The organism is Herbaspirillum sp. Her3, assembly GCF_057961275.1.
The window spans coordinates 742445-857787 of sequence record NZ_CM176328.1 but is presented as its reverse complement, the minus strand read 5'-3'; the positions used below and the strand labels follow the sequence as shown (position 1 = coordinate 857787).

The following is a 115343-nucleotide window of genomic DNA, read 5'->3' as shown; positions in this document are numbered from 1 at the left end:
CCCTTCACGCCGGTAGCCTTGACCAGGGTCGGCATCCACAGCGTCAGGCCGTACTGCCCCATCACGAAGGAGAAGTAGATCAGGCACATCAGCCAGACACGCGCATCCTTGATGATGGCGCCGAAGCCGTGCTTGCTTTCCTTGCCCTTGGAGTCGCCGTCGATGTCGGCTTGCAGGCTGGTCTTTTCTTCATCGGAGAGCCACTTGGCGCTCTTGACGTCGTTGTCCAGGTACAGGATCGTGGCCACGCCGATCAGCACGGCCGGGATGGCTTCGATCAGGAACATCCACTGCCAGCCTTCCAGGCCGCCGTTGTGATGGAAGGCATCCATGATCCAGCCCGACAGCGGGTTGCCCAGGATGCCGGCGACCGGGATGCCGGACATGAACACCGCGATCACCTTGGCACGGCGGTGCGAGGGGAACCAGTAGGTCAGGTACAGGATGATGCCGGGATAGAAACCGGCTTCGGCCAGGCCCAGCAGGAAGCGCAGGACGTAGAACTGGGTCGAATTCTGCACGAACATGAAGGCTGCCGACAGAATGCCCCAGGTGATCATGATGCGGGCGATCCAGATGCGCGCGCCGACCTTGTGCATCAGGATGTTGCTGGGCACTTCGAAGAGGAAGTAGCCGATGAAGAACAGGCCCGCGCCCAGACCGAAGACGGTCTCGGAGAAGCCCAGGTCCTGCGACATCTGCAGCTTGGCGAAGCCGACGTTGACGCGATCCAGATACGCGATCACGTAGCACAGCATCAGGAAAGGCATGATGCGCCAGAACACTTTCTTGTACAGCCCGTCCTTGGATTTGTCATTGACGTCGAGGCCGACGCCGGTAGTGCTTGCGGTGGTCATGATGTTACATCTCCCTAAGAGTGTCGCGGCTGTTTGCACGGCCGCTGGTTGCTTGGAGCCCGTGGTCTGACGGGCAATTTATGGATTCAATCGGACCCTCGTCCCGTTTCTGCGCAACGGAACGACAGCCGGCATTGAGTGGCCGGTCTGGTGCCGGCTTGGCTCCCGCTTGCACCCACCACCTTCCGTTGGGCGCAAGCGGGGCATGGCGGGCCGAAACCGGCCGCCATGACGCGTTGTTGCTAAGGGTTGCTAAAGGCTGCCTGGGAACTGCCGTTGCTACTACCAGCGCGCCTTGAAGGTATCGCGCAAGTCCTGCAATGCCGCCTCTTCGAGCGGGGTGGCACGGCCACCGGCCAGGTGCCACAGTCTGGCGGTTTCTTCCAGTTCTTCCAGGGCGAAAGCGGCCTTGGAAACCGAGCTTTCCCACACCACCGGACCCAGCCGCTCCAGCAGCACGCCGCGCACCTTGGTGGCGATCTTGGCCACCTGCTCGGCCACTTCCGGTGCACCCGGACGGGCATAACGGATCAGCGGAATGTGGCCGACCTTCATCACGTAATACGGCGTGATCGGCGGCAGCACGTCCTCTTCGCTGTAGACGCCATTGATGGTCAGCGACACCAGGTGCGTGGAATGCGTATGCACCACGGCGTGCATCTCGGGATTGTTGTCGTAGATGGCGCGATGCAGGACCAGGGTCTTGGAGGGCTTGTCGCCCGAGACCCATTCACCGGCCGCATTGACCTTGGCGATGGCGGCCGGATCGAGGAAACCCAGGCAGGCATCGGTCGGCGTGATCAGCCAGCCGTCATCCAGACGGGCGCTGATGTTGCCGGCCGAACCCACCGTGTAGCCGCGCTGGTAGAGCGAGGCGCCGATACGGCAGATCTCTTCGCGCAGCGCGCTTTCGTTGGTGGTGCGGCTCATGCCATCTTCCCGTCGAGATAGCGCAGGGCCTTCTCGAAGAAATCGACGCTACCGAAATTGCCCGACTTCAGCGCCAGTGCAACCGGTTGCTCGTCCAGCGTGGCGGTGGCCGGCACGCCCGGATCGATCTGCGGACCGATGCGCAGGGCGCGCACCTCCAGTGCCTGCACCACCGCGCCGGAAGTCTCGCCGCCGGCCACCACGAACTGGCGCACGCCGCGCTGCTTCAGGCCAGCGGCAATCGATGCCAGCGCCTGCTCGACCAGATGGCCGGCCTTGGCCACGCCCAGTTCCTTCTGCACGGCCTTGACTTCATCGGGGGTGGCCGTTGCGTAGATCAGCACCGGCTCATTCTTGATGCGTTCATCGGCGAAGGCCAGCGCCTGGGCCACCACGTCTTCGCCACGGGCCAGCGCCAGCGGGTCGATGCGGAAGGCAGGACGCTTGGCTTTCCATTCGGCCACCTGGGCATTGGTCGCCTTGGAGGCGGAACCGGCCAGCACCACCGACAGGCCATCGACCTTGGGCAGTTGCGCGGCTTCGCCGGTCGCGGTGAGCAGGCCGGCACGGCGGAAGTTCTCGGGCAGGCCCAGGGCCACGCCGGAACCACCGGTGACGAGCTTCAGTTCTGCGCAGGCTTCGCCCAGGGTGTACAGATCCTGGTCGGAGACCGCATCGGCAATGGCCATCTTCACGCCTTCGCTACGCAGCGCGGCGAAGCGTTCCTGGGTGGCGCCGGCGCCGCGCGCCACGGTGTCGTAGCGCACCAGGCCGACCTTGGAGTCGGTCTGGCGCTGCAGGACGCGCAACAGGTTGGCGTCGGTCATCGGGGTCAGCGGATGGTTTTCCATGCCCGATTCGTTCAACAGCGCATCGGCCACGAACAGGTAGCCGCGGTAGATGGTGCGGCCGTTTTCGGGGAAGGCCGGGCAGGCGATGGTGAAGTCCACGCCCAGTTCCTTCATCAGCGCATCGGTGACCGGACCGATGTTGCCTTCGTCGGTGGAGTCGAAGGTGGAGCAATACTTGAAGAAGAACTGCGTGCAGCCCTGCTGCTGCAGCCAGCGCAGTGCGGCCAGCGATTGCTCGATGGCGTCAGCGGGCGCGATGGTGCGCGACTTCAGCGCGATCACCAGCGCATCGGCCGCCACGGCCGGCATTTCGCTGGGCACGCCGATGGTCTGCACGGTGCGCATGCCGCCGCGCACCAGCATGTTGGCCAGGTCGGTGGCGCCGGTGAAGTCGTCGGCGATACAGCCCAGCAGGGGACGGGATGTGGACATGGAAACTCCTCGATTCAGATGCAGGGACGACGGCTTACTTGGCCTTGGCCGGCGGCAGGTCGATGCCGGGGAAGATCTTGATGACGGCCGAATCATCCTCGCCGCCATGGCCGGCAGTGGAAGCCATCATGAACATCTGGTGGGCAGCGGCCGACAGCGGCAGCGGGAACTTGCTGCGGCGGGCGGTATCGAGCACCAGGCCCAGGTCCTTGACGAAGATGTCCACGGCCGACAGCGGGGTGTAGTCGCCGTTGAGGATGTGCGGCACGCGGTTTTCGAACATCCACGAATTGCCGGCGCTGTGGGTGATGACTTCGTAGAGCGCATCCGGATTGACGCCTTCGCGCAGGCCCAGGGCCATGGCTTCGGCCGAAGCGGCGATGTGCACACCGGCCAGCAGCTGGTTGATGATCTTGACCTTGGAACCGATGCCGTGGCTGTCGCCCAGGCGGTAGACCTTGCCGGCCATGCCAGCCAGCACGTCTTCGATCTTGGCATAGACCTCGGCGGGGCCGGAGGTCATCATGGTCATCTCGCCGGAAGCGGCGCGGGCGGCGCCACCGGAGACCGGTGCGTCCAGCAGCAGCAGGCCCTTCTCGCCCAGGCGCTTGCCCAGTTCGATGGCGAAGTCCGGGGCCACGGTGGCGCTGGAGATGACGACGCTGCCCGGCTTCATTGCGGACACGGCACCGTTCTCACCGAAGAGCACCATCTCGGTCTGGGCAGCGTTGACCACCAGGGTGATGACCACATCGACCTTGCCGGCCAGCTCGGCCGGGTTGGCGCAGGCCACGCCACCGGCGGCGGCGAACTTGTCCAGCACTTCCTTGCGCACGTCGCAGGCATGCACGTTGAAACCGGCACGCAACAGCGAGCTGGCCACGCCATAACCCATGGCTCCCAAACCGATCACACCTACATTCCTGGACATAATTGCCTCCGCATTGATGGCGCCGCTGCCGCTCGGTATGGGCAGGACATTGCGCCGGGTTGATGATGCAACGCCGGCAGATGCCGGCGTCAGAATTTCAAATCACGTAAAACTTTAAAATCGTTTAAAACTTATAAATCTTTAAAATCTTTTAAATCATTTACTGCCACTCAAGCCGGGGGGCCACCCTTGTCAGGACTGCCCCTGGCTCAGGCGCCGTGCCGCGTTGAACATGTGTGTCTGCGCCGCATTGCGTGCCGCCATTTCATCGCCGGCGCGAATGGCCGCGACGATGGCCTCATGCTCTTCGCGAACCTGGCGCGAAAAATCTTCATAACGTGCTTCATTGCCGCGCGTGACCGCCGTGGCCGCTTCCAGATACTGGGACAGGAATTCCAGCGTCTTGATGAAGTAGGGATTGCGCGTGGCCTGGGCCAGCGCACGATGGAAAGCCACGTCAGCCGCCACCCCATCCCCGCCTGCAGCCACATCGACGCCGATCTGCACCAGTGCCGCCTCGATGGCCTGCAAGTCCTCGGCGCTGCGGCGCTTGGCCGCCTGTGCCGCCACTTCGGCTTCGATGGCGCGGCGCAGCTCGACGATCTGCAAGACCGCATCGGGCGAACTGACCTCGGTGTAATCGATGCGCAGCGGCTTGATGCCGGCCTGCTCGGTCACGAATACTCCGCTGCCCTGGCGCGGCTCGACTACGCCCTCATGCTTCAGGCGCGCAATCGCTTCGCGCACCACCGTACGGCTCACACCGAACTGCTGCGCCAGCACCGCTTCCGTCGGCAGTTTGCTGCCACGGGGGAAAGCACCGGCGCCGATGTTGTCCAGTAATTGCCTGGCCACAGAGTCGCTGAGCGCCTGTGCGGGGATCTTCTGAAACATGGATGTCTCGCGGTCGTTATAGTCAGGTTATCCGGTCATCATACAAATTTATTTTGAACCGGGCAATCCGATTTTTTCTCTTTACGGGGAGTAACACCCTCGTTTGGCGAACATTGCGCGAAGATAAAAGAACTTGTTGTGATATATGCAGCAGTTCGCTCCAGACATCAAGAATACGAATATCTGGGCCTTCGCCGTACCGATCCAGCCGGGTGGCGTCACACGCTCTACAATCAGGGCTTTTCCGTCTTGGATGTTCCGCATGCCCTACGATCTCTCGGACAAGCTCGTCATTGGAATCTCGTCGCGCGCCCTCTTCGACCTCGAAGTGGAAAACGCCATCTACGACCAGCAGGGCGTGGACGCCTATGCGCAATACCAGCGCGATCACGAGAACGATCCGCTGCAGCCCGGCACGGCCTTCCCGCTGGTGAAGGCGCTGCTGCAGCTCAATGAGCTGATCCCGGAGCGGCGCCTGGTGGAAGTGGTGGTCATCTCGCGCAACACGCCTGACACGGGCCTGCGCGCCTTCAATGCCATTGCCGCCCACAAGCTCGACATCAGCCGCGCCGCCTTCACCGGCGGCGGGCCGACGGCGCCCTATCTGCAAGCCTTCAAGATCGACCTCTTCCTCTCACGCGATACCGGCGACGTGCAGGAAGCCATCGATGCCGGCGTGGCCGCCGCCCAGCTCTATGCCGCCCCGCTGGACTACAGCGCACCGGACAAGCAGATCCGCATCGCATTCGACGGCGACGCCGTGCTGTTCTCGGCAGAATCCGAACGTATCTTTGCCGAGAAAGGATTGGAAGCCTTTGCCCGCCATGAGCAGCGGCACCGCAAGAAGGCCATGAAGGAAGGCCCGTTCGCCAAGCTGCTGCTGGCCCTGTCGGCGATCCAGAAGCAGTTCCCGCCCAAGCAATGCCCGGTGCGCATCGCCATCGTCACCGCGCGCAACAGCCCGGCGCACCAGCGCGTGATCCATACGCTGCGGACCTGGAATGTGACGGTGGATGAAGCCTTCTTCCTGGGTGGCCTGAACAAGGCCGAGGTCTTGCAGGCCTTCGGTGCGCATATGTTCTTTGACGACCAGGAAGGACACGTGCAGAAGGCCGCCGTGGTGGTGCCGTCGGGCCGGGTGCCGTACAAGGGCGGCACGCTCGAAGGAACACGCCCGGCGCGGGCCCGGGCGACCAAGGGATGAGCAGGGGCAACGCACGCGTCAGCCACTCTCCCCTCCTTCCTTGAGCTTGCGCAGCGCGCCATGCGCATTGCGCATCAACAGGGCGGGGTATTTTTCCACCAGGACATTGAGGCCGGGCACGAGCCTGTGCAAGGAGGCGGCCATCGCCATCTCCGTGACGTCTTCGCTCCACAAGATTTTCTGCACGAACAGGATAGGGCCGATTTCACCGAGCAGATCGACACACGTCTGGAATTCGAGCGGATCCTCCGCCTGCCGGTAGCATCGCCCGATCAAACGGTGAAGCTCCTGTTCGAAGTCATCCGCAGCAGAGGTGGGCGCGCTGGTCGTGGCGCTCTCGAAGACCGCGCGCAGCCGGTCCAGCTCTTCGGCCAGCTTGAGGGTGCTGCTGACGATCAGGCGCAGCTCTTCTTCCGACATCGGCACCGGCCGTTTTGGCTCGTCCTTGCTCATGCCGCACCCGCTTCCTGCGCAGCGGGCACCGACTGTGGTTCGGCCGGAAGCTGGAACCGTCCCACCAGGGTGGAGAGAACAACGGCCTGATCCTGCAATCCCTGGGAAGCCGCAGCGGCCTCCTCCACCAGTGCCGCATTCTGCTGGGTCACGCCATCCATCTGTCCGATGGCAAAATTGATTTCGCTGATCCCCTTGCTCTGGTCATCGCTGGCGCGGGCAATTTCCGCCACGATGGCGGTCACCTGCTCCACGCTTGCCACGACGCTCTGCATGGTCGTCCCCGCTTGCTGGACGAGCAGGCTACCAACGCCCACCTGTTCCACCGTGTTGTCGATGAGATCCTTGATTTCCCGCGCGGCCGTTGCCGAGCGTTGTGCCAGGCTGCGCACTTCAGCGGCGACCACGGCAAATCCCCGCCCCTCGTCACCGGCCCGGGCCGCCTCCACTGCCGCATTGAGCGCGAGAATATTGGTCTGGAAGGCAATACCGTCGATGACGGCGATGATCTCCACGATGCGCGCCGACGCCTGCTTGATGGCCGACATGGTGGAGACCACGTTCTGGACGACCTCGCCCGCCTGCCCAGCCACTGCCGAAGCGTTCAAGGCCAGCGCATCGGCCTGCTGCGAGTTGGCGCTGGTCTGCAAGATGCTGCCGGTGATCTGCTCCATGGCCGAGGCGGTCTGCTCCAGCGAACTGGCTTGCTCCTCGGTGCGTGCCGACAAATCGATGTTGCCGCTGGCAATCTGCTGCGATGCCGTGGCGACATTGTCCGCACCGCCTTTCACACCCTTGAGGATCCCCCGCAGATTTTCATTCATGTGACGCAGAGCGGCGATGACTTCCCCGGTTTCATCCTTTCCGGCCAGGGCAATGTCCGTGCGCAGGTCGCCTGCGGCCACCGTATTGGCGATCCTGGCTGCCATTCTCAGCGGTGTGGCAATGGCGCGCGCGACGATCACCGCGAGCCCGCCTCCCAGCAAAAGAACAGCGACAAGCGCAGCAACGATCAAGGTTTGCGACTGCCCATAGATCTGGGCCGTCTGCGCAGCAGACTGGTCACCGCCACGGCGATTGACGTCGGCCAGGGTGCCAAAGTCCTTGAGCAGGGAGAAGTAGACCTCCGAAGAGTCGCCCGCAAAGAGGGAAGTCGCCCTGTCGGGACGACCGCCTTCCAGTGCTTGCATCAATTCAGCATGTTGACGCAGCAGCGTGTCGATGCGGCGGCGGGCATCCGGATAGACGGCTTTTTCCTCGGGTTCGGAAATCTGGCCCTGATAGGTTTCAAGGGCTGCCTTGAGATCACTGAGCACATCCTGCGTGCGCCCCCGCAGCGTCTTCGTCAGCGCAGGATCGGCGGCATAGACGATCAGTTGCGCCTCGTTGCTGCGCAGGCGCGCCAACAGCAGCCTGATGTCGCCCAAGGTCTTGATGCTGGGCAGCCAGTTGCTTGCCAGTTCATCGGCCGACGCGTGGACACGATCAAGCTGCCAGAGCGAGAACGCACCGATGCCGGTCGTGAACATCAAGATCAGGCCGAACGAGATGACGAGCTTCTTTGCGATCTTCAGATCACGGAATTTTTTCACACTACCCCCGGGTTATTGTTGGACAAACCGGGGCTGATCCACATGAGAGAGGAGAGCAAGAATGCGCATCAAGACGGCATGTGCGCGCCGCCCAAGGACACCCGCCAGGGAGCTGCAAGAGCTGCGAGAACCGCTTTCCAGCCCATTGCAGGCTGATCGTTGAGACTGGCCCTTTGCCGTGAATAGCCCCCGACGAAGACTACCAGCCAGCGCGGCCATCCTCTTGCCCGAGAGCGCATCCGTATTGCCTCTCAGCGCAGCTGTATCACGGGACGACGATTGACGCGTGATCCGGACACCTCATTTACCGTTCAGACGCCGCGCGAGCAGCCGGCGCAATTCGTTGGGCGTGTGATCGAAGGCTGCCTTGAAGACGCGGGAGAAATGACTCATCGAATTGAAACCCTTGCTGTAGGCGATCTCGGCGATCTGCAGATGATTGAAGGTGGGGTCGCTCAGCATGTCCCTGCAGGCTTCCAGACGCTTTTGCAGAATGAAGCGCGACACCGACATGTCTTCAGGCTGGAACAGCAGATGCAGCTGCCGCAAGGAAATCTGATGCGCTGAGGCGATGGTAGCCGGACTGAGTGCGTCGTCATGCAGATGACCAAGGATATATTCCCGAATCAATTGCCGTTTGATGGAGGAGTTGTCCCGCGCCACCCGGGCATCGTGGTGGAGCGCGGCATTGACCAGTTCCAGCAGAGAGCGGCTGACCGCACCCATGAGATGCTGGTCCAGCAGCAAGAGCTCGCTGGCCATTGCCCGCATGTGGCTGACCAGCAGGTGGCCGATACCGTGACAGCTCTCCAGGCGGCCTCCGGCCGGGGGCTCCTTGTGCCCGGGGAAGCGCTCTCTCAACAGGCGCCATGGCAGCATCAGCGTGACCTTGTGCAAGGTGCGCGTCACCTCGAAGCGCATGGCATTGGCGGTAGTCCATACGATCAGGTCTCCTGCCCCCACCTCCAGGCAGTGCCCGCCCGAATGAAAACGCTCGCTACCACTCTCCGACAGTTGTATGCCGATATGAATATCAGCATCTCTTTTGACCATCTGGTGATCGCGCTGCCCCTCGCAGGGGTCACAGATCGTATTGATGAGCGAAAGATCATCGAATTCGTGCCTGACGAGATGGGCCCGAAAATCCGGCGACACCGCTTGCGTCAGTGTCCACTCCTGATAGGAACGGCATAGCGCAGCCTGCCAGGCTTCGGTTCTTTCCGCAGGAGGAAACTCTTCACTGAGCCAGAACTCGGTCTTCCTTTTGCGATGCATGGCAAGCTCCTTTCATCTTGATGCTTGCATCTGATGCTGACAAAAGGATGACAAACAGATCGTCTGCCCCCTGCTCATGATGTTATAAAAACCATTTTGCTAGTCTGGAACAATCGTTTACAGAAGCCTATGACAGCCTATATATGATCCTATTAACATTAGGAAATCACGCTTTCCCGGCAGGAAAGATTAAACGATAATACAAAAAAATCAATCCAGAACTCGCTTATCCAAGCCTCCCGCATTGAGAATGAAGGCACGCGTGGTCAGATAGAGTACCGCGCCATTCAATACGTGCCAGAACATGTGCGTTCCGATGCTGACGTACTGGCAAGCCACCATATCAAGCGACCGCAATACCAGCGACAGCGTAAATACACCCGTCGCCTGCAGCAGGATCATGGGCCCGGCCTTGCGCGTACGCTGGTGATAGACACCCAGTCCACCAATGAACAGCCACGCAGATCCATACGAGGCCACCGAACCATTGAGCCACTGGTCCGGCAGCATGCCCACACCATAGGTGACGACAAAGAAGAACAAGACCCAGCCCATCGTCACGAGCCAGTTGCACCGCGCCACCCTGCGCACGTAGAAGGCCAGGAACAGCACCTGATAGACCGAAATGGGAATGACGTCGGCAAACAATGCCCAGCGCACCGCAAAGGTGTGGAAAAGAAAACTGCCCACGCCGATCACGGCCACCATCAGCGTCAATATCCGTGACATCACGACGGCGCTGCGGCCCCCCGATACCGGCATGCGCCACAAATAAAACGCTGCCAGCAGGAACGCAAGATTGGACATCGCATTGACGGGCTCAGCCCAGAAGGCGGTACTGAGGCGTTCGCAATACAGGTCTACCGGGGCAAGAAGCGATTCAGTCATGGTGTGCAGTCCCTGCAGGTCGTAGCAGATCGGGAGGAAATCGAAACGAGCGAAAGGCGAATCGCCACGTCGCGTTTCGCTACGCAGCCGCCATCATCCGCGAAGGCGGCCACTTTTTCCAGTCGCGCCTCATGCGCTCTGCGCATCGGCCCCGATCACCCTTCCCGGCCGCCCGGCCAGCCAACCCAGCACACCCATCAATCCCGCCCCGCCCGCGCATAGCGTGAGGACCACGGTCCACCCCCCAATGGCATCATGCAGCCGCCCCATGAGGATAGGCCCGGCTGCGGCCAGCAGGTAGCCCACGCTCTGCGCCATGGCCGACAGCGCCGCCGCCTGCGGCGGCGTCGAGACGCGCGTGCCGACGAAGGCCAGGCCCAGGATCAGCACCGCGCCGGTACCGAATCCGAACAGCGGCACCCAGACGATGGAGGCCTGAGGCCACACGATCAGGCCGGCCAGGCTGAGCACGGTGGCGGCCGACATGCCCACGGCGACCGGCCGATGATCACGCAGGCGCGGGCCCAGCGGCACCAGCAGCAGGCCCGGCAAGGCCGAGGCCAGCTGCATCAGGCCATGCAGGTTGCCGGCCTCCACGGCGCTATGGCCATTGGCCGCGAGGATGGAAGGCAGCCAGGCCGTGACCACGTAATACACCAGCGAATTGGTCCCGAGAAAGAAGGTCACCTGCCAGGCCAGCGGCTGGCGCCATATCGACGCGGCACGCGCAGGTGCGATGGCCGCAGGGGTCGCGCGCCGCAATTGCGGCAGCCAGGCCAGCATCGTCAGCAATGGCAGTGCAATGAAGGAGGCCAGCGCCCAGGCCCAGCCCAGGCCGGCCGCCAGCGGGACGGCACAGGCCGAGCCCAGCGCGGAGGCACCGCCCATGGTGAGGGCATAGATGGCGGTCATGCGCGTGAGGTCATCGGGAAAGTCGCGCTTGAGCAGGCTGGGCAAAAGCACGTTGCCACCGGCAATGCCGCAGCCGATGAGGCTGGTGCCGGCCAGCAAGGCGGCCACCGGGCCGGAGGAGCGCAGCAGGATGCCGCCCGCGATCAACAGCAAGGCCAGCAACAGGGTGCGCTCCAGCCCGAGGCTGCGCGCCATGCGCGCGGCCAGCGGCGACACCAGCGCGAAGCACAGCAGCGGCAAGCTCAGCATCAGGCCGGCTGCCCCGGCCGAGAGCGCGAAGCTCTGCTGCAGCAAGCCCATCACCGGCCCCACGGCGGTGACCGGAGCCCGCAGATTGGCGGCGATCAGGAGAATGCCGACCACCAGCCACAGGCGGCCCTGAACAGGGCGGAGGTCATCGGAGCGGGTTGCGTGCAAGGGCTGGGTCATCGGAGAAGTTTGATCGGGAGCAGTGAGCGCCCAGCTTAGCCAATCGCAGGCTGCACGTATTTGGCTACAATGCCAGCATATTGCTAAAAACGGTCAACCCCTCCATGGCCTCCCTCTATGCCAGCCTGGTCGAACATGATCCGGACCGCCTCGATGCTGCGGTCACGGCCTTGCGTGTCCACACCTGCCAGAACGAACGCGAGACGCCTTTCCACAGCCATCGCAAGGGCCAGCTGGTGGTCGCGCTGCACGGCGCGGTGAGCTGCGAGACGGCACAGGGGATGTGGATCGTGCCGCCGCAATCGGCGGTGTGGGTGCCACCGGGGGTGCCGCACAGCAACCGCGTCACCCTCGATGGGCAGTTGTGTTTTCTCTTCATCGCGCCCCAGGCGGCCAGCATGCCCGACCAGTGCTGCACCCTGGCGCTCTCGCCCCTCCTGGTGCAGATGATCTGCCACCTGGCCGAGCAGCGCCAGGACTATGCGCCGCACGAGCGCACCGCGCGCCTGGCGGCGGTACTGGTGGAGGAACTGGAACACAGCCAGCGCCACGCCCTGCCCTTGCACCTGCCGGTGCCGCAGCATTCACGCCTGCGCGCGATAGCGCGCCACCTGGCCGAGCAGCCGGCCGACCGCAGCACGGTGGCCGAATGGGGACAGCGCCATGCCATGAGCGAGCGCAGCTTTGCCCGCTTCGTGCAGGCCGAGACCGGCATGAGCTTCGGTCGCTGGCGCCGCCAGATCCACCTGATGCTGGCGCTGCAGCGGCTGGCCTCGGGCTGTTCGGTGCAGCGCGTCTCGCAGGACCTGGGCTATGACTCGGTGAGCGCCTTCATCACCATGTTCAAGAAAACCCTGGGCAAGCCGCCCGCGCGCTACATGGCGCAACGCCAGGCGGCACCTTCTTCTTCGCCATTGGCCCGGCCAGCGGCGCCCTACTTCCAACCGACACGGCAAGCCTCATGGAAACCGAACTGAAACTGCTGCTCGCCCCCGAGCACACCAAGGCCTTCATCCGCCATCCGCTGATCAAGCGCCATGCCCTGGCCGCACCGCGCCTCAAGGACCAGACTGGCACCTACTTCGATACCCCCGACCTGCTGCTGCGCCAGAACGAAGCCGGCCTGCGGGTGCGCCGGACCGGGAATGAACATATCCAGACCCTCAAGGCCGGGGGCGGCGTCAGTGGCGGCCTGCACCAGCGCAATGAATGGGAATCCCTGGTGGAAGGTGAACAACCTGACCTTCCGGTGCTGCGCGAACTGGCGGCCTGCGACGAAGCCTGGGCCAGGAAGGTGTTCTCCGACAAGACCGCCGCGCAGTTGACGCCCATCTTCAGCACCCGCATCCAGCGCATGGTGTGGGATCTGGTGCTGGCCGACGGCACCGAGGTCGAATGCGTGCTCGACCAGGGCACGGTCGAGCATGGCGCGCTCAAGGCGGAGGTCTGCGAGATCGAACTGGAACTCAAGCGCGGCGAGGCAAGCGCACTCTTCGATTTCGCCCTGCAATTGCTGCAGGACCTGCCGCTGCGCATCGGCATCCAGAGCAAGGCACAGCGCGGCTATGCGCTGTTCCACCAGGCGCGGCGCGCACGGAGCGGCGCTGCCGCCGTGTCCTCGGCCAGCCGTGCCAGGCCGCTGGAACTGGCGCGCAAGATGCCGGTGGAGCAGGCGTTCCTGGCAGTGGTCAACAATTGCGTGGCACAGATCCAGGCCAATGACATCGCCGACCAGGACAGCGACGACATCGAACGCCTGCACCAGATGCGCGTGGGCCTGCGCCGCCTGCGTTCAGCCTTCACCTTGTTTGAGCCGGTGATCGCGCTGCCCGCGCCGCTGGCGGCCGAATTCGACTGGGCCTCACAAGCCATCGGCAGTGCACGCGACTGGGATGTGCTGGCGACCCAGACCCTGACGGCCCTGCCGCCACAGGCCATCGACGCCATCGATCTGGAACGGGTACGTCACGCTGCGCTGGTGGAGGCGGGCAAGGAGCATGCTATGGCAGTGCAAGCCGTGGCCTCGCCGCGCTACACCGCGCTGGTCCTGCAGTTCAGCCGCTGGCTGCTGCTGGCGGGCTGGCGCGAGGGTCTCGATGCAGCCGGGCAGGAAGCGCTGGCGCAACCGCTGTCACGCTTTGCACAGCAGCGGCTGCGACGGGATGAGAAGCGGCTCAACAAGCGTGGCGAACATCTGGAAGAGAATGATCGCGCCCGCCACCGTGCCCGTATCGCCGCCAAGAAGATGCGCTACGACATCGAGTTCTTCCAGGCCCTGTATGGCGAAAAGAGCAGCCGCCCCTATCTGAAAGCCCTGTCGCGCCTGCAGGACCAGCTCGGCCAGCAGAATGACCTGGTGGTCGCCGATGCCCTGCTGCAGCAACTGCAGCTGAAGCAGGTGCGTATTGCGCCCAGCATCGCCTATGCGCGCGGCTACCTGGCCGGTCAGGTCAGGGATGGCCACGAGCGCACGCGGCGCCTGTGGAAAAAATGGAAGGCGCAGGAACTGCCGCAATGAACGACCAGCCGTTCATTGCAGCATGAAGGTCTCGTATTCCAGCAGTTCCAGCTTGCGCGTGAGCAGCACGAAGCCGGCCAGCACCACCACGAACACCGCCAGCGCAAAACCGAAGCCGTAGAAGGTCGGCCCCAGGTGCAGTGACAGCGCGGTGAAGCCGATGTTGAGCAGCACCAGGCTGCCGCACAGGCCCAGCACGATGGGGCGCTTGTCGAGATAGAAGAAGACGTTGAGGATGCCCAGCAGCACCACCTGCAGGCTGGCGGCGATGACGTCGATGTAGAGCAGCGGCAGGTAGAGCGTGGAGATGCCCAGCCACTTCAGGATGGCTTCCCCCGTCACCATCAGCAGCAAGGTGGTGATGGCCTGGATCTTGATGATTTCCAGCAGGCCCAGGCGCACCGTTTCCACCATGCCGTTGCGATGCTTCTCGATGGTTTCCAGCGAGGCGCCGGTACGCACCGCCTGGTAGAAGGCGTCGTAGTCCTCGACGAAATCGGTCTCCATGCGCAGCAGGAAAATGGCCATGCCGGGGATGATGGAAAGGTAGGCCAGGAACACCGGCAGGTCATAGATCACCGAGGCGCGCAACGGGCCGATGATGGCCTGGCTGGTTTCTGCGGTGTACCAGAACATGGCCTTGTCGATCCAGATCGCGGTGTTGTAGAGCAGGCCGATGGCCATGAGCGAGGGATAGAGTTTCTTGCGCTCGTAGAACTCGAAGGAAATGAACCGATCCGACGGGAAATTGCGCAGGATCAGCGCCATCATCGCCATCAGCAGCACCGCCTGGCCGATCACGAAGCCCCCCATCAGGCCCTCCAGTCCCAGCGGACGCAGCAGCAGCGCGGCCACCACGGTCACGGTGTAGCCCAGGGCATAGATCCAGAAGATGGCCTGGTATTGCTTCATCCCCGACAGGAAGATGGTGGCGATCCAGATGTTGCACATGATGATGAAGGCCGCCAGCAGGAGCAGCCGGTACAGCGCGCTCTGCTGCGGGAACAGGAAGGCCACCGCCAGCAACCCCAGCACGCCGCCGATCACCGTCACCGCCAGCGACACCGCATGGAAATTGGGCAGGATGGCATGGTTGTCCTTCTCGAACAGGCGGTCGGCGGCAAAGCGCGTCAAGGCCAGCTGGAAGATGCCGGTAAAGATCAGCGACAGCGAGATCACGTAGGTGATGCTGACCTGGAACTGCACGATGGCAAGCTTGGGGATGTTGACCGTATAGCTGACCAGGCCGATCACCAGGATGCCGACGATGGACATGATCCACGGCCCCGAACTGATCAGGGCCGCATACGAATAGGCCTGCATCAGCGAGAGCAGGCTGTCGCGCTTCAATATCTTGCGCAGTTCGAAACCGATACCGGCCATGTTCTTCCTCGTCAGTGACGCACCGGGCAGCGCAGCGGCTGGCCGGATGCAGCGTCGGTGTCCTGGCCACTCTGTGCCAGCGAACGCTGGTACAGCTCGCGGTAGGCGCCAAACATCATGTCCTGGGTGTAGTAGCGCTCCACGCGGGCGATGCCTGCGGCCTGGGCGGCGTACCAGCGCGCCGGATCGGTCAGCAGGGCCAGGGCCGCATCGGCCAGCGCCTGTGGCTGGGCGATACCCACCACATCACCCGCAGCACCGAGGGCCTTGTCTTCGTCAGAGAGGCCATAGATCAGCTGGCGGCACGAGCCGACGTCGGTGGCCACACCGGGCACACCGGCGGCAAAGCCTTCCAGCAGCACCAGCGGCAAGGCCTCGCTGATGCTGGAGAGCACCACCAGTCCGATCTTGGGCATGAGTTCATCGATCTTCTGGAAGCCCAGGAACTTGACCTTCTCGGTCAGGCCGAGACCCTCGGCGATGGCGTGGCATTCGCCGGCATAGGCCGGGTCTTCGTCCTCGGGGCCGGCGATCCAGGCTTCGGCCTCCGGATACTGGTTGACCACGGTACGCATGGCGCGAATGAAGGTCTTGATGTCCTTGATCGGCACCACCCGGCCCAGCAGGCAGAGCACCGGCGGGATCTTCTCGCCGCGCAAGGCGCGCAGCTTCGACAGGCGCGGCAGGTCGATGCCGTTGGGGATGTTGCGGGTGCGCTCGGCCGGTGCGCCGTCCAGTACCTGGCGCAGGCGGTTGGTTTCGTAGAGCGCAACGATCTCGTTGGCCGCCTGGTAGCAGAGCCGGCCCAGGGCCTCGAAGAAACGGATCCACATCTCGCGGAAGTAAGGAATCTGCGAGGCATCCTTTTCAAAGACGTTGCGATTGTCGCGGATCCACTCGCTCTGGAACAGGTCGATCTTGCGTTCCTTGGTATAGATGCCGTGCTCGGAGAGGATCAGCGGGCGGCCGGTCTGCATCTTCATCAGCGCCCCGAGGAAGCCCGCATAACCGGTGGAGATGGTGTGGTAGCAGCGCGCCGGGATCAGCTGGCGCGCCACGCGGGCCAGCGTCCATACCGGCTGGTGCATGATGCGCACGGTCCAGAAGTAATCGACGAAGGACGGGTCGGTACAGAAGATGCGGTATTGCGAGGCCAGATAGTCCCAGGAACGCTTGCTGAAGAGGAAGGTATCCTGGTCCATCTTGCCGCCATCCACCATCAGCGGCACCAGCTCGCCCAGCTGGGCCACCAGGGCCTGGGGGGAGGAGGCATCGGTACGGTCGTAGGCACGGAACATGGCATGCAGTTCGTCCACACGCTCGAAGGCCTGGGCATCCCCGCGCGAGCGGACCACTTGCGTGGCCGCGAGGTGTTCGTGGATGAAGTGGGTTTCGAGATGGACCACGTTGTCCGGCAACGCATACTTGGGCGTGCCGTAGTCTTCGGGCCGGCTGCCGATGAAGCACAGGCCGAAACGGATCTCGGGAAAACCCTTGATGATCTGGTTGACCCAGCTGGAGACGCCACCGCTGACATAGGGGAAGGTGCCTTCGAGCAGCAACATGACATCGCAGTCGCTGGCGCGCCGCTGATAGGAGGCATCGCCGGCAACGGGCTTGTGCACAGGGACATTCATCGGCGGCCTCCGGTGGGACGTGGGGTAGCGGCGGGCGTATAGGTATCGGGCCGGTTGGCGATGGTGCGCCGGCCGTGGCGCCAGTAACGGTGCAGTTGCGGCTGCGAGGACACGCTGGGATCGTATTGCATTTCGATGAAGAGCTTGCGCACTTGTTCGTAGTCGCGTTCGAGGAAGCTGAGCTCGGCCAGGTAAGGCAGGAGCCGCACCCGCGAGAAGCCATGGTCATGCGCGCGCTGCAATGCCTGGGCGGCCTCGGCCAGGTTGCCATTGGCCAGCTCCATCCGGCCCAGCATGAACCACAGTCCGGGCTGGGCGGCATCGATCTGCAGCGCCGCCTGGGCATGCTCGCGCATCTGGGTATAGGAGTAGTGCAGCAGGTCGCCCTGCACCAGGTTCTGGTAGATCAGTTCCTGGTACAGCTCGGCCACCTGCTGGTGCAGGATGCTCAGGGTCTCGGCATCGGAGACGCTCTTGAGGTGATTGCGCATGTCGACGATGCGCTGGGTGATCTTCTTTTCCTTGCCGTCCAGGATGCCGTAGGCCAGCAGCCGCACGTCATCGGCCGGATCGCCCAGCAGGCCGCGCAGCGAGGCGCCGCTGGCGCGTGTCGGGGTGCTCTGGATCGCCACCAGGGCGTTCAAGCGCTTGTCCACGGGCGTGGCCACGTTGCCCAGCTGCGCGCGCACGCGGTTGCCGGAAAAGCCGCTGCCCTCGCGCCGCCGCGCGGTGACGAAGGCCGGTGCCTGGCTGGTGTCGAAGTGGTCTTCCGGCTTGTCCTTGGGCCAGAGCACCGCCACCAGCAGCGCCACCACGGCACACAGCACGCCACCGATGGGGATGAAGAAATTGAAGGAGAACAGGTACACCAGCAAGGCCGTGCGCGGACGCCGGTATTGCGGCGGCGCCACCCGGGCGATGGCCAGCGCGAACAGCACCGATGACACCAGGTGCAGCAGCAGGTAGCCGCCCAGTACGGGCAACCCGGTGCCGCCCTCCAGCAGCAGGACCACGGAGACGGTCTCGAAAGTCAGACCGGCAGCGGAGAGTTTAAGCAGCACAGCGTTCCACCAGGTTGATCAAGAGGCGCATCGGCTCATCGCTGCCCAGCGCAGCGGTGTGGGCAGCAGCGAAATTGGCCAGGGACTTGTTGTCGAACTGGGCGTGGGAGGCGGCTTCGATACGCATCAGGTAGCCATCCACCGCCGCCGGTCCGGCCAGCGGCAGCAGCGTCATCAACACGTTGCGTCCGCCCGCCTTGTAGGTCCAGACCACATCGGCGGCGCGCTTCAAGCGGCGGATCTGGTCGTACATGTCGCGCGAGAGTTCGTCATCGCCGAACACCAGCGCCACCAGCGAAGAATCGATGTCGGTGCTGCGCTTGAGGCGATGCAGGCGCACCAGGTCCACCGCCAGCTCCGGCGGGCAGGTCGGCAGCTGCTGCAGGATGGCGCGGGCGCTGTCCCCCATCTCGATGCCATCGGCATAGTAGTCGATGAGCACCGACATCAGTTGCAGCGTGTCTTCGTTCAAGGCCAGGAAAGGCAGCTTCTCCACCACCAGCAGGCCGAACTGGCGGCCCTCGTAGTTGCGCAGCGGCGCGCACACCAGGTAGCGGCTCTGGTTGCGCAGGGTCTGGTTCAGGCTCTCGGTCTGGATATGGCCCAGCTTCTGCTGCTCCAGGCAATAGCGCACCAGCGGATCCTGGGGTTCCAGCGGCGTGACCTTGCCCACGCTGGCAGCCGGCTCCGGCAGTACATGGCCGTGCGCATCGAAGGCGAAGACCGAGGCCGACTCCACCTGGCAGCTCTGCACCAGGATCTGCAGGAAGGCATCCGGCGCCGGCATGCGGGCCGGATCCAGCAGGTATTGCGTGAGTGTGAGCGAACGCATGCGGTCCAGCGATTCGCGCAGCGTCAGCGGTTTGGAGAGGAGGTCCTGCTCCAGCCGCTCATGGGACAGGCGCAACAGGAAGTGATTCTTGGTGAGCATGGTCAGGCGCTCTTCCAGATAGGCATTGACCCCGCGCAGACGGCGGCTGCGCGCATTCCACACCTCGGCGAACTGGCCGCACAGCAGCGTGAGCACCAGGCCGCCCAGAAAATATGCTTGCGGAAACGCCTGCGCCGCCGACACCACGGCTTGCGCCGCATCCTCATGACGGCCATGACTGAGCAGGTACCAGCCGCCCAGCATGGTGGCCACCGCCACCACACCCAGCGTGCTGCCATAGCGCATCGCCAGGATGGCCGGCATCAGCCATAGCCAGGGGAACTGTGCATTCAGGCCGAAGGGATCGTCCGGCGCCAGCCAGCAGGCCAGCGCCAGCGCCGCCGCCACCAGCGCAATGGTCTCGATGATGCGCAGGGCCGCCTTGCGCGGTGAACCGCTGTCGGTATCGAAGCGCGTGAACAGACGCGCCCATAACTTCTGGCGCTTCTGCGCTGCCGTCATGGCCGGACGCGGACTGGCCGCCCAGGGCTGGCGGGGCGGCGGCGCCGAGCTGCGCTGTTGGCGATCGTTCACGTTCTCTCCCATCAGGGGCGCTGCATCTCAGGGGCCGGGCTTGCATTCGCGCTGGCAGCATCAGTCGCCACTGCCGCATTCATCGCGGCCGACGTCCGGGCCAGCGAACGCAGGGGCGAAAGCAGGCTGCGCATCAACTTCTGCGCCACGGCCGACAGGGCTTCGCGGCTCCAGCCGCTCTTGGCACCAGCGGCGGCCCAGACCACCTTGCCACTGGAGACCTCGATCAATTGCAGGGTCATGCCCACGGCGGGCTCGCCATCGATGCCGACCTTGTAGCGCCATTCATCGACCGTGCCGGTCAGGGCATAGCCGATGTTTTCACTGCGTGCCCAGTCGAGGGCGGCGTCGAACTGCTTGCGGTCCATCGGTTCGAACAAGGTTTCATTGTTGAGCGAGGCCGGATAGTGGCGCAGCTCGGTCAGGCCGTTGGCGCGCAGGATGCTTTCCGAGATGGATTCGGCGCGCAGGCCCGCCTGCGGCGTCTCGGTGTGATTGGCAAAGGGCAGCAAGCCCCAGCGTGCATCGGCGGGAATCGCCGGCGCCTGGCCGATGTCGGTGGTGGAGCAGGCGGCCAGGCTCAGGGCCAGGGCGGCGATGCTGCCGAGTTTGAAGAAGATGGAGCGGATCGTGGTTGTCATGGTTGTCACCTGGGAGCAATGTCTGGATTGGAAGAGCCACAGATTAATGTGGCCGATTCATCGGTTTCACGGATCAATCTTTTTTCGTTACGGTTCGGGTGCCGGCTTCATGGAATTCAATAGAACCACTTGTAGAGCACGTTCAGTTCAAACCCGCGCTGCGGGGTGTTGGGGGTGGCGCTGGTGCTCTGCGCATCCACCGACAGCACGTCCTGTCCCACCACGCTGCCGGCAAAGCCGGCGCGCACGTTGCGGCCCCAGCCGATGTCGGAGGTACGGGTCAGGCCGAACTCGGCAAAGGGGCGCCAGGCGCGCGTATAAGTGTTTTCGACCACCGTGCCCGCTCCCAACGCCACGCCCCAGGAGCGCGTATCCAGCGGCATGTAGCGAAAGCCCGCCGGATCGGTGCCGGCCGGGACCAGCCGCGCGATCTGGTCATCGCTGGCGCCACGGTCGCTGTATTTGGCATCGGTGACGAAGCCGCGCAGGGTCAGGTTCGGATATTCCACGCGCAGGTGCGTACCGATCTCGGCGTTGAGCGTGCGGCCATTGCCCAGGGACGTGCCGATCTGGGTCTGGTAGCGCTGCAGGCCGCCGCCCAGGCGCAGGTATTCGGTGCGGCTCAGTTGCAGGTTCAGGCTCAGTTCGCCGCCACTGCGGCGCCCGCCGACACGGATGAGCGCCGAGTCGGTGGCCGCCAGGTTCACGCCGCCATTGCCGGAGAGCGTGATCTTGGGGGTGAACTGCCGTGAGAATTCCAGGCGCAATCCATTGAAGGAAGCCATGGCATCGCGATGCTGCAGGCTGGCGCTGACGAAGCCATCTTCGATGCGCCGCCGCAGCGTGAATTGGAACAGCCGGTCCACTGCGGGCACGTCACCCAGCAAGGTGGTGTCGTCCACGGTCTGGTGCCGTTCGGTGTAGCCGAAGGAGAAGCGCGTACCCGGCGTGACGGGCACTCCCGTGTTGAACGTGAAGAGCTTGGTGGCCAGCGGGAATTCGCGCGTGGCCGTATAGCCGGTCGCCAGACGCGGCGGCTCGTCGGTCACCAGACTGGTGAGGCGGCCGTGCAGTTCTTCGTCGCCCGGCAGATGCTGCAGCTGGTCGAAGGCCAGGGTCTGCGCCAGGCCGACGCGGCCAGCCACCCGCGCCGCTTCGATGCGGTCATACATGGGCAGCCAGTCGGCCACGTTGTCCAGCAGGGCATTCAAGCGCTGGCGGTCGTTGCTGCCCAAGGCCATGGCCAGTTCGCCCCACAGCGGCTTGTCGAGCTGACTGGCAAAGCGCGTGGCCAGCCAGGTGCGGGCCAGGTCGGACTGGTTCTGGTTCATCGCATAGGCCAGCGCCAGTTCGCGCACGCCGGCGGACAAGCGCGCATCGTCCAATGGCCGCTGGCCGCTGTCACCGGTGCGTGCAAACAGTGCCGCCGGCCCCTGCGCCAGGCGCTGCGCGATGGCCTCATCCTGAACGCGCTCGGCGGTGTCGCTGCGGGCCGCTTGCTGCATGTCCCTGAGCAGGGTGGGACCGTCAGCGGGGATGGGCGCGGTGTCCGGCACCGGCAGGCGCGTCACGTCGCTTTGCAGGAGTGCGTGCATGACGCGGGCGCTGTCGTCGGCCCCCATGAAGAGTGGTGCGAGCGCGGCCAGACGGTCGCGCCATTCGTGCAGTTGCCCGGGCGGGACGTTGCGCAGCAATTGCGGATCGCGCAGTTCCAGCCAGGCATGGCGGCGGATGCGCCAGGCCAGGTCAGCCTGGCCGGTGGCCTCCAGGACCTCGGCATAGCTCATCAGCCACAGGTAGTCGTTGTGCGGGAATCCAGATTTGCGGAACCAGTGCAATGCCTGGTTCTGCCGGTTCAGCGACATGTTGGCGGCGGCGTACGGGCCCCACAATTGCGGCGTGGTTTCGGCATCGTGCGCCCACATCGTCAGCGCCCGGTTGAGCAGCGCAGTGTCACGCGTGGCGAGCAACAGCCAGATGGTCTCGGCCCGCACCTCGGGCGAACCCGGTGCCAGCGACAGCGCCAGGCGCATGTCGGCGAGCGCACCGGCGAAGTCGCGCTGCAGTTGCTTGACCGTGGCACGCTCGAGGAGGAAAGGTGTGTTTTTTTCCAGCAGCGCATTGTGCCTGGCGGTGATGCTGGCGAGGAAGGCGCGCGCACCATCCAGATCATTGAGACGAAGCCGATAGGTCAGCGCCTGCACCGCGAAATTGGGCACGCCGGTACGCTGGAAGCCGAACTCGGCCAGCTCGGCGGCGGCACGCGGTTCGTGGTCCTGGATGACCACCATCATGTTGCTCATGTCGCCTTCGTTGGCCTGGTCACTGGCCAGCAAGCGGTCATAGCCGAGGCGGGCCTCCTCGTTCAGGCCGAGGTAGCGCGCCACTTCGGCGTAGGTGCGCCAGAAGTCGGCGTTGCCATCCGGTGCGGCCTTGGCCGCGCCACGCATGACCTCCAGCGCCTCTTGCAGGCGGCCCCGCAGATAGAGCGGATTGGAGGTCATCAGCGCATTGGCGGCCGAGGGACCGAACTCCTCACGCTGGCGCCGCAAGGTGGCCAGGGCATCGTCATCGCGGCCCATGCGCAGGTAGAGCTTGGCCAGTGCTTCCATCTCGGCGTTGCGTTCGGTGGCGGCAGCGGCACTGCGGCCAGGCTGGCTGCGCAGGCGCTCTTCCAGCAAGGTGGCGGCGCGTTCGGGCTGGCCGATGTTTTCGTATTGCGCCACCAGCAGGTTGACCCACTGTGCATTGCCGGGTTCGGCCTGCATCTTGTGCTGCAGGGCTTCGACCAGGATGTCTTGTTCAAAGGTACCGGCAGCAATGCGCAGCACGGTGTCCCAGGCAGCCTCATCTCCGGTCAGGCGCGCATAGGCCAGCCAGTGCGGCGTGGCCTGTTCCGGCACGCCGCTCCACTCGCACACCTCGGCCAGCCGCTTTTGCCAGGCGGCCTCATCGGGCCGCTGGCGCACCGCCGATTGCGCCAGCAGGCGCGCATCGGTCAGGTTGCGATTGGCGAGGAAGACGTTGTAGGCCAGCGTGTAGATCTCATCATCGAAGGGCAGCCGCGCCAGCGCACGGCTGGAGGCCTCATCCGCAGCGGAAGGCTGGGTGGCATCGGCCACCCGCATCAGGCGGCCCTGCTGCATGGCCCGGCGCAATTGCCATTGCAAACGCTGCGGCTGGTGCAGCAGGGATCGCATCTGGCGCAAGGAGTCCCGGAAGTCGCGCATGGACACTGCCACCATGCTGCCCTGCCCGGTGCGTGCGGCGGCCAGGGAAGTCAGTGCGCGCGCCATCGACAACTGCAGCAACTGCTTGACGTAGCGCTCGGCGGCGTCGGGCCGGTTGGCGGCCTGGGCCAGGTGGGTCAGGAACAGCAGCACGGCCTTGTCATTGGCCAGGGAACCGATATTGGCATCGGCGGCCGCCAGCGCCTCCTGGTACAGGCCACCGGCTTGCAGGGTACGCATGGCATCGAGGAAATTCTCGCGGCGCGCATCCAGCGAACCAGCGTGATGCATGGCCAGCAGGTAGAAGGACGCACTGCTGTGGTAATCCCCTACCCCCAGGCTCTGGTGGCCCAGGCGCACGGCTTCGGCATAAGGCATGTCGGCCGGCCCGCCATCGGCCAGCAGGCGCGCGAACGCGGCCCGGGCCGATGCACTGTCGCCCAGCGCCAGCGCATCCTGCGAGAGGATCAGCCATTGCTGCGCCGTGAGCGGATAGGTCATCAGGACCGTGAGCTGCTCATGCAACTGCGCCAGCATCGACGCACGTTCAGGCGAGCCCGGCGGCAGGGCGAAGGCTTCCTGCTGGCGGATGCGGTATTGCAGCCAGGCGGCCGACAGGCGTGCGGAGGCACTGCTGTCCATTTGCAGCAAGGCCAGTTGCTGGCGCGCCTCCTCGAACTGGCCGAGATCGATCATCTGCTTGACCAGCTCGGCACGCAAAGCGGCATTGGCCGGCTGGGCCTTGAGGAAGACCTTGATGTACTCGACCGTCAGCTGGTCCGAACGTCCGCTGGCATTGGCCACTTCCAGCCGCTGCTGCAGCGAGACCTTGGGATAGACCAGGGCGAGCACGGTCCCGACCGCCAGCGCGAAGCCGGCAATCGTCCAGGGCGAGAACAGCCTGGCCCGTTCATAAGGTGCATTGAACGAGTACCAGGTGCCGTGTTGTCGAGAGCGGGGCGGTTGCGGAGCCGATGTCATAGGAATGTACTGCGGATGGAACTGCGGACTTGCTTGCGGCATTGCGGTACCAGGCCTGCCCGGTGATGCTGACCGACTTGCCCTTGGCCAGCGCCACGCCGTCGGCCGTGGCAGTACAGGTGCGCGCACCGGTGACGCTGAAGGTGGAGGCGCCGTTGGCAGTGAGCGAGAAGCGCAGCTCGGCCTTGTTGCCGTTGATGCTGCGCTGGAAGTCGCCGACCTGGCCGCCCGCTTCGAGCAGCATCGGCAGGGCCGGCGTGGCTTCAGCCTGGGTGCTGTCGCTGCGCTGGCGGATGCGCACTTCGCCGGCCGAAGTGATGAGATAACGGCCACTCGGGCCCGGCGCGATGCCGGCAATGCCGGGCATGGACAGATCCACGTCGGGCGCCCCGGCCGGAATGCGCAGCGTGCGCAGATATCCGCCGGTCCGATAGACCAGGGTGCCATCGGCCGTGCGGGCGATGCTGGTGTTTTCGAAATCGAGCACCTTGCGGATGTATTGCGAGACGTACAGGCGCGTGAACGGCTGCGCCTGGGCCCACTGATGGATCTTGTGCAGCGCTGCCACCGAGGCTGGTTTGGTGCCGGCGTAAAAGTGGTAGTAGATGTCCACGGCCTTGAAGCGCACCGGCTCACCAGTCAGTTCATAACTTTCGATGGCGCGCTGGAAGCCGTAGAAGGGACCGGTCCAGTTGCCGGTATAGACGTTCTCGTCCTGGTTGGGCGCGAACACCTGGTACCAGCCCTTCTTGCGGATGCCTTGCGCAGCGATGTCGGTCCAGGTGTTGCGGCTCCTGGTGATCATGGTGTCGCCGCCGTTCATGTTGAGGAAGCCGTCCAGGTAGGTCTGGGCGATGGCCTCCGCGGGCGGCACGCAATCACCGGTCCAGAGGAAGACCTCGGCCTTTTTTCCGGGCGGCAGCAGGGTCTTGTTGATGTAATCCATCGAGCCCTTGATCTCGCGCTGCAGGTTGAACTTGTAGTTGGGAATGTCCAGCGTGTGCGAGGCGTCGCCATCCATCTGGCTGATGTCGGCGGTTCGGGTGTCATGCATCGCATCGGCCCAGCTGAAGGGATGCGAGAAGGAATGGCTGGCCGGCTCGATGTAGGGCAGCGTGTACATCTTGCGCGCCAGCGCCGTGGTCTGCGCGGAGAGTTTGGGATAGACGCCCTGCGGGCTAAGCTCGCCCTCCACCACCGAGACCGTGACCGGGAAGCGATAGCGGTCCCAGATTTCCCGCTGCAGCACTTCGACCGCAAAGGGCGAGCCCGGATATTCGGCCTTGGAGGGGAAGCCATCGCCATCGAGGTGGCTGGTCTGAATGCGGCGGCCACCTTCGGTGGTCACGTCGGGCACCGGGATGTCGGGCAGGCGCAGCGCGCGCTTCAGGAACAGCATGGGCTGCAGCACCCAGCGCGGCGGGTCCATCACCTGCAGCGTGGTGGTGGCAAACGGCGCCAGCGCAAAACCGCCCCAAGGCGTGAGGGCAGCGGCATCGTAGGTATTGTTGCGGCCGTCCTTCATGCGCAGCAGCGACTGGGCGGCAGGATCGGTCAGGCGCACCGATTCGAGCTGGGTACGGTCCACCCGCGGCTTGGTCTCGAAGCCCATCAGCTCGGGATCCGATTGCGTCACTTCCAGCTGTGCCGTTGCCGGCGCCGTAAAGCTGGTGAGCCCCAGCGTCGCGGCGCTCAGGCTGGTCATCTGGAAGCCAAAGGCATTGAAGATGGCTACCGGCACCCCCTCCTTGATGCGCTGGGCGATCCACGGACCCAGGGCCTGGTGGTCGGTGCCGCTGCGGAACCACGTCACCACGCCCGCATAGCGCCCTGCCAGAGGTTCGGCGGGCAAACCCTCGTGGCTGACGTCGCGCAGTTCGTAGCGCAATCCCAGGTGGTTGAGCTGGATGCCCAGGAAACGCTGGGCCTCGCTGGTATGCGGATCGGTCCCCTCCGGCACGTCCAGCAGCACCAGCACGTTGCGCGGCACCAGTTCGACCGTGGACACGCCCATGGACATCAGCGTGCCATCGGCCACCCATGGCAGGAAGCCATCGGCGCTGATCTTCCTGGCGGTCTCACGTGCCAGGGCGCGGGCGCCAGGCTGCGAGGGGTCGACGTAATCGATGGCGATCACCGGCACGCGATAGCGGTCGCGGACGGTGCGCATCTGGCCCGACAGCCAGGCGCGGTCATTGTCGTTGACCGCGCCATAGCTGCGGCGGCCGGCATCATAGCCGCGATAGAGTGATTCGGCAGCCACCGCATAGGTCAGCGGCGCCACCTCGGGGAACAGCTCGAAGCCGCGATTGAGTATCAGCCTGGCCTGCGGATAGCGGCGCTTGAATTCACGCAGCGTGGCGATCATGGCCTGGGTCTGGGCCGCGCGTTCGGCATCGGTCTTGGCGAAGAGCTGATAGGAATCCAGGGTATCGAGGAAGAAACCGCGCCAGCCCTGCGCCCACAGCGGTGCCACGATCTTGTCGAGGAAAAAGTCACGCCAGCCGGGTGCGGTCTGGTCGATCACGCGGCTACCCCAGGCGGCATTGTGGCCCTTGAGCGCACCCGGTGGCAGTTGCTGGTAGTAGGGACGTGACGGTTGCACCTCGCCCAGCGAGACGTAGGCAAACAGCTCGTGCGCGCCATTGGCGGCGCTGCGCGCGCGCGAAGCCGGATCACGCACGAAGGCCGGCTCCACCACTGCCACGTCGAAGGCTTGCAGATCGGCCAGCGGCGGATTGGGTCCGTAATAGAAGGCGATCGAACTGGGCGCCGAGGCCGGCACCGCCGGCGTACCCGCCCCTGGACTCTGCGCCGGCGCGGCGCCGGTCACCAACGCGGCCGCTCCTGCGGCCAAGGTCCGGACCAGCGTGCGCACGATGCGCCAGGTTCGGACCGCTTTCCCCTGATGTGTGTTGCTTGCTGCAGAGCGCGGCACGTGCTCTCCCGGATAATTTATTGTCATTTTGACATTTTAAATAAAGCCACCCTCGCTGCTCCCGAAGAAAAGAAAAGTCCTGTCAAGGACCGGCATCCTTCCCTGATTACGTAAACCGGACCGGTAATGTCTTGCATCTTGTTAGCGAGCTGTATCAGATTTTAACTAGATTCAACTTCAAATTTATTACTCAAAAGGAAATAGATGTCTCAGGGAATGGAAATGTTGCCTGGCAACCGCGTCCCTACGTTACTTAACATCGACAAATTTCTTCATATCGGCCAACGCAGTGCACAAAAGCAGGGCATCGCCTGGCCGCCTGCGACGCACCAAAAGCAGGCGCACCCTGTCCTTGCGCGTGCATATCGGCTCTTTTGCACCGCATCTGCCGCACCGGCGGCGCCGTGACCGTACCGCGACAACCGGCCGCAATCCCTTGCCAGAGCGCGACTGCGGCGCCAATAATCGTCGCGGCCTGTTGTATGCCAATCTTGTATATCAGCGTGGCACACAACTTGCTGATGAGAGGACATGAGCATCGATCCTTCCGTCAAGTCGTCGTCGCAGATTGCGGTCCGCATCACCGAGGCCATCCTCGCCAAGCAACTGGCGCCGGGGACCCGGTTGGGCGAGCAGCAGCTGGCCGACCTGTTCGGCGTCTCGCGGACCCAGGTACGCGAAGCGCTGACGCGGCTCATGGCGCGCGGCATCGTCACCGTCAGTGCGCGGCGCGGCTGGTTCGTCATCGAGCCGACCGCCGAACAGGCGCGCGAAGCCTTCGAGGCGCGCCGCGTGATCGAGCTGGGTCTGTTGCGCCAGGCGCGGGTGCGGCCGATCAGTGCACAGGCCATCGGCCAATTGCGCGACCACATCGCGCGTGAAGAAGCGGCCATTGCAGGGGCTGACGTGGGGGCACGCAGCTATTTGCTGGGCGACTTCCATGTCTGCCTGTGCGAATGCCTGGGCAACTCGCTGCTGTCGGAAACGCTGCGCGACCTGACCGCCCGCACCACCTTGACGGCCATGCTGCACCAGTCGTCGGAGCAGGCAGAGGATTCGTGTTCGGAACATGTATTGATCGTCGAGGCGCTGGAACGCGGCGATCTGGAACAGGCTGAGCAACTGATGCAGGACCACCTGCAACATGTGGAATCGGGGCTCACCCAGATGCGCAGCAGCGATCCGCTGGAACCGCTGCGGCAGGCGCTGGCTTCAGTGTCGCGGCAAGGGGGTGCCGGCGAGGCTGCAGCGCTGCGCCAGGAAAACAAACGGCCCTAGCAAGCGCATCGCACGGGCCGCTCATCAACGTAGTCAACGACGTCAACCAAAGGGAAACTGCTATGAAACTGACCAAACTCCTGCTCGGCCTGATGGCCGGCGCCATGATGTTCTCCGCTTCGGCTGCCCGCGCCGACGCCCTGGACGATATCCAGAAGCACGGCACGCTGCGCGTGGCGGTGCCGGCTGACTTCCCGCCGTTCGGCTCGGTCGACAGCGACCTCAAGCCGCAAGGCCTGGACATCGACGTGGCCACCCTGATCGCCAAGAAGATGGGCGTGAAGGTCGAACTGATCCCGGTCTCCAGCGCCAACCGCATTCCCTACCTGACCACCAAGAAGGTCGATCTGGTCATCTCCAGCATGGGCAAGAACGCCGAGCGTGAAAAAGTGATCGACTTCAGCGCCGCCTATGCGCCCTTCTTCAATGGCGTGTTCGGCCCGGCCGACCTGCCGGTCAAGAGCGCCGCCGATCTGGCCGGCAAGACCATTGCGGTGACCCGTGGCTCGGTGGAAGACCTGGAACTGACCAAGATCGTGCCGGCCTCGGCCACCGTGAAGCGCTACGAAGACAACAACAGCACCATCAGCTCCTTCCTCTCCGGCCAGGTGCAACTGGTGGCCACCGGCAACGTCGTGGCTGCGGCCATCATCGCCAAGAACCCGCCCAAGAAGCCCGAAACCAAGTTCCTGATCAAGGATTCGCCCTGCTTCATCGGCCTGAACAAGGATGAGAAGAAGCTGCAGGACAAGGTTGACGCCATCCTGGCCGAATCCAAGAAGGACGGCAGCCTCAACGCCATCTCGCAAAAGTGGCTGGGCCTGCCTCTGCCGGCTGGCCTGTAATTTGCTGTAGTCCCGAACTGTCGTGCCGGGCTGCCTCAGCGCAGTAGGCCACGGGCAACAGGCACGACAGTGAGCGCACACCTGGGGGGTGTGCAGCAATACAGTCGCGACAGGGCCGCCAATACAGTTGGCAACACAGTCCAATACAGTACCAACACACTTGCAATACGGTTTCACCCAGGCAGCAGGCAGGCGGACAACCCGGCAAACGCAGCATCTTGAAGGCAGGGCAGACACGACATCATGGCTTATCAATTCGATTTTCTTTCCACGCTCGACTACACCGACGTCATCGTCAAGGGTGTGGCGACCACCACCGAGCTCATCGCCATCGGCGGCGTGCTGGGTGTGGCCGTGGGCATCTTCGGTGCCTGGGCGCGCACGCAGGGGCCGGGCTGGCTCAAACCCATCGTCAGCGGCTATGTGGAGATCATCCGCAATACGCCCTTCCTGGTGCAGCTGTTCTTCATCTTCTTCGGCCTGCCTTCGCTGGACATCCACATCAGCGAAATCACTGCGGCCATCCTGGCCATGGTGATCAACCTGGGCGCCTACAGCACCGAGATCATCCGTGCCGGCGTGCAGGCCATTCCGCGCGGGCAGATCGAGGCGGCGCAATCGCTGTCGATGTCGCGCGGCCAGATCTTCCGCCACATCATCCTGCGCCCGGCGCTGCAGAAGATCTGGCCGGCGCTGTCCTCGCAGGTGGTCATCGTCATGCTGGGCTCGGCGGTGTGCTCGCAGATCGCGGTGGAAGAACTGTCCTTCGCGGCCAACTACATCCAGGGCCGCAACTTCCGCGCCTTTGAAGCCTACATCGTCGCCACCGCCATCTATCTGGTGCTGGCCATCCTGCTGCGCCAGCTGCTGCGCCTGATCGGCCACTACTTCATCACCGCCCGGAGGACCGCATGATTTCGTTCACCACCTGGGATATCGTCCGCAACCTGATGCTGGCCTGGCGCTGGACCATCGTCCTGTCGCTGGCCACCTTCCTGCTGGGCGGGGCGCTGGGACTGCTCATCCTCTTCATGCGCACCTCGCGCCAGAACTGGCTGCGCCAGATTGCGCGGCTCTACATCGAACTGTTCCAGGGCACGCCGCTGCTCATGCAGCTGTTCCTGGTCTTCTTCGGCATCGCGCTGTTTGGTATCGAGGTGCCGGCCTGGCTGGCGGCGGGACTGGCGCTGATGTGCTGGAGCGCCTCGTATCTGGCCGAGATCTGGCGCGGCTGCGTGGAAGCCATTCCCAAGGGGCAGTGGGAAGCCTCGTCGGTGCTGGCCATGGGTTACTTCCAGCAGATGCGCTACATCGTGCTGCCGCAGGCTTTCCGTATTGCGATTGCACCGACGGTGGGATTTGGCGTGCAGATCATCAAGTCCACGGCGGTGACCTCCATCATCGGCTTCATCGAATTGTCCAAGGCCGGCACCGTCATCACCAATGCCACCTTCCGCCCCTTCACGGTGTTTGCCATCGTGGGCGCCTTCTACTTCGTGCTTTGCTGGCCGCTGTCCAAGTACAGCCAGTCTCTAGAAAGGAAATACAATGCCGCTCATCGCCATTGATAACGTCAAGAAACGCTTCGGCGACAACGAAGTCCTCAAGGGCATCAGCCTGGACGTCGAACCGGGTGAAGTGATCGCCATCATCGGCAAGAGCGGCTCGGGCAAGTCCACCCTGCTGCGCTGTATCAACGGCCTGGAGAACATCGACGAAGGCAACATCAGCGTGGCCGGCGCCAAGCTGGGTGCGAGTGAACTGGAGTTGCGCAACCTGCGCCTGAAGGTCGGCATGATCTTCCAGCAGTTCAACCTGTTCCCGCACCTCTCGGTGGGCCGCAACGTGATGATTGCGCCGATGATCGTCAAGGGCATCTCTGAAGCCGAGGCCATGGCCACTGCCAAGGCCAACCTGGAAAAGGTCGGCCTGGGTCACAAGTTCGATGCCTATCCGGACCAGCTCTCCGGCGGCCAGCAGCAGCGCGTGGCGATTGCACGCGCGCTGTCGATGAGCCCGCAAGCCCTGCTGTGCGACGAGATCACCTCGGCACTGGACCCGGAACTGGTCAATGAAGTCCTGACCGTGATGCGCGGCCTGGCCAAGGAAGGCATGACCCTGTTGATGGTGACGCACGAGATGCGCTTCGCCCGCGAAGTCTGCAACCGGTTGGTGTTCATGCACCAAGGCAAGGTCCATGAGATCGGCCCGCCGGAAGAATTGTTCGGCAATCCCAAGACGCCTGAACTGCAGCAGTTCATCGGGATGACGCAGGGGGCCTGAGCGGCCCCACGTTGCGATTTTTGTGGTTGGATGACACCCCAGGTCTGGAAGATTTTCCGGGCCTGGGGTTTTTTATTGTGCTGCGCTTACTAGCCCGACCACTTGCTGCTATGTTGCCCACGCCTTGCCTGCCGTCCAGCTTGTCTCTGATTCGCGGCGGCTATACGGGCATCGAGTCAACACTTGAGAGAGTCCCAAATTGGGACTAAAATCGATCACACCGGGATAAGCACAGTCATGCGGATCATTGCTCTTTCCACGCTGCAGACATTCTGGAATCAGCCAGCATATGCCGATGCTAAAGGGGCTGGAAATGCCTGGTGTCACGATACGCTACAGGCACAGTGGACCAAGCCGAGTGACGTGAAAGCCAGCTTCGGCAATGCCAGCATTCTTAAGGACGGCCGAGTTGTATTCAATCTAGGAGGTAACAAATATAGGCTGGTAGTCCGGATTAATTATGACTACCGTACGGTCTATATCCGCTTTATCGGCACGCATGCTCAATACGACCGCATCGATGCACAGACGATTTAAGGAACCAGCCATGGAAATCAAGCCAATCAAGACCGATGCAGATTATCGCGCCACGCTGGCCGAAATTGATGGGCTGATGTCGGCGAAACTCAATACCCCCGAAGGTGACAGGCTGGACGTATTGGTAACACTGGTCGAAGCTTACGAAGCCAAGCACTTCCCCCTCGATCTTCCCGATCCGGTCGAAGCGATCAAGTTCCGGATGGAGCAAGCCGGTCTGACGGCCAAAGATCTTGAACCGTACATCGGGCGATCAAACCGGGTGTACGAAATACTCAATCGCAAACGGCCTCTTACGTTGGGGATGATCTGGCGACTCAACCAAGGTCTTGGCATACCCGCGGAAAGTCTGATCAAGCCGGTCAAGCTTGCAACGGTCTGATGAATCCGTTTTTATGGATGATCTGCAATCAAAAAGCCCCGACTGAAATTGGGGCTTTAAACATGGCTTGATCCCGGCATACGGGCATTACCGATCCACTTCACACACCTTCCGGTCATTCTCATAAAACACCACCGGCCCGGTGGTGAACCGGTCCTTGGGAATGGACACCATCAGATAGTCCTTGACGCGGTACGAGGCACCCGAAGCCGGGGCACGGTAGAGATAGTTCAACCGCAGGGAGCCGTCGCGCAAACGCACCGACAGCGGGGTGAAGACGTGCGGACGCTCGGCGGCATCCGGGGCGGTCATGCTGCGCGCCACCACCAGATATTGCTTGCGCTCAAAATGATCGGCCGAGGGGCCGAAGGGGCGCTTGTCGTTCATCACCGGAGCCGGCTGCATCCAGCGGTCCCATTCGTCACGGCTGCGGATCAGGGCGCAGAAGACCGGCTGGCGCTGTTCGTCCCAATTCTTCAGAAAGCCCTGGTAGGAACCGCTCAGGATGGTCTTGTACGGCACCACCGTCGGATCCTCCGCTTCTGTCCACGGCATCATGGAACAGCCCGCCATGGCCGCCAGCATGGCGCCACCCCACATCCACTGCATGGTTTGCCTGATCGACTTGCGCATTGGTTTCCCCCAAGAAGCTTCGCATTTAAACATGTCTTGCCCGATGTTGGCGAGATTTCATTGCATTTCTGCCAAAGTCCCGCCCCGCAGGACGGAATAGCGCTGCCCCTCAGAACGTCCGGCGCGCCATTGGTTCAGCTGCCTACCCAGCTTTACCTTTGTGGAGCCAGGTACGGGATTTGCGTGATAATGCGGGGTCCGGAAGGCGGCCATGCTGGCGCGATGAGGTGTTGCGCGCCACCTGCCGGGCCCGATCCCGCGCCCGCCTCCCCTGTTTCTGCCATTTTTGAAGGGTCGTTTCCATGAGCTCAGCTGTCATTTCTTCCTCCGCTACCGGCGCCGCGCTGGACGGTTTCATCGCCGGCCTGCCGAAAACCGAACTGCACCTGCACATCGAAGGCACGCTGGAACCCGAGCTGATGTTCGCCCTGGCCCAGCGCAACAACGTCGCCCTGCCCTACGCCTCGGTGGAGGCGCTGCGCGCGGCCTACAACTTCAGCGACCTGCAGTCCTTCCTGGATCTCTACTACGCCGGTGCCAATGTGCTGCGCACCGAGCAGGACTTCTACGACATGACGGCCGCCTACATTGCTCGCGCACAAGCCGACAATGTGCGCCATGCCGAGATCTTCTTCGATCCGCAAACCCACACCGAGCGCGGTATTCCCATTGCCACCGTGTTCGCCGGCATCGCCGGCGCCCTGCGCGATGCGCGCCGCCGTGATGGTTTCGGCAGCGTCATGATCATGTCCTTCCTGCGCCACCTCTCCGAAGAAGACGCCTTCGCCACGCTGGACGCAGCGCTGTCGCTGCGCGAGCAATATGCCGACCTGTGGCTGGGCATCGGCCTGGATTCCTCCGAGCGCGGCAATCCGCCGGAGAAATTCGAACGCGTCTACGCCCGTTGCCGCGAGCTGGGCTTCCGCCTGGTGGCCCACGCCGGCGAGGAGGGGCCGGCCGCCTACGTGACCGGTGCACTCGACGTGCTGCACGTGGAACGTATCGATCACGGCGTGCGCAGCGAGGAAGACCCGGCCCTGATGCAGCGCCTGGCGCAACAGCGCACCCCGCTGACGGTGTGCCCGCTGTCCAACCTCAAGCTGTGCGTGGTCAAGGATATGGCCCAACACAACCTGGCGCGCCTGCTCGAGGCCGGCCTGGCCGTCACCGTCAATTCGGACGATCCGGCCTATTTCGGCGGCTACATGAATGCCAACTATCATGCGGTGGCGCGTTCGCTGAACCTCTCGCGCGATCAGGTGCTGCAACTGGCACGCAATGGCATCGATGCCTGCTTCCTCTCCGAGGAAGACAAGGCCAACCTGCATCAGGAGCTGGAACAGTACGCAGCCAGCCACTGAGCACGCTGCACCGTTGATCCACTGGCGATCCGGTGTTGATCTTCACGCCCGGCCACTGCGCCGGGCGTTTTCATATCCCCGACGGTCAAGCACGCTTCTTGCATAGGCGTTAAAGGGGATTGGCGACGGTCCGGCTGCATATTGCAGCGCCCCACCGACACCATTGACCACCCTGTTTTGCCGCAATTGACTGCATAGATTGACAACAATTTCTGAAATAAAGATTACGCCATGCAGCATGGGCCCCACTATTGGCTACAAGGGAAGACCGAGGTATCTGCGCTGCGCCGCAGCATCGAAAGTCTCGCCCGGCGTGACCCAAAGCGGATCACCCAGCTTTCTTTTTGGTGCAGAATGAGCCCCATTTTGTTGCAAATCCATTTTCAGATTGTTGACGATCCATGCGCCTCGTTGTTGACCGACTAGCCCCTTCAGATAGTCATTCCACCCAGAGCATGAGCATCATGAACAAAGCCAGCAAAACCGCACGTTCCCCCGCTGCCCCGGCCCGCGCCAGTGCGCGCGAGCGCGAAAGCACGGGAGCGGTCGAAGAGAGGATGTACCAGGACATCTACGACGCGATCATGGAGCACCGCCTGCCTCCGCGTACCAAGCTGACCGAGCAGACCCTGTGCCAGATCTACGATACGGCCCGCCACACGGTACGCAAGGTGCTCTCGCGCCTGGCCTCCGAGGGCATGGTGGATCTGGAGGCCAACCGTGGCGCCTTCATCGCCAGCCCTTCGCATGCCGAGGTGCGCGACATGTTCGAGCTGCGCAACATCCTCGAACATGCGGTCCTGGAGAAGGTCGGGCGGGAAGCCGGCACGCGCCAGATCGCCGGCTTGCGGCGCATGGTGGAGGAAGAGCGGGATTGCTATCTCAACGGTGACCGGCCGCGCTGGATCCGGCTTTCCGCCCAGTTCCACCTGGCGCTGGCGGAGCTGACCGGCAATGCGCTGCTGGTGGAGACGCTGCGCAAGCTGGTCTCGCGCACCACGCTGATGATCGCCAAGACGGAGGCGCCGGGCCACAACGCCTGCTCCTTCGACGAACACGAGACCGTGCTGGAAGCGCTGGAAAAAGGCGACGTTGCCGCCGCCCAGTCGCATATGGCACATCACTTGCATTTGTGCGAGGACCGGGTGCGGCCGGATGCGGATGACCAGTTCGATCTGCGTGCCGTGCTCGGCAAGGGACTGTGACCCACGGGCCGGCGCGCACACCCTGACTTTTCCGGGAAGGAAGTGTCAGGAAGATGGAAGAAGAAAGAAAGTAAGTGAGAAACAGACAGGGCCACGTCGCGCGGCTCGATGCAGTTCTGACCGTGTGACCACCACCATGCCATCAAGAGCATGCAGGAAGTCCGTTGAACAGCCCGGCCGTGGCCGGGCGTGATTCGTTTCACCCAACCTTTCTCTTTGATGGAGACCGGCCATGACTACCGACGCTTCCCCCTCACCCTCCGCCACCTACCTCGCCGGCGCCGATGATGCGCGCCTGACCAATGAAGACCTCGCCCCGCTGAAGAAGCAGACCTGGGGTTCCTACAACATCTTTGCCTTCTGGATGTCCGACGTGCACAGCGTGGGCGGCTACGTGTTCGCCGGCAGCCTGTTCGCGCTGGGCCTGACCAGCTGGCAGGTGCTGATCTCGCTGCTGATCGGCATTAGCATCGTCTACCTGCTGTGCAACCTGGTGGCGCGTCCCAGCCAGGCGCACGGCGTGCCCTATCCGGTGATGAGCCGCCTGTCCTTCGGCGTGCTCGGCGCCAACGTGCCGGCCATGATCCGCGGCCTGATCGCGGTGGCCTGGTATGGCATCCAGACCTACCTGGCCTCGGCCGCCTTCGTGGTGGTGGTACTGAAATTCTTCCCTGAGCTCAAGCCCTATGCCGACGTCCATGTCCACTCCTTCGCCGGCCTCTCCACGCTGGGCTGGGGCGGTTTCCTGCTGCTGTGGGTGCTGCAGGCGCTGGTGTTCTGGAACGGCATGGAGACCATCAAGAAATTCATCGACTTTGCCGGTCCGGCGGTCTACGTGGTGATGTTCATCCTGGCCGGATGGATGATCTACAAGGCGGGCTGGCAAAACGTCGGCCTGAACCTGGGCGAGATCAAGTACAGCGGCTGGGCGGCGGTATCGGTGATGATCACGGCCATCTCGCTGGTGGTCTCGTATTTCTCGGGCCCGATGCTCAACTTCGGCGATTTCTCGCGCTACTGCCATACCTTTGCCGACGTGAAGCGCGGCAATTTCTGGGGCCTGCCGGTCAACTTCCTGGCCTTCTCGATCGTCACCGTCGTGACGACTTCAGCCACCATTGCCGTCTTCGGTGAGCTCATCACTGATCCGGTGGAAACGGTCTCCCGCATCGACAGCACCACGGCGGCGGTGATCGGCGCACTGACCTTCCTGACGGCCACCATCGGCATCAACATCGTGGCCAACTTCGTCTCGGCGGCGTTCGACTTTTCCAACCTCTCGCCCAGCCGCATCAGCTGGCGCGCCGGCGGCATGATCGCGGCCACGGCCTCGATCTTCATCACCCCCTGGAACCTGTTCGGCAATCCGGAAGTGATCCATTACACGCTGGACGTGCTGGGCGGCTTCATCGGCCCGCTGTATGGCATCCTGCTGGCCGATTACTACCTGGTCAAACAGCGCCAGGTGAAGGTGGAAGATCTCTACACCCTGCGTCCCGAAGGCCGCTACTGGTACACCAACGGCATCAACCGTGATGCGGTGAAGGCCCTGGTGCTGGCCGCTGCCGTCTGCGTGGCCTGCGTCATGCTGCCGCAGTTGCGTCGTGCTGCCGACTTCTCCTGGTTCATTGGTGCGGCGCTGGGCGCGGTGTTCTACCTGACGTTCACGCGCAAGCGCTGACTACCATTGGGCCGTATCAAGGAACAAGCATGCGTATCAAGCTGATCAATCCCAACACCACCATGAGCATGACCGAGGCCATGACCGCCTGCGCGCGGGCGGTGGCCGCGCCCGGCACCGAGATCACGGGCGTGAGCCCGCAGATGGGACCGGCCTCGATTGAAAGCCACTATGACGAAGCGCTGGCCGTGCCCGGTCTGCTGCAAGAGATCGAGCAGGGTGAGCGCGCGGGCTATGACGCCTACGTGATTGCCTGCTTCGGCGATCCTGGCTTGTCGGCGGCGCGCGAGCTGGCCCGTGGTCCGGTGATCGGGATTGCGGAAGCGGCCATGCACCTGGCCAGCCTGGTCGCCCCGTCCTTCTCGGTGGTGACCACGCTGGCGCGCACCAGTGGCATGGCCTGGCATCTGGCCGAGCGTTACGGCATGCAGCGTTTCTGCCGCAACGTGCGCGCCTGCGAGATTGCGGTGCTGGAGCTGGAGAACCCGGCATCGGACGCACGCGCCCGTATCACGGACGAATGCCGGCGCGCGCTGGCCGAGGATGGCGCCGAGGCGATCGTCTTGGGGTGCGCCGGCATGGCGGACCTGTGCGCGGCGATTGGCCGCGACATTGGTGCGCCGGTGATCGATGGGGTCACTGCGGCCGTGAAGCTGGCCGAATCGCTGGTGGCGCTGGGGCTGGGCACGGCCAAGGGTGGGGAGTGGGCAAGGCCCTTGCCGAAGGCTTATCATGGTTTGCTCAGCGGATTTGCCCGCGTCTGATTTCCAAGGCGGCGCTGTGGTCGGGCGCTGCGATTTTCTTTCTTGACAGCCAAACGAAGAACTTATGTCCCAGCAACAAACTTATCCACGCGACCTGGCCGGCTACGGCCGCAACCCGCCGCACGCGCGCTGGCCTGGCCAGGCGCGGGTGGCTTTGCAATTCGTGCTGAATTATGAAGAAGGCGGCGAGAATTGCGTGCTGCATGGTGATCCTGCTTCCGAGCAGTTCCTGTCGGAGATCGTGGGGGCGGCGGCTTATCCGGCGCGGCACATGTCGATGGAATCGATTTACGAATATGGCTCGCGTGTGGGGGTGTGGCGTATCTTGCGCGAGTTCGAGAAGCGTGGTCTGCCGATGACGATCTTTGGCGTGGCCACGGCCTTGCAGCGTTCGCCGGAGGTGACGCAGGCGTTCCAGGAGCTGGGGCATGAGATTGCTTGCCATGGCTTGAAGTGGATTCATTATCAGAACATGGATATCGAGACCGAGCGTGCGCATATGCGCGAGGCGGTGCAGATCTTCCGGGAGCTGACGGGGAGCGCGCCGCTGGGCTGGTATACGGGGCGGGATTCGCCCAATACGCGGCAGCTGGTGGTGGAACACGGTGGCTTTGCTTATGACTCGGATTATTACGGGGATGATCTGCCGTTCTGGATGGAAGTGGAAACCAGTGACGGGGTGAAGGCGCCGCATCTGGTGGTGCCCTATACCCTGGATTCCAACGACATGCGCTTTGCGACGCCGCAGGGGTTCAATACCAGCGAGCATTTCTATCAGTATCTGAAGGATAGTTTCGACGTGCTCTATGCGGAGGGTGAAGAGGCGCCGAAGATGCTGTCGATCGGGATGCACTGCCGCTTGCTGGGGCGGCCGGGGCGGTTCCGGGCCTTGCAGCGATTCCTTGATTACGTGCAGTCACATGACCAGGTTTGGATTTGCCGGCGGATTGATATTGCTGAGCATTGGAGGAAGACGCATCCGTTTGGTGAGCGTTGATCTATTCTTTTTTGGAATGAATCTGTACCGTCTGGGGTTTTGTCCTTGGGCGGTATTTTTTTCTTTGTTGGTTGTTCGGTTTTGGGTAGTCTGCACGGGCTACTGTGCTGCGCTCTAGCTTAATTCTTAACTTTCTCCGGTCGGGAGAACGCGCCGGGGGCGGCCCGGCAGCCGCTCACTTTTCTTGTCTCGCCAAGAAAAGTAAGCAAAAGAAGGCGACCGCAGCTGCGCCGCCCTCCTTCGGAGGGTCCCCGCTTCAGAACCCAACAAAACGGGAAAAATAGAGTCGCTTCGCTCCGACTATTTTTCTGATCCGTTTTGTTGGGTTCTGAAGCGGCGGCGCAGATGCGGACAGCCTAAAGGCCTCGCCTGCGGCATCGTGAGGTCTCCTGCTCGCCTTCGGCTTTGCGTTGGCGTTCTTTAGCCTTCGATACGTCGCTGCGCGACTACTCAGGTCGAACGGACAGTAAATTATTTATATAAAAATCAAAACCAAGTCGGTGATCGGAGAAAAGGTCGATGCCACAGGCGAGCCCCCGCGAGGCCGAAGGCGAGCCCGTTTGGTCTTTTCCCCATAGAGCCAGCCGCCGCAGCGGAGCGAAAAGTGGATCAGAAGAATAGTGGGAGCGAAGCGACTCTATTCTTCCCACTTTTCGCTTCGCTGCGGCGGGGGACCCTCCGAAGGAGGGCTGGCTCTCTGGGGTCGCCTTCTTTTGCTTACTTTTCTTGGCGAGACAAGAAAAGTGAGCGGCAGCCGGGCCGCTCCCGGCGCGTTCTCCCGACCGGAGAGAGAAAATAATTAAGCTAGAGCGCAAGACAGCAATCCGTGCAGACTACGCCAGACCTAAAACCCAGAAAAGCAGCGCGCCGAGGCAACCAACAATCAAAATATCACTGAACGGGAGCACCGCTTTCAAACCACTTACCGATAAGAGCGCGCTCATCATCGGTGATATGGGTCATATTCCCAAGCGGCATAGCCTTCTGCACGACAGCCTGTTGATAAATCTGCTGAGCATGCTGCGAAATATGCTCCGGAGAATCCAGCAGAATGCCCTTGCCAGGCACTGGCATGAGAGTAGGTTGCGCTGAATGGCACTGAATGCATCGCGCCTGAATCACTCGCTGCACCTGAGCAAACGCCCCACCCGCCTCAGCAACAGGAGCAGGAGCAGCCGCAGAAGAAGCAGGAGCAGGAGCAGAAGCAACAACCGGCTTGGCCTGCATGGCAGGACTCATCCAAACAATCACCGCCAGCAACAAGCCCACAGCAATCCCCGGATACCACCAGTTGTAGACCCCCTTGTGCCGCAACACAAAGAACTGCCGGATCAATGCCCCCGCCGCCATGATGCACAAGAGCACCACCCAGTTATGCGGCGCCGAGTAAGTCATGCTGTAGTGATTGGACAGCATCGCAAACAACACTGGCAAGGTGAAGTAAGTATTGTGCACACTACGCTGCTTGCCCCGCTTCCCATGAATCGGATCCGGCGCCTGCCCCGCCCGCATCGACGCCACCATCTTGCGCTGCCCCGGAATGATCCACACCAGCACGTTCGCGCTCATGATCGTCGCCAGCGACGCCCCGCTGATGAGGAAAGCCGCCCGCCCCGAGAACAGATGGCAAGCCGCCCACACCGACACGATCACCTGCAGCCCCACCAGCAGATTGACCAGCCGGTCCGCCCCCGGCCGATCCCCGATGGTGCTGCAGATCGCGTCGTAGATCAGCCAGTTGAACACCAGGAACGCAATGGCCGTGCCGCCCGCCATCGAGGCCGACATGTCGAACACGTTGCGGTCCACCAAAAACACGTTCGCATTGAACAGATACAACAAGGAGAACAGCGCAAAGCCCGACAGCCAGGTGCTGTAAGACTCCCAATAAAACCAGTGCAGATGCTCCGGCAAGACCTTCGGCGCCAGCAGGTACTTCTGCGGATTGTAGAAACCGCCCCCATGCACCGCCCACAACTCGCCCCCGACCCCCTTCTCCTTCAACTCGGGATCCGTCGGCGCCACCAGACTGTTGTCCAGCCAGACGAAATAAAACGAAGAACCGATCCAGGCAATCGCCGTGATCACGTGCAGCCAGCGCAGCAGCAAGTTCAGCCAGTCAAGTAGGTATGCTTCCATGATGCTCCGCTCTCAAATCCCGATGGATGGGCCAAGGCCGCCACGCGGCCGCCCCGTCCCGTTCAAAACCAGCCATTAAATCTCAACACCGCCGCTGCCATATGTCGCAAATCCAATAGCACACATATGCCAACAACCATATCAAACCAGCCCCTGCCAACTCCCGACAGTGTAGCCATTTCCCATCCCGCCCATGCAGCCTGACCGCTGCCGCGTCGAGCGCGCAATAAAAATGCCGGATCCGAAGACCCGGCATCGCCACAACGCTGCAAGCAGCCGGATCGAACCGACCGATCAGAAGTGGTACTCGGCGCGCACCATCGGGGTCTTGGCCAGCGAACCCGGAACGTTGCTCGGGTTGCCGAACTTGTTGCGCCAGTATTGATATTCCAGACCCACGCGGAAGGTGTTCTTGCCCAGGCCCAGCGGCGTGCCGACGTCATACATGATCTGGCCGTCGAAGTTCAGTTCGGGCGCAGTCGGGCCACCGAACTCGTTCTTGCCCTTCGATGCGATGTAGTTCGTGTAGCCTTCGAAAGCCCAGCCGCTCGAGCCCAGCGGGATACCCCAGGACAAGTTCAGCATCGGGTGGGTGTCATAGGTGTAGCGGCTGGAAACACCGATGGGCTGATTGCTTTCGAACAGCGCCAGCACGCTCACGTTCAGGAAACCAGGCACGTCCATCATCAAGGTCGGACCGACCACCCACATGCGCTTCTTGGAAGCGTAGCTGTTGTCGTTCTTGGTATTCCAGTCAAAGCCCAGGGTCAGGCCAACGCCACGCGCCGGGCCGAAGGACAGGTCCTTGCCGCTGATCTTGCCGATATCCAGGGTGTTGCGGTAGACGATGTAGGCTTCCTGCGCATTGTCATCCTTGCTGTTGGACATCAGCAAGTCCACGTTCAGGAAGTTGGTGCCGTACTTGTAACCGCTGGCATGCGTGAAGTTGATGATGCTCTTGGCGATGTCCTGCGAGTTGTAGGGCTCGGCAAACTTCGTACCGTAACGGTAGCCGATCGAATTGTCCGACCAGTCAGCTGCCTGCGCCGACATGCTGCCTGCGGCCGAAGCGACCACGGCTGCCATCATCCAGTACTTCCCCTTGATACCCTTCTTCATAAGTTTCTCCCTGTGTTGCATGTCTAAAAAATGGCGATTGAATCGGAGCCCGATTCGCATCCTGCGGCGCCTTGCACTCTCCCCGCCACAGCATGAAAATCAGCACCCCTCGTATGCTTGCCCTTGTCAAATAAGGTCTGGCAAATTGCAGACAGCGCTGCCGACACCCGCACCGACGGCAGCGTTTACGCAAAGCCCGTGCCAGCCCCTCGGCCCGACGTTCATCCCTGCCATAAAGCGAGCCGACATCCCCACAATCGACCGCACGCCACGCACGCAGGGGCGCAATCCTAGCCGAGCCGGGGCGGTTTCCCAAGCCCCTGCACCAGGCCCGGCAAGATGATTGCTCGCATTGTTGACAATCCTTTCTGCCATATTCGTTACAACAAAGATCCCCAGAAGGCAGGCTGCACCTGCCTTACAGACCTGTAAGCCAATTTTTTTTAGTGCATTTTTTTCTACTTAGGTGCAGGCAAGCACCAAATTGTCGCAAATGAATTTTTTGATTGTCGACAAAAAATACCACGCCTGTCGATCATCACGAGGACAGCTTGCTGACTGCATTGGCCTGCTGCAACCGCGAGCAGCCGGGGGACACACAGCGCGCGCCGGTGCTGCGGATGCTTGGCACATTAAATGCTATTGAAGCTCCGGGATCTCACATTCAAACGAACAGAGAAGGAAGTCCACCGTGCATTCCAGCAAGTTCTTCAAATTCGGCATCAGCCTTCTGCTCAGCGCCAGCTGCTCGCTCGCCCTGGCGCAGGAAACCAGGATCAAATTTCAGCTGGACTGGCGCTTCGAAGGCCCGGCCGCGCTCTTCCTCGTCGCCAAGTCCAAGGGTTACTTCGCGCAGGAAAAACTGGATGTCACCATCGACGCCGGCAACGGCTCGGGCAACGCCGTCAATCGCGTGGCCTCGGGCACCTATGACATGGGCTTTGCCGACATGGCCGCCCTGATGGAATTCACCGCCAACAATCCCGACGCACCGGGCAAGCCGGTAGCGGTGATGATGGTCTACAACGACACCCCGGCCGCAGTGTTCTCGCTCAAGAAATCCGGTATCAAGAAGCCCGCCGACCTGGCCGGCAAGAAACTGGGTGCACCGGTGTTCGATGCCGGCCGCCGCGCCTATCCGATCTTTGCCAAGGCCAATGGCCTGGACGCCTCCAAGGCACAGTGGACCAGCATGGACCCGCCGCTGCGCGAAACCATGCTGGCGCGCGGCGATGTCGATGCCATCACCGGCTTCTATTTCACTTCGCTGCTGAACCTCAATGCGCGCGGCATCAAGGATGAAGACATCAACGTAATGATGTACCCGGACTATGGTGTGCGCCTCTACGGCAATACCATCATCGCCTCCGAAACCATGGTCAAGAACAAGCCGGAAGCCATCAAGGGCTTCCTGCGCGCCTTCGCCAAGGCCAGCCGCGACGTGATGGCCAATCCGGAAGCGGCCATCAAGGTCCTGAAGGAACGCGATGGCTTGATCGACGAGAAGCTGGAACTGCGCCGCCTGAAGCTGGCCATCGCCAGCGCCATCGCCACACCCCACGCCAAGGCGGAAGGCTATGGCCAGGTCTACGGCCCGCGTCTGACCCTGATGGCCTCCCAGGTCTCGGACGCCTATGGCACCAAGACCCGCGTCAATGCCGACAAGATCTGGAATGGCAGCTTCCTGCCGAGCAAGGCCGAGCTGGACGTGTTCCCCAAGTAAATCATTTATATCGTTTTTGCAAACCATCCCCGACCGGCCGGATCAAGCCCTGCCAGCCGGGGCCGGACGCCCCAACCTGACTGCATTCATGAGCGAACCTTTCGTCGATTTCCGCCACGTCTACCTGGCCTATGATGGCGCCACCGAATTTGCGGTGGAAGACATCGACCTGCAGACCCGCGCAGGCGAATTCATTGCCATCGTCGGGCCGTCCGGCTGCGGCAAATCCACCTTCATGAAGCTGGCCACGGGATTGAAGCAACCCAATCGCGGCAGTGTCGTCATCCATGGCCAGACAGTCACCGGCCCGCTCAAGTTCGTGGGCATGGCGTTCCAGGCGCCGACGCTGTTGCCCTGGCGCACGACGCTGGAGAACGTGCTGCTGCCGCTGGAAATCGTCGAACCCTACCGGCGCGACTTCAAGCAGAAGAAGGCCGAATACACCGAGCGTGCGCTAAAACTCTTGAAGACCGTGGGCCTGGACGGCTATGCCGACAAGTTTCCGTGGCAACTCTCGGGCGGCATGCAGCAGCGCGCCTCGATCTGCCGCGCGCTGATCCACGAACCCAAGATGCTGCTGCTGGACGAACCCTTCGGCGCGCTCGATGCCTTTACCCGCGAAGAACTATGGTGCGTGCTGCGCGACCTGTGGGCCGAACGCCGCTTCAACGTCATCCTGGTCACGCACGACCTGCGCGAGGCCGCCTTCCTGGCCGACACCATCTACGTGATGAGCAAGCGGCCCGGCCGCATCGTGGTCCGGCGCGACAATCCGCTGCCGCGCCCCTGCCCGCTGGAAACGACTTATACCGACGGCTTCAACGCGCTGGTGCATGAACTGCGCGAGCACATCGGCCACGTGCGCAATACCTGACGAGCCCATCGCCCCGGCCAAGGAAACCCATGAAAACTCCCTTCAACGGCAAACTCAACCGCGCTGCCACCACGCTGGCACCCTGGTTCCTGCTGCTCGCCATCCTGGGCGTGTGGCAATTCATCTGCAGCGTGTGGCAGGTCTCGGACTTCATCTTCCCCAGCCCCGCATCGATCCTGCAGGCCATGGTGGATTACGCCGGTCCGATCACAGAGCATGCGCTGTCGACCTTTTGGGTCACCATGGTAGGCTTTGCCATTGCCGTGGTGGTCGGCGTGACGCTGGGCTTCGTGATCGGTTCTTCACCCATGCTGTATGCCGCCGCCTATCCGCTCATGACGGCTTTCAATGCCTTGCCCAAGGCGGCTTTCGTGCCGGTGCTGGTGGTCTGGTTCGGTATCGGTGCGGGGCCGGCGATCCTGACGGCCTTCCTGATTTCTTTCTTCCCCATCATGGTCAACATCGCCACCGGCCTGGCCACGCTGGAGCCGGAGCTGGAAGACGTGCTGCGCGTGCTGGGCGCGCGCCGCATGGATATCCTGCTCAAGGTTGGCCTGCCGCGCTCCATGCCCTATTTCTTTGCCTCGCTGAAGGTGGCCATCACGCTGGCCTTCGTGGGGTCGACCGTCTCCGAGATGAACGCCTCCAATCAAGGCATCGGTTACCTGCTGGTGTCGGCCGGATCTTCGATGAAGATGCCGCTGGCCTTTGCCGGGCTGGTGGTGATCGGCGCCATGGCCATGGCGATGTACGAGTTGTTTGCCATCATCGAGAAGCGCACCACCGGTTGGGCGCATCGCGGAAAATGAGATGAATCGGGCCTTTGCGCCGCAGTAGCGGCGGAAATCCCGGCAAAAGCGGTAGGCGGCGCGGCGCAATTTGTCTATGATGTCGCGCGTGCGAGCCGCAGGGGGCGCTCGCGGCGGCCGCAGGCACGCAGGCCGCGTTGCATTACGACATGACGACAACCATCACCACAGGGAAATCACGTGAGCGCAGTTCCACTCCGTCTTGAAATCAGCCATGTGCGCAAGGCCTATCCGGGCGTGCTGGCCAATGACGACGTAAGCCTGGCGGTGGCGCCCGGCGAGATCCACGCCGTGCTCGGGGAGAACGGCGCGGGCAAGTCCACCCTGATGAAAATCATCTTCGGTGCGGTCAAGCCCGATGCCGGCGAACTCCGCTGGAACGGTGCGGCGGTGCAGATCGCCAATCCGCAGGTGGCGCGCAAGCTGGGCATTGCCATGGTGTTCCAGCACTTCTCGCTGTTCGACACGCTGACCGTGACCGAGAACATCGCCCTGGGCCTGGATGCCAGGACCGACCTCAAGGAACTGGCCGAGCGTATCACCCGCACCGGCGAGAAATACGGACTGGAGCTGGAACCGCAGCGCCACGTACATACCTTGTCGGTGGGCGAGCGCCAGCGCGTGGAAATCGTGCGGGCGCTGCTGACCGAACCGCAATTGCTGATCCTGGACGAGCCGACCTCGGTGCTCACGCCCCAGGCGGTGGAAAAACTCTTCGTGACCCTGCGCCGCCTGGCCGACGAGGGTTGCAGCATTCTCTACATCAGCCACAAGCTCGACGAAATCCGCGCGCTGTGCCACAGCGCCACCGTCATGCGCGGTGGCCGCGTGACCGGTAACTGCGATCCGCGCAACGAAAGCAGTGCCAGCCTCTCGCGCATGATGATCGGTGACGAACTGGTGCGCCTGCAGCGCGAGCGCAATCCCGATTCGCTACGCAACGAGCGCAAGCTGCACGTGAACCGTCTCTCGCTGCCCAAGGCGCATCTGTTTGCCACCGAGCTCAAGGACATCGAATGCGAAGTGCGGGCTGGCGAAATCGTCGGCATCGCCGGGGTCTCGGGCAATGGCCAGCAGGAGCTGCTGGCGGCGCTGTCCGGTGAAGACCAGCGCGCTGCGCCCAACATGATCATGCTGGCTGGCAAGGCGGTGGGCGATCTCTCGCCCAATCCGCGCCGCGCAGCGGGTCTGGGCCTGGTGCCGGAAGAACGCCTGGGGCGCGGTGCCGTGCCTACGCTTTCGCTCACGGCCAACATGCTGCTGTCGCATCAGAAAGCGCCCTACGTGAAGCGCGGCATGATTGATTTCGGTTTTACGCGGCGTGCGGCGGCGTCCATCATCGAACGCTTCAAGGTCAAGGCGGCCGGACCGGATGCGCCGGCCAAGAGCCTCTCGGGCGGCAATCTGCAGAAATTCATCGTCGGCCGCGAAATGGAACGCAAGCCCGCCGTCTTCGTGGTGGCCCAGCCGACCTGGGGCGTGGACGTGGGCGCGGCCGCCCAGATCCATGGCGAAATCTTGAAACTGAAACAGGAAGGTTGTGCCGTGCTGGTGATCTCGGAAGAACTTGACGAATTATTCGCATTATGTGATCGCCTGCACGTCATCGCCAAGGGCCGCCTGTCGCCCTCCATTCCGATTGAGCAGGCCACGCGCGAGCAGGTCGGCGTGTGGATGAGCGGCTTGTGGGATGAGCCCAAGGCGGCCGGTGCGGAGGTGCAGCATGGCTGAACGCATGAGCTTCCCGCTGCGCCTGGAACTGCGCGGTGCGCCGTCCAGGACGATGACCTATCTCTCGCCGGTGATCGCCATCGTCGCCACCCTGTTCCTGGGGGCGCTGCTGTTCCTGGCGCTGGGCAAGGATCCGCTGACCGGGCTGAAAGTGTTCCTGGTCGATCCTTTCAATGGCAAGCGCGCCATCAGTGAGCTGCTGTTGAAATCGGTGCCGCTGATCCTCTGCGCGCTGGGGCTGGCGGTGTGCTTCCGCGCCAGCATCTGGAACATCGGCGCCGAGGGGCAGTTCACCATCGGTGCGCTGTGCTCGGGCGCCATGCTGGTGTGGCTGGATGTGCCCGGCCATGCCATCTCCGGCGGCATGGGCCTGATGCTGATGATCTTGGCCGGGGTGATCGGCGGCGCGCTGTGGGCGGCCATCACGGCGTTCCTGCGCGACCAGTTCAATGCCAATGAAATCCTGGTCTCGCTGATGCTGACCTATGTGGCGCAACTGCTGCTGATGTGGGCGGTGAACGGTCCGCTGAAGGATCCCAATGGCATGAACTTCCCGCAGTCCAAGGTGTTCTCCGACGAATTCATGCTGCCCATGTTGCTGTCGGGTACGCGCCTGCACATCGGCTTTGCGGTGGCCATCGTCGCGGCCGTGCTGATGGCCATCTTCATGATGCGCAGCCTGCGCGGCTTCTCGCTCATGGTCGGTGGCGTGGCCCCGCATGCGGCGCGCTACGCGGGCTTTTCGGCGCGCTCGGCCTTGTGGGTGTCGCTGCTGATCTCGGGCGCGTTTGCCGGGCTGGCCGGCGCTTTCGAAATTGCCGGACCGATCGGCCAGCTGTTGCCATCGGTGTCGCCGGGTTATGGTTTTGCGGCCATCATCGTGGCTTTCATTGGCCGCCTGCATCCGCTGGGTGCGATCCTGGGCGGGCTGATCATGTCGCTGCTGTATCTGGGCGGTGAGCTGGCGCAGTCGCGCCTGGGGCTGCCTTCGGCGATCACGGGGGTATTCCAGGGCATGCTGCTGTTCCTGCTGCTGGCCTGCGATACCTTGATCGATTACCGTCTGGCGTGGAAAAAGAAAGTCTAAGGAATCAGGACAGGACATGGAACAACTCGCTCCTCTCATCGCCGCCTCCATCAATGCCGGCACGCCTCTGCTGCTGGCCGCCATCGGGCTGCTGATCAATGAACGCTCGGGCGTGCTCAACCTGGGTGCCGAAGGCATGATGCTGGTGGCGGCCATCGCCGGCTTTGCGGTCGGCTATGCCACCAAGAGCCCGCTCCTGGGCTTCGCTGCCGGCGCCGTGTGCGGCATGCTGATGGCTACGCTGTTTGCCTGGCTGGCGCTGCGCCTGGCTACCAACCAGGTCGCCACGGGCCTGGCGCTCTCCATCTTCGGTGCGGGCCTGTCGGCCTTCGTGGGCCAGCGCTTCGTCGGCCTGGCACTGCCGGCGCAACCGAATTCGGTTCCGCTGCTGGGCGATATCCCCTTCCTGGGCAAGGCACTGTTCCATGAGCACTGGATGAGCTATGTGGCCTTTGCGCTGTGCCTGGCCAGCATCTGGTTCCTGTATCGCACGCGCGCCGGACTGGTCTTGCGCGCGGTGGGCGAATCACCGGAATCAGCCCATGCGCTGGGGTATTCGGTGCGCGGCATCCGCTACCTGGCATTGCTGTTCGGCGGCGCCTGCTGCGGCCTTGCGGGCGCCTACATGTCGCTGGTCTATACCCCGATGTGGGTCGAGGGCCTGGTGGCCGGACGCGGCTGGATCGCGCTGGCATTGACGGCCTTTGCCACCTGGCGTCCGGCACGGGTCTTGCTCGGGTCGCTGCTGTTTGGCGGCGTCACCATTGCGCAGTTTTACCTGCAGGGCATGGGCGTGACCATTCCTTCGCAGATCCTGTCGATGGCGCCCTACCTGGCCACCATCGTGGTGCTGGCGCTGATCTCGCGCAATCCCGACTGGATCCGCCTGAACATGCCGGCCTCGCTGGGCAAGCCGTTCCGTCCGGGCGCCTCCTGAGTTTCGTCCTATCGTTTTCGTAGCAGCAGCTGCATTTATCCACTGACCTTGAGGGAGAACACAATGAAGATTTCGCGCAGGGCATCCTTGACGATGCTCGCCACCCTGGCGGCAGCAACCCTGATCGGTTGCGGCAAGAAGGAAGAACCCGCCGCCGCCGCGCCTGCTGCTGCGCCGGCTGCTGCGGCCCCGGCTGCCGATCCGCTGAAGGTCGCCTTCGTCTACATCGGCCCGGTGGGCGACGCCGGCTGGACGTTCGCGCATGACAAGGGCCGCAAGGCGGTCGAAGAGAAATTCGGCGACAAGGTGAAAACCACCTTCGTCGAAAACATTCCCGAGTCCGCAGCGGACGCCGAGCGCGTCTTCCGCCAGTTGGCTACCGATGGCAACAAGCTGATCTTCGGCACCTCCTTCGGCTACATGGAAGCCATGCTGAAGGTCGCCAAGGAATTCCCGGATGTGAAATTCGAACACGCCACCGGTTTCAAGACCGCCGACAACCTGGCGCAATACGACGTGCGTACCTATGAAGGCGCGTACCTGGCCGGCGTGGTCGCAGGCAAGATGAGCAAGTCCGGCAAGCTGGGCGTGGTGGCCTCGGTGCCGATTCCGGAAGTGATCCGCAACATCGACTCCTTCACCCTGGGCGCGCGTTCGGTCAACCCCAAGGCCACCACGGCCGTGGTGTGGGTCAACAAGTGGTTCGATCCGGGCAAGGAACGTGAAGCCGCCACCACCCTGATCGGCCAGGGCGTGGACGTGCTGATGCAGAACACCGACTCTGCCGCCGTGGTGCAGACCGCGCAGGAAAAGGGTGTCTACGCCTTCGGCTGGGACAGCGACATGACCAGCTTCGGCCCCAAGGCCCACCTGGCCGCTTCCATGATCAACTGGGGCGTGTACTACACCGCACGCGTGCAGGCCGTGCTGGATGGCTCCTGGAAGAGCAGCACCAGCTGGATCGGCCTGAAGGAAAACGGTATCGACCTGGGCGCCTTCAATCCTGAACTGCCGGCCGACGTGAAGACGCTGCTGGACGAGCGCAAGAAGGGCATCGTCGACGGCTCGGCCCCGATCTGGAAGGGTCCGATCAAGGACAACACCGGCAAGGAAGTGCTGGGCAAGGATGCCGTGGCCGATGACGGCTTCCTGCATGGCATCAAGTTCTACGTTGAAGGCGTGGACGGCAAGGTACCGGGCTGATCCCAGGTCCTGGCACAGGCGCTGCCGTCAGGCGCCTGGATCGCGTTTGTTGAAGACCGCTGGCACCGTGAGGTGTCGGCGGTTTTTTTTGGCAAATCGTGGTCTCGCCGCGGCACTTTTCCATCAAGAATCTTCACGGCCGCAACTTTTGCCGGATCACCGAACAGTCTTGCGCGATCCACTGCCGAATAGCTGAAAACCCCCGCTCCACCGCTATCGCAGCCGCATCCAGCCTGTATAATGCACAGCCAAACCGGGCGGGAAGTCTGCATTTTCCTTCACTTTCCGCCGCATCGAACTACAGGATTTATGCAAAAAGCGCGCAAACCGATCGAAATCAAGATTTCCACTGTAGTTGCCATTTCGGCAATCCTGCATGAAACCGATCCGACTTCGCTGGAACAAGCCCTGAAGGAAATGACCGGCGGCGTGGCCGATTTCTTCGAAGACGAATTCGCGGTGCTCGACATCGGCACCCTGGACGCTGCTGCTGCGGCGGCCATCGACTGGACCGCCGTGGTGGCGCTGTTCAAGCGCTTCCGCCTCAATACCGTGGCCGTGCGCAATGCGCCGGAAGAATTGCACGGAGGCATCGTCGCCCATGGCCTGGCCATCGATACCTCATCGGCTGCCGGTGCAGGCGCCGCCAATGCCCGGGCGCAAGAAGCGGCAGCCCAGGAGAACAAGCCGGAACCGCAACCGGCGGCCGCCCCCGCAGCACCTGCTACCGCCCAGCCGGCCCCGGCTGCACCGGTGGCCAACACCGTGGTCATCGACACCCCGGTGCGCGCCGGCCAGCGCATCTATGCGCGCGGGGCCGACCTGGTGGTGCTGGCCGTGGTCAACAACGGTGCCGAGCTGATCGCCGATGGCTGCATCCACGTCTACGCGCCGCTGCGTGGCCGTGCGCTGGCCGGGGCGTCGGGCAATACGGCGGCGCGCATCTTCGCCGCTTCGCTGGAAGCGGAACTGGTTTCCATTGCGGGGGTCTATCGGACCTTCGAGAACGGTCATGCTCCGGAGCTCGTCGGCAAGCAGGTGCAGGTGCGCCTGCAAGGCGAACGCATCGACGTGCTGCCCATGTCGGCGTCGTAAGGCACCGGCGTAAATCATATAAACGAATCCAGCCGGAACTGCCGGCGTACTGTTCTTCTTAAGGAGTTTTTCGTGGCAAAAATCATCGTTGTGACTTCGGGTAAGGGCGGCGTCGGCAAAACGACGTCCAGCGCCAGTTTCGCATCGGGCCTGGCCATGCGCGGCCACAAGACGGCCGTGATCGACTTCGACGTCGGTCTGCGCAACCTGGACCTGATCATGGGCTGCGAACGCCGCGTGGTCTACGACCTGATCAACGTGATCAACAAGGAAGCCACGCTGAACCAGGCCCTGATCAAGGACAAGCACTGCGACAACCTGTTCATCCTGCCGGCCTCGCAGACCCGCGACAAGGACGCCCTGACCGAAGAAGGCGTGGAGCGGGTCTTGAACGACCTCTCCAAGATGGACTTCGAATACATCATCTGCGACTCCCCCGCCGGCATCGAACACGGTGCGGTGATGGCGCTGACCTTCGCCGACGAAGCCATCGTGGTCTCCAACCCCGAAGTGTCGTCGGTGCGCGATTCGGACCGCATCCTCGGCATCATCCAGGCCAAGTCGCGCCGTGCCTCCTCGGGCGGCGAGCCGGTCAAGGAACACCTGCTCATCACCCGCTATTCGCCCAAGCGCGTGGAAGACGGCGAGATGCTGTCCTATACCGACGTGCAGGAAATCCTGCGCATTCCCCTGATCGGCATCATCCCCGAATCGGAAACCGTGCTGCAGGCTTCCAACCAGGGCTCCCCGGCGATCCACATGAAGGATACTGACGTGGCGCAGGCCTACCAGGACGTGGTGTCGCGCTTCCTCGGCGAGACCGTCGAACTGCGTTTCACCACCTATGAAAAGCCGGGCCTCCTGCAGCGCATCTTCGGAGGTAAGTGACATGTCCCTGCTTTCTTTCCTGTTCCCCAGCAAGCCCAAAAGTGCGGTGGCGGCGAAGGAGCGGCTGCAGATCATCATCGCGCGCGAGCGTTCCAACGGCCGCCAGGGTCCGGACTTCCTGCCGGCCCTGCACAAGGAACTCATCGAGGTGATCTCCAAGTACACCAAGGTCAATGCCGACGACATCAAGATCTCGCTGGACCGCCAGGGCAACCTGGAAGTGCTGGACGTGAACGTGGTGCTGCCCGACAGCGACGTGCCGGCAGCCTGAGCACGGCCACCCGCCACAGACGAAGAAAGGGCAGCTGCGGCTGCCCTTTTTGCCAATACGGTGCACCATCGGAGGACACTGCGCGTTGATCTCCCTTTACATCTCTCCTGAACTGATGCGATGAAAATCGGGATCATTTCCAAAGACGCCGATACCGTGACCCTGGTCACGCAACTGGCCGACCGCCATGACTGCCAGGTCTACAGCGGCGTCGAAGGCTTTGCCGCCGCCTGCGCCGATCGCGCCAACCTGGTCGTGCTGGACCTGGACGAGCTGCAGCGCCATCAGCATGCGGTCACCATGCTGGTCCAGCAGCACCGTCCGCCAGCAGCAGCCAAGGCCCGGCCGGTGGTGTTGCTGCTCTGCACTCCGGCCCATCAGCACTGGCTGCGCAACCTGCGCATGGCGGGGGCGGACGATTTCCTGGTCAAGCCGGTCGAGCGCCAGGAACTGGCCCTGCGCCTGGACCTGCTGTTGCTGGCGGCGCAACCCTATGAAGCACCGCCCAGCGTGGTCGAAGCAGGTGGCTTCATGGTCGACCTGGCGCGCCTGCGCATCACCCATCCCGAGCGCCCCGGCATGGATGCCACCCTGACCCGCAAGGAAGTCGAACTGGCCCTGCTGTTCATGCAGCACCTGGGGCGTCCGCTGTCGCGCGCCTTCCTGCAGGAGCGCATCTGGGGCGCCGAGCCGGAAACCCCGACCCGCACCATCGATACCCACGTCTCGCGCATCCGGACCAAGCTGGGCCTGCACCCCGGCAATGGCTACCAGCTGGCCACCGTCTATGGCTATGGCTACCAGCTGGAGCGGCTGGAAGGGGTGGAAGGACTGGCAGCCCTGAAAAGGGCGGCCCGAAAAGACGAGCGGCCAGAAGACGGTGTTGCCTGAACGCACCGGCCATCTGCGCCAAGCATGATCCATATCAGGGACATCGACCGATTATCAGGACGCGCCCCGACCCCGGATTGGGCAAAGAGTATAATTATTCCCATAACCGGGGCCGAATCTGTCTGATTTTGTTCGAATCGCACTGCAACGTTCAATTTCCACTCAGTTTCGCTGCCATAGAAGTGAATTTCCAGCTCATCGGCACTGCTGCCTTATAGTCGATTCCTCCATGCATTTGCTCGCCGTCGGACTCAACCACACTACCGCGCCTGTCTCGCTGCGTGAGAAAGTGGCTTTCCCTGCTGACCAGATCGGTCAGGCAGTGGCGTCCGCGCGCGCATGGTTCGGCGGGCATGACAAAGTGGTGACCTCGGGCGAGGCCGCCATCCTCTCCACCTGCAACCGCACCGAGCTGTATGCCGCTGCCGCAGCGGGCCCGGATGGCGTGGAATTCGCCATCGACCGCACCGCGCAATTCCTGGCCGAGTATCACCAGATTCCCTACGCCGACCTGCGTCCCTACCTTTATTCGCTACCGCAGGACAATGCCGTGCGCCACGCCTTCCGGGTCGCCTCCGGGCTGGACTCGATGGTGCTGGGCGAGCCGCAGATCCTGGGCCAGATGAAGGATGCGGTACGCCAGGCCGATGCCGCCGGCGGCTTGGGCACCTACCTGCACCAGCTGTTCCAGCGCACCTTCGCGGTGGCCAAGGAAGTGCGCAGCACCACCGAGATCGGCGCCCACAGTGTCTCCATGGCGGCAGCGGCCGTGCGGCTGTCGCAGCGCATCTTCGATTCGATCTCCGGCCAGAACGTGCTCTTCATCGGCGCGGGCGAGATGATCGAGCTGTGCGCCACGCACTTTGCCGCCCAGAATCCCAAGACCCTGACGGTAGCCAACCGCACCATGGAGCGCGGCGAAACCCTGGCCCATCGCTTCAGCGGCCGCGCCATCCGGCTGGCCGACCTGCCGGCGCAACTGGCCAGCTTCGACATCGTGGTCTCCTGTACCGCCTCGCAACTGCCCATCATCGGCCTGGGCCTGGTGGAACGCGCGGTCAAGGCGCGCCGCCACAAACCCATCTTCATGGTCGACCTGGCCGTGCCGCGCGATATCGAGGCCGAGGTCGGGCGCCTGGATGACGTCTTCCTCTACACCGTGGACGATCTGGCCTCGGTGGTCCAGAGCGGCGTGGAAAACCGCCAGGCTGCGGTGGCCCAGGCCGAAGCCATCATCGAAACCCGGGTGCAATCCTTCATGCACTGGATCGACAGCCGCGCCATGGTGCCGCTGATCCAGGACCTGCAGGAAACCGGCGAGGCCCTGCGCCTGGCCGAACTGGAGCGCGCGCGCCGCATGCTGGCCAAGGGCGAGGATGTGGAAGCGGTGCTCGATGCCCTCTCCAAAGGCTTGACCGCCAAGTTCCTGCACGGCCCGCAACAGGCCCTGCATCACGCCCAGGGCGAACAGCGCAGCCAGTTGGCCTCGCTGCTGCCGCAACTGTTCCGCGCCAAGCGTTAGCGTTTTCCTCTCCTGCCGGCCTGCCCTGGCCGGCCCTGCGCGCCGCTCCCCGCGAGCTGCCGACGTCTCTCTTTTTTACCGGATTCGACCACCCATGAAACCCTCGATGCTCGCCAAACTGGACCAGCTCGCCGAACGGCTGGAAGAGCTCAACAGCCTGCTGGCCCAGGAAGATGCCACCGCCAGCATGGACAATTTCCGCAAGATGACCCGCGAACATGCCGAACTGGGCCCGCTGGTGGCGCTGTACCACGACTATGTGCAGGCAAGTGAAGATATCCGCACCGCCGGCGAGCTGCTGTCCGACCCGGATATGAAGGCTTTCGCGCAGGAAGAAATCAATGCCGCCAAGGCGCGCATGGAGGCGCTGGAGCTGGATCTGCAGAAGATGCTGCTGCCCAAGGATCCCAATGATGAACGAAACATCTTCCTGGAAATCCGTGCCGGAACGGGAGGTGACGAATCTGCCCTGTTTGCCGGCGACCTGCTGCGCATGTACACCCGCTATGCCGAACGCCAGCGCTGGCAGGTGGAAATCGTCTCGGCCTCCGAATCCGAGCTGGGCGGTTACAAGGAAGTGATTGCCCGCATCGCCGGCTTCGGGGCCTATTCGCGCCTGAAGTTCGAATCCGGCGGCCACCGCGTGCAGCGCGTGCCGGCCACCGAGACCCAGGGCCGCATCCACACCTCCGCCTGCACGGTGGCGGTGATGCCCGAGGCCGATGAAGTCGAGGACGTGGACATCAACCCGGCCGACCTGCGCATCGATACCTACCGTGCCTCCGGCGCCGGCGGGCAGCACATCAACAAGACCGATTCGGCGGTGCGCATCACCCACCTGCCCACCGGCATCGTGGTCGAATGCCAGGACGACCGCAGCCAGCACAAGAACAAGGCGCAGGCCATGAAAGTGCTGGCAGCCCGGATCAAAGACGTGCAATTGCGCGAGCAGCAATCCAAAGAGGCCGCCACCCGCAAGTCGCTGATCGGTTCGGGCGACCGCAGCGAGCGCATCCGCACCTACAACTTCCCGCAGGGGCGCATGACCGACCACCGCATCAACCTGACGCTCTACAAGCTGGATTTCATCATGGATGGCGACCTGGACGAACTGACCAATGCCCTCATCACCGAGCACCAGGCCGAGCTGCTGGCGCAACTAGGGGACGATTGAGCCTCGGGGAACCACGCCATGGCGGCGGGTTCAGAGACGCTTTACGGTAATTTGCCTGTGCGGCCAGCATGCACACAGGCAAGGACTTCTCTACAATCGCGGGATGGTGGAAAATCCGCATGTCCATTCGTGTCGGCCTGCTCCGAGCCCCTCCGCCCCCCCATTAATGAATCACTGAATCCTCAACCATGAAATCATCCAAAGCGGTTTTCCTGCTGGTGGCGCTGGTCTGCGCTGCCCTGCTGGGCGTTGCCATGTACCTGCAGATCGTCGAAGAAATGCAGCCCTGCCCGCTGTGCATCATCCAGCGCTACATGTTCATGCTGGTCGGCGTCTTCGCCCTGATCGGCGCGGTGATGCCCGAAGCGGCCCGCCGCGGCAGCGCGGGCCTGGGCCTGCTGGCCGCGCTGGGCGGCGCCGGCACGGCGATCTGGCACTTGTACGTGAAGGCGCATCCGGGCGTGTCCTGCACCACCGATCCGCTGGAAACGGCACTGAACCAGCTGCCCACGGTCAAGCTGTGGCCGCAGATGTTCACGGCCGATGGTTTCTGCTCGGCCCCCTGGCCGCCAGTGTTCGGCCTGCAGATTCCCACCTGGTCGCTGATCTGGTTTGGCGTGCTGGCCCTGGTGCTGGCCGTGCAACTGTTCAAGCGCGCCCCGCGCACCACCATCTGGAAGTGATGGAGCCGCTCTCCAGCTATGCCGGCTGCACGCTGGCCACCGTGCAGAAGACGGCGCCGCTGGACCCGCTGGAGAACCGCATCCTGCTCTGCCACGCGCTGCGCATCACGCGCGTGCAGCTGATCACCCAATCCGAACGCCGTCTCAGCGCCGAGGAATCGGCGCTGCTCACCGGCCTCTACGCCCGCCGCCTGCGCGGCGAACCGATTGCCTACATCATCGGCCAGCGTGAATTCTATGGACTGGACTTGCGCGTCACGCCGGACGTGCTGATCCCCCGCCCCGATACCGAGCTGCTGGTGGAACTGGCGATGGAAAGATTGCCGCAGGGTGGCGCGCTGCTGGACATGGGCACCGGTTCCGGCGCCATTGCCATCGCCATCGCCCATACCCGCCCCGATGCGCAGGTGACGGCGTTGGACGCCAGTGCTGCCGCCCTGGCCATCGCACGCGAAAATGCGGTGACCAATCAGGTGCGCGTGAGATTTCTGGAAAGCGACTGGTACGGCGCCCTGCTCCAGGATCAGCGCTTTGCCGTGATCGCGTCCAACCCGCCCTACATCGTCGCGGGTGACGTCCACCTGTCCCAGGGCGACCTGCGCTTCGAACCGGTCGATGCCCTGACCGATCACGCCGATGGCTTGACTGACCTGCGCAGCATCATCGATGGCGCACCCGCTCACCTGATGCCGGGCGGCTGGCTGCTGATGGAACATGGCTACGACCAGGCCGCCGCCGTGCGGGCGCTGCTGGCCGGCACCGGTTTCAAGGATATCCGTAGCTGGCGCGATCTGGCGGGCATCGAGCGGGTCAGCGGCGGCCACCTGGCCTGAACCGCTGACCGTCACTGCGCCTTTCGGCATAGCTTCAGGCCGCCTGCTTGCCGCCTCCTTGCGGTGATTGCGGCCGGCCTGTCACCTCCCCTTGTTCGAGTTGCGCCAGCAAGGCTGCCTGCTTCTGCATGGCTGCCTTCAGATGGCGTTCCTTGACGTGGCCATAGCCGCGAATCTCTTCGGGGATGCGGGCCAGGGCGACCACCTGCTCCAGGTTCTCCGGCGTGAGCCGCTCCAGCAGGCGCGAAATCATCTCGCGGTACTCAGTAATGAGCGCACGCTCCTGCTTGCGCTCTTCGGTGTAGCCAAAGGGATCGAAGGCCGTGCCGCGCAGGAAGCGCAATCTGGCCAATACCCCGAAGGCCGGCATCATCCAGCTGCCAAAGGCCTGCTTGCGCAGATGGCCCTTGTCATCGCGCCTGGCCAGGAGCGGGGGAGCCAGGTGGAAGCGCAGCTTGTAATCCCCTTCGAACATGCCGGCGATCTTGGCGCGGAAGGCTGGTTCGGTATAGAGACGCGCGACTTCGTACTCATCCTTGTAGGCCATCAGCTTGAACAGCGAGCTCGCCACGGCGCGGCTCAGTTTCAGGCCGCGTCCGGCCTCGCCCAGCGCACTCTCGCGCTCGCGCACCTGCTCCACGGCATCGCGATAGCGGCGTGCATAGGCGGCGTTCTGGTAGGCCGTCAGGAAGGTCTCGCGCCGTTGCACCAGTTCTTCCAGGGTCGGCGTGCGCTTGAACTCGATCACTTGTGCCGTCATGCCATTGCGGCCGGCTGCCGCCAGCACGAAATCGATGTCGTGCGCCGCCACCCGGCCCCAGGCGAAGGCCTGCTTGTTGAAGTCCACCTGCAAGGCATTGAGCTCGATGGCGCGCAGCAGTGCCGCTTCCGACAGCGGCACCCAGCCCTGTTGCCAGGCATAGCCCAGCATGAACATGTTGGTCGCTATCGCATCGCCCATCAATGCCGTGGCGATGCGGCCGGCATCGACCAGCGCCAGGTTGTCGCGGCCGCAGGCCCTGGCGATCTCGCCTTCGCTGGAAGCCGTCGGGAACTGCCAGTCCGGATTGCGCACGAAGGCGGCCGTCGGCAGCTGGGTCGAATTGACGGCCGCATGCGTGCGTCCCTCGCCCATGCGGGAGAGCGCATCGCGCCCGGCGGTGACGATGACGTCACAGCCGATCACCAGGTCCGCCATGCCAGTGCCCACGCGGGTGGAGTGGATGTGCTCCGCCTCTTCGGCCACGCGCACGTGCGACATCACCGGACCGCCCTTTTGCGCCAGGCCGCTCATGTCCAGCACCGAGCAGGCGCGGCCTTCGACGTGTGCGGCCATGGCGATGATCTGGCCGATGGTGATGACGCCCGTGCCGCCCACGCCAGTGACCAGGATGCCGTAAGGCTGTACCAGTCCGGGCAGCACCGGTTCCGGCAGCGTCGGCATGGCGGGACCGGATTGCGTCTTGGCCCGCGCGGGCTTCTTCAGCTGGCCGCCCTCCACCGTCACGAAGCTGGGGCAGAAGCCGTTCACGCAGGAGTAATCCTTGTTACAGGAGGATTGATTGATCTGGCGCTTGCGGCCGAACTCGGTTTCCAGCGGCTCCACCGAGAGGCAATTGGACTGCACGCTGCAATCGCCGCAGCCCTCACACACCGCCTCGTTGATGACGGCGCGCTTGGCCGGATCGGGATAGGCATTGCGTTTGCGGCGGCGGCGCTTTTCGGAAGCGCAGGTCTGGTCATAGATCATGGCCGACACGCCCGGCTGTTCACGCAGTTCGCGCTGGACGGCATCGAGTTCGCTGCGATGACGGATGGTCACGCCCTCGGCCCACTGGGTGCCTGCAGGATATTTGTCGGGCTCGTCGGTGACCACGATGATGGGCCGTACGTTTTCCGCTGCGAGCTGGCGCGAGATCATGGCCGGATCGAGCGGGCCATCGAACTCCTGCCCGCCGGTCATCGCAACGGCATCGTTATAGAGGATCTTGTAGGTGATGTTGACCTTGGCGGCCACCGAAGCGCGCACCGCCAGCAGGCCGGAATGGAAGTAGGTGCCATCGCCCAGGTTGGCGAAGACATGCTTTTCACTCGTGAACGGCGCCTGCCCGACCCAGGTCACGCCCTCGCCGCCCATGTGGGTGAAGAGCTGGGTCTCGCGGTCCATCCAGGTGACCATGTAGTGGCAACCGATACCGGCCAGGCCACGGCTGCCCTCGGGCAGTTTGGTGGAGGTATTGTGCGGGCAGCCGGAACAGAAATGCGGCACGCGGTCCTTGTCGGGATCGGGCTTGCTGCTGATGTTGAGGGCGGCTTCCTTGGCTTCGAGATAGGCCACGCGGGTACGTACGCGCTGCTCCACCAGATGGCCGGCGAAGTAGCGCGAGATGCGCGTGGCAATCGCGCGTGCGATCTGCGCCGGATTGAGTTCATAAGTGGCCGGCAGCAACCAGTTGCCATGGCCTTCGCGCTGCGAACCGCTCCATTCGCCGGTGTCATCGAATTTGCCGACCACACGGGGACGAACATCGTCGCGCCAGTTGTAGAGTTCTTCCTTTAACTGGTATTCAAGAATCTGGCGCTTCTCTTCGACCACCAGAATCTCATCGAGACCCTGCGCGAATTCACGCACGCCCTCGGCTTCCAGCGGCCAGGTCATGCCGACCTTGTAGAGGCGGATACCAATGTCGGCCGCGACCTGTTCATCGATGCCCAGGTCTTCCAGCGCCTGGCGCGTATCGAGATAGGATTTGCCGGCGGTGATGATGCCGATGCGCGCACGCGGGCTGTCCCAGATGATGCGGTTCAACTTGTTCACGCGTGCATAGGCCAGCGCGGCATACCACTTGTAGTTGATCATCCGCGCTTCCTGGCCCAGCACGGTGTCGGGCACGCGGATGTTGAGGCCATCGGGCGGCAGGGCGAAATCTTCGGGTAGCTGGATCTTCACGCGCTCCGGATCGATCATCACCGACATGCCCGATTCCACCAGGTCGGTCACGCATTTCATCGCCACCCACAAGCCGGTGTAACGACTCATGGCCCAGCCATGCAAGCCGTAGTCGAGATACTCCTGCACCGAAGACGGATAGAGCACCGGAATGCCGCAGGCCTTGAGGATGTGTTCGCTCTGATGGGCGGCGGTGGAAGACTTGGCGGCGTGGTCATCGCCGGCAATCACCAACACGCCACCGTGCTTTGAAGTCCCCGCCATGTTGGCATGCTTGAAGACATCGCCGCAGCGATCCACACCCGGCCCCTTGCCATACCACAGCGAGAACACGCCATCGTATTGCGCGCCGTTGAAGAGATTGACCTGCTGCGTGCCCCACACGCTGGTGGCGGCCAGGTCTTCGTTCATGCCGGGATGGAACCTGATCTGTTTCGCTTCCAGATATTTGCGGGCCTTCTCGGCGGTCTGGTCGACCGAACCCAAAGGAGAACCGCGATAGCCGCTGATGAAGCCGGCGGTATTGAGTCCGGCACGTTCATCGTATTGCCGCTGCAGCATCGGCAGGCGGATCAGCGCCTGGATGCCGGTCATGAAGACGCGGCCGCGCTCTAGTGCAAACTTGTCGTCCAGGGAAACATCGTCCAGCAGCAGGCGCTGCCCGGCGGGTAGGGGTGCGTTCATGTGGTCTCCGTGCCAAAAATCTTGTTTTTGCCTTGCACATGGTCCCGGCAGTCACGCTCGACACAGTGTCGCTGCATCGCTACGCCGATCTGTCGGGAATCGGGAACACCTCGGTCTTGTGAACCGGGTGTCTTCAAGTTGTGGTCTCAAGTTAGCACAAGGGTGACCGGCCTGCTACGCGCGCCGCAGCAGGGTTTCCGGGCTTTTTTGACATAGGAGAAACAGTTTCCGCAAGTCCTGCGGCATTCACGCCTGTGCGAAGAAGAAAATGCCGGAAAGAGAAAAAGAACAACATTTCCGGCTGAAAAAAAAGGTCGCAGAAACGTTCATCTGTTACAAGCAAGACGTGAATGTAACAGCCCGTAAAAGACATTGGAGGAGCCCGGCGGCTGGCGTTTAATAGACCTCACTTGAACAGCGATTGATTGGTATCCGTTACTGTGCAAGGTTCCTCCCCTCTAGTGTTGAAAGCACCACTAGCTCGCGGATCCGGCCTCCCCCTGCCGGATCCGTTTTTTTTTGCCGCTTTCCCTGATGCGATCTGGCCGAAAAAAAACCGGACCTGAGTCCGGTTTTCACAAAGGCCTGCGCATAGCGGTCTTCAGCGATTGGGCGGCAGATTGGTTTCCCCTGCCAGCAGCGTATTGGCCGGCAAGGCATCCTGCTGCTTGAGAGTTTCATAGAGTGGCGTGAAATCCGGCGCGGTATCGTTGAAGAGCTGCTCGAAGTCGCGGATCACGAAGTAGGTTTCCTGATAGGTGTCGATCTTGTAGAGCGTGCGCATGATGCGTTCCACCTGGAAGGGTACGCGGCGCGGCTGGGCGCTGGAGAGGCAATACTCGACCTCGCCGCCCGAGGACAGGATGCCGGCGCCATAGATGCGCAGACCCTGGTCACTCTGGATCAGGCCGAACTCGATGGTGTACCAGTACAAGCGCGCCAGGTAGGCCAGGCCATCGAGCTTGAGCGCCTTCAGGCCGCCCTTGCCGTATTCCTGCAGGTGATTGGCGAAGACCGGATTGAACAGCAGCGGCACGTGGCCGAAGAAATCATGGAACAGGTCGGGCTCGACGATGTAATCGAACTCATGCTCTTCACGCAGCCACACCGTGACCGGGAAGCGGCGGTTGGCCAGGTGCTCGAAGAAGGTCTGGTCCGGCACCAGGCCCGGCACTGCCACCAGCTGCCAGCCGGTGGCCTTGTAGAGCGCCTCGGTGGTGCGGTCGAAGCGCGGGATGCCTTGCGAGACGTCGAGCGCCTTGAGGCTGTCGATAAAGACGTCACAGGCGCGGCCCGGGATCAGGCGGGCCTGGCGCTCGTAGAGGCGACGCCACAGCGCATGCTGGGCCGGCGTGTAGCCATCCCAGTTCTGGGCCACGACATAGTGGGCGTCGGCCTGGCTGTAGTCGCCGCGCAAGGCTCCGCTATCGGACTTGGTGGCGACGGTGGCGAAGAAATCATCGGTGTTGGGATTGGTGCTCATGGCATACCCGTTATCAAAGTGAGGCGCATATTATGCGCCCCGCAGCCGGGATGGTCATGTGCGCTTGCGCAAGAAGCGCATCAGGCCGCCGGTGGTGGCGGGCCGTCGCCCTTCTTTTTGGCACCGATGCCGGTCACGCGTGCACCCCATTTCAGCAGGGCCCTGAAGTTGGCCTTGACGATGTAGTCCAGCATGGCGACCTGCTCTTCCAGTGCTTCCTGAAACACGGTGGCCGAATTGGCCGGCTTGATCTTGAGATAGGCATCGGCCTCGCCATAGTCGCGGTGGATTTCCATGCCGGCCTTCTTGGCGATGTGCATCATCACCTTGTTCGACGAGAGGCAGTGCATGTACAGCGTATCGACGTCGGCATTGCGACAGTGCACCGCAGCCCGCATGAACAGGCGCGTTCCCACGCCCAGCCCGCGCGCGGCCGCCGTCACCGACACACCGAACTCGGCCACCACCGGCTTGATGGTGGCGCCGCTGATGCGCGTGCTTTCCTTGGGCGCAAACGCCAGGTGACCCACGCCCAAGAGGCGCAGGCGACGGTCATAGACGCCGAAGACGGTATCGCGTTCGAAGTTGATGCCTTCCACGTAGCGCGTGACCATCTCATCGGAGAGCTTGGAGCCAAAGCGCAGCAGCCGGTCCTTCTCTTCCAGCGCGAGGAAGTGGCGCAGCAGATGGCGGCGCGCGCGCGGCGAGAGTTCCTTGACGAAGACGTGCGGCTTCTCCTGTTTGCCCTCCTGCGCTGGCTGCGGCGCGGGCTGCTGGCCGCGCAGGCGCTGCAACAGTCGTGACAGAGGATGGCTCATCAGGCGGTCTCCCTCATGGCTGCTGCGGCGGACGATGCTGCTCGACATAGGCGGCCACCTGCGCGGTGCGCGCCGCCAGGATGGCCTCGGGAATGCGTTGCGGCTGTGTCTGCTGCTGCGCGATGGCGCCGGCATCGATGGCTTGCGCGGCCTGCAGCGCGCCTTCGAGATAGGCCGCCTGCGGGAAGGGCTGTTGCTCCAGTCCGGTACGGCCGCGGTGATCGCATTCCGAGGCGCGCAGCATGTCGATGAAGCGCTGCGGCTTGCGGAAGGCATCGCAGCGCGCGAAAAACTTGACCAGGGTATCGGGACGCATCTCGAAGACGCGCCCCACGTTGCCATGTTCGCGTGCCGTCATCAGGGCCAGGTCACGGCATTCGCCGGGCACTTTCAGGCGCGCACAGACCTGCTCGGCCAGACGCTCGCTGCGCGCTTCATGGCCATGATGGCGCGGCCACATCTCGGGCGGCGTGCTACCCTTGCCGAGGTCGTGCAAGAGCGCGGCAAAACGGATAGGCAGGGCAAAGCCCTGCGCCGCTGCCCAATCCACCACCAGCATCACGTGCACGCCGGTATCGATCTCGGGATGCCATTTCTCCGGCTGCGGCACGCCCCACAGCGCATCAAGCTCGGGCAGGATACGCTGCAAGGCGCCACAGGCGCGCAAGACCTCGAACATGCGCGAAGGCTTGTGCTCCATCAGTCCGCGCGCCAGTTCCTGCCAGACGCGTTCGGGTACCAGGGCATCGACCTCGCCCTCTTCCACCATGCGCTGCATGAGCGCATTGGTCTCAGGCGCCACCGTGAAATCGGCGAAGCGCGCAGCAAAGCGCGCCACGCGCAGGATGCGTACCGGGTCCTCGACAAAGGCCTGCGACACATGGCGGAACACGCGCGCCTCAAGATCGGCACGACCGTGATAGGGATCGGCCAGCGTGCCATCTTCATCCTGGGCGATCGCATTGATGGTCAGGTCGCGGCGTGCGAGATCCTCTTCCAGCGTCACATCGGGTGCGGCGTGGAAGGCGAAGCCCTTGTAGCCGGGCGCGGTCTTGCGCTCGGTGCGGGCCAGGGCATATTCCTCGTGGGTCTCGGGATGGAGGAACACTGGAAAATCCTTGCCCACCGGGCGGAAACCCAGTGCCAGCAACTGCTCCGGCGTAGCACCGACGACCACGTGGTCGCGGTCCTTCACCGGCAGGCCCAGCAAGCCGTCGCGCACTGCGCCGCCGACGGTGTAGGTCTTCATCGGCCTGGCCTCACTTGTGGTCCGGCAGGATTTCCTTCTCGGCCAGCGCCTCGGCGATCCAGCGTGCCACCGCCGGATGCTCGCGCACGCGGTCGGCATAGGCTTGCAGGGCTGGCGCCAGTGGCACCTGGTAGCTGATGAAGCGCATCACCACCGGGGCATAGAAGGCATCGGCAATGGAGAAGTCGCCGAAGAGGAAATCATGATGACCGAATTGCGACAGGCATTCTTCCCAGATCTCGCACACGCGCGCGATGTCGGCCTGCGCTTCGGGCGTGCGGCCCTTGCCCGGATAGCGGCCGCGGATGTCCATGCTCATGGCGCTGCGCAGGCCGGTGAAACCGGAATGCATCTCGGCACAAATGCTGCGGGCGATGGCGCGCGCATCGGTGCGTGCCGGCCACAGGTGGCGGTCGGGGAATTGCTCGGCCAGGTATTCGCAGATGGACAGCGAATCCCAGATCGCGATGTCGCCATCGAGCAGCACCGGCACGCGGCCCGAACCGGTGTAGCGGGCAATCTCGTTGGCGGTTTCGGGCTGGTCCAGCAGCACGCGCACTTCCTTGAAAGGAATGTCGAAGGCCACGGCGGTGACCCACGGGCGCATCGACCAGGACGAATAATTCTTGTTGGCGATCACCAGGGTGGGCATGTGGCGTCCGGCTTTTTGCAGCGTTTCGGACAAGACTGGATCCAGTTCTGTATCTTGCATGGGAGCTCGTTTCTCGAAGATCAAGGACGCAGCGGCTGAACCATTCAGCGCCGCGCGGTGCTGCGGAAAAAGTCAAATTGCTGTTGCGGACTGCGCGGCCGCAGATACCCCGGAACCACGTCTTCCAGGGCACGCGGCGTGAGGTGCAACTCCGGTGCGATGGGGCCGAGCAGCACGTTGTCCACCTGCATGGACGCCACGTTGTCGCGACTCATCAGCTTGCCCGGCAGGTGTTCCAGCACGAAGGCCTGCAGCCAACCCAGCGCATCGGGCAAACCGATGACGGGACGCGGATGGCCGCTGTACCAGCCCGACAGGCGCACCAGCTCGCGCAGCGTGTACTGCCGGGGGCCGCCCAGCTCGAACACCTTGCCGCCCAGGTGCGGCAACGCCAGCGCGTTGACGAAGGCCTGTGCCACGTCGCCTACATACACCGGCTGGAAGCGCGCATCGGGACTGCCCAGCGGAATGACCGGGAACATCCGGTTCAGGCCCGCGAACATGTTGATGAAATTGTCGCCCTCGCCAAACACCACCGAAGGACGGAAGATCGCCACGTCCAGCGCTGGCGCAGCCAGGGCTTCCTTCTCGCCGGCCGCCTTGGAGCGCAGGTACATCGACGGTGCCTCTGCATCGGCGCACAGCGCACTCATGTGCAGGTAGCGCGGTACGCCCTGCTGCACGCAGGCCGCCACGATGCGGCGCGGCAACAGCACGTGCTGGCGTTCGAAATCCGGACCATAGGGCGCCCCGCCGCGCGCCGGGCGCGATTGCAGGATGCCGACCAGGTTGATGACCACATCGGCCTCGGCCACCAGGCGCGCCAGCACGGCATCGTCATGGATATCGGCCTGGACCACGCTGACCACGGGCGAGACCAGCAGGTGCTTGGCACGTTCATAGCGGCGCGTGGGCACCATGATGCGATAGCCGGTGGTACTGCCCAGCAGTTCGATGAGGCGCGTGCCGATGAAGCCGGAACCGCCGATGACGAGGATCTTCTTGACTGTCATTTGTCTCTCTCCGATTTCCAGGGACGCCTGGCCGCCGCGTGGGCTGGCGGCCAGGGCGATGGCATCAGGGCAGGTCGGTGGCGACGTTGGCGTTGGGTGCCACCGTGCCCATGCGTTGCTTCAGGGATTGCGGGCGGTTCTCGAACATGGCCGCATAGTAAGTCGCATTGGACATCACGTTCTTGACATAGCCCCGGGTTTCATTGAAAGGAATGATCTCGGCGAAGATGGCCCCTTCCACCGGACGCGGCAAGCTCGCGCGCCAGGTGCGCGGGCGGCCGGGGCCGGCGTTGTAGCCGGCGGTGGCCAGGGTCTCCGAGCCGTCCAGGTTGTTCAACACCATGTCGAGGTAGCTGGTGCCCAGCAGCAGGTTGGTGTTGATGTCGTTGACCTGATCGGCGGTGAATTCGGTCATGCCGATCTTCCTGGCGACGAACTTGGCGGTGGCCGGCATGAGCTGCATCAGGCCGGAAGCACCCACGTGCGAGCGCGCCGACTTGATGAAGCGCGACTCTTGGCGGATCAGGCCATAGACCCAGGCGTTCTCCATGCCCAGCGGACGCGTGGCTGCATTCATCTCGGGCAGGTGCGGCGCCGGGAAGCGCTGGGTGAAATCGAACTCGCTCCTGGTGCGGTCGGAGGTGTTGACCATGCGGTCCAGCACGTCGTTCTGGCGCGCGTATTCGGCGGCGGCCAGCAGCTGGCGGTCGGTCATGTTGCGCAGTTCCCAGTTCCATTCGCGAATGGCTTCGAAGCGCAGGTTCAGCTGGTAGAACTTGAGCGAGCGCTTGAATCCGGCGTTCTGGGAATACAGCGCCACTTCACCGGCACCAGGCGGCGTGGGGCCGGGCGGGATGGTGATCTGCTGGCCCAGTTCTTCCAGCGCCAGCTGGCCGTAGAAGCTGAAATTGGGTGCGATGGATTCGAACAGGCGGCGGGCAGCCTCGGTCTGCCCCTCGGCCTTCAAGGCGCGGCCGAGCCAGTAGACCCAGGTGATGTCGCTGCGCAGCGGTGCTGGCATGGCTTCGATGGTCTTGCGTACGGTCTTCCAGTCACCGTCGCGCAGGGCCATGCGCACCTTCCACTGCATCGCATCCTGGGTCAGCGGCGCATCCTTGGCCTTGCGCCAGTAATCGGAGGCTTCGGGAGCCAGCTTGTAGGAGGCGGCCAGGGCGATCTGCGCCCAGCCCAGCGCGACTTCCTGAGATGTCAGGTTGCGCCCGGCGTCGTTCAGATAGGTGGCGGCCTGGGCCGGATTGTTCCTGGCGATGCGGCCCAGTGCGATGATGTAGAGCTGGTGGTTGGCAGCGCCCCGGCCCGGCCCCTTGGCCAGCATCAGCGCCGGACGGTCCATCACCTGGGTGACGCTGACGTCGCCGCTGTCGACCAGCACGGCCGCGCGGCGCGCCACGGTGGCATTGCCGTTCTCGGCGGCCTGGCGGATCTGGAACCAGACGTCGGCGTCGGTAAACTGGCCATTCTGCGCCAGGGTGGCGATCAGGTCGCTGCAACCCTGGCCGTAGTCCTTGGGATTGCTCAGCAAGGTGCGCGCCTCGTCGGCCACGTTGGCGCCCTTGAGCGCGCGCGAGTTCAGGGCGAAGCACTTGACCTGGGTATCGTCATTGAGCACGAACTTGGGATACTGCTCATCGAAAACGGTCCAGTTGCCGGTCTTGCCCAGCGCCAGCAGCCAGTCGTTGCGCAGGCGGTCGACGATGGCCTGGCCATCCCAGCGCGCCAGGAAATCACGGATCTCCTGCTCGCTGGCGCTGTAATCGCGCACGCGCGGCTTCAAGCGGTAGTAATCGACGTAGGATGCCAGCTCGTAGCCCGACAGGCGCGAGGCCAGGTCTTGCGCCAGGGCGGCATTGTCGCTGGCGGCGGCCTGGCGCAGGGCCAGGAAGATGTCGTCAGGGCTGGCGTCCGGCGCCAGGCGCTTCTGGGCGTGGGCGGCGGGCGCAGCGGTGAGCATGACGCCGCTCGCCAGGGCCAGGGGGAGCGCCAGCGAGGCGGCCAGCGCGCGCAGGCGCTGGTTGAACGGATGATTCTTCGGACGCATACTCATGCAAGCTTTTTCATGCAGATTGTTGGAACAAATAATGAACCCAAGCATAGCACGCGACACGCCCCCTCCACCGACGCAAGAGGAGGCGGCCGCCCTTCACAAACAACGGCTGCGCGCCGAACTGCTGGCGCGCCGCAAGGCACTGACCGAGGAGGACAAGGCCGCCGCCGATGCGCGCATCGGGCAGCGCGTGCTGCACTGGTGCGCCGCACAGGCGATCCACAGCCTGGCGGTCTATCAGCCGATCCGGCGTGAACCGGATCTGTCTGCGGCCTATAACGCACTGGCCGCGCGCGGCGTGCACCTGTGCCTGCCGGTGGTGGTGGACAAGCAGGCGGCGCTGGAATTTCGCGCCTGGCAGCCTGGCGATGCGCTGGAAAAAGACGCACTGGGCACCCTGGTGCCGCCGGCCGGCACGGCCGTGGTGCGGCCACAGGCTCTGCTGATCCCCTGCCTGGGCGCGAATGCCGCAGGCTTCCGGCTGGGCTATGGGGGCGGGTTCTATGACCGCACGCTGGCGGCCACCCCGCGACCGCTGGCCGTGGGGGTCTGCCATGGATTCGGACGGGTCGAGTTCGAGGCGCAACCCCACGACATCGCGCTGGATAGCGTCATTTTCGACGATATATGAAGAAAAAAGCCGGACCACAGTCCGGCTTGGCGGGGCAGGCGCAGCCTACTTCACCAGTTGCTGCCAGATGGCCTCGGTCGGGCCCGCCTGGTTCAGTGAATAAAAATGCAAACCTGGGGCACCGCCTGCCAGCAAGCGCTGGCACAGCTGGATGACCACTTCCTGGCCGAAGGCGCGGATCGATTCAGTGTCGTCGCCATAGCTGGCCAGCTTCAGGCGAATCCAGCGCGGGATCTCGGTGCCGCACATGTCCGAGAAGCGCATCAGCTGCGTGTAGTTGGTGATGGGCATGATGCCGGCGATGACCGGCACGCTCGCGCCCAGTTTGGCGGCCTCGTCGACGAAGCGGAAATAGGCGTCGGCGTTGTAGAAATACTGGGTGATGGCCGAATTGGCACCGGCCTTGACCTTGCGCGCGAAGTTCTGCACGTCGTCCTGGGGCGAACGGGCTTGCGGGTGCATCTCAGGATAAGCGGCCACTTCGATATGGAACCAGTCGCCAGTCTCGGCGCGGACGAACTCGACCAGTTCGTTGGCATGGCGGAATTCGCTGGACGCCTGGTCCATGGCGCCATAGCCGCTGGGCAGGTCGCCGCGCAGGGCGACCAGGCGCTTGATGCCATTGGCGCGATAGTCTTCCAGGATGGCCCGCAGGCTGGCGCGCGAGCTGCCGATGCAGGACAGGTGCGGCGCGGCTTCATGGCCTTCGCCGATGATTTCCAGCACGGTGTCGCGCGTGCCTTGTTGCGTGGAACCGCCCGCACCGAAGGTCACCGAGAAATACTTCGGTGCCAGCGCGGCCAGCCGGGCGCGGGTGGCGCGCAGCTTTTGCGTGCCTTCGGCGGTCTTGGGCGGGAAAAATTCGATACTGAAATTATGTGTACTCATTGATTCGAACCCGATTTCAGCAACAGTGTCGACAATGCCCAGGACACGATGCTGTACAGCAGTGCGCCACCGACCGCAGCCCAGAAGCCGGCCACGTGGAAGCCGCCGACCAGTTGTGCCACGACCCAGAACATCAAGCCATTGATGACCAGGATGAACAGGCCCAGGGTGAGCATGGTCACCGGCAGGGTCAGCACGACCAGCACCGGACGCACGATGGTATTGACGAACCCCAGGATCAGCGCGGCCAGCAGGGCCGAGCCGAAGCTGTCGACCTGCACCGAGTGCATCAGGTAGGGAACGGCCAGCAAGGCCAGTGCATTGATGAGCCAGGTCAGCAGCAGGCGCACGGAAAATCCTTTCAACCCCGTCGGGGAATGATGATGTCACCCGTGAAGCTTGCATCACCAGCGAGGGCGATGCAAGGTCCGCGGGCGGGAGACGATGCTGACGCTGCCGGGCCGGCCCGCGAGGGGCCAGCCCAGGCAGGGATCAGTAGCGGTAGTGCTCGGGCTTGTAAGGGCCTTCGATCTTCACGCCGATGTAGGCGGCCTGTTCCGGCGTCAGTTCGCTCAGCTGGGCGTTGAGCTTCTTCAACTGCAGGCGGGCGACCTTTTCATCCAGGTGCTTGGGCAACGTGTAGACGCCGACCGGGTAGTCCTTGGTGTTGACGAACAGTTCGATCTGCGCAATGGTCTGGTTGGCGAAGGACGAGCTCATCACGTAGGACGGGTGGCCGGTGGCGCAGCCCAGGTTCACCAGGCGGCCTTCGGCCAGCAGGATGATGCGCTTGCCGTCGGGGAAGATCACGTGGTCGACCTGCGGCTTGATGTTTTCCCAGGTGTACTGCTTCAGGGCGGCGACTTCGATTTCATTGTCGAAGTGGCCGATGTTGCAGACGATGGCCTGGTCCTTCATCTTCTTCATGTGCTCGTGGGTGATCACATGGTAGTTGCCGGTGCAGGTGACGAAGATGTCGCCGTGTTCGGCGGCATAGTCCATGGTCACCACGCGATAGCCTTCCATGGCGGCCTGCAGGGCACAGATCGGGTCGATCTCGGTGACCCACACTTGCGCCGACAGCGCGCGCAGGGCCTGGGCCGAGCCCTTGCCGACGTCACCGTAGCCGGCCACGATGGCGACCTTGCCGGCGATCATCACGTCGGTAGCGCGCTTGATGCCGTCCACCAGCGATTCGCGGCAGCCGTACAGGTTGTCGAACTTGGACTTGGTGACCGAGTCATTGACGTTGATGGCCGGGAAGGCCAGCTTGCCTTCCTTGTGCATCTGGTACAGGCGGTGCACGCCGGTGGTGGTCTCTTCGGTCACGCCCTTGATCTCCTTCAGACGCTTGGAGTACCAGTTGGCATCCTTGGCCAGGTAGCGCTTGATGGCGTTGAAGAGGCAGACCGCTTCTTCCGAGTCAGGCTTGGCCAGCACCGAGATGTCGGTTTCGGCGCGGGCGCCCAGGTGCAGCAGCAGGGTGGCGTCGCCGCCGTCGTCCAGGATCATGTTGGAATAGCCACCGTCGGTCCATTCGAAGATGCGGTGGGTGTATTCCCAGTATTCATCCAGGGTTTCGCCCTTGATGGCGAAGACCGGGGTGCCGTTGGCGGCGATGGCGGCAGCAGCGTGGTCCTGGGTCGAGTAGATGTTGCAGGAGGCCCAGCGCACTTGCGCGCCCAGTGCTTCCAGGGTCTGGATCAGCACGGCGGTCTGGATGGTCATGTGCAGCGAACCGGTGATGCGGGCGCCCTTGAGGGGCTGGGATGCGGCGAATTCGTCGCGGATCGCCATCAGGCCCGGCATTTCGGTTTCGGCGATCTTGATTTCCTTGTGGCCCCAGTCGGCCAGCTTGATGTCGGCGACGATGTAGTCTTGCTGATTGGTTTGAGTAGTCATGGCAATGGCGCTGTTCACGCCCTCCTTTCATGAAAAAGCCAGAAAAAAAGTAACGTGAGCGCGGTTGCCAGGCGACTTGCGCCTGTTCACCGCGTCAAGCCTGGCAGGGGATGTCCCTGTCGCAACGCTCCTTGCAGCGGTGAGGCATTGTGAGATTTGACTTTCCAGACGCAATGCCGACATCGGAAAAATGGCGCGAATCTTCATCCGCGGGGAACAGCATTGTAGCGCGGGGCCGCCGTTAGTCAATCCTTGGAACAGGCGGGTGAATTAATCTTCACCCGCCCGTTTTCCGGCTTCATTCGCGCTTCACCCGGCCCGCGCCGGGTGGGCTTGCTTACAGACCAGCCGAAGCGCGCAGGGCAGCCACCTTGTCGGTGCGCTCCCAGGTGAATTCCGGCTCTTCGCGGCCGAAGTGGCCGTAGGCGGCAGTCTTGGCGTAGATCGGACGCAGCAGGTCCAGCATCTGGACGATGCCCTTGGGGCGCAGGTCGAAGTGTTCCTGCACCAGTTGCGCCAGCTTTTCATCGCTGATCTTGCCGGTGCCAAAGGTGGTCACCATCACCGAGGTCGGCTTGGCGATACCGATGGCGTAGGACACCTGGATCTGGCAGCGCTCGGCCAGGCCGGCGGCGACGATGTTCTTGGCCACGTAGCGGCCGGCGTAGGCAGCCGAACGGTCGACCTTGGACGGATCCTTGCCGGAGAAGGCGCCACCACCATGGGGCGCAGCACCGCCGTAGGTATCGACGATGATCTTGCGGCCGGTCAGGCCGCAGTCGCCTTGCGGGCCGCCAATGACGAAGCGGCCGGTCGGGTTGATCAGGTAGCGGGTGTTCTTGAGCCATTCAGCCGGCAGCACCGGCTTGATGATTTCCTCGATGGCGGCTTCGTGGATGTCCTTCTGCTCGATGTCGGGCGAATGCTGGGTCGACAGCACCACGGTATCGATGGCGACCGGCTTGCCATCCACGTACTTCAGCGTGACCTGGGACTTGGCATCCGGACGCAGCCAGGGCAGGCGGCCATCCTTGCGCAGTTGCGACTGGCGCTCGACGATGCGGTGCGCGTAGTAGATCGCGGCCGGCATCAGTTCCGGGGTTTCGTTGCAGGCGTAGCCGAACATCAGGCCCTGGTCGCCGGCACCTTGCTCCAGGTCAACGCCACGGCCTTCATCCACGCCCTGGGCGATGTCGGGGGATTGCTTGTCGTAGGCCACCAGCACGGCGCAGCTCTTGTGGTCGATGCCGAAGTCGGCATTGTCGTAGCCGATGCGCTTGAGGGTTTCGCGGGCCACTTCGATGTAGTCGATGTTGGCGCGGGTGGTAATTTCACCGGCCAGCACCACCAGACCGGTGTTGCACAGGGTTTCGGCGGCGACACGGGAGTAGGGGTCCTGGGTGAAGATGGCGTCCAGGATGGCATCCGATATCTGGTCGGCAACCTTGTCGGGATGGCCTTCGGAGACGGATTCGGACGTAAAGAGATATTCGTTGGACATGCAAGCCTCGAACTGAAAACGATTTAGCAAATGTCGCGGCCCATCGTTAGTCGTGCCTGCGACGCTTTAGCGATATTTGTACCCCGTCTCGCAAGTTGTCATTAACTCGACGGCTTGTGCTATTTTACGCCTCTTGCATTTTTCTGCAATTTGACGGCGGATAGAGTCCGCTTTTTTGTTATCGGCAAGTATGCTCGTTTCTTTATTCCGCCTGCTCTCCTTCCTGCCGTTGCCGGCCTTGCATGCCATCGGGGTGGGCGTCGGCTGGCTGGTGTTCCTGCTGTCGCCCTCCTATCGCCGCCGCCTGGCCGGCAACATCACGCTGGCCGGCCATCGCGGCAGCCTGCTGAAGGCCGTGGGCGAAGCCGGCAAGGGCATGTTCGAGCTGCCCTTCATCTGGTGCGCGAGCCCGCAGCGGGTCTTGCGCACGGCCCGCATCGTCAACTGGGAGCTGGTCCAGCAGGCACTGGATGCCAAGGCCGGCATCGTCTTCCTGACCCCGCACCTGGGCTGTTTCGAGATCTCGGCGCAGTCGGTGGCGCGCACCCACAGCCTGAGCGTGCTGTACCGTCCGCCCCGCAAGGCCGCACTCAAACCCCTGATCGAAGGCGCCCGTGCCCGCGCCAACCTGCACCTGGCCCCGGCCAACCTGGCAGGGGTGCGCATCCTGCTCAAGGCGCTCAAGAATGGCCAGGCCATTGGCCTGTTGCCCGACCAGGTGCCGCAGAACGGCGAAGGCGTGTGGGCCGACTTCTTCGGCAAGCCAGCCTATACCATGACCCTGCCGGCCAAGCTGCACCAGATGAGCCGTGCGCCCATCATCCTGGCCTATGCCGAGCGTCTCTCCTGGGGGCGGGGTTATGCGATCCATTTCGTGCCCTTCGAGGGTGAGCTGGGCGACACGCCCGAGCAGCAGGCCCGCGCCATCAATGCCGCGATGGAAAAACTGATCGCCCGCTGCCCCTCGCAATATATCTGGAGCTACAACCGCTACAAGACGCCGCCCGGCGTGACCCCGCCGGGAGCAGCGCAATGAGGGCTCTGATCGGGCTGATGTGGCTGCTGCACTGGCTGCCGCTGCCCATCCTGGGGCGGCTGGGCGAAGCGCTGGGCTGGCTGCTCTATATTTATATGCGGCCGCGCCGCCGCATCACGCTGATCAACCTGCGACTGTGCTTTCCCGAGAAGACGGAACAGGAACGCCGCCTGATCGCCCGCCGCCACTTCCAGGCCTATGCCCGCAGCGCCCTGGAACGCGGCATCCTGTGGTGGGCGCCGGAGTCGCGCCTGAAGCGCCTGATCCAGGTCGAGCCCGGCATTCCCTTCGAGACGCTCGACAAGGGCCCGACCATCCTGCTGTGCCCGCATTTCGTCTGCCTGGAAATCCCCGGCATCGCACTGGTGCTCAATTCGGACTATTCGGTCTGCACCATCTATTCCCGCCAGCAGAATGAAGTGGTGGACCAGGCCCTGCTCAAGGGCCGCTCGCGCTTCCGTCCCGTGACGCTGCTGGCGCGCGAGAAGGGCGTCAAGCCCATCATCCGCGCCATGCGCGAAGGCCTGCCCTTCATCATGCTGCCCGACATGGATTTCGGCACCCGCGATGCCGAGTTCGTGCCCTTCTTCGGCGTGCCCGCCGCCACGCTCACGGCGACCGCCCGCATTGCGGCGGCCACCGGGGCCTCGGTGGTGCCGGTGATCACCACCTTCCTGCCCGGCTATCGCGGCTGGAAGACTACCTTCTATCCGGCCTGGGAGGATTACCCTGGCGACGACATCGTGGCCGCCACCCGCCGCATGAATGCCTTCATCGAAGACCGCGTGCTGGAAGCCCCGGCCGAATATTTCTGGGCGCACAAGCGTTTCAAGAACCGCCCGCCGGGTGAACCGGACCTCTACCGCAAGGGCCAGGACTGAGGCCCACACCCCTGCTGCCCTTTGAAAAGGGCAGCGCGTACTTATAATGATGTGATGAAAATCAAATTTACCAAGATGCATGGCGCCGGCAACGATTTCGTCGTGCTCGACGCCGTGAACCAGGCCATTTCCCTCACGCCCGCCCAATGGCAGTTCATTGCTGATCGCCGCTTCGGCATCGGGGCCGACCAGATGCTGGTGGTGGAGAAGGCGCAAGGCGCCGGTGTGGATTTCCGTTATCGCATCTACAACGCTGATGGCGGGGAGGTCGAGCAATGCGGCAATGGTGCGCGGGCCTTCGTACGCTTCGTCACCGAAAAGGGCCTCACCGACAAGCGCGCCATCCGCGTGGAAACCATGTCCGGCGTGATCGAACCGCGCCTGGAAGAGGATGGCCAGATCACCGTGGACATGGGCGCACCCATCCTGACGCCGGCCGACGTCCCCTTCGACAGCCGCAACCTGCAGCACCGCACTGAAGCTGAAGACACGCTCTGGCCGCTGGACGTGGCTGGCAAGACCACCTGGATCTCGGTGGTGTCGATGGGCAACCCGCATGCGGTACAGGTGGTGGAAGACAGCGAAGCCGCCCCGGTGCTGGTGGATGGCCCGCTGATCGAGCATCATGGACGCTTCCCCAAGCGCGTCAATGCCGGCTTCATGCAGGTGGTGGACCGCCACCACATCAATCTGCGCGTCTATGAGCGTGGCGCAGGCGAAACCCTGGCCTGCGGCACCGGTGCCTGTGCGGCGGTGGTGGCAGGCATCCGCCGTGGCCTGCTGGATTCGCCGGTGGCGGTCCAGACCCATGGCGGCGTGCTCAACATCGCCTGGGCCGGGCCGGGTGAACCGGTGATGATGACCGGACCGGCGGTCACCGTATTTGAAGGCGAAATCGAATTGCCTGATTCGCTCTGATCGCAACGGACACGTAAACAAAACAAAAAGCGGCTTGCCGGGTCACCGGCAAGCCGCTTTTTCATGGGTAACCGCCCGGCAAGGCTCCGGCTCAGGCAGCCAGGTCCTGCGCTTCGGCCTGCTCCTCTTCCTGCGACTGCGGCAAGACCGTCTTTAGGCGATACAAGCGCTGCCGGTAGTTGCCTTCCGGCCCGCTGGGGCCGCAATCCATATCCTCGAAGAGCCGCCCGATGCGGTTGAGCGCGCCGCGCTGCTCGCCGGTTTCCACCATGATCAGCCGCCGCTTGCTGCGGGCGTACTGGCTGCGAATGTCCACCACCAGGCAATGCCCGCAATCGGCCTGCTTCAGATCGATCAGCAGCGCTTCGGGCCGTGTGAGGCCAAACAGCATGGCCAGCTCGATGCGGGCGGCCAGGAAGGGATGGGCATTGACCTGCTCGCGGCTCATCTGGGCGCGCGCCTGCAAGGCCCACCCGGCGGCCTGGGGACGGTCGGCCACCTTGTCCAGCAAGGCCTGCGCCTGGGCCGCGCCCTGGGTCGCAGCCTTTTGCAGCCAGTACAGGGCACGGACATCGTTGGCGGCATCATCGCGCCGGTTGCGCCAGGCGCCAACGCCGCATTCCAGCTGGGCTTCCACGTGGCCCATTTCGGCAGCGCGCTCCAGATAATGCTGCACGTCGGCAAGGTTACGCTGTGAAAACTCCGGCTTCAGATAGATGCGCGAAAGCACGTACCAGGCCGCCGCCATGCCCTGCTCCCCGGCCAGGGTCAGCCAGCGGATGGCCTTCTTGTAATTGGCCGAGCCCTGCCCGGCGAAACGCCGCTCCCCGGATTCGTCGACCCGTCCATACAGCAGGCCCAGCGCCAGCTGCGCATCGCGGTCGCAGGCCAGGGCCGCCAGTTCCAGCAATTGCTGGGCCTGCAGGAGATCGGGGCGCTTGTCGGCCAGATGCACCTGGGCCAGGCGGCACAGCAACTGGATGTTCTGCGCCCCCAACGCAGAGGCCAGGGCTTCGGAGGGCGCATTGAGCTGCGCCACCAGTTGCTCATGCTGGCGCAGCATGGCATCGGCCAGGGGCTGGGCGCGCTGGCGGAAAGTGGCCAGGTCGGACTGCTGCCAGGCACTGTCGGCCAGCGCATGCTGGGCCTGCTCGATGCCGGCATCGGCGGCCTTTTGCGTCCACTGCTGCAATTGCTCGGGCGGAACCACCGGCGCTGCCGCCACCGGCGGTGCGTCGGCGGTCTCGGACGGTCCGGCTACCGGCGCCAGCATGCGCTCGCCCTGGCGCGCCAGCAGCCATTGCGCATCCGGATCGCCCTCGCGCGCCACTGCCTCCAGCGCACGCAGGGCGCGGCTCTTCTGCTCGGCACTGGCCGCCGCCACGCCGGCCGGATGCTCCAGCACCAGGCGTGCCAGCGTGAGACCGGCGCGCGTGATGCCGTCTTCGAAGGCGCGCTCATACCACTGCGCAGCTTCATGCGGCTGGGCCAGCGGTGTGACCACCTCATAGGGAATATGCTGGGCAATGAGCATCCAGGCATCGGCCAGTCCCTGGCGCGCCGCCCGCTCCAGCCAGTGGAACGCGGTGCCCGGACTTTGCGGCAAACCATTGCCGCCGAACAGGTAACGCTTGCCCAAGCTCAGTTGTGCCTGCGCCTGTCCGGCACGTGCTGCCCGGATGATTGCTAGATCCTCGCGATTGGCCATCCAGCCTCCACATCAGGTCAGAAAGCCAAAATTATGCCCCACAATCGACATTTTTTTAAAAATCCCTCGAAAACTATCGAAATGCATCGTTTTAACAACAATCGTATTGACGAGACGAGGCGGATCAAGTTTCGGTCTGGCATGCCGTTAATGAGTGACAGGCTGCAAGCCAAAATTTGTCTGTCAGGCATTGACGGGCAGGAAAGCGTTTGAAAAAAACAACACTCCCCCAGCGGATTGACGCTTTCAACCAAAATTCCGCCCTCCACGTGACCAATCTGCGGCCACGCCAAATGAGAACCCTTAATGTCTCACCATCCGACCAGAAGTACGGATCCTCAAGACTATTTTTATAGAAGGATGTCAAATGAAAAAATCTCTGCTGGCACTGGCCGTCCTCGGCGCGTTCGCAGGTGCTGCTCAAGCACAAAGCTCCGTTACTATCTACGGTATCGTTGATACCGGTCTGGTTTACACCAGCAAGGCAGTGAACACCTCCACTCTGGGCACCGGCAGCAAGTTCGGTGTGAACTCCGGCGTGATCCAAGGTTCGCGCATCGGCTTCAAGGGCGTGGAAGATCTGGGCGGCGGCCTGTCGGCTGTGTTCCAACTGGAAACCGGCTTCAACAACGACAACGGCGCTCTGAACGGCCAAGATGGTACTAGCGGTACCACCAACCTGTTCCGCCGCAAGTCGGTGGTCGGTCTGTCGGGTGGCTTCGGTAACGTGCTGGTCGGCCGTCAAACCGACTTCGCTGACACCATCTCCGCTTACACCTCCGTGAACGACTTCGGTGGCGTGACCGGCGCTGTCGGCCACAACCTGAACCGCCTGGAAGGTACCCGTACCAACAACTCGGTCAGCTACACCACCAACAACCTGGGTGGCTTCACCGGCAACCTGATCTACGGCTTCGGCGAAACCGCTGGCAAGACCTCCGCTGGCCAATCCTTCGGTCTGGGCGGCAAGTACGACAACGGTCCTCTGGGTCTGGGTATCAACTACTACCAGTCCAAGCAAGGCTCCTCTCCTTCGGACACCAGCCTGCTGTCGACCGCTTCGGCTGCCCAAGCTGGCAACAGCGCCTATAAGGGTCTGAACCTGGTGGCTTCGTACCAGTTCGGTCCGGCCCGCGTGTACGGTAACTACTCGCGCGTCAAGCAAGACCTGAACACCACTACGCCGACCGCCGTTAATGCCAAGACTCTGTCTGCTGCCAACAAGGCCGACATCTATGAAATCGGTACCGCTTACTCCCTGAGCCCGTCCCTGAAGCTGCTGGGCGCAGTGACCCACACCCGTGCTGACTTCAACTCGTCCACCAAGGGCAAGCTGACCCAAATCAGCCTGGGTACCGACTACTGGCTGTCCAAGCGTACCGACCTGTACGCATTCGTGGCTAACATCCGCGCAACCGACATGACCAACCCCGGCGTGTTCGGCGATGCAACCGGTACCGCTGCTACCTCGAGCGTTGCAGCTATCGGCAACGGCACCGACAGCCAAACCGCTGTTGCAGTTGGTATCCGTCACAAGTTCTAATTCCAGGACCTGAAACCGGCATGAACTTGCCGGTCTCAACCTGAGTTGAACCTGAGTCGTACCGAAAGAGGCCTGCGTGAGCAATCATGCAGGCCTCTTTCTTTTGCACATGCGCCTGCCATCCTTGCGCCAAGCCGACCGGACGGCGCCGATGATTGTCAGTGTGTCCGATAGCGAGGATAATCTCGCGATACTTCCGGTACGCCCATTTCCGCGGCAGCCGGCACTCCAACACAGACCCCGCGACGATGACCACCGAACTGGATTCCAGCCTGATTGCCGACTACCTGCTCGACCACCCTCATTTCTTCGAGGAGCATGCCGAACTGCTTTCGACGGTCAAGCTGACCAGCCCAATCATGGGCCGCGCCGTATCGCTGCAGGAACGCCAGATGGAAATCCTGCGCGAAAAGATCCGTGTACAGGAACTGCGCATGGCCGACCTGATGCGCATCGCCCAGGAAAACGACGAGATCACCAGCAAGTTCCAGGCATGGAGCCGCGCCCTGCTGTTGACGCGCGATGCCGCTGACCTGCCGCGCGTACTGGTATCGCAGCTGCAGGAGATCTTCCACGTGCCGCAAGTGACGGTACGCCTGTGGAACCTGGGTGCCGACCATGCTGACAGCTGGGCCACGCAAGAAGTCTCGGACGACGCCCGCCTCTTCGCCAACGGCCTGTCGGCGCCCTTCTGCGGTCCCAACAAGGATTTCGAAGCGGCCACCTGGCTGGACGATGCCGCTTCCGTGAAGTCGGTGGCCATGCTGCCGCTGCGCGTGGGCGCAGCTCCCGAAGCCTTCGGCCTGCTGGTCCTGGGTTCGCCTGATCCGAACCGCTTCAGCGCCGACATGGGTACCGATTTCCTGACCCGCATCGGCGAAACCGGCAGCGCCGCCCTGGCCTGCCTGCTGCGCTGAGCGGCACGGCAGCAGCAGCTGAGGAGTCACGCATGAATGACGCGGCTGCCCCGGCTTCTTCCCTGATCGCCCAGTATCTTTCCTTCCTGCGCAGCCAGCGCAAGCTGTCGCCGCATACGCTCTCAGGCTATGCGCGCGACCTGCAAGAGCTGCGCGCCCTGCTGGCAGCGCCCGGCGCATCGCCAGAGACCAGCGAACCCGTGCTGCAGCGCGTGACCCAGGTGCAGATCCGCAAATGTGCTGCCCGCCTGCATGCGCGCGGGCTCAATGCCCGCTCCATCTCGCGCAAGCTGTCCGCCTGGCGCGGCCTGTTCGCCTGGCTGGCGCTGGAGCAGGCGATGCCGGCCAACCCGGTCGATGGCATCAAGCCGCCCAAGAAGAGCAAACCCCTGCCCAAGGCCTTGCCGGCCGATGATGCCATCCGTCTGGTGTCGCAAGCCGATCCGGCGCGCGATCCGGCATCCACCCTGGCGGCCTGCAACCGGGCCATGTTCGAGTTGCTGTATTCCAGTGGATTGCGGGTCTCCGAGCTGGTGGGTATCGATGTGGCCGATGTGCGCGAGGGCAGTTATGAATCGGCCGGCTGGATCGACCTGGCCGAGGCCGAGGTCACCGTGACCGGCAAAGGCGGCAAGAAGCGCAAGGTCCCCGTTGGCAAGGCGGCCCTGCAGGCCATCAACGATTGGCTGCCCTTGCGCGCCAGCTTGGTCAAGGCCGATGGCGGTACGGATGGGCATGCGCTGTTTCTCAATGAACGTGGGGCACGCATGTCGCCCAGGGTCACCCAGTTGCGCCTGAACGCCCACGGCAAGGGCGTGGGCATGCCGGCCGACGTGCATCCGCACATGCTGCGCCACTCCTTTGCCTCGCACGTGCTGCAAAGCTCGGGGGACCTGCGTGCGGTGCAGGAAATGCTGGGCCACGCCTCCATCAGCGCCACCCAGGTCTATACCGCGCTGGACTTCCAGCGTCTGGCCCAGGTCTATGACCAGGCCCATCCGCGCGCCCGCAAGGACAGCGGCAAATAGCATCGGCAGCGCCATGCGCGAGCGCCGGGCTGGCATCGGCTAAAATGGAGGCTTGCGCACGCCCCGTGTGATCGTTTTCTCTTGCCAGCCTGGCTGGCCCAACCCAAATCGCCCATGCCGACCATGAAAGCCAAAGCCGCCGAACCCTCCCCCGCCAGCACTGCCGCGCAAGCCGCGTCAGTGGCCGCGCTGGCCGAGGCGCAACTGCGCGAGGCCGGCGTGCGCGTGACGCAAGCCCGCGTCAACGTCCTGGGCGCGCTGCTGGAAACCCGCAGTGCCGCCTCCCATCAGGATATCCAGGACCGCTTCGCCGACATGGACCGGGTGACCCTCTACCGTGCCCTGGATTGCCTCACCGAGGCCGGCCTGGCGCACAAGATCTCCAGCGACGACCGCATCTTCCGCTACAGCGCCGGTACCGATCAAGCCGAGCATGGCCTGCACGATCATTCCCAAGGCAAGCAGCATCAGCATGGCCACTTCAAGTGCACCCGCTGCCATCGCGTGTTCTGCCTGGATGCCAGCGATGGCACCGATTTCCTGGCCACCGTGCTGCCCGAGGCCGACCGCCACCGTTCCACCGCCGCGCAACTGCAGTCGGCGCTGCGCAAGACCCTGGGCAAGGGTTTCCAGAGTCACGAAGTGGAACTGACCATCAAGGGCTGGTGCGCTGATTGCGCTGACTGAATTTTGACAACACCCTTCACGTCAGCGCGCAGCCCCCAGCGCCGCAAGCCGTCGCGGCAACTGCCGCACTGAACGAACCTTCACATCGACAAAACCCGGCAAGCGGCTCAGCACGCGTTGCCCGCCGATATGCCCGAGCAGTGCCTGGCTGCCGCGCAGGTACTGGGTCACCCAGGCCGTGCGCACACCGAGCTCGCGGGCGCTCTTCAGGTTATCCACCGTATCTTCCACCAGGATGCAGCGATGCGGCGCCACCTTGTGCCGCGCCAGCAGCTTGCGCAGCATGATGCGCGAGGGCTTGGGACGCAGTTGGCGATGCACGTGCATGGATTCGATGGAGATGTGATGCGAGAAATGCCGGTGCAGCCCAAGGTGCCGCACCAGCTCGCGCGAATAACGGCGCGGGGCATTGGTCAGCAGGATCTTCTGCCCCGGCAGCTGCGAGAGCCAGCGCCCGATGCCGCGCTCGGCACGTACCATGCCGGGCAGGTCATCGAAGAGATGCGCCTCATGCAGGAATTCATCCACCGCCAGGCCGTGATGGCGCACCAGGCCCAGCAGGGTCGCGCCGTAGAGCTTCCAGTAATGCCGCCGCAGGTCATTGACCGCCGCCTCGTCGCTGGGCTGGCCATCGTTGTCCAGCACGCGCTTGATGATGCGGTTCATGTTGGTATTGATGGCGGGGAAGATCGCGTGCGAGGCGTTGTGCAGGGTATTGTCGAGATCGAACAGCCAGAGCGGTGTAGTATTGGACGCCATAAAAAAGACCGGCGCGCCGCCAGGACCGGGGCGCACCTTCAGCAAGGAAAGAAAGGCCAGCAGTGACCCGATTGATGCAACGCTTGATTATAGTGAGTTTGACCTGGCTGTCCTGCCTGAACTTGCTGGCCCCGGCCCGCGCTGCCACCACCGAACAGTCGCCCTCTTCCGCGCCACCGCGCGGCGCGCTCTACCAGGTCTCCGATGGCCGCCACACGCTGCTGCTGTTTGGCACCATCCACGTCGGCGCGCCCGATTTCTATCCGCTGGAACCGAAGCTGCAACAGGCGTTGGCCACCACCCCCGTGCTGGCGCTGGAACTGGACCCGCAGAACGCCGCCGCCATGCAAAGCGCCGTGCAACGCTACGCGGTCTATCCTCCCGGGCAACACCTGATGGAGCAGCTTGACCCGGCGCTGCGCCAGCGCACCGAGGCGACGCTGCAGCGTTTCGGCCTGCCTGCCGAGAACGTGCAGCAGATGCGCCCATGGATGCTGGCCATGGCCCTGACCGTGCAGGAATATGTACGCCATGGCTATCGCACCGACCTGGCCGTGGATAACCACCTGGCCGAGACCGTGCGTGCCCACGGCGGCAAAATTGTCGAACTGGAAAGTGCCGAGCGCCAGATGAGCCTGTTCAGCCAGTTGACCCCGGCGCAGCAGGGGCAATTCCTGACCGACACCCTGCAGGAGCTGGACGATGCCGACCTTACCCGCAAGCTGGACCGCCTGGTCGACGCCTGGCGCCGCGCCGACAGCGCCGGCTTTGCTGCCGCCTTGCAGGAAATGCAGCAGGACGACAGCTTCACCAGCCGCTTTGCGGTGGACACGCTGCTGCGCAAACGCAATCCGGGCCTGGCCGCAGGCATCGCCGAACTGCTCAGTGAGCAGGACCACGCGGTTGCGGCCATCGGCATCCTGCATCTGGCCGGCCCCGACAGCGTGCCGGTCTTGCTGGGCAAGAAGGGATTGCAGGTCAGGCAACTCTATTGAAAACGCTGTGGATAAATAAAAAGGGATGAGCGCAAACTCATCCCTTTTTTGCCGTCCCAGCCCTGCAGTTCGATCAGTGCGAACGGATCATGGTCCCGAAGGCCTGTTCGGTCAGCACTTCCAGCAGCAGCGAGTGTTCGATGCGGCCATCGATGATGTGCACCGTGTTCACGCCCGACTTGGCCGCGTCCAGCGCCGAGGAAATCTTGGGCAGCATGCCGCCGGAGATGGTACCGTCGGCGAACATTTCGTCGATCTCGCGCGCCGACAGGTCGGTCAGCAGGTTGCCGGCCTTGTCTTGCACGCCAGCGATGTTGGTCATCATGATCAGCTTTTCGGCATGCAGGATCTCGGCGATCTTGCCGGCCACGACGTCGGCATTGATGTTGTAGGCCTGGCCATCGTCGCCGAAACCGATGGGCGAGATGATGGGGATGAAGGCATCATCCTGCAGCGCCTTGACCACCGCCGGGTTGATCGCCTCGATCTCGCCCACGTAGCCGATGTCCAGGAAGGCGCCGGGATGTTCCTTGTCAGGCATCTGCATCTTGCGCGCGCGGATCAGGCCGCCATCCTTGCCGGTCAGGCCCACCGCCTGGCCGCCGTAGTGATTGATCAGCATCACGATGTCCTGCTGCACTTCACCGCCCAGCACCCATTCCACCACTTCCATGGTTTCTTCATCGGTAATGCGCATGCCCTGAACGAAGGTACCCTGCTTGCCGATCTTCTTGAGCGCCGCATCGATCTGCGGGCCGCCGCCGTGGACCACCACCGGATTCATGCCGACCAGCTTCAACAGGATCACGTCGCGGGCAAAGCCGTGCTTCAGGCTTTCTTCGGTCATCGCGTTGCCGCCGTACTTGACCACGATGGTCTTGCCGTGGAATTTACGGATGTACGGCAGCGCCTCGGCCAGGATTTCGGCTTTGATCTGGGGGGCTACGTGGGTCAGGTCGGTGGTCATGGCAATGTCCTGTCGATGCGATGAGGAAAAAGTGATGGGGTGATGCATTAGGGACGCGATTTTACATGGAAAGCCGCCCGGCTTCGCACTGCAACATGCGGCGTGTCCGATCCAGACAACGCCGCCGCGCTCAGGCGCTGCAGGCACGGATTTCCTGATCCGGGAAGGCGCTCTTGATGTTCTCCAGGGCGGTGCGGGCATCCGGGCTCAGGTCGCGCAGCTGGAAGACCTGCTTGCCGGCCCCCGAGCGGCGGGCAATGATGCGGGCGCTACGCACGCCGCGCGAGATCAGTTGGCCCACATAAGCCTTGGCCGCGTCCTCGGTGCGGAAGATGCCCAGCGAGACGCCATAACGCAGCGCCGGATTGGGGAAACTGTCGGGAATCACGTAGAAATCGCCAATACCCAGCCGGCGCAGCTCGGCCACGCGGCGGTCCGCCCCCTCGCGGCCCCCCTCGGGCGGGATGTAGACCATGTGGCTGGTGACGTCCTGGGTCAACTTCTGAACCACCTTGTCACCCAGCTTGAGGGTAGCCAGCTGGTCCGAGAAGCGGCGCGCATCGGCCACGGTGAAGTTGCCCACTTCGGTACAGGACGGCGTGACGGCGGCTACCTGCGTGGTCGCAGCAGCAGCGGCAGCCGCGGTGGCCGGGGCTGCCGCCTGGGAGCCCGTGGCAGCAGGCGTGGCCGCATTGCCTGCATTGCCCGCATCGGCGCTGGCGGCCTGGGCCGTGGCCGGCTGCGCCCGCAATTGCGAGGCCAGCTTTTCGCTATCGGCCGGCAGCAGGCTCAGCAATTCCGGCCGCAATTGCTCGGCCAGGCGCTGGGGTTCACGGCGTTCGGTGGCATTGGCACCGAAATAGCCGCGCGAGAGTCCGAACAGGACCACGTTACCCACCAGCAATAGCCAAAAAAGCAGTTTCAGCTTCATCCGCGCCCAGTCTTCCTTGCCGTATTTGATTTGCCCGCCTGCATGGACCGGCGTTCAGCGTCCATGGTTCATGGCCGTATAGAGGCCAATGAGCACCAGATTATCCACCTTTTCCAGCGCTGTATCGCCCAGTGCCAGATAAGGTGCCAGCAGCACGCCGGCACCGCCGGCCAGCAGGCAGCGCAGCGTAGCGCCGGGATGCAGGCGGCGCCGTTCGGCCAGGGCATGCTCGATGGCCCCGACCTGGGCCGCGATGCAACCGGCGACGATGGCCTCGACCGTATTGTCGGCAAACAGGCGTTCCGGGGGTGCCGCGCCATCGATGCGGGGCAGCTGGGCGGTATTCAAGGCCAGCGACGTAGCCATGGTGCCGAAGCCCGGCAGGATCATGCCACCCTCGAAAACACCGTCGGCACTGACCAGATCGATGGTGGTGGCCGTGCCGCAGGTCGCCACCAGCAGCTCCTGTCCCGGAAACAGCGCGTGTGCCCCGATGGCCGCCGCGAAGCGGTCGCAGCCCAGCTGGCCGGGATGGCGATAGCCATTGCGCAGGCCGGCGCGCTCAGGTGTGGAGGCAAACCATTCGATCACCGCACGCGGCCCGAACACCGCGTGCAGGATGGCCTGCAGGCTCTCGCGCAGGGCCGCTCCGGCGACGTTGGACACACAGACCTGCAAGTCCGCCGCAGGTGCCAGCTGGCCGGCCAGCGCCGCCCAGTCCTGCGCCAGTGCCTGCACGTCGGCGCGTTCGACCGCCCCTTGCTGCAGCCACCGCACGGGCGGCGCGGCTGCCTGACCGGGCGCAGCCACGAGCGCCCACTTGATGCGGGTATTGCCGGCGTCGATCAACAGCATCATGCGTCTTGCAGGCGCAGCGAGACATCCCCGGCCAGGATCTCGATCTGTCCGGCCTCGGTATCCATGAGGAAGCGGCCCATCATGTCCACCCCGACGGCCGTGCCTTCCTGCAGCACGCGGCCGTTGTCGACGATCTTGACGGCCTGCCCGGCATAGGCGTGGAAGGCTTCCCAGCGCTTGACGAAGGCCCCGAAGCCGCGCGCTTCGAATTCCTCCAGCACGCCCGCCAACGCACTGGCAATGATGGCCAGCACGGTCTCGCGCGGTACCTTCTGCAGTTCGGGAGCGGCACCGATGGCGCGCTGGAGTTCATCTTCCAGGCCCGCCGGTGCGGCCAGATTCAGGCCAATCCCGATCACGGCCCAGGTAGCCTCGCCATGCCCGCCATCAGCGGCGGTCTCGATGAGGATGCCCGCCAGCTTGGCGCCATCGCGCAAGACGTCATTGGGCCACTTCAGCTGCGGCTGGATGCCGAAGACTTCCAGCGCCTCGGCCAGCGCGACGCCGACGGCCAGCGGCAAGCCCAGCAGCGCATGGGTGGGCCGCTGCAGGCGCCAGGCCAGCGAAAAGGTCAGCGAATCTTCGGGGGCGGCGTGCCAGGGACGGCCGGCGCGGCCGCGGCCGGCGGTCTGGCGGTCGGCCACCAGCAGCAGCGGGCGCTCCAGGGTGGACAGGCGCTGCATCAGGTCGACATTGGTGGAGCCGGTCTGGGCCACTGCTTCGACATCGATGCGTTGCTGGCCCTGGCTGTCGGAACCGGCCAGGAGCATGCCGATGCGCTCCGGGCGCACCAGCGGTGCCGGCTCAGGCCCGGCGGAGATGGGGAAAGTCAGTCTCATGCTGCGCATTGTAACGGCAGACAGCGCCTGCGCGGGCTGCAGCCAAAGGTAAAGGCGGCTGATGGCCGGCGCCATCCGGCCCGAAATCGGTTAACCTCTGGCCCATGCCTGCCCCGTCCGACTCCCGCTCCGAGCCTCCTGCCGCCCCGGCCAGTGCGCCGCTGGCGTCCTCGTTTGCGCGCGTGAGCCTGCTGGTCTATACGCTGCTGATCGTCTATGCCAGCTGGTATCCCTTCTCCGGCTGGCGCGACATGGGCATCAGACCCTTCGATTACCTGGGCGCGCGGCTGCCTTACTACTGGACGGTGTTCGACGTCTGGACCAACGTGGCCGGCTATGTCCCGCTGGGCCTGCTGCTGGTGCTGGCCCTGCATCCGCATCTGCGCCCCTGGTGGGCCGTGTGGCCGGCCACGCTGGCCGGGGTGCTGCTGTCGGCCTGCATGGAAGCGGTCCAGACCTACCTGCCCACGCGCGTGCCCTCCAACCTGGACCTGCTGACCAATTCCCTGGGCGTATTGCTGGGTGCCTTGCTGGGCGCGGCCTGCAGCCGCACCTTCCTGCACGAGAGCCGCTTTTTGCTGCTGCGCCGGCGCTGGTTCTCCAGCGAGGCCAGCCGCGGGCTGGTCGTGTCCGGGATGTGGCCGCTGGCGCTGATCTATCCGCAGAACCACCTGTTTGGCCTGGGCCATCTGGTACCGCCATTGTCGGCCTTCTTCTCGGATCTCCTCGATACGCCCATCGATCTGGCCACTACCTGGCTCAACAGTGCGCAGCCGAGCGCCGAGCAATATTGGCTGGCCGACGTCATCGTCACCGCCTGCGGGCTGACCGGAGCGGCCCTGCTGACGCTGCTGCTGTTGCGCCGCCAGGCACCCCGGCGGCGCCTGCTGGCGCTCTATCTGCTGGCCTGCATCGCCACCAAGTCGCTGGCCTGCGCGCTCTTCTTCGCGCCGCAGAACGCCTTCGTGTGGATTTCGCCCAGCGCCGTAGGCGGCATCATGCTGGGCACGATGATGATTGCGGGACTGGCCTGGGCGCCGCCCACGGCGCAGCGGCGGGTGGCGGCGCTGGCGCTGATCGTGAGCCTGGTGGTGACCAATGCGGTGCCGGCCAATCCCTATTACCTCTCCACGCTGGAAACCTGGGTGCAAGGCAAATTCCTCAACTTCGACGGCGCCGCGCAGTTCCTGTCGGTGCTGTGGCCCTTCCTGGCGCTCTGGTTCCTGTTCCATCCGGTGCACCGCAGGCAAAGCTGACCGGGGTGTATCATTGACGTTTCGCCGGCCCGCGCCGGCATCATCGCCACTCTCCACAGGCCATTCCATGAGCGATCAAGATAAGCCCTTCTACGAACATCACGTCTTCTTCTGCCTGAACCAGCGCCAGCCGGGCGAGCGTACCTGCTGTGCCGACAAGGGCGCGCAGGCCGCCCAGGAACATGCCAAGAAACGCATCAAGCAACTGGGCCTGTCCGCCCCCGGCAAGGTGCGCATCAACAAGGCCGGCTGCCTGGAGCGCTGCGAAGAAGGACCGGTGGTGGTGATCTATCCCCAAGGTACCTGGTACACCTACGTCGACAAGGAAGACATCGACGAGATCATCGACAGCCACATCGTCGGCGGCAAGGTGGTGGATCGCCTGAAAATCTGACGATATGAACGTCTGATCACCCTGCGGCCCTGAAGGCCGCATGCAGCAAGCTTCCCCTCATTCGTTTCCCGGCAAGCCATGAACGTACACACCCAAAACTTCCAAATCGCCGGCGCCGTCGGCCAGCTCGAGTGCGCGCTGGACCTGCCCGATCCGGAGCTCTTCGCCGCCCCGGTCGGGCTGGCGCTGGTGGCGCATCCGCATCCGCTGTATGGCGGCACGATGGACAACAAGGTCGCGCAAACCCTGGCCCGCACCTTTCTGGCGCTGGGCTACGTGGCGGTGCGCATGAATTTCCGTGGCGTGGGCAAGTCCGAAGGCGTGCATGACCACGGCGCCGGCGAGACCGACGACATGGCGCTCCTGCTGCAGCACATGCGTACGCAGTATCCCGACCTGCCGCTGGCATTGGGCGGCTTCTCCTTCGGTACCTTCGTGCAGGCGCAATTGCAGCAGCGCCTGCTGCAGCAGGATCCCGCCTCGGCCGCCGAGCGCCTGGTGCTGGTGGGTACTGCCGCCGGCAAGTGGCCCATGCCGCTGGCGCCGGCCAATACCATCCTGATCCACGGCGAGCAGGACGACACCATTCCCCTGTCGGCCGTGCTCGACTGGGCGCGCCCGCAGGAGCTGCCGGTGGTGGTGATTCCGGGCTCGGATCACTTTTTTCACCGCAAGCTGCAACATATCAAAAATGTCGTGGTCGAAAGCTGGCATCGCCGCCCGGCGCAGCTTCAGGCCTGAACGTTTCCAGCCAGTCCGACGTCCATCCCGAAGCCATGACGGCGCTGTGCGAGGCAAGCAGAGGGCGCCGTGCCGGTATCGTGAGGGGATTTTCGGGGATGAAGATTCATTCAATTGGGAACGATACCGCATGAAGTCTTATAATTCAGTGCGACCAGCTCAATCGGTGCCCCGTGCGCCTTTGCGAGCTGTTCTCGCCGATTGAACCAGACTGATCCGCCCTGCCTCACCCTCTTTTCAAACCAACAGCTACGATGTTCCCCCGTGCTGGCAATTTTTCTTAGGCACCGATGAAAAAGCTTCTCGCGGCATTCGCCGCAACCGTCCTATCTCTTTCCGCCCTGACCGCTTCCGCCCAAACCCTGCCGCCGCCGACCGTGGCGGCCAAGAGCTGGCTGCTGCTGGATGCCTCGGCCAACCAGGTGATCGCCTCCAGCGAGCCCGACATGCGGGTGGAACCGGCTTCGCTGACCAAGCTGATGACCGCCTACCTGGCCTTCGCCGCCCTGCGCGACAAGCGCCTGAGCCTGGAACAGGAAGTGAACGTTTCCGTCAACGCCTGGAAGGTCGATCCGAGCAGCTCGAAGATGTTCATCGAGCCCAACAAGCCGGTTTCCATCGACAACCTGCTCTATGGGCTGATTTCGGTATCGGGCAATGATGCGGCGGTGGCCGTGGCCGAAGCGGTCTCCGGTACCGAAGACGCCTTCGTGCAGCTGATGAATCGTGAAGCGCAGCGCCAGGGCCTGGTCAATACCCACTTCAGCAACCCGCACGGCCTGCCCAGCCCGGACACCTATACCACTGCGCGCGACCTGTCGATCCTGTGCCGCAACCTGATCAACGACTTCCCCGAGTATTACAAGCGCTATTACTCGGTCAAGAAGTTCACCTACAACAACATCACCCAGCCCAACCGCAACCGCCTGCTGTGGCTGGACCCGACGGTGGACGGCATGAAGACCGGCCACACCTCCAGCGCCGGCTATTCGCTGATCACCTCGGCGCACCGTCCGGTGCCCAATGGCGAGCGCCGCCTGATCTCGGTGGTGATCGGTACCGTCTCCGACCAGGTGCGTACGCAGGAAAGCCAGAAGCTGCTGAACTGGGGCTTCCAGAACTTCGATGCCGTCAAGCTCTATGCCAAGGGCCAGGCCGTGGATACGCCGGACGTGTGGAAGGGTTCGCAGGGCAAGATCAAGGTCGGTTTCAAGAATGACGTCTACATCACCATTCCCAAGGGAACGGCTGACAAGGTGAAGACCAAGCTGGAACGCAACGATCCGCTGATCGCCCCGATCTCGGAAAATGCCAAGGTCGGCACCCTCAAGGTCACCATCGACGACAAGACTGTGGCTGAACTGCCGGTCGTGGCACTGGAATCGGTGGGCCCGGCTGGCTTCCTTGGCCGTGCCTGGGATTCGCTGCGCTTGATGTTCAAGTAAGCGCCAGGCGGCTGTAGCTGACTCCAGCAAAACGCCATCGGGAAACCGATGGCGTTTTTTTATGCCCTTGCGCGACATTTCCCCGCGCAAAAAAACGCCACCGGCTCAGCGGTGGCGTTTCAAGCTGCTTGATTCCGGGCTGGCCTGGCTCAGGCAGCAACCGCTTCCTTGGCCACCGCTGGCGCCACGTCATCGGCCGACGAGCGGATCAGGTGATCGAAAGCCGACAGGGCCGCCGTAGCTCCCGCGCCCACGGCGATGACGATCTGCTTGTACGGCACGGTGGTCACGTCGCCCGCTGCGAAGACACCCGGAATCGAGGTCTGGCCCTTGGCATCGATCTCGATCTCGCCATGCTTGGACAAGGCCAAAGTCCCCTTGAGCCATTCGGTGTTGGGCACCAGGCCGATCTGGACGAACACGCCTTCCAGCGCCACGTGCTTGATCTCGCCGGTATCGCGCTCCTTGTAGCTGATGCCGTTGACGCGCTGGCCGTCGCCGGTGATCTCGGTGGTCTGCGCCGAGGTCACGATGGTGACGTTGGGCAAGCTCTTCAACTTGCGCACCAGCACCGCATCGGCCTTCAGTTCAGCCGCGAACTCGATCAGGGTCACATGGGCGACGATGCCGGCCAGGTCGATGGCCGCTTCCACGCCCGAGTTGCCGCCGCCGATGACCGACACGCGCTTGCCCTTGAACAGCGGACCGTCGCAGTGCGGGCAGTAGGCCACGCCCTTGTTCTTGTATTCCTGCTCGCCCGGCACGTTGACATTGCGCCAGCGGGCACCGGTGGACAGGATCACGGTCTTGCCCTTCAACACGCCGCCATTGGCCAGCTTCACTTCGATCAGCTTGTCGCCCGGCACCAGCGCTTCGGCGCGCTGCACGTTCATGATGTCGACGTCATAGGCCTTCACGTGCTGTTCCAGCGCGGTGGCGAATTGCGGACCTTCGGTTTCCTGCACCGAGATGAAGTTCTCGATGGCCAGGGTATCGAGCACCTGGCCGCCGAAACGCTCGGCCACCACACCCGTACGGATACCCTTGCGCGCTGCATAGATGGCAGCAGCCGCACCGGCAGGGCCGCCGCCGACGATGAGCACATCGTACGGCTCCTTGGCGCTCAATTCTTCACCCTTGCGGGCGGCTGCGCCCGTATCGAGCTTGGCGAGGATCTCTTCCACGCCGGTACGGCCCTGGCCGAAGACTTCACCGTTCATATAGACGGTAGGCACGGCCATGATCTGGCGTTGCTCGACTTCACCCTGGAACAGCGCGCCGTCGATGGTCACCGACTGGATGCGCGGGTTGATGATGGACATCACGTTCAGGGCCTGCACGACTTCCGGGCAGTTCTGGCAGGTCAGCGAGACATAGGTCTCGAAACGGTAATCGCCGTCCAGGTTCTTGATCTGTTCGATCACCTTGTCGTCGAGCTTGACCGGGTGGCCGCCCACTTGCAGCAGGGCCAGCACCAGGGAGGTAAATTCGTGGCCCATCGGGATCGCGGCGAATTCGACGCTGATATGGGTCCCGGGGCGGTTCAGTTTGAAGGACGGGGTACGCGCGTCCTTGCTGGTGCCGCGATGTTCGACCAGGCTGATGCGGTCGGACAGCAGCACGATGTCTTGCAGGAGTTCCTGCATCTCACGGGATTTGGCGCCATCATCGAGCGACGCGACGATCTCGATCGGGTGGCTGACCTTTTCCAGATAGGCCTTCAATTGGGTCTTGAGATTGGCATCAAGCATGATGATTACTTCCTCGTTGAGAGATTCAAGGTCGCCCTGACCACGGCCTCGCCCTTGTGGGGGTCAGCCGCTTGCCCGGGGGGAGAGCCGGTCAGGACGGGTACTGCAGGGGGAATTGCTTCAGAGCATTTAATCGCCGAGTGGACTAATTAGATCTTGCCGACCAGGTCCAGCGAAGGCTTCAGGGTAGCGGCGCCTTCTTCCCACTTGGCGGGGCAGACTTCACCCGGGTGCGAAGCGACGTACTGGGCAGCCTTGACCTTGCGCAGCAGTTCCGAAGCGTCACGGCCGATGCCGTTGTCATGCACTTCCATGACCTTGATTTCGCCTTCCGGATTGATCACGAAGGTACCGCGCAGTGCCAGGCCTTCTTCTTCGATCAGCACTTCGAAGTTGCGTGCCAGGGTGGCAGTCGGGTCGCCAACCAGCGGGTATTGCACCTTCTTGATGGCTTCCGAAGTGTCGTGCCATGCCTTGTGGGCGAAGTGGGTGTCGGTGGACACGCCGTAGATTTCAACGCCCAGCTTCTTGAATTCAGCGTAGTTGTCGGCCAGATCTTCCAGCTCGGTCGGGCACACGAAGGTGAAGTCGGCCGGGTAGAACACGAACACGGACCACTTGCCCTTCAGGGTGGCTTCGGTGATGTCGACGAACTTGCCATCGTGGTAAGCGGTTGCCTTGAACGGCTTGATAGTGGTGTTGATCAGGGACATGTCGATTTCCTTTAAAAGGGGGTTGAGTGAAGCGATGGGTTGAATAGTAGAACGCCAAACAAAATAGATCAATTTTATTTAATCAATAGTTTTGATTGGATTTAACTATCACACATGAAGATCAGGCTATCGGCGGTGCCGGCGACCACAGCAACGGCGCGGTCACCCAAAGTACATGGCACCGGCTGGTGCAGATGCAAGCACGGCACTGGCCAATCTCCCGTCGTGATCGCTTAAGATGGGGCACTTCCGGCAGCGGGTGCTACCGGAAGTGGGAGCAATGTTACTGCAAGCACGCCGTTCTTGTGCAGGCGCACAAGCCGACCAATCCTGATCCTGATGAACCGATGAGCGAGCAACGTCCCCAGCCTGGCCAGCGCGCCGATTTCTTGCACTTCCATGCCATCCCGACGCGCTGGATGGACAACGATGTCTATGGCCATGTCAACAATGTGGTCTATTACAGCTGGTTCGATACCGCCGTGAACCACTACCTGGTACAGCAGGGCGTGCTGGATATCGAACGCGGGGAAGTGATCGGCCTGGTCATCGAAACGCAGTGCAATTATTTTGCCTCGGTGGCCTTCCCCGACCTGATCGAGGTAGGTGTACGCGTGGCACACCTGGGGCGCAGCAGCGTGCGTTATGAACTGGGGATCTTCAAGGCGGGCGAAGAGACCACGGCAGCGCGTGGCCACTTCGTGCACGTCTACGTCGACCGGCAGACGCGCCGGCCGGTGGCGTTGCCCGTGAGCCTGCAGCAGGCACTGGCAGCGCTGATGCGCAAGGATTGATACCGGGCACGGATGTGCCCGGCCAGACAGACGACGGACTTACTCTTCGAGCGGCGACCTGCCTGTTTCGCGGGCAGCCAACAGGGCCAGGCCGGTCAGGCTCAGCGCGCCGATCAGGTACAGCGAGATGGCAAGTGTGCTCTGATACGAGCGGAACAGGCTGGCAATGATCAGCGGCGCAAACCCGCCGCCGACGATGCCGGCCAGGGTATAGGCCAGCGAGGAACCGGCATAGCGCACCCGGGTCGGAAACTGCTCGGTCACGAAGGCCGCTTGCGGACCATACATGATGGCGTGGATCACCAGCCCGCCCACCACCGCCGCCACGATCAATGCCGGCTGCGTGCTGTCGAGCAGCACGAAGAAGACAAAGGCCCAGCCCATGGCCAGCAGCACACCCAGACCGTACACCGGACGCCGGCCGATCCGGTCCGACAGCGCCCCGAAGAACGGTACGCTCAGGGCATTGCAGGCCGTGCCGATCATGATGGCCGTCAGCGCCAGCGGACGCGGCAGGTTCAGCACCGTGGTCACGTAGGTCAGCGTGAACACCACCACCAGCGCATACAGCACGTCGGAGCCGATACGCACGCCACCGGCGATGAGCAGGCGTTTCCAGTAATTGCGGAAGACGTCGGAGATGGGTGTCTCAGCCTTGCGATGCTGCGATTCCAGTTCCTTGAAATGCGGGGTTTCATCCACGCCCACCCGGATCCAGCAGCCAAACCCCACCAGCAGGATGCTCGCCAGGAACGGGATTCTCCATCCCCAGTCCAGGAACTGTTCGGGCGAGGCCAGATAGGTAATCAAGGCAATGAACCCGGTCGCCAAGAGCGTTCCGAACGAGGGGCCGACCTGGGTCCACGACGCATTGCGGCCGCGCTTGTCCTGCGCCCCGTGCTCCACCGATATCAGCACGGCACCGGCCCACTCGCCCCCCAATGCCACGCCCTGCACGAAGCGCAAGGCCACCAGCAGGATGGGACTGGCGATACCGATGGAGGCATAGGTCGGCAGCAACCCCATGAGCCCGGTGGTCAGCCCCATCAGCAAGAGCGTCACCATCAGCACGAAGCGGCGTCCCAGCTTGTCGCCGAGATGGCCGAAGATCACGCCGCCGATCGGACGCGAGACATAGCCCACCGCATACGTAGAAAACGCCAGGATGGTGCCGGAGAGCGGGTCGAAGGACGGGAAGAACAGCTTGTTGAAAATCAATGCCGCCATCGTGTTGTAGACCGTGAAGTCATACCACTCCAGCGTGGTGCCGACCATGCTGGCAGCGGAAAGACGCTTGTTGCTGGCACTGGCGGGCGCCAACGGTGTATCGAGGGGCATCGCGGAATGGGCCATGAGTGTTTCCCTTTTTGGCAGAGGTGTTGGGGTCGGGGCGAGGATGCGCAGTTAGCTCAGGGGGAGGCAGGCAAGTCTTGTTCCAGCAATTGCCAGCAGAAGTTCAGCAAGGCTATCTCGGAAGGGGCGGTCTCCAGCGCTTGTGCGGCCTGGTTGGCCGCCGCCAGCGCGGCTTCCTGGGTGGAAGCGTCGATCAGATAGAGCGCATCGAGCAGGCGGCCCTGTGTGCTTTCCATGGGCAAGGGGCCGGATAACTCGGCGTCAGGCGTGAGCAGGCGGCCGCCCACCACGCCCGGCATCTCCAGCAGGGTGCGCCCGAGACCCGCAATGGCCGCCTCCAGCTGCTCCGCCGTGCGCATCCCCAGGCGCAGCACGGCCAGCCATGCGCCTCGTCCGGCGCCGGTTTCGTCGCTGATGGTGCAGACACGCCGCATCGGATTGCGCATGCGCTGCAGATTGGTCACCGACCAGGGAGTCTGATGGCGGAAGGCCTGGAAGTACTCGGGGGTACGGAAGGCATCCAGGCCGCGCGTGCGATACAGGCCCAGGTAGCGGCGCGGGCCCTGGACGCAGCGATAGCGCACGCCCGACACGAAACCCGGAAGCGCCACGCGCTCCTGCACGTGTTCGCGGTCGTACCATTGGTTGAAATCCGCTTCGTGCTCGGGATCGACGTCGGTCCAGACGAAGAGGATGGCGGGAAGGTTCTTGCTGAGATCAGTTGACATGGGATCCATGGGAAAGGGGTAAAACGTTTCCCAAGGATAGGAGTCGGGCCCGGTGCCGACAAACGGATAATTCTTATCGCCACCGATAAGTTTTTCCTTAAGCCCTGCGGCCCCAGGTTCAGTCGTCCTGGCTGCCGCCCACGAAGCCGTAAGGCGATACCAGGCCGACCGTGAAGCGCGCCGACTCTTCGCAGGCCAGGCCCGCCACCATCTGGATGGCATCGGTGGTGGCATCGCTGCGATAGCTCAGCACCAGCCGCTGCGGCATCATGGGACGGGCGCATTCGATGATGGACAGGGTACCGTTGTCGATTTCTTCCCGTACCGGCGCCAGCGGCAGCACGGCCACACCGAAGCCAGCGCGCACCAGGCGTACGATCGCCGAAATCGAACTGACGCAATGAATGCGCGGCGTGTTGACGCTCTCCTCATCCAGCAACTTGCGCAAGGACACATACGGCTGTGAGCCCTTGTTCATCGTCACGATGGGATGCTGCGCCAGTTCGGCCACGCCCAGGCTGCCTTGCTGCGCCGCCCAGTCGATGCTGCGTCCGACCCAGCCCATGGCGATGCTGCCCCCGGCGATGTTGCGCACGCCGTCATCGAGCAACGGATCACTCTGCAAGGCGATATCCAGCTCGCCATTGCGCATCTGCGCATGCAGGCGCTGGGTCGACTCTGAACTGAGCTGCACCGCGATCGCCGGGTACTGCTCCTGCACCCGCTGGAGGAAATCGGTCAGCCAGGTGAAGACCACCGTTTCGATGACACCGATGCGTACCACGCCGGCAATGTTGTAGTTGGCATGGCTGGCCGCCATCATCTCGCGGTTCAGTTCCAGCATCCGCTCGGCATAGGCCAGCATGCGGCGTCCCGAAAAGGTCAGGCGGATTTCCCGTGGATCGCGCTCGAACAGGCGTGTGTTCCAGTCTTCTTCCAGCGAGGCAATGCGGTTGGATACCGCAGCCTGGGTGATGTTGAGGCGCTCGGCAGCGGTACGGAAGCTGCTCAGTCTGGCAGCCCAGACGAAGGTTTCCAGGAAACGGATGTTCATGGCGGCAGGAAGAAGTAAAGACGCGTGGCGGGACCGGGAGGCGCGGGGAGAAAATTGTAACAAGCCTGCCTGGCCATGAGTGAATATCAATACCGCGCACGAAAAAAGAAACGCCCACCGCATCACTGCGGCGGGCGCTTCCTGTCTTCTCCGTGCTGGTCAGATTAAGCTGCCAGCTTCTTCTCCAGCTTGTCCTTCACACCTTGCAGTTCGGCCGGCAGCTTGTGCTTGAGCTTGTCGAACAGTTCGGCATGCAGCTCCAGTTCCTTGAGCCAGGCGGCCTTGTCGATGGAGGTGATGGTGGTGAACTGCTCGGCGCTGAAGTCCAGGCCTTCCCATTGCAGATCCTCAAAGCGCGGGGTGATGCCGAACAGGTGCTCGACACCGCCGGTCTTGACGCCTTGCGGGTCTTCGATGCGGTCCAGCATCCACTTCAGCACGCGCATGTTGTCGCCGAAGCCCGGCCAGACGAACTTGCCGTCGGCATCGGTGCGGAACCAGTTGACGCAATAGATCTTGGGCAGTTCGGCCGGCGAGGCGGCGATCTTCTTGCCGATGTCCAGCCAGTGCTGGAAGTATTCGCTCATGTTGTAGCCGGCAAAGGGCAGCATGGCGAACGGATCACGGCGCACCACGCCCTGCTGGCCGACGGCTGCAGCGGTGGTTTCCGAACCCATGGTCGCCGCCATGTAGACACCCTCGACCCAGTTGCGGGCTTCGGTCACCAGCGGCACGGTGGTGGAACGACGGCCGCCGAAGATGAAGGCCGAGATCGGCACGCCGGCCGGATCGTCCCAGGCCGGATCGATCACCGGATTCTGGGTCGCGGCCACGGTGAAGCGGGCGTTCGGGTGCGCAGCCTTGCGGCCGGTTTCCTTGCCGATTTCCGGGGTCCAGTCCTTGCCCTGCCAGTCGATCAGGTGCGCCGGGGCTTCCTTGGTCATGCCTTCCCACCAGACGTCGCCATCATCGGTCAGCGCCACGTTGGTGAAGATGGTGTTGGCCGAGACCGAGGCCATGCAGTTGTAGTTGCTCTTTTCGTTGGTGCCGGGGGCCACGCCGAAATAGCCGGCTTCCGGGTTGATGGCGTACAGTCGGCCATCGGTGCCCGGCTTGATCCAGGCAATGTCGTCACCGATGGTCGTGACCTTCCAGCCGCCGAAGGCCTTGGGCGGGATCAGCATGGCGAAGTTGGTCTTGCCGCAGGCCGAGGGGAAGGCCGCTGCCACGTAGTGCTTCTTGCCTTCGGGCGACTCCACGCCCAGGATCAGCATGTGCTCGGCCAGCCAGCCCTGGGCGCGGCCCATGGTGGAGGCGATGCGCAGGGCGAAGCACTTCTTGCCCAGCAGCGCATTGCCGCCGTAGCCCGAACCGTAGGACCAGATCTCGCGGGTTTCCGGATAGTGGACGATGTACTTGGTGGCGTTGCACGGCCAAGCCACGTCCTTCTGGCCAGCCGCCAGCGGTGCGCCCACCGAATGCACGCAGGGCACGAACTCGCCATCGGCGCCCAGCACGTCATACACCGCCTTGCCCATGCGGGTCATGATGCGCATGTTCACCGCCACATAGGGCGAATCCGACAGTTCCACGCCGATGTGGGCGATGGGCGAACCCAGCGGACCCATCGAGAACGGCACCACGTACAGGGTGCGGCCGGCCATGCAGCCGTCGAAGAGACCATTCAAGGTCTGGCGCATCTCGGCCGGATCGGTCCAGTTGTTGGTCGGGCCGGCGTCTTCCTTGTTCTGCGAGCAGATGAAGGTGCGGTCTTCCACGCGGGCCACGTCGGACGGGTCGGAGCAGGCCAGATAGCTGTTCGGACGCTTTTCCTGGTTCAGCTTCTTCATGGTGCCGGCGGCGACCATCTCGGCGCACAGGCGGTCGTATTCTTCCTGCGAACCATCGCACCAGTAAATGCGAGCCGGCTTGGTCAGCGCGGCGATTTCGGCGACCCAGTTGATCAGTTTCTGGTGTTTGACGTAGGCGGGCGCATTGACTGCGGGAATGCCTGCCATGAGGGGTTGGTTCATATGCTACCTCCAATGCCACAAGTTGATGAATTCGGTTGGCACGGCAGGATCGTCGTTGCAAGGGTCCGGCGGAGTCCACACGCCAGCTGCAGTACGGCGGTCTTGTCGATGGCGGCCGTCTGCAAGAGCCTGGCCACCTGGCCCGCCTCCTGGCTGGCGGCGGGTTTTGCTCACTCTTCGACAGTCGAGAGTGCAGGAAAGTGGCAAGGATTGTAACCCGATAAAATGGAATTTACGCAAATTTGTAGCGAAAAATACCCGACTTATGTAGTAGGTAATTACAAATCAAAAAAAATCTGTTTTTTCATTACTGGGACGCATAACACCGATTTCGAGAAAAACCGCATCAACACTGGATTTGCGCGGGATACAGCCAAATCAACCATTCATGACGTGAATATCTCAAAGCTGAAAAACGGGAATTGATTCGTTTCAACGCTTTTTGCAACGCGCTGCCGGCGTCTGACTGACAGCACTTGTCAGTCAGGGCGGCAAGACTACATGACCGATCCGCCTACAGATGCGAGTCATGCAACATGGAAATGGCCGGCGCACCGGATCCGGACAATCCCTTTATGATGTCGCCCAGCGTCCATGCATCAGGCCGCCTCCCCTACCTGCCAGGAGACCTCCATGAAAATCGCCATCCTCGACGACTACCAGGATGCCGTGCGCCATCTCGATTGCTTCCGCCTGCTCGACGGCCACGACGTCAAGGTATTCACCAACACCGTGCGCGGCACCGGCCAGCTGGCTGCGCGCCTGGCGCCGTTTGACGCCGTGGTGCTGATCCGCGAACGCACCGCGCTCACCAAACCCCTGCTGGAAAAACTGCCGCTGCTCAAACTGATCTCCCAGACCGGCAAGGTCAGCGGCCACGTGGACGTGACGGCCGCCACCGAGCGCGGCATCGCCATCGTCGAAGGCGTGGGCGATCCGACTGCGCCGGCCGAACTGACCTGGGCCCTCATCATGGCCGCCATGCGCCGCGTGCCGCAATACTGCACCGCCCTGCGCGCGGGCGCCTGGCAGCAGGTCTCGCCCACGCCGCATCTCAACCAGATCGGCACCGCCCTGAAGGGCCGCACTCTGGGCATCTGGGGCTACGGCAAGATCGGCAAGCTGGTGGCCGGCTATGGCCGCGCCTTCGGCATGCAGGTGCTGGTGTGGGGACGCGAGGCCAGCCGCGAACAAGCCATCAAGGATGGCCTGCAGGCCGCCGCCAGCGAGGAAGATTTCTTCGCCCAGGCCGACGTGCTGAGCCTGCACCTGCGCCTCAATGACGCCACCCGCGGCATCGTCAAGGCCGGCGACCTGGCGCGCATGAAGCCCACCGCCTGCTTCGTCAACACCAGCCGCGCCGAACTGGTCGAGGCCGATGCGCTGGAAGCGGCGCTGGTCGCCGGCCGTCCCGGACTGGCCGCGCTCGACGTCTACGAGCGCGAGCCGCTGCCGGTGGATTCGCCCCTGCTGAAGATGGACAACGTGGTGGCGGCCCCGCACCTCGGCTATGTGGAAAAAGATGGATATGAACTTTACTTCCGCGCAGCCTTCCAGAACATCGTCGATTACGCCGCCGGCTCGCCCAAGAACGTGCTCAATCCTGAGGCTCTGGGGTGATGCGGTGAATGGTTCTGACCGGTGGATCGTAGGACAGCTGCGGCATCGGGCCGGCGCGCTTCCACAGGTGGCGCCAGCCCGGCGGCCAGGGTAGCGGCGGACCGGCGTAGTCGGGCACGTTGCGCCGGATCGGCATCACCGGCAGGTGTTGCGGCATGGCGCCGCTGCCATGATGGTGCCAGCCCAGGCTGAAGGCGTAATCCGGCAGCAGCGTGGCGCACACCAGTTCGAACCAGTTGGCGTGCTCCTCGTCCTGCCCCAGGGCCTGCGCCAGTCCCTGCGGATCGAACTGCGCCAGCAGGCGTGCCAGCTCCTCGGGCGAAGACGACGGGCCATCACCCCAGCCCATCACCGGATTGAAGTTGTACTCCGCGCCCGACCCATACCAGCCCTCGCGCCAGGGCCGTTCGATCCAGTTGCGCGGACCGCTGAAGAGATGCCAGCGCCAGTGCAGCCCGGACGGCTTGGGCCAGCTATACAGGTACAGCCGCTGATAACCGGCGCGGTGCAGCTCGCGCACCATGGCCATGAGCCGCGCATGCGGCATGCGGTCCGGCGGTGCACGGCGAAACAGGATCGGCGTGCCATCGGCATGCTGTACTTCATCCGAGGACAGGTTCAGGTCCAGCGTGCGCACCTCGCTGCCGAAGCGCGCAGAAATCCAGCCCGTCATCAGGTTGACGAGCACGATCACGCCATAGCCGCGATGGCGGTGGAAGATGACGGTGCCGGGTGCCAGAGGTTTCATATGCGATCCATTATAAATGTCCTTGGGAAATCGCTCCGGAACGGGCCGCCACAGCGCGTAAATGAAGCTTCCTGCGTGTAAGATAGCGCCTGCCAAAGGCCCTCCCCCGCAACTACCCGGCGGGGGGCGGCCGCTGGACACCCGGCCTGCGGGACCGTATCTTGCTTATCCCGCGACATGAACATTTTGACCAGTTGGAAGATAGGAAACCCATGAGCCTGCGCATCATCGCCACCGGCGGCACCTTCGACAAGCACTATGACGAAATCGCGGGCCAGCTTGGCTTTGCCGAGAGCCACTTGCCGGACGTCATCGCCCGCGCCCGCATCACCGCCGAAGTGTCCCTGGAAACCCTGCGCCTGCTCGACTCCCTGGAGATGCAGGACGCTGACCGCCAGCGCGTGCTGCAAGCCTGCCAGGCCTCGACGCAGCAGGCCATCGTCATCATCCACGGTACCGACACCATGCAGCAGACCGCCCAGGTGCTGGGCCCGGCGCTGACCGACAAGACCGTGGTGCTGACCGGCGCCATGATTCCCTACGAGATCGCCAATTCCGATGCCTTCTTCAACTTCGGCTTTGCCTGCGGCGTGGCCCAGGTCTTGCCGCCGGGCGTGTATGTGGCGATGAACGGCCGCATCTTCGCCTGGAACAAGGTCGCCAAGAACCGCAGCGCCGGCGTGTTCGAGCCGATCTGACGGCCTCGACCGGCAGGCGGTCAATGCGGCGCCTGCCGCTGCGCCCAGGTGCGGCAGAACGACAGCAGTGCCGCCAGGCTGGGCGAAGGCGCCCGGTGGCGGCTGACCACCATGTAGAAATGCCGGCGCAAGGTCGGCAGGGGCGTCTCCAGTTCCCGCAGCTTGCCTGATTCGATCAGGTCTTCCACCACCGACCGCGACAGGCAACTGATGCCCAGCCCCTCGGCCGTGGCGCGCTTGATGGCTTCCGAATTGCCGAACTCGAAGGACGACGGCAGGTAATGCAGGTAGGGAATCAACGCATGCTCGACCGCCTCGCGCGTACCGGAACCGGCTTCGCGCAGCAGCCAGTCGGCCTCGCGCAGCATCTTCAAGGTGATCTTGCGGCGCGCGCGGACGATGGGGTGTCTGGGCGCGGCCACCACGATCAGTTCATCGGTCATCCACGGCTCCACGTGCACGTCATCGGCATGGCAGGGGCCTTCAATGAGTCCCGCATCCACTTCGAAATTGACCACCGCATCCACGATATCGGCCGTATTGGCCACCAGCGCCCGCACCCGCGCACCGGCATGGCCGCGCCGATAGGCGGCGATCATGGCCGGCAGCAGGTAGCTGCCGATGGTGGTGGAGGCGCCCAGGTGCAAGTCGCTGCCGGCGGCCGGATCGCTGAACTGGCGCTCGATGGTCTGCGCCGCATCCAGCATGTGGCGCGCCTGCGGCAGCAGCTGGCGGCCGCTGTCGTTCAGGACCAGCCGCTTGCCCACACGATCAAACAATTGCACGCCCAGGAGGCTTTCCAGTTCGTTCAAGGCGGCGCTGGCCGCTGACTGCGACAGCGCCACCAGGCCGGCCGCCGCCGTGGTCGAACCGGACTGGGCCACCGCCAGAAAAATCTGCAATTGCCGCAGCGTGATCCTCATCGATCCTCCTTTATGCATTTCCGACATAGGGGTGCGCAGAAAACGCCACCCCACATTAACCAATAAAGCAGGTAGATATTAGCAAAATAACGCGTTTTTCTTTTATAGGCGCAGCGCGTACAGTGCACTCCATCGACCGCCACATCCTTCCCGGAGAGCCCCATGCGTACCGCCATCCAGACCTCCCCCCTGCCCCCGGCCGCCGCCGGACTGGCGCTTTCGGGCGCCGTCGCCTGGGCGGCCATGAGCCTGGGCAACATCGGCTGGCTGCAAAACCACGGGTTCTCGGCGCTGACGGTGGCCATCGTGCTGGGCATCCTGATCGGCAACACGGTCTACCCGCGCCTGGCCACGCATTGCGGGGAAGGCGTGCGCTTTTCCAAGCAGACGCTGCTGCGTGCGGGCATCATCCTCTACGGCTTTCGCCTGACTTTCCAGGATATCGCGCACGTGGGTGTGGCCGGCGTGGTGATCGATGCAGCCATGCTGCTGTCCACTTTCGGGCTGGCCTGGCTGGTCGGCACCAAGCTCTTGAAGCTGGATCGCGACGCCGCGCTCTTGATCGGCGCCGGCAGTTCCATCTGTGGTGCCGCTGCCGTGATGGCCACCGAGCCGGTACTGCGCGCACGCAGCGAGCAGGTCACCGTGGCAGTCTCGACCGTGGTCATCTTCGGCTCGCTGGCGATCTTCCTGTATCCGCTGCTCTACACCTTGCAGGCCGAACCGATGTGGGGCATGCGCCTGCCGGACTTCGGCGTCTACATCGGCTCCACCGTCCATGAAGTGGCGCAGGTGCTGGCCGCTGCGCGCTCCATCGACCAGCACACGGCCGACGTGGCGGTCATCACCAAGATGGTCCGCGTGATGATGCTGGCCCCCTTCCTGCTGATGCTGTCGATGAAGGTGGCACCGTCCGTCACCGGTCACCAGCATCAGCACCGCAAGCTGTCCATTCCCTGGTTCGCCTTTGCCTTCATCGGCGTGGTGGTGTTCAACTCCTTCTTCCCGCTGCCGGCCCACGTCAACCAGTTGGTGCTGCAGGCCGATACGCTGATGCTGGCCATGGCCATGGCAGCACTGGGCTTGTCCACCCACCTCTCGGCGCTGCGCAGCGCCGGCATGAAGCCGATGATCCTGGGTGCAGTCTTGTTCGCCTGGCTGGTCATCGGTGGGGCGCTGGTCAATGGCGCACTAGGACGCTTGCTGGCCTGAGCCTGACCCGGCTTCATCATGAAAAAAAACGCGATCCGCAAGGACCGCGCTTTTTTTTTTGTGCATCAGGAAATCTGATTCAACGGCAGACCGGTTTCAGTTTCTTCAATGCAGCTCTCCGCGCTGGGTCAGCTCGCGGATGATGCGCACCGTATCGATATCGGCTTCCTGGTAGGCCGAGCGGCGGAAGTTGTCATAGAAGGCTTCTTCGCCGGTGACATCCTCGGGCTTGCCGTCGTCGTATTCAAAACGCACGAACAGGACATCGGCCTGCGGTTCCTCGATGGTCATGCTCATGCGCGAGGCCGGGATATCTCCCTGCGAGGGCACTTCGTAGAGCACCTGGATCTGCGGCAGGTAGATTACCTTGTCGATGATGACCAGTTCGCCATAGCGCAGTTCGCGGCGCACGCTGTCCAGGCTTTTTTCGGACAGACGGCAATCGTCCAGGTGCGGCATGAACAGGCGCGGCGACTCGGCGCGCAGGACCAGGCCGCGCCAGAGCTGCTCGCGGGTCAGGGAGTCGATCAGCGGATTGGCCGGATCGTTGATCTGGATGAGATGGTTGAATTTCATGGTTGCTCTCGTGATGTTGTTGCCACCGGCAATGCGGGCATTGTCCCACAGGCGCAGCCAGCCGGCGCGGGCGGGCTGCTACAATGGCGCCTCGTTTCTTCTCCTGCCCACGCCGATCGCCTCCGTATGTCCGCACCCTCCTTCGGCCTGAACAAGCCGCAAAGCGAAGCCGTCCACTACATGGCCGGGCCCTGCCTGGTGCTGGCCGGGGCCGGTTCGGGCAAGACCCGCGTGATCACGCAGAAGATCGCCCACCTGATCGAGAACTGCGGCTACGAATCGCGCAACATCGCCGCGCTGACCTTCACCAACAAGGCCGCGCTGGAAATGCAGGAGCGCATCGCCAAGCTGCTCAAGGACCCCAAGCAGGCCAAGCACCTCACGGTGTCGACCTTCCATTCGCTGGGCGTGAAGATCCTGCGGCAGGAATCCCAGCATCTGGGGCTGAAGGATCGCTTTTCAATCATGGACAGCGACGATTGTTTTTCCCTTGTGCAAGAACTGGCGGTGACCACCGACAAGGCCATCATCCGCGGCATCCAGAATGCCATCTCGCTGTGGAAGAACGGCCTGGTCGATCCCGACCTGGCCGAGAAGAACGCCCGCACCGAAGACGAAGCCCAGGCCGCGCGCATCTATCGCAGCTATGTAGCTACGCTCAAGGCTTACCAGGCAGTCGATTTCGATGACCTGATCCGCCTGCCGGTGGAACTGTTCCGCAGCAACGAGGAAGTGCGCGACCGCTGGCAGCGCAAGCTGCGCTACCTGCTCATCGACGAATACCAGGACACCAACACCTGCCAGTACGAACTGGTCAAGCTGCTGGTGACCGGCATCGGCAAGAAGCCCATGTTCACCGCCGTGGGCGACGACGACCAGGCCATCTATGCCTGGCGCGGCGCGACCATCGAGAACCTGAAACTGTTGGGCGTGGATTTCCCCAACCTGCACCTGATCAAGCTGGAACAGAACTATCGCTCCAGCACGCGCATCCTGCAGGCGGCCAACGCGGTGATCTCCAACAATCCCAAGCTGTTCGACAAGACCCTGTGGTCCGAACACGGGCTGGGGGACCCGATCACCGTCATGGCCATGGATGACGAAGAAGCCGAAGCCGACCAGATCGCCATCACGCTCTCGGCGCACCGCTTCGAGCGGCGTGCCAAGTTTGCCGATTACGCGATTCTCTATCGCGGCAACCACCAGGCGCGCATCCTGGAAAAATCCTTGCGGCGCGAACGCATTCCCTACGTGATGTCGGGCGGTCAGAGCTACTTCGATCGCGCCGAGATCAAGGACATCATTGCCTACCTGCGCCTGATCGCCAACCAGGATGATGATCCGGCCTTCATCCGCGCCGTCACCACGCCGCGCCGTGGCGTCGGCCAGGCCACGCTGGAAGTGCTGGGTACGCTGGCCGGGCAGTGGCAGTGTTCGCTCTTCGAAGCGGTCTACAAGGGCGGCCTGGAAGACAAGCTGACCGACCGCCAGTTGCTGCCGCTGCGCAAGTTCTGCGACTTCATCAATGCGCTGGAGTCGCGCGCCACCCGACCCGGTCCATCCGGTAGCGGTGAAGAGGCCGGCAAGGTGCTGGACGACATGATGGAAGCGATCAATTACGAGTTCTACCTCTACGACAGCTTCGAGGAACGCGCCGCGCAGGCGCGCTGGCAGAACGTGGTGGACTTCATCAACTGGTTGAAGGAACGCGCCTGCGGCGGCCGCGATGGTGAAGGCGAGGAAAAGAACCTGCTCGAGATCACCCAGATGGTGGCGCTCATGAGCATGCTCGAAGGGCGCGACGAAGAGCAGGATGCGGTGCGCATGTCCACACTGCATGCGTCCAAGGGGCTGGAGTTTCCGCACGTGTTTCTGGTCGGGGTGGAAGAAGGCATCCTGCCGCACAAGGGTGATCCGGATACGCCGCCCGAAGAAGCCGCTGCGCGCGTGGAAGAAGAACGCCGCCTGATGTATGTCGGCATCACCCGTGCACAACGTTCACTGCACCTGTCCTGGTGCAAGCGCCGCAAGCGCGCCAAGGAAGTGATCGAATGCCAGATCTCGCGCTTCGTCAAGGAGATGCGCCTGGATGAAGGCGAGGCGGTGCCGCAGGAAAGCGAGAAGATCACGCCGCAGGCGCGGCTGGCCAATTTGAAGGCGCTGTTGCAGAAGCCCAGGAATACGCCTGAACAGGGCTAGTCCCGCGTGCTGTTCTGCGTCTCAGGCCATGAATCTCGCTGAGGTCGCCAGCCTTGTCCGCGTAAATAATTCACGCGAAAAATAGAAATCCTTCCATTGAGAAAGCGCCTTGCGCATCGGAGACTTACGCCTTCGTCGCCCTGGACCGCTGCTGTGTTGATGCGTCCACGGGCATGGTCCGCATCCGGGACTTTCCGCAGGCAAGCACAACGCGCAGGCAATTCAGAAAAAATGCCGCGATTTCGTCCAGTTTGTTCACTGCCGTGTTCGGGATTGCACAATCTCTCAGTGGAAACCGCACGGCATGGCTCCCCCCTTGCAGAATGCTTCATCCCGCTCCCCAGCGCCCATGGGACAGCATCTCCGGCTGCTCAAGCTCGATTCCCCCCTCGGAAAAGACATCTTCCTGCCGCAACGGCTGGTGGCCAGCGAACGCCTTGACCACGGCTATGAAGTCAGCATCGATGTGCTGGCCATGCAGACCGGTATTGCGCTGGAGTCCTTGATTGCACAGCCTGTCACCCTGTGGATCAGGCAGCAAGCCCGAGACTACCTGCCCCTGCATGGCTACGTGCATACCGCAAAGCGCCTGGGCAGTGATGGCGAGATCGACTTCTGCCAGCTTGCGTTTTCTCCCTGGCTGCATTTCCTGCGCTTTCGCAAGGATGCGCGCATCAGCGAACCCGACGAAGACGGTGATGGAACAGTACCCCATCGTTCGGGAATTGCGCCTAAAGAACATCCTGGCATCAAGTCGTTACTTCGGGTTTCAGTTGGCCATGAGCCGGCTTATAAAGATTCAGACGTCGCCAGAGAATTCACCCTGCGCTCCATCGTTCAAATCGCCCAGGCAGTCAAAGGATCATCTCTGGACTATGAATGAAAAAGTCATGAGAAATAAACATCTTGGTTCTACTGGCGTGTTGCTCGCATTGATCCTTTTTACATTTTTTGCATGTCAACCTGGAACTCCAAAGCTCACTACGAAAGAAACTCAGAAGATGAATGCCATTACCGAAAAAATGACTCCGAGATGTTTTGGACGCTATCTGATCGACTTGCCAGAAAGCTTCGTTCTCAACACCGAGGGTGGTCAAGAAATCGACGGCGTCACCATTGATATCAAAGTGCAGTCAGAAGCAGAGTTCCAGCAAGCGCTCGACGCAAGAAAAAGAGTGCTCGAGTCGGAAACCCTTCTCATCGAACCAAAGACTGCAACGCTGAAGGAAATAGTTCCCCTACCCAATCGACGTGGTGTCATTTTTAATCGCGCTGAAAGCGAGTTCAATAATGTCTTCCGTATCCTCGAACTCATGGATTGGCGCGACGGCTATCAGATCAAGATGAAAATTGAAGCGAGAGATAGGCGTTACTCGAAAGAAAAATATCCTGAAGGAACGTTATTGAACACCACCCCCGAAAAGATGGCCGCCCTGCTCAACGTCTACCACCGCGCCCGCCCCCGCGGCAGCGAAATCCCCACAGGCCAGGGCACCTGCATTCTCAATGGCTTTGTCGCGGGCCCCGCCTCAAGCGCCGAAAGCATCCGCTTCTTCTACCATCTGAACGACGTCGACGATGTCTATTTCACGCTGGCGACCTTATCCGGCCCCCGGGACAACGATACGCTGCTGGACCGGATGAAATTTCTAGCGCCCATCTGGAAGACGGGCGAGGGACGCCTCATCAGGAGCGGCAGAATCCACCACGAGCTCCCCGGACAAGAGGTGCTTTACATGACCCCGGATGAACATACCAAGATTCCTGCACTCGAATTCCGCTACGAAGATACGCGCCGGGGAGATGGCGTCACCAATCCGTCGATCGACGTAGAAATGAATGTAGGCAAACGCAAACCCGAACCTGCCCCCGAGGACCCCGACGAGCGTGCCTACCCACCGCCCATCCTCACCCCCAGCCTGAGCGAAGCCGAAGCCATCCACCTGTGGGACAAGGTGATCCCGACGCTACGCACACGCCCGGGCGCATTCTGATCCGTCCATTCTCTTCCTTCAAGAAAGCCCTTGATGCCGCTGCCCATCATCCGTCTCGGCGACGCCACCTCACATGGTGGCAAGGTAATCTCCGCCTCTCCCACCCACACCCTCCACGGCATCGGCATCGCCCGTGTCGGTGACCTGGTGAGTTGCCCGCAAAAAGGGCATGGCACCAATCCGATCATCGAAGGCGCGCCAACCTGGCTGATCGGCGGACGCATGGTGGCCTTGCAAGGACATCGATCGGCCTGCGGCTGTACCCTCATTTCCAGCCTGGCCACGGCCTCTTATGGCTGACTGACCGTGCCGGCTCATGTTCAGGGCCGGCAGAATTTCCTCCAGCCCGTGCCGAAAATTGCAGGGAGGCCACGTTATGGCCTCGTTGTGGTCTATTTCCTTGTCCATTTTGACGCGTAACCACCCTCCCTCCATCCCGGGCGGTTTACAATGCCGCCTGCAAAAAAATCCCCGAGTTCCACCCAAGCAACACCGCCCGCCGTGCCATCCGCGCAGTCTGCCTCTGTTGCCCTCAACCATTCCAGACAAGGAAATCAAGCAATGATCAAGATGTTCTCCCACCACGCCCGTACGCTGGCGCTGACCGCTGGCTTCGTCGGCATGCTGGGCCTGGCCGCCTGCGGCAAGCAGGACGACAAGACCGCTGCAGCACCGCAAGCCGCTGCCGCCCGCGTCTACGTGGTCGGCGTGGAATCGGCCTACGCCCCCTTCTCCTCGGAAAACGAACAGAAGGAAGTGGTCGGCTTCGACATCGACATCATGAAGGCCCTGGCCAAGAAGATCGGCATCGAGGTCAAGTTCGTGCCCACGCCCTTCGAAGGTTTCTTCAATTTCCTCGCGCAAGGTGACCGCGACCTGCTGATCTCGGCCATCACCATCACCGACGAGCGCAAGAAGACCGTGGCCTTCTCCGAGCCCTACTTCGTGGCCACCCAGACCATCGCCCTGCCCGCCGCCGATACCAAGGTCAGCAAGATGACTGACCTCAAGCCCCTGACCGTGGGCACCCAGAGCGCTACTTCCGGCGACGAACTGGTGCAGCAGGTGCTGGGCAAGAACAGCGCCAGGATCAAGCGCTTCGACTCCACCCCGCTGGCCCTGAAAGAACTGGAAAGCGGTGGCGTCGACGCGGTCGTGGCCGATGAACCGGTGGTCAAGAACTACATCGCCAACAACCCCAACAGCAAGCTGCGTACCGTCACCGATCCGGATTTCCCCAAGGAAGACTACGGCATCGCCGTGCGCAAGGATGATCCGGAACTGCTGGCCAAGATCAACAAGGGCCTGGCCGAGATGAAGGCCGATGGCAGCTTCGCGGCCATCAGCGCCCAATACTTCGGCAAGTAATCCGGCAGCTCGCGCATCGCTCATCTGATCCTCCAGAGGATTGGATGAGTGCATGACTGCATGATTGCCTGACCTGGCAGCAAGACGGTGGTCCGATGCCACCGTCCCGTTTTGTCTCCCCCTCTTCAATCACCAATCGAGTCCGACATGGATTTCCGCTGGAGCATCATCCAAGGCTACGCGCCGCTGTTCGCCAAGGGCGTTCTCATGACCTTGCAGGTGTCGCTGATCAGTATCCTGATCGGCACCGTGATCGGCTTGCTGGTGGGCATGCTGCGCCTGGCCGACGTGCCGCACGGTGGCTGGAAATGGCCGCTCAAGGTCTTGCGCTGGCTGGCCGGCTTCTACGTGGCCTTCTTCCGGGGCACGCCGCTGTTCGTGCAGATCATGCTGATCCACTTCGCGGTGATGCCGCTGCTGGTGCAGCAGGAACATGGTTTGCTCATCACCGGCGAACTGGCGCGCACCATCAAGCAGGACTACGGCGCCTTCCTCTCCGGTACCGTCGCGTTGTCGCTCAATGCGGGGGCCTACATCTCCGAGATCTTCCGCGCCGGCATCCAGTCCATCGAACGCGGGCAGTCCTATGCCGCCGCCAGCCTGGGCATGAACTACGGCCTGACGATGCGCTACGTGGTACTGCCGCAGGCGTTTCGCCGCATGCTGCCACCGCTGGGCAACGAGGCCATCACGCTGTTGAAGGATTCCTCTCTGGTCTCGGCCATCGGCCTGGCCGAACTGGCCTATGCGGCACGCACCGTGGCCGGTACCTATGCGCGCTACTGGGAACCGTACATCACCATTTCCATCCTGTATTTCTCCATGACCATCTGCCTGGCGCTGGTGGTGGCACGCCTGGAAAGCAGGTACAGCGCGCCGCATCGCCGCTGAGTGCACGGATGGCGTGCGCTGGTGGCGGGCGAGCGGTATCATGCCGCGCATGACATCGATGCATACTCTCCCCCAACTCGCGCCTGGCCTCCGCCGCGTGGCCGTGATCGGCGCCGGTCCGGCCGGCCTGATGGCGGCCGAAGTCCTGGCCGCACAAGGCGCCGCCGTGGACGTCTACGACGCCATGCCCTCGGCCGGCCGCAAGTTCCTGCTGGCCGGACGCGGCGGCATGAACATCACGCACTCCGAACCGCAACCCGACTTCCTGCCGCGCTACGGCAACCGTCGCGAACAGGTCGCGCCCTTCGTGCGCCGCTTCGATGCCGACCAGTTGCGCGACTGGATACACGGACTGGGCATCGAGACCTTCGTCGGCAGCTCCGGCCGGGTCTTCCCGCGCGAGATGAAGGCCGCACCGCTGCTGCGCGCCTGGCTGCATCGCTTGCGTGAAGCCGGCGTGCACTTCCACATGCGCCATCGCTGGCTGGGCTGGCAGGACGACGGCGCGCTGCGTTTCGCCCATCCCGACGGCGCAAGCGAAGTCCGCGCCGATGCCGTGGTGCTGGCCCTGGGCGGGGCCAGCTGGCCGCGCCTGGGCTCGGACGGCAGCTGGGTTCCGCTGCTGCAGGCCCGCCAGGTCGAGGTGGCGCCGCTGCAGCCGGCCAACTGCGGTTTCGAACTGGACTGGAGCGAACATTTCCGCAGCCGCTTCGCCGGCGAGCCGGTCAAGCCGGTCGTGGCCAGTACGGCGCTGCCCAGTGGCGGCGTGCAGAATCGCCGGGGCGAATTCATCATCACTGCCGAAGGCATTGAGGGCAGCCTGGTCTATGCCATGTCCTCGGCGCTGCGCGACACCATCGCCAGCGAAGGTACGGCCCGCCTGTACCTGGACCTGCTGCCGGACTGGCCGCTGGAAAAGGTGGAAGCCGAACTGGCCCACCCGCGCGGTGCGCGTTCGCTCTCCAGCCATCTGCAAAGCCGCCTGCATCTCAAGGGCGTCAAGGCCGGACTGTTGCGCGAACTGCTCAGCAAGGAGGACGTCGCCGACATGGGCAAGCTGGCCCGCGCCATCAAGGCCTTGCCGCTGACGCTGCTGCGCACGCGGCCCATCGCCGAAGCCATCAGCAGCGCCGGTGGCGTGAGCTTCGAGGCGCTCGATGATGCGCTGATGCTGCGCGCCCTGCCCGGGGTCTTCTGCGCCGGCGAGATGCTGGACTGGGAAGCCCCCACCGGCGGCTACCTGCTCACCGCCTGCTTTGCCACCGGCCGCGCCGCCGCCGCTGGCGTGCTGCACTGGCTCATCAGCGACGACCGCGCCGCTGGCCTGTGCACCTCATCCAAGGAAGAACACAAGTGACCCAAGACGACCGCCTCATCGATCTGGAAATGAAGATCGCCCATCAGGAACACCTGCTGGACGAACTGAACCAGACCGTCTATCGCCAGGAAAAGAAGATCGAGGAACTGGACATGCTGCTGCACGCCCTGGCCAAGCGCTTCAAGGAATTGTCCGACACCAGCCAGGACCGCGCGGCCGCCAACGAAAAGCCGCCGCACTACTGAGCGCAGCGCCCGCCTCTTTTTTCTGTCTCGCGCAAGACCATGGCTAATGACCGCCGCATCGCCCACCTCGACATGGATGCTTTCTATGCCTCGGTGGAATTGCTGCGCTATCCCGAACTGCGCGGCCAGGCCGTGGTGATCGGCGGCGGCTCGGCCACGCGCCCGGTGGAGCTGCCCGATGGCACGCGCCAGTATTTCCGCATGCGCGACTATGCCGGACGCGGCGTGGTCACCACCTCCACCTACGAGGCCCGCGCCCTTGGGGTGTTCTCGGCCATGGGCATCATGAAGGCCGCGCAGCTAGCGCCGGAGGCGATCCTGCTGCCGACCGACTTCGAGGCCTATCGCAGATACTCGCGCCTGTTCAAGGAAGCGGTGCGCAACATCGCGCCCTTGATCGAGGATCGCGGTATCGATGAAATCTATATCGATCTCTCGGCCTGGCCCGATACCGCGCATGAGGTCGCGCGGCAGATCAAGGACGCCGTGCACGCGGCCACCGCACTGACCTGCTCCATTGGCGTGGCACCCAACAAGATGCTGGCCAAGATCTCTTCCGAACTGGACAAGCCCAACGGCCTGACCATTCTCACGCCCGAGGATATCGAGCGCCGCATCTGGCCGCTGCCCGCGCGCAAGATCAACGGCATCGGCCCCAAGGCGGCCGAGAAGCTGGGGGCGCTCGGCATCGAGACCGTGGCCGACCTGGCGCGCGCCTCACCCGATTTGCTGCGCGCGCATTTCGGCCGCAGCTATTCAGAATGGCTGGGGCGCGTAGCCAAAGGCATTGATGACCGGCCAGTGCAAACCTATTCGGAACCCAAGTCGATCAGCCGCGAAACCACCTTCGAACGCGACCTGCATGCGCGCACCGACCGC

At 63.3% G+C, this 115343-nt stretch carries 102 protein-coding genes and 1 riboswitch (2 of these 103 running past the window's edge); of the genes, 56 read left to right on the top strand and 46 right to left on the bottom strand.

Annotation, left to right across the window (positions count from 1 at the left end; genetic code table 11):
- The 5 genes from ACVC5H_RS03920 to ACVC5H_RS03900 all read right to left on the bottom strand — a co-directional run.
- Positions 1-857, bottom strand: the 5' portion of a protein-coding gene (locus ACVC5H_RS03920) for an MFS transporter (protein ID WP_489621103.1). The gene continues 457 nt to the left of window position 1, outside the view; 857 of the gene's 1314 nt are visible here — the first part of the coding sequence; the start codon lies at positions 855-857; its stop codon lies beyond the left edge, outside the window.
- A gap of 282 nt (positions 858-1139) precedes the next feature.
- Entirely contained in the window at positions 1140-1787 is a 648-nt protein-coding gene (otnC, locus tag ACVC5H_RS03915; protein WP_489621102.1) for a 3-oxo-tetronate 4-phosphate decarboxylase, read from the bottom strand.
- The gene (otnK, locus tag ACVC5H_RS03910) at positions 1784-3070 is read right to left on the bottom strand and encodes a 3-oxo-tetronate kinase (RefSeq protein ID WP_489621101.1); all 1287 of its coding nucleotides are present in this window, start codon (positions 3068-3070) and stop codon (positions 1784-1786) included. Before otnK ends, otnC begins: the two co-directional genes overlap by 4 nt.
- A gap of 34 nt (positions 3071-3104) precedes the next feature.
- Complete coding sequence (gene ltnD / locus ACVC5H_RS03905; RefSeq protein ID WP_489621100.1) at positions 3105-4001, bottom strand: L-threonate dehydrogenase; 897 nt, start codon at positions 3999-4001, stop codon at positions 3105-3107.
- Positions 4002-4193: 192 nt separating this feature from the next.
- Entirely contained in the window at positions 4194-4895 is a 702-nt protein-coding gene (locus ACVC5H_RS03900; protein ID WP_489621099.1) for a FadR/GntR family transcriptional regulator, read from the bottom strand.
- A 262-nt stretch (positions 4896-5157) separates the two neighbouring features.
- Here ACVC5H_RS03900 and ACVC5H_RS03895 point away from each other — a divergent pair, with 262 nt between their 5' ends.
- The gene (locus tag ACVC5H_RS03895; RefSeq protein ID WP_489621098.1) at positions 5158-6099 is read left to right on the top strand and encodes a 5'-nucleotidase; all 942 of its coding nucleotides are present in this window, start codon (positions 5158-5160) and stop codon (positions 6097-6099) included.
- Positions 6100-6117: 18 nt separating this feature from the next.
- On the opposite strand, the gene ACVC5H_RS03890 is transcribed toward ACVC5H_RS03895, so the two are convergent.
- From ACVC5H_RS03890 to ACVC5H_RS03870, 5 genes are all read right to left on the bottom strand, one after another.
- The gene (locus ACVC5H_RS03890; protein ID WP_489621097.1) at positions 6118-6552 is read right to left on the bottom strand and encodes a hypothetical protein; all 435 of its coding nucleotides are present in this window, start codon (positions 6550-6552) and stop codon (positions 6118-6120) included.
- Positions 6549-8144: a methyl-accepting chemotaxis protein gene (locus tag ACVC5H_RS03885; protein WP_489621096.1), complete on the bottom strand. Its 1596-nt coding sequence runs from the start codon at positions 8142-8144 to the stop codon at positions 6549-6551. Before ACVC5H_RS03885 ends, ACVC5H_RS03890 begins: the two co-directional genes overlap by 4 nt.
- Positions 8145-8444: 300 nt before the next feature.
- On the bottom strand, positions 8445-9419 hold the full coding sequence (locus tag ACVC5H_RS03880; protein WP_489621095.1) for a helix-turn-helix domain-containing protein: 975 nt from the start codon (positions 9417-9419) through the stop codon (positions 8445-8447).
- A gap of 210 nt (positions 9420-9629) precedes the next feature.
- Positions 9630-10307 carry a ceramidase domain-containing protein gene (locus tag ACVC5H_RS03875; protein WP_489621094.1) on the bottom strand — a complete coding sequence of 226 codons (678 nt, stop codon included), beginning with the start codon at positions 10305-10307 and terminating at the stop codon, positions 9630-9632.
- 129 nt (positions 10308-10436) lie between these two features.
- Positions 10437-11648: an MFS transporter gene (locus ACVC5H_RS03870; protein WP_489621093.1), complete on the bottom strand. Its 1212-nt coding sequence runs from the start codon at positions 11646-11648 to the stop codon at positions 10437-10439.
- A 104-nt stretch (positions 11649-11752) separates the two neighbouring features.
- Between ACVC5H_RS03870 and ACVC5H_RS03865 the strand changes: the two genes are divergently transcribed.
- Together ACVC5H_RS03865 and ACVC5H_RS03860 are read left to right on the top strand one after the other, a co-directional pair.
- Positions 11753-12625: an AraC family transcriptional regulator gene (locus ACVC5H_RS03865; RefSeq protein ID WP_489621092.1), complete on the top strand. Its 873-nt coding sequence runs from the start codon at positions 11753-11755 to the stop codon at positions 12623-12625.
- On the top strand, positions 12610-14166 hold the full coding sequence (locus ACVC5H_RS03860; RefSeq protein ID WP_489621091.1) for a CYTH and CHAD domain-containing protein: 1557 nt from the start codon (positions 12610-12612) through the stop codon (positions 14164-14166). The genes ACVC5H_RS03865 and ACVC5H_RS03860 overlap by 16 nt, the downstream gene beginning before the upstream one ends.
- A gap of 12 nt (positions 14167-14178) precedes the next feature.
- On the opposite strand, the gene pelG is transcribed toward ACVC5H_RS03860, so the two are convergent.
- The 7 genes from pelG to ACVC5H_RS03825 all read right to left on the bottom strand — a co-directional run bounded on the left by pelG (position 14179) and on the right by ACVC5H_RS03825 (position 27442).
- The gene (gene pelG / locus ACVC5H_RS03855) at positions 14179-15549 is read right to left on the bottom strand and encodes an exopolysaccharide Pel transporter PelG (RefSeq protein WP_489621090.1); all 1371 of its coding nucleotides are present in this window, start codon (positions 15547-15549) and stop codon (positions 14179-14181) included.
- 11 nt (positions 15550-15560) lie between these two features.
- Positions 15561-17186, bottom strand: a complete 1626-nt coding sequence (gene pelF, locus ACVC5H_RS03850) for a GT4 family glycosyltransferase PelF (RefSeq protein WP_489621089.1) — start codon at positions 17184-17186, stop codon at positions 15561-15563.
- Positions 17183-18247, bottom strand: coding sequence for a tetratricopeptide repeat protein (locus ACVC5H_RS03845; RefSeq protein ID WP_489621088.1), 1065 nt, complete (start codon positions 18245-18247; stop codon positions 17183-17185). Before ACVC5H_RS03845 ends, pelF begins: the two co-directional genes overlap by 4 nt.
- The gene (locus tag ACVC5H_RS03840; RefSeq protein WP_489621087.1) at positions 18237-19712 is read right to left on the bottom strand and encodes a PelD GGDEF domain-containing protein; all 1476 of its coding nucleotides are present in this window, start codon (positions 19710-19712) and stop codon (positions 18237-18239) included. Before ACVC5H_RS03840 ends, ACVC5H_RS03845 begins: the two co-directional genes overlap by 11 nt.
- A gap of 11 nt (positions 19713-19723) precedes the next feature.
- Complete coding sequence (locus ACVC5H_RS03835) at positions 19724-20362, bottom strand: penicillin-binding protein activator LpoB (protein ID WP_489621086.1); 639 nt, start codon at positions 20360-20362, stop codon at positions 19724-19726.
- A gap of 107 nt (positions 20363-20469) precedes the next feature.
- Positions 20470-24564: a tetratricopeptide repeat protein gene (locus ACVC5H_RS03830; protein WP_489621085.1), complete on the bottom strand. Its 4095-nt coding sequence runs from the start codon at positions 24562-24564 to the stop codon at positions 20470-20472.
- Positions 24494-27442 (bottom strand): bifunctional glycoside hydrolase/polysaccharide deacetylase family protein, encoded by a 2949-nt coding sequence (locus ACVC5H_RS03825; protein WP_489621084.1) that lies wholly within the window; start codon positions 27440-27442, stop codon positions 24494-24496. The genes ACVC5H_RS03830 and ACVC5H_RS03825 overlap by 71 nt, the downstream gene beginning before the upstream one ends.
- Before the next feature lie 591 nt (positions 27443-28033).
- On the opposite strand from ACVC5H_RS03825, the gene ACVC5H_RS03820 reads away from it, so the two are divergent.
- From ACVC5H_RS03820 to ACVC5H_RS03790, 7 genes are all read left to right on the top strand, one after another.
- Positions 28034-28780 (top strand): GntR family transcriptional regulator, encoded by a 747-nt coding sequence (locus ACVC5H_RS03820; RefSeq protein WP_489621083.1) that lies wholly within the window; start codon positions 28034-28036, stop codon positions 28778-28780.
- Positions 28781-28842: 62 nt separating this feature from the next.
- Positions 28843-29625, top strand: coding sequence for a transporter substrate-binding domain-containing protein (locus ACVC5H_RS03815; RefSeq protein ID WP_489621082.1), 783 nt, complete (start codon positions 28843-28845; stop codon positions 29623-29625).
- Between the two features lie 243 nt (positions 29626-29868).
- A complete protein-coding gene (locus tag ACVC5H_RS03810; RefSeq protein ID WP_489621081.1) occupies positions 29869-30540 on the top strand; it encodes an amino acid ABC transporter permease in 672 nt (223 codons plus the stop codon).
- Entirely contained in the window at positions 30537-31193 is a 657-nt protein-coding gene (locus tag ACVC5H_RS03805; RefSeq protein WP_489621080.1) for an amino acid ABC transporter permease, read from the top strand. Before ACVC5H_RS03810 ends, ACVC5H_RS03805 begins: the two co-directional genes overlap by 4 nt.
- Positions 31174-31908 carry an amino acid ABC transporter ATP-binding protein gene (locus tag ACVC5H_RS03800; RefSeq protein ID WP_489621079.1) on the top strand — a complete coding sequence of 245 codons (735 nt, stop codon included), beginning with the start codon at positions 31174-31176 and terminating at the stop codon, positions 31906-31908. The genes ACVC5H_RS03805 and ACVC5H_RS03800 overlap by 20 nt, the downstream gene beginning before the upstream one ends.
- A 237-nt stretch (positions 31909-32145) precedes the next feature.
- Positions 32146-32445, top strand: a complete 300-nt coding sequence (locus ACVC5H_RS03795; RefSeq protein ID WP_489621078.1) for a type II toxin-antitoxin system HigB family toxin — start codon at positions 32146-32148, stop codon at positions 32443-32445.
- Positions 32446-32455: 10 nt separating this feature from the next.
- Positions 32456-32827, top strand: coding sequence for a helix-turn-helix domain-containing protein (locus tag ACVC5H_RS03790; RefSeq protein WP_489621077.1), 372 nt, complete (start codon positions 32456-32458; stop codon positions 32825-32827).
- Positions 32828-32914: 87 nt separating this feature from the next.
- Here ACVC5H_RS03790 and ACVC5H_RS03785 read toward each other — a convergent pair whose 3' ends face one another.
- The gene (locus ACVC5H_RS03785) at positions 32915-33460 is read right to left on the bottom strand and encodes a hypothetical protein (RefSeq protein WP_489621076.1); all 546 of its coding nucleotides are present in this window, start codon (positions 33458-33460) and stop codon (positions 32915-32917) included.
- Positions 33461-33762: 302 nt separating this feature from the next.
- Between ACVC5H_RS03785 and ACVC5H_RS03780 the strand changes: the two genes are divergently transcribed.
- The 5 genes from ACVC5H_RS03780 to puuE all read left to right on the top strand — a co-directional run bounded on the left by ACVC5H_RS03780 (position 33763) and on the right by puuE (position 39468).
- Positions 33763-34821 carry an adenosine deaminase gene (locus ACVC5H_RS03780; RefSeq protein WP_489621075.1) on the top strand — a complete coding sequence of 353 codons (1059 nt, stop codon included), beginning with the start codon at positions 33763-33765 and terminating at the stop codon, positions 34819-34821.
- Positions 34822-35285: 464 nt separating this feature from the next.
- Positions 35286-36026, top strand: a complete 741-nt coding sequence (locus ACVC5H_RS03775) for a GntR family transcriptional regulator (RefSeq protein ID WP_008332749.1) — start codon at positions 35286-35288, stop codon at positions 36024-36026.
- A gap of 232 nt (positions 36027-36258) precedes the next feature.
- Positions 36259-37707, top strand: a complete 1449-nt coding sequence (locus tag ACVC5H_RS03770; RefSeq protein WP_489621074.1) for an NCS1 family nucleobase:cation symporter-1 — start codon at positions 36259-36261, stop codon at positions 37705-37707.
- A 29-nt stretch (positions 37708-37736) separates the two neighbouring features.
- Complete coding sequence (locus ACVC5H_RS03765; RefSeq protein WP_489621073.1) at positions 37737-38471, top strand: aspartate/glutamate racemase family protein; 735 nt, start codon at positions 37737-37739, stop codon at positions 38469-38471.
- Between the two features lie 64 nt (positions 38472-38535).
- Positions 38536-39468, top strand: a complete 933-nt coding sequence (gene puuE / locus ACVC5H_RS03760; RefSeq protein ID WP_489621072.1) for an allantoinase PuuE — start codon at positions 38536-38538, stop codon at positions 39466-39468.
- Positions 39469-40359: 891 nt separating this feature from the next.
- Here the strand turns inward: puuE and ACVC5H_RS03755 are convergent.
- Both ACVC5H_RS03755 and ACVC5H_RS03750 read right to left on the bottom strand, forming a co-directional pair.
- Entirely contained in the window at positions 40360-41607 is a 1248-nt protein-coding gene (locus tag ACVC5H_RS03755) for a urate hydroxylase PuuD (RefSeq protein WP_489621071.1), read from the bottom strand.
- A gap of 294 nt (positions 41608-41901) precedes the next feature.
- Entirely contained in the window at positions 41902-42726 is an 825-nt protein-coding gene (locus tag ACVC5H_RS03750) for an outer envelope protein (protein ID WP_489621070.1), read from the bottom strand.
- A 691-nt stretch (positions 42727-43417) separates the two neighbouring features.
- Between ACVC5H_RS03750 and ACVC5H_RS03745 the strand changes: the two genes are divergently transcribed.
- The 15 genes from ACVC5H_RS03745 (at position 43418) to prmC (ending at position 58447) form a co-directional block, all read left to right on the top strand.
- Positions 43418-44449 (top strand): ABC transporter substrate-binding protein, encoded by a 1032-nt coding sequence (locus ACVC5H_RS03745; RefSeq protein WP_489621069.1) that lies wholly within the window; start codon positions 43418-43420, stop codon positions 44447-44449.
- An 88-nt stretch (positions 44450-44537) separates the two neighbouring features.
- Positions 44538-45323 (top strand): ABC transporter ATP-binding protein, encoded by a 786-nt coding sequence (locus tag ACVC5H_RS03740; RefSeq protein WP_489621068.1) that lies wholly within the window; start codon positions 44538-44540, stop codon positions 45321-45323.
- A gap of 29 nt (positions 45324-45352) precedes the next feature.
- The gene (locus tag ACVC5H_RS03735; RefSeq protein ID WP_088755051.1) at positions 45353-46132 is read left to right on the top strand and encodes an ABC transporter permease; all 780 of its coding nucleotides are present in this window, start codon (positions 45353-45355) and stop codon (positions 46130-46132) included.
- Between the two features lie 180 nt (positions 46133-46312).
- Positions 46313-47863, top strand: a complete 1551-nt coding sequence (locus tag ACVC5H_RS03730) for an ABC transporter ATP-binding protein (protein WP_489621067.1) — start codon at positions 46313-46315, stop codon at positions 47861-47863.
- Positions 47856-48950: an ABC transporter permease gene (locus ACVC5H_RS03725; protein WP_489621066.1), complete on the top strand. Its 1095-nt coding sequence runs from the start codon at positions 47856-47858 to the stop codon at positions 48948-48950. Before ACVC5H_RS03730 ends, ACVC5H_RS03725 begins: the two co-directional genes overlap by 8 nt.
- 16 nt (positions 48951-48966) lie before the next feature.
- Positions 48967-49887: an ABC transporter permease gene (locus ACVC5H_RS03720; protein ID WP_489621065.1), complete on the top strand. Its 921-nt coding sequence runs from the start codon at positions 48967-48969 to the stop codon at positions 49885-49887.
- Between the two features lie 63 nt (positions 49888-49950).
- Entirely contained in the window at positions 49951-51090 is a 1140-nt protein-coding gene (locus ACVC5H_RS03715) for a BMP family ABC transporter substrate-binding protein (protein WP_489621064.1), read from the top strand.
- Positions 51091-51399: 309 nt separating this feature from the next.
- Positions 51400-52185, top strand: a complete 786-nt coding sequence (gene minC / locus ACVC5H_RS03710) for a septum site-determining protein MinC (protein ID WP_489621063.1) — start codon at positions 51400-51402, stop codon at positions 52183-52185.
- A gap of 72 nt (positions 52186-52257) precedes the next feature.
- The gene (minD, locus tag ACVC5H_RS03705) at positions 52258-53073 is read left to right on the top strand and encodes a septum site-determining protein MinD (protein ID WP_489621062.1); all 816 of its coding nucleotides are present in this window, start codon (positions 52258-52260) and stop codon (positions 53071-53073) included.
- 1 nt (position 53074) lies between these two features.
- Positions 53075-53344: a cell division topological specificity factor MinE gene (gene minE, locus ACVC5H_RS03700; RefSeq protein WP_006465131.1), complete on the top strand. Its 270-nt coding sequence runs from the start codon at positions 53075-53077 to the stop codon at positions 53342-53344.
- A 120-nt stretch (positions 53345-53464) separates the two neighbouring features.
- Entirely contained in the window at positions 53465-54235 is a 771-nt protein-coding gene (locus ACVC5H_RS03695) for a winged helix-turn-helix domain-containing protein (protein ID WP_489621061.1), read from the top strand.
- Positions 54236-54464: 229 nt separating this feature from the next.
- Complete coding sequence (hemA, locus tag ACVC5H_RS03690) at positions 54465-55757, top strand: glutamyl-tRNA reductase (RefSeq protein ID WP_489621060.1); 1293 nt, start codon at positions 54465-54467, stop codon at positions 55755-55757.
- A 94-nt stretch (positions 55758-55851) separates the two neighbouring features.
- Positions 55852-56931, top strand: coding sequence for a peptide chain release factor 1 (prfA, locus tag ACVC5H_RS03685; RefSeq protein WP_489621059.1), 1080 nt, complete (start codon positions 55852-55854; stop codon positions 56929-56931).
- Between the two features lie 188 nt (positions 56932-57119).
- The gene (locus tag ACVC5H_RS03680) at positions 57120-57614 is read left to right on the top strand and encodes a disulfide bond formation protein B (protein WP_489621058.1); all 495 of its coding nucleotides are present in this window, start codon (positions 57120-57122) and stop codon (positions 57612-57614) included.
- Positions 57614-58447, top strand: a complete 834-nt coding sequence (gene prmC / locus ACVC5H_RS03675; RefSeq protein WP_489621057.1) for a peptide chain release factor N(5)-glutamine methyltransferase — start codon at positions 57614-57616, stop codon at positions 58445-58447. Before ACVC5H_RS03680 ends, prmC begins: the two co-directional genes overlap by 1 nt.
- 34 nt (positions 58448-58481) lie before the next feature.
- Here the strand turns inward: prmC and ACVC5H_RS03670 are convergent, their stop codons facing one another.
- The 7 genes from ACVC5H_RS03670 to ACVC5H_RS03640 all read right to left on the bottom strand — a co-directional run bounded on the left by ACVC5H_RS03670 (position 58482) and on the right by ACVC5H_RS03640 (position 69421).
- Positions 58482-62081, bottom strand: a complete 3600-nt coding sequence (locus tag ACVC5H_RS03670) for an indolepyruvate ferredoxin oxidoreductase family protein (protein WP_489621056.1) — start codon at positions 62079-62081, stop codon at positions 58482-58484.
- Between the two features lie 601 nt (positions 62082-62682).
- On the bottom strand, positions 62683-63564 hold the full coding sequence (gene phhA / locus ACVC5H_RS03665; RefSeq protein ID WP_489621055.1) for a phenylalanine 4-monooxygenase: 882 nt from the start codon (positions 63562-63564) through the stop codon (positions 62683-62685).
- A gap of 80 nt (positions 63565-63644) precedes the next feature.
- Complete coding sequence (locus ACVC5H_RS03660) at positions 63645-64382, bottom strand: GNAT family N-acetyltransferase (protein ID WP_489621054.1); 738 nt, start codon at positions 64380-64382, stop codon at positions 63645-63647.
- A 13-nt stretch (positions 64383-64395) separates the two neighbouring features.
- Positions 64396-65631, bottom strand: coding sequence for a multifunctional CCA addition/repair protein (locus ACVC5H_RS03655; RefSeq protein ID WP_489621053.1), 1236 nt, complete (start codon positions 65629-65631; stop codon positions 64396-64398).
- Positions 65632-65641: 10 nt separating this feature from the next.
- Positions 65642-66343 (bottom strand): glutathione S-transferase family protein, encoded by a 702-nt coding sequence (locus ACVC5H_RS03650; protein ID WP_489621052.1) that lies wholly within the window; start codon positions 66341-66343, stop codon positions 65642-65644.
- Between the two features lie 44 nt (positions 66344-66387).
- Complete coding sequence (locus tag ACVC5H_RS03645) at positions 66388-67356, bottom strand: complex I NDUFA9 subunit family protein (RefSeq protein WP_489621051.1); 969 nt, start codon at positions 67354-67356, stop codon at positions 66388-66390.
- A gap of 64 nt (positions 67357-67420) precedes the next feature.
- On the bottom strand, positions 67421-69421 hold the full coding sequence (locus tag ACVC5H_RS03640) for a lytic transglycosylase domain-containing protein (RefSeq protein WP_489621050.1): 2001 nt from the start codon (positions 69419-69421) through the stop codon (positions 67421-67423).
- A gap of 34 nt (positions 69422-69455) precedes the next feature.
- Here ACVC5H_RS03640 and ACVC5H_RS03635 point away from each other — a divergent pair, with 34 nt between their 5' ends.
- Positions 69456-70052, top strand: a complete 597-nt coding sequence (locus ACVC5H_RS03635; RefSeq protein WP_489621049.1) for a 5-formyltetrahydrofolate cyclo-ligase — start codon at positions 69456-69458, stop codon at positions 70050-70052.
- A 45-nt stretch (positions 70053-70097) separates the two neighbouring features.
- Here the strand turns inward: ACVC5H_RS03635 and metF are convergent, their stop codons facing one another.
- The 4 genes from metF to metK form a co-directional block, all read right to left on the bottom strand.
- Positions 70098-70940, bottom strand: coding sequence for a methylenetetrahydrofolate reductase [NAD(P)H] (gene metF, locus ACVC5H_RS03630; protein ID WP_489621048.1), 843 nt, complete (start codon positions 70938-70940; stop codon positions 70098-70100).
- Positions 70937-71290: a phage holin family protein gene (locus ACVC5H_RS03625; protein ID WP_489621047.1), complete on the bottom strand. Its 354-nt coding sequence runs from the start codon at positions 71288-71290 to the stop codon at positions 70937-70939. Before ACVC5H_RS03625 ends, metF begins: the two co-directional genes overlap by 4 nt.
- A gap of 142 nt (positions 71291-71432) precedes the next feature.
- Positions 71433-72842 carry an adenosylhomocysteinase gene (ahcY, locus tag ACVC5H_RS03620; protein WP_489621046.1) on the bottom strand — a complete coding sequence of 470 codons (1410 nt, stop codon included), beginning with the start codon at positions 72840-72842 and terminating at the stop codon, positions 71433-71435.
- Positions 72843-72891: 49 nt separating this feature from the next.
- Positions 72892-72981, bottom strand: a riboswitch (S-adenosyl-L-homocysteine riboswitch).
- Positions 72982-73179: 198 nt separating this feature from the next.
- Positions 73180-74343, bottom strand: a complete 1164-nt coding sequence (metK, locus tag ACVC5H_RS03615) for a methionine adenosyltransferase (RefSeq protein WP_489621045.1) — start codon at positions 74341-74343, stop codon at positions 73180-73182.
- 190 nt (positions 74344-74533) lie between these two features.
- On the opposite strand from metK, the gene ACVC5H_RS03610 reads away from it, so the two are divergent.
- Genes ACVC5H_RS03610 through dapF form a run of 3 tightly spaced genes read left to right on the top strand, consistent with a single transcriptional unit; the run spans position 74534 to position 77178 of the window.
- Positions 74534-75379, top strand: a complete 846-nt coding sequence (locus ACVC5H_RS03610) for a lysophospholipid acyltransferase family protein (protein ID WP_489621044.1) — start codon at positions 74534-74536, stop codon at positions 75377-75379.
- Positions 75376-76260 (top strand): LpxL/LpxP family acyltransferase, encoded by an 885-nt coding sequence (locus tag ACVC5H_RS03605; protein WP_489621043.1) that lies wholly within the window; start codon positions 75376-75378, stop codon positions 76258-76260. Before ACVC5H_RS03610 ends, ACVC5H_RS03605 begins: the two co-directional genes overlap by 4 nt.
- Positions 76261-76314: 54 nt before the next feature.
- Positions 76315-77178 carry a diaminopimelate epimerase gene (gene dapF / locus ACVC5H_RS03600; protein WP_489621042.1) on the top strand — a complete coding sequence of 288 codons (864 nt, stop codon included), beginning with the start codon at positions 76315-76317 and terminating at the stop codon, positions 77176-77178.
- A 91-nt stretch (positions 77179-77269) separates the two neighbouring features.
- On the opposite strand, the gene ACVC5H_RS03595 is transcribed toward dapF, so the two are convergent.
- Positions 77270-78886 carry a tetratricopeptide repeat protein gene (locus ACVC5H_RS03595; protein ID WP_489621041.1) on the bottom strand — a complete coding sequence of 539 codons (1617 nt, stop codon included), beginning with the start codon at positions 78884-78886 and terminating at the stop codon, positions 77270-77272.
- Positions 78887-79253: 367 nt separating this feature from the next.
- Here ACVC5H_RS03595 and ACVC5H_RS03590 point away from each other — a divergent pair, with 367 nt between their 5' ends.
- From ACVC5H_RS03590 to ACVC5H_RS03575, 4 genes are all read left to right on the top strand, one after another.
- Positions 79254-80429: a porin gene (locus ACVC5H_RS03590; protein ID WP_489621040.1), complete on the top strand. Its 1176-nt coding sequence runs from the start codon at positions 79254-79256 to the stop codon at positions 80427-80429.
- A gap of 248 nt (positions 80430-80677) precedes the next feature.
- Positions 80678-81346: a DUF484 family protein gene (locus ACVC5H_RS03585; protein WP_489621039.1), complete on the top strand. Its 669-nt coding sequence runs from the start codon at positions 80678-80680 to the stop codon at positions 81344-81346.
- A gap of 32 nt (positions 81347-81378) precedes the next feature.
- A complete protein-coding gene (locus ACVC5H_RS03580) occupies positions 81379-82374 on the top strand; it encodes a tyrosine recombinase XerC (protein ID WP_489621038.1) in 996 nt (331 codons plus the stop codon).
- Between the two features lie 114 nt (positions 82375-82488).
- Entirely contained in the window at positions 82489-83061 is a 573-nt protein-coding gene (locus tag ACVC5H_RS03575) for a Fur family transcriptional regulator (protein ID WP_489621037.1), read from the top strand.
- Positions 83062-83082: 21 nt separating this feature from the next.
- On the opposite strand, the gene ACVC5H_RS03570 is transcribed toward ACVC5H_RS03575, so the two are convergent.
- Positions 83083-83820: an HAD-IA family hydrolase gene (locus ACVC5H_RS03570; protein ID WP_489621036.1), complete on the bottom strand. Its 738-nt coding sequence runs from the start codon at positions 83818-83820 to the stop codon at positions 83083-83085.
- A gap of 74 nt (positions 83821-83894) precedes the next feature.
- On the opposite strand from ACVC5H_RS03570, the gene ACVC5H_RS03565 reads away from it, so the two are divergent.
- Entirely contained in the window at positions 83895-84815 is a 921-nt protein-coding gene (locus tag ACVC5H_RS03565; protein WP_489621035.1) for a TraB/GumN family protein, read from the top strand.
- A 73-nt stretch (positions 84816-84888) separates the two neighbouring features.
- Here the strand turns inward: ACVC5H_RS03565 and argB are convergent, their stop codons facing one another.
- The 4 genes from argB to ACVC5H_RS03545 all read right to left on the bottom strand — a co-directional run bounded on the left by argB (position 84889) and on the right by ACVC5H_RS03545 (position 88410).
- Positions 84889-85782, bottom strand: coding sequence for an acetylglutamate kinase (gene argB, locus ACVC5H_RS03560; protein WP_008332843.1), 894 nt, complete (start codon positions 85780-85782; stop codon positions 84889-84891).
- Between the two features lie 130 nt (positions 85783-85912).
- Complete coding sequence (locus tag ACVC5H_RS03555) at positions 85913-86713, bottom strand: hypothetical protein (RefSeq protein ID WP_489621034.1); 801 nt, start codon at positions 86711-86713, stop codon at positions 85913-85915.
- 54 nt (positions 86714-86767) lie between these two features.
- Positions 86768-87571, bottom strand: a complete 804-nt coding sequence (locus ACVC5H_RS03550) for a type III pantothenate kinase (RefSeq protein WP_489621033.1) — start codon at positions 87569-87571, stop codon at positions 86768-86770.
- Complete coding sequence (locus tag ACVC5H_RS03545) at positions 87568-88410, bottom strand: biotin--[acetyl-CoA-carboxylase] ligase (RefSeq protein ID WP_489621032.1); 843 nt, start codon at positions 88408-88410, stop codon at positions 87568-87570. The genes ACVC5H_RS03550 and ACVC5H_RS03545 overlap by 4 nt, the downstream gene beginning before the upstream one ends.
- Positions 88411-88514: 104 nt before the next feature.
- On the opposite strand from ACVC5H_RS03545, the gene ACVC5H_RS03540 reads away from it, so the two are divergent.
- The 4 genes from ACVC5H_RS03540 to ACVC5H_RS03525 all read left to right on the top strand — a co-directional run bounded on the left by ACVC5H_RS03540 (position 88515) and on the right by ACVC5H_RS03525 (position 92246).
- Positions 88515-89666 (top strand): VanZ family protein, encoded by a 1152-nt coding sequence (locus ACVC5H_RS03540; protein ID WP_489621031.1) that lies wholly within the window; start codon positions 88515-88517, stop codon positions 89664-89666.
- Positions 89667-89733: 67 nt separating this feature from the next.
- Positions 89734-90060: a (2Fe-2S) ferredoxin domain-containing protein gene (locus tag ACVC5H_RS03535; protein WP_338716869.1), complete on the top strand. Its 327-nt coding sequence runs from the start codon at positions 89734-89736 to the stop codon at positions 90058-90060.
- A gap of 78 nt (positions 90061-90138) precedes the next feature.
- Complete coding sequence (locus ACVC5H_RS03530) at positions 90139-90801, top strand: alpha/beta hydrolase (protein ID WP_489621030.1); 663 nt, start codon at positions 90139-90141, stop codon at positions 90799-90801.
- A gap of 290 nt (positions 90802-91091) precedes the next feature.
- Positions 91092-92246 carry a D-alanyl-D-alanine carboxypeptidase family protein gene (locus ACVC5H_RS03525; RefSeq protein WP_489621029.1) on the top strand — a complete coding sequence of 385 codons (1155 nt, stop codon included), beginning with the start codon at positions 91092-91094 and terminating at the stop codon, positions 92244-92246.
- A gap of 149 nt (positions 92247-92395) precedes the next feature.
- Here the strand turns inward: ACVC5H_RS03525 and ahpF are convergent, their stop codons facing one another.
- Positions 92396-93997 (bottom strand): alkyl hydroperoxide reductase subunit F, encoded by a 1602-nt coding sequence (gene ahpF / locus ACVC5H_RS03520; RefSeq protein WP_489621028.1) that lies wholly within the window; start codon positions 93995-93997, stop codon positions 92396-92398.
- A 149-nt stretch (positions 93998-94146) separates the two neighbouring features.
- A complete protein-coding gene (gene ahpC, locus ACVC5H_RS03515; protein ID WP_008332872.1) occupies positions 94147-94710 on the bottom strand; it encodes an alkyl hydroperoxide reductase subunit C in 564 nt (187 codons plus the stop codon).
- A 347-nt stretch (positions 94711-95057) separates the two neighbouring features.
- Between ahpC and ACVC5H_RS03510 the strand changes: the two genes are divergently transcribed.
- Entirely contained in the window at positions 95058-95504 is a 447-nt protein-coding gene (locus tag ACVC5H_RS03510) for an acyl-CoA thioesterase (RefSeq protein WP_489621027.1), read from the top strand.
- A 39-nt stretch (positions 95505-95543) separates the two neighbouring features.
- Here the strand turns inward: ACVC5H_RS03510 and ACVC5H_RS03505 are convergent, their stop codons facing one another.
- From ACVC5H_RS03505 to ACVC5H_RS03490, 4 genes are all read right to left on the bottom strand, one after another.
- On the bottom strand, positions 95544-96857 hold the full coding sequence (locus ACVC5H_RS03505) for an MFS transporter (RefSeq protein ID WP_489621026.1): 1314 nt from the start codon (positions 96855-96857) through the stop codon (positions 95544-95546).
- 56 nt (positions 96858-96913) lie between these two features.
- A complete protein-coding gene (locus tag ACVC5H_RS03500; RefSeq protein ID WP_489621025.1) occupies positions 96914-97594 on the bottom strand; it encodes a hypothetical protein in 681 nt (226 codons plus the stop codon).
- A 109-nt stretch (positions 97595-97703) separates the two neighbouring features.
- The gene (locus ACVC5H_RS03495; RefSeq protein WP_489621024.1) at positions 97704-98639 is read right to left on the bottom strand and encodes a LysR family transcriptional regulator; all 936 of its coding nucleotides are present in this window, start codon (positions 98637-98639) and stop codon (positions 97704-97706) included.
- Positions 98640-98803: 164 nt separating this feature from the next.
- Complete coding sequence (locus tag ACVC5H_RS03490; protein WP_489621023.1) at positions 98804-100672, bottom strand: phosphoenolpyruvate carboxykinase (GTP); 1869 nt, start codon at positions 100670-100672, stop codon at positions 98804-98806.
- A gap of 633 nt (positions 100673-101305) precedes the next feature.
- On the opposite strand from ACVC5H_RS03490, the gene ACVC5H_RS03485 reads away from it, so the two are divergent.
- Complete coding sequence (locus ACVC5H_RS03485; RefSeq protein WP_489621022.1) at positions 101306-102292, top strand: D-2-hydroxyacid dehydrogenase family protein; 987 nt, start codon at positions 101306-101308, stop codon at positions 102290-102292.
- Here the strand turns inward: ACVC5H_RS03485 and ACVC5H_RS03480 are convergent.
- Entirely contained in the window at positions 102270-103040 is a 771-nt protein-coding gene (locus tag ACVC5H_RS03480) for an L-asparaginase (RefSeq protein ID WP_489621021.1), read from the bottom strand. The two genes, ACVC5H_RS03485 and ACVC5H_RS03480, sit on opposite strands and share 23 nt — an antisense overlap.
- A gap of 212 nt (positions 103041-103252) precedes the next feature.
- Here ACVC5H_RS03480 and ACVC5H_RS03475 point away from each other — a divergent pair, with 212 nt between their 5' ends.
- A complete protein-coding gene (locus ACVC5H_RS03475) occupies positions 103253-103738 on the top strand; it encodes an asparaginase domain-containing protein (protein WP_489621020.1) in 486 nt (161 codons plus the stop codon).
- Between the two features lie 20 nt (positions 103739-103758).
- Here the strand turns inward: ACVC5H_RS03475 and ACVC5H_RS03470 are convergent, their stop codons facing one another.
- Entirely contained in the window at positions 103759-104661 is a 903-nt protein-coding gene (locus ACVC5H_RS03470; RefSeq protein ID WP_489621019.1) for a LysR family transcriptional regulator, read from the bottom strand.
- A 162-nt stretch (positions 104662-104823) separates the two neighbouring features.
- Between ACVC5H_RS03470 and ACVC5H_RS03465 the strand changes: the two genes are divergently transcribed.
- Positions 104824-105873, top strand: a complete 1050-nt coding sequence (locus tag ACVC5H_RS03465) for a YeiH family protein (RefSeq protein ID WP_489621018.1) — start codon at positions 104824-104826, stop codon at positions 105871-105873.
- 105 nt (positions 105874-105978) lie between these two features.
- Here the strand turns inward: ACVC5H_RS03465 and ACVC5H_RS03460 are convergent, their stop codons facing one another.
- Positions 105979-106449, bottom strand: a complete 471-nt coding sequence (locus tag ACVC5H_RS03460) for an SRPBCC family protein (RefSeq protein ID WP_489621017.1) — start codon at positions 106447-106449, stop codon at positions 105979-105981.
- A gap of 126 nt (positions 106450-106575) precedes the next feature.
- Here ACVC5H_RS03460 and ACVC5H_RS03455 point away from each other — a divergent pair, with 126 nt between their 5' ends.
- The 9 genes from ACVC5H_RS03455 to dinB form a co-directional block, all read left to right on the top strand.
- Positions 106576-108648, top strand: coding sequence for a UvrD-helicase domain-containing protein (locus ACVC5H_RS03455; protein ID WP_489621016.1), 2073 nt, complete (start codon positions 106576-106578; stop codon positions 108646-108648).
- A gap of 349 nt (positions 108649-108997) precedes the next feature.
- On the top strand, positions 108998-109531 hold the full coding sequence (locus tag ACVC5H_RS03450; RefSeq protein ID WP_489621015.1) for a contractile injection system protein, VgrG/Pvc8 family: 534 nt from the start codon (positions 108998-109000) through the stop codon (positions 109529-109531).
- On the top strand, positions 109524-110642 hold the full coding sequence (locus tag ACVC5H_RS03445; protein WP_489621014.1) for a T6SS immunity protein Tli4 family protein: 1119 nt from the start codon (positions 109524-109526) through the stop codon (positions 110640-110642). Before ACVC5H_RS03450 ends, ACVC5H_RS03445 begins: the two co-directional genes overlap by 8 nt.
- 33 nt (positions 110643-110675) lie before the next feature.
- Complete coding sequence (locus ACVC5H_RS03440; protein WP_489621013.1) at positions 110676-110942, top strand: PAAR domain-containing protein; 267 nt, start codon at positions 110676-110678, stop codon at positions 110940-110942.
- 261 nt (positions 110943-111203) lie between these two features.
- A complete protein-coding gene (locus ACVC5H_RS03435) occupies positions 111204-112010 on the top strand; it encodes a basic amino acid ABC transporter substrate-binding protein (protein WP_489621012.1) in 807 nt (268 codons plus the stop codon).
- 147 nt (positions 112011-112157) lie between these two features.
- On the top strand, positions 112158-112901 hold the full coding sequence (locus ACVC5H_RS03430) for an amino acid ABC transporter permease (RefSeq protein WP_489621011.1): 744 nt from the start codon (positions 112158-112160) through the stop codon (positions 112899-112901).
- 58 nt (positions 112902-112959) lie between these two features.
- Positions 112960-114258 carry a TIGR03862 family flavoprotein gene (locus ACVC5H_RS03425; protein WP_489621010.1) on the top strand — a complete coding sequence of 433 codons (1299 nt, stop codon included), beginning with the start codon at positions 112960-112962 and terminating at the stop codon, positions 114256-114258.
- The gene (locus ACVC5H_RS03420) at positions 114255-114464 is read left to right on the top strand and encodes a SlyX family protein (RefSeq protein ID WP_008332911.1); all 210 of its coding nucleotides are present in this window, start codon (positions 114255-114257) and stop codon (positions 114462-114464) included. Before ACVC5H_RS03425 ends, ACVC5H_RS03420 begins: the two co-directional genes overlap by 4 nt.
- A gap of 39 nt (positions 114465-114503) precedes the next feature.
- A protein-coding gene (gene dinB, locus ACVC5H_RS03415) for a DNA polymerase IV (protein WP_489621009.1) crosses the window boundary here: on the top strand, positions 114504-115343 show its 5' portion. It continues 315 nt past the right edge of the window; only the first 840 of its 1155 coding nucleotides appear in the window; its start codon is at positions 114504-114506; the stop codon falls past the right edge of the window.

Excerpts from the sequence above, each read along its gene's own strand:
- ACVC5H_RS03645 (WP_489621051.1), bottom strand. The coding sequence starts at position 67,356 with ATGACAGTCAAGAAGATCCTCGTCATCGGCGGTTCCGGCTTCATCGGC.
- ACVC5H_RS03830 (WP_489621085.1), bottom strand. The coding sequence starts at position 24,564 with ATGACATCGGCTCCGCAACCGCCCCGCTCTCGACAACACGGCACCTGG.
- ACVC5H_RS03565 (WP_489621035.1), top strand. The coding sequence starts at position 83,895 with ATGCAACGCTTGATTATAGTGAGTTTGACCTGGCTGTCCTGCCTGAAC.
- ACVC5H_RS03595 (WP_489621041.1), bottom strand. The coding sequence starts at position 78,886 with ATGGCCAATCGCGAGGATCTAGCAATCATCCGGGCAGCACGTGCCGGA.
- ACVC5H_RS03810 (WP_489621081.1), top strand. The coding sequence starts at position 29,869 with ATGGCTTATCAATTCGATTTTCTTTCCACGCTCGACTACACCGACGTC.
- ACVC5H_RS03530 (WP_489621030.1), top strand. The coding sequence starts at position 90,139 with ATGAACGTACACACCCAAAACTTCCAAATCGCCGGCGCCGTCGGCCAG.
- ACVC5H_RS03780 (WP_489621075.1), top strand. The coding sequence starts at position 33,763 with ATGAGCTCAGCTGTCATTTCTTCCTCCGCTACCGGCGCCGCGCTGGAC.
- ACVC5H_RS03500 (WP_489621025.1), bottom strand. The coding sequence starts at position 97,594 with ATGGATCCCATGTCAACTGATCTCAGCAAGAACCTTCCCGCCATCCTC.
- ACVC5H_RS03750 (WP_489621070.1), bottom strand. The coding sequence starts at position 42,726 with ATGAAGAAGGGTATCAAGGGGAAGTACTGGATGATGGCAGCCGTGGTC.
- ACVC5H_RS03450 (WP_489621015.1), top strand. The coding sequence starts at position 108,998 with ATGGGACAGCATCTCCGGCTGCTCAAGCTCGATTCCCCCCTCGGAAAA.
- ACVC5H_RS03455 (WP_489621016.1), top strand. The coding sequence starts at position 106,576 with ATGTCCGCACCCTCCTTCGGCCTGAACAAGCCGCAAAGCGAAGCCGTC.
- ACVC5H_RS03795 (WP_489621078.1), top strand. The coding sequence starts at position 32,146 with ATGCGGATCATTGCTCTTTCCACGCTGCAGACATTCTGGAATCAGCCA.
- ACVC5H_RS03590 (WP_489621040.1), top strand. The coding sequence starts at position 79,254 with ATGAAAAAATCTCTGCTGGCACTGGCCGTCCTCGGCGCGTTCGCAGGT.
- ACVC5H_RS03695 (WP_489621061.1), top strand. The coding sequence starts at position 53,465 with ATGAAAATCGGGATCATTTCCAAAGACGCCGATACCGTGACCCTGGTC.
- ACVC5H_RS03550 (WP_489621033.1), bottom strand. The coding sequence starts at position 87,571 with ATGATGCTGTTGATCGACGCCGGCAATACCCGCATCAAGTGGGCGCTC.
- ACVC5H_RS03870 (WP_489621093.1), bottom strand. The coding sequence starts at position 11,648 with ATGACCCAGCCCTTGCACGCAACCCGCTCCGATGACCTCCGCCCTGTT.
- ACVC5H_RS03715 (WP_489621064.1), top strand. The coding sequence starts at position 49,951 with ATGAAGATTTCGCGCAGGGCATCCTTGACGATGCTCGCCACCCTGGCG.
- pelF (WP_489621089.1), bottom strand. The coding sequence starts at position 17,186 with ATGAATGTCCCTGTGCACAAGCCCGTTGCCGGCGATGCCTCCTATCAG.
- ACVC5H_RS03460 (WP_489621017.1), bottom strand. The coding sequence starts at position 106,449 with ATGAAATTCAACCATCTCATCCAGATCAACGATCCGGCCAATCCGCTG.
- ACVC5H_RS03440 (WP_489621013.1), top strand. The coding sequence starts at position 110,676 with ATGCCGCTGCCCATCATCCGTCTCGGCGACGCCACCTCACATGGTGGC.
- ACVC5H_RS03890 (WP_489621097.1), bottom strand. The coding sequence starts at position 6,552 with ATGAGCAAGGACGAGCCAAAACGGCCGGTGCCGATGTCGGAAGAAGAG.
- ACVC5H_RS03570 (WP_489621036.1), bottom strand. The coding sequence starts at position 83,820 with ATGGCGTCCAATACTACACCGCTCTGGCTGTTCGATCTCGACAATACC.
- ACVC5H_RS03465 (WP_489621018.1), top strand. The coding sequence starts at position 104,824 with ATGCGTACCGCCATCCAGACCTCCCCCCTGCCCCCGGCCGCCGCCGGA.
- otnK (WP_489621101.1), bottom strand. The coding sequence starts at position 3,070 with ATGTCCACATCCCGTCCCCTGCTGGGCTGTATCGCCGACGACTTCACC.
- metK (WP_489621045.1), bottom strand. The coding sequence starts at position 74,343 with ATGTCCAACGAATATCTCTTTACGTCCGAATCCGTCTCCGAAGGCCAT.
- ACVC5H_RS03575 (WP_489621037.1), top strand. The coding sequence starts at position 82,489 with ATGCCGACCATGAAAGCCAAAGCCGCCGAACCCTCCCCCGCCAGCACT.
- ACVC5H_RS03660 (WP_489621054.1), bottom strand. The coding sequence starts at position 64,382 with ATGAGCCATCCTCTGTCACGACTGTTGCAGCGCCTGCGCGGCCAGCAG.
- ACVC5H_RS03680 (WP_489621058.1), top strand. The coding sequence starts at position 57,120 with ATGAAATCATCCAAAGCGGTTTTCCTGCTGGTGGCGCTGGTCTGCGCT.
- ACVC5H_RS03820 (WP_489621083.1), top strand. The coding sequence starts at position 28,034 with ATGAGCATCGATCCTTCCGTCAAGTCGTCGTCGCAGATTGCGGTCCGC.
- ACVC5H_RS03800 (WP_489621079.1), top strand. The coding sequence starts at position 31,174 with ATGCCGCTCATCGCCATTGATAACGTCAAGAAACGCTTCGGCGACAAC.
- ACVC5H_RS03535 (WP_338716869.1), top strand. The coding sequence starts at position 89,734 with ATGAGCGATCAAGATAAGCCCTTCTACGAACATCACGTCTTCTTCTGC.
- ACVC5H_RS03720 (WP_489621065.1), top strand. The coding sequence starts at position 48,967 with ATGGAACAACTCGCTCCTCTCATCGCCGCCTCCATCAATGCCGGCACG.
- ACVC5H_RS03490 (WP_489621023.1), bottom strand. The coding sequence starts at position 100,672 with ATGAACCAACCCCTCATGGCAGGCATTCCCGCAGTCAATGCGCCCGCC.
- ACVC5H_RS03475 (WP_489621020.1), top strand. The coding sequence starts at position 103,253 with ATGAGCCTGCGCATCATCGCCACCGGCGGCACCTTCGACAAGCACTAT.
- ahpF (WP_489621028.1), bottom strand. The coding sequence starts at position 93,997 with ATGCTTGATGCCAATCTCAAGACCCAATTGAAGGCCTATCTGGAAAAG.
- ACVC5H_RS03670 (WP_489621056.1), bottom strand. The coding sequence starts at position 62,081 with ATGAACGCACCCCTACCCGCCGGGCAGCGCCTGCTGCTGGACGATGTT.
- ahpC (WP_008332872.1), bottom strand. The coding sequence starts at position 94,710 with ATGTCCCTGATCAACACCACTATCAAGCCGTTCAAGGCAACCGCTTAC.
- ACVC5H_RS03735 (WP_088755051.1), top strand. The coding sequence starts at position 45,353 with ATGAAAACTCCCTTCAACGGCAAACTCAACCGCGCTGCCACCACGCTG.
- ACVC5H_RS03655 (WP_489621053.1), bottom strand. The coding sequence starts at position 65,631 with ATGAAGACCTACACCGTCGGCGGCGCAGTGCGCGACGGCTTGCTGGGC.
- ACVC5H_RS03640 (WP_489621050.1), bottom strand. The coding sequence starts at position 69,421 with ATGAGTATGCGTCCGAAGAATCATCCGTTCAACCAGCGCCTGCGCGCG.
- minC (WP_489621063.1), top strand. The coding sequence starts at position 51,400 with ATGCAAAAAGCGCGCAAACCGATCGAAATCAAGATTTCCACTGTAGTT.
- prfA (WP_489621059.1), top strand. The coding sequence starts at position 55,852 with ATGAAACCCTCGATGCTCGCCAAACTGGACCAGCTCGCCGAACGGCTG.
- ACVC5H_RS03880 (WP_489621095.1), bottom strand. The coding sequence starts at position 9,419 with ATGCATCGCAAAAGGAAGACCGAGTTCTGGCTCAGTGAAGAGTTTCCT.
- ACVC5H_RS03875 (WP_489621094.1), bottom strand. The coding sequence starts at position 10,307 with ATGACTGAATCGCTTCTTGCCCCGGTAGACCTGTATTGCGAACGCCTC.
- ACVC5H_RS03540 (WP_489621031.1), top strand. The coding sequence starts at position 88,515 with ATGCCTGCCCCGTCCGACTCCCGCTCCGAGCCTCCTGCCGCCCCGGCC.
- ACVC5H_RS03480 (WP_489621021.1), bottom strand. The coding sequence starts at position 103,040 with ATGAAACCTCTGGCACCCGGCACCGTCATCTTCCACCGCCATCGCGGC.
- ACVC5H_RS03430 (WP_489621011.1), top strand. The coding sequence starts at position 112,158 with ATGGATTTCCGCTGGAGCATCATCCAAGGCTACGCGCCGCTGTTCGCC.
- ahcY (WP_489621046.1), bottom strand. The coding sequence starts at position 72,842 with ATGACTACTCAAACCAATCAGCAAGACTACATCGTCGCCGACATCAAG.
- ACVC5H_RS03605 (WP_489621043.1), top strand. The coding sequence starts at position 75,376 with ATGAGGGCTCTGATCGGGCTGATGTGGCTGCTGCACTGGCTGCCGCTG.
- ACVC5H_RS03635 (WP_489621049.1), top strand. The coding sequence starts at position 69,456 with ATGAACCCAAGCATAGCACGCGACACGCCCCCTCCACCGACGCAAGAG.
- ACVC5H_RS03775 (WP_008332749.1), top strand. The coding sequence starts at position 35,286 with ATGAACAAAGCCAGCAAAACCGCACGTTCCCCCGCTGCCCCGGCCCGC.
- ACVC5H_RS03815 (WP_489621082.1), top strand. The coding sequence starts at position 28,843 with ATGAAACTGACCAAACTCCTGCTCGGCCTGATGGCCGGCGCCATGATG.
- ACVC5H_RS03555 (WP_489621034.1), bottom strand. The coding sequence starts at position 86,713 with ATGAAGCTGAAACTGCTTTTTTGGCTATTGCTGGTGGGTAACGTGGTC.
- ACVC5H_RS03865 (WP_489621092.1), top strand. The coding sequence starts at position 11,753 with ATGGCCTCCCTCTATGCCAGCCTGGTCGAACATGATCCGGACCGCCTC.
- argB (WP_008332843.1), bottom strand. The coding sequence starts at position 85,782 with ATGACCACCGACCTGACCCACGTAGCCCCCCAGATCAAAGCCGAAATC.
- ACVC5H_RS03505 (WP_489621026.1), bottom strand. The coding sequence starts at position 96,857 with ATGGCCCATTCCGCGATGCCCCTCGATACACCGTTGGCGCCCGCCAGT.
- ACVC5H_RS03495 (WP_489621024.1), bottom strand. The coding sequence starts at position 98,639 with ATGAACATCCGTTTCCTGGAAACCTTCGTCTGGGCTGCCAGACTGAGC.
- ACVC5H_RS03610 (WP_489621044.1), top strand. The coding sequence starts at position 74,534 with ATGCTCGTTTCTTTATTCCGCCTGCTCTCCTTCCTGCCGTTGCCGGCC.
- ACVC5H_RS03725 (WP_489621066.1), top strand. The coding sequence starts at position 47,856 with ATGGCTGAACGCATGAGCTTCCCGCTGCGCCTGGAACTGCGCGGTGCG.
- ACVC5H_RS03860 (WP_489621091.1), top strand. The coding sequence starts at position 12,610 with ATGGAAACCGAACTGAAACTGCTGCTCGCCCCCGAGCACACCAAGGCC.
- ACVC5H_RS03895 (WP_489621098.1), top strand. The coding sequence starts at position 5,158 with ATGCCCTACGATCTCTCGGACAAGCTCGTCATTGGAATCTCGTCGCGC.
- prmC (WP_489621057.1), top strand. The coding sequence starts at position 57,614 with ATGGAGCCGCTCTCCAGCTATGCCGGCTGCACGCTGGCCACCGTGCAG.
- puuE (WP_489621072.1), top strand. The coding sequence starts at position 38,536 with ATGTCCCAGCAACAAACTTATCCACGCGACCTGGCCGGCTACGGCCGC.
- ACVC5H_RS03485 (WP_489621022.1), top strand. The coding sequence starts at position 101,306 with ATGAAAATCGCCATCCTCGACGACTACCAGGATGCCGTGCGCCATCTC.
- otnC (WP_489621102.1), bottom strand. The coding sequence starts at position 1,787 with ATGAGCCGCACCACCAACGAAAGCGCGCTGCGCGAAGAGATCTGCCGT.
- pelG (WP_489621090.1), bottom strand. The coding sequence starts at position 15,549 with ATGGCCGGTATCGGTTTCGAACTGCGCAAGATATTGAAGCGCGACAGC.
- ACVC5H_RS03790 (WP_489621077.1), top strand. The coding sequence starts at position 32,456 with ATGGAAATCAAGCCAATCAAGACCGATGCAGATTATCGCGCCACGCTG.
- ACVC5H_RS03510 (WP_489621027.1), top strand. The coding sequence starts at position 95,058 with ATGAGCGAGCAACGTCCCCAGCCTGGCCAGCGCGCCGATTTCTTGCAC.
- ACVC5H_RS03765 (WP_489621073.1), top strand. The coding sequence starts at position 37,737 with ATGCGTATCAAGCTGATCAATCCCAACACCACCATGAGCATGACCGAG.
- ACVC5H_RS03740 (WP_489621068.1), top strand. The coding sequence starts at position 44,538 with ATGAGCGAACCTTTCGTCGATTTCCGCCACGTCTACCTGGCCTATGAT.
- ACVC5H_RS03525 (WP_489621029.1), top strand. The coding sequence starts at position 91,092 with ATGAAAAAGCTTCTCGCGGCATTCGCCGCAACCGTCCTATCTCTTTCC.
- ACVC5H_RS03650 (WP_489621052.1), bottom strand. The coding sequence starts at position 66,343 with ATGCAAGATACAGAACTGGATCCAGTCTTGTCCGAAACGCTGCAAAAA.
- ACVC5H_RS03785 (WP_489621076.1), bottom strand. The coding sequence starts at position 33,460 with ATGCGCAAGTCGATCAGGCAAACCATGCAGTGGATGTGGGGTGGCGCC.
- ACVC5H_RS03755 (WP_489621071.1), bottom strand. The coding sequence starts at position 41,607 with ATGGAAGCATACCTACTTGACTGGCTGAACTTGCTGCTGCGCTGGCTG.
- ACVC5H_RS03805 (WP_489621080.1), top strand. The coding sequence starts at position 30,537 with ATGATTTCGTTCACCACCTGGGATATCGTCCGCAACCTGATGCTGGCC.
- ACVC5H_RS03470 (WP_489621019.1), bottom strand. The coding sequence starts at position 104,661 with ATGAGGATCACGCTGCGGCAATTGCAGATTTTTCTGGCGGTGGCCCAG.
- ACVC5H_RS03900 (WP_489621099.1), bottom strand. The coding sequence starts at position 4,895 with ATGTTTCAGAAGATCCCCGCACAGGCGCTCAGCGACTCTGTGGCCAGG.
- phhA (WP_489621055.1), bottom strand. The coding sequence starts at position 63,564 with ATGAGCACCAATCCCAACACCGATGATTTCTTCGCCACCGTCGCCACC.
- ACVC5H_RS03770 (WP_489621074.1), top strand. The coding sequence starts at position 36,259 with ATGACTACCGACGCTTCCCCCTCACCCTCCGCCACCTACCTCGCCGGC.
- ACVC5H_RS03425 (WP_489621010.1), top strand. The coding sequence starts at position 112,960 with ATGCATACTCTCCCCCAACTCGCGCCTGGCCTCCGCCGCGTGGCCGTG.
- hemA (WP_489621060.1), top strand. The coding sequence starts at position 54,465 with ATGCATTTGCTCGCCGTCGGACTCAACCACACTACCGCGCCTGTCTCG.
- ACVC5H_RS03545 (WP_489621032.1), bottom strand. The coding sequence starts at position 88,410 with ATGAGACTGACTTTCCCCATCTCCGCCGGGCCTGAGCCGGCACCGCTG.
- ltnD (WP_489621100.1), bottom strand. The coding sequence starts at position 4,001 with ATGTCCAGGAATGTAGGTGTGATCGGTTTGGGAGCCATGGGTTATGGC.
- ACVC5H_RS03445 (WP_489621014.1), top strand. The coding sequence starts at position 109,524 with ATGAATGAAAAAGTCATGAGAAATAAACATCTTGGTTCTACTGGCGTG.
- minE (WP_006465131.1), top strand. The coding sequence starts at position 53,075 with ATGTCCCTGCTTTCTTTCCTGTTCCCCAGCAAGCCCAAAAGTGCGGTG.
- metF (WP_489621048.1), bottom strand. The coding sequence starts at position 70,940 with ATGAGTACACATAATTTCAGTATCGAATTTTTCCCGCCCAAGACCGCC.
- ACVC5H_RS03580 (WP_489621038.1), top strand. The coding sequence starts at position 81,379 with ATGAATGACGCGGCTGCCCCGGCTTCTTCCCTGATCGCCCAGTATCTT.
- dapF (WP_489621042.1), top strand. The coding sequence starts at position 76,315 with ATGAAAATCAAATTTACCAAGATGCATGGCGCCGGCAACGATTTCGTC.
- ACVC5H_RS03435 (WP_489621012.1), top strand. The coding sequence starts at position 111,204 with ATGATCAAGATGTTCTCCCACCACGCCCGTACGCTGGCGCTGACCGCT.
- ACVC5H_RS03585 (WP_489621039.1), top strand. The coding sequence starts at position 80,678 with ATGACCACCGAACTGGATTCCAGCCTGATTGCCGACTACCTGCTCGAC.